This window comes from Metabacillus malikii (assembly GCF_030813355.1).
GTDB classification, from domain to species: domain Bacteria; phylum Bacillota; class Bacilli; order Bacillales; family Bacillaceae; genus Metabacillus; species Metabacillus malikii.
In genome coordinates, this window is sequence record NZ_JAUSUD010000001.1 from 115,343 (window position 1) to 230,685 (window position 115,343).

Annotated in this window: 111 protein-coding genes and 2 riboswitches (1 of these 113 cut by a window edge); of the genes, 77 read left to right on the forward strand and 34 right to left on the reverse strand. The window is 34.5% G+C overall.

Annotation, left to right across the window (positions count from 1 at the left end; translation table 11 throughout):
• Positions 1 to 79 precede the first annotated feature (79 nt).
• On the forward strand, positions 80 to 274 hold the full coding sequence (gene ypmT, locus J2S19_RS00615; protein WP_307335624.1) for a protein YpmT: 195 nt from the start codon (positions 80 to 82) through the stop codon (positions 272 to 274).
• A gap of 138 nt (positions 275 to 412) precedes the next feature.
• On the opposite strand, the gene J2S19_RS00620 is transcribed toward ypmT, so the two are convergent.
• On the reverse strand, positions 413 to 586 hold the full coding sequence (locus tag J2S19_RS00620) for a hypothetical protein (protein ID WP_307335627.1): 174 nt from the start codon (positions 584 to 586) through the stop codon (positions 413 to 415).
• Between the two features lie 661 nt (positions 587 to 1,247).
• On the opposite strand from J2S19_RS00620, the gene J2S19_RS00625 reads away from it, so the two are divergent.
• Positions 1,248 to 2,051, forward strand: a complete 804-nt coding sequence (locus J2S19_RS00625) for an alpha/beta fold hydrolase (RefSeq protein ID WP_307335630.1) — start codon at positions 1,248 to 1,250, stop codon at positions 2,049 to 2,051.
• Between the two features lie 150 nt (positions 2,052 to 2,201).
• Here the strand turns inward: J2S19_RS00625 and J2S19_RS00630 are convergent, their stop codons facing one another.
• Together J2S19_RS00630 and J2S19_RS00635 are read right to left on the reverse strand one after the other, a co-directional pair.
• Entirely contained in the window at positions 2,202 to 2,447 is a 246-nt protein-coding gene (locus tag J2S19_RS00630; protein ID WP_307335633.1) for a DNA alkylation repair protein, read from the reverse strand.
• 289 nt (positions 2,448 to 2,736) lie between these two features.
• Positions 2,737 to 3,159, reverse strand: coding sequence for a MarR family winged helix-turn-helix transcriptional regulator (locus tag J2S19_RS00635; protein WP_307335636.1), 423 nt, complete (start codon positions 3,157 to 3,159; stop codon positions 2,737 to 2,739).
• A gap of 213 nt (positions 3,160 to 3,372) precedes the next feature.
• Between J2S19_RS00635 and msrB the strand changes: the two genes are divergently transcribed.
• Together msrB and J2S19_RS00645 are read left to right on the forward strand one after the other, a co-directional pair.
• A complete protein-coding gene (gene msrB, locus J2S19_RS00640; RefSeq protein ID WP_307335639.1) occupies positions 3,373 to 4,323 on the forward strand; it encodes a peptide-methionine (R)-S-oxide reductase MsrB in 951 nt (316 codons plus the stop codon).
• Between the two features lie 266 nt (positions 4,324 to 4,589).
• Complete coding sequence (locus J2S19_RS00645) at positions 4,590 to 4,724, forward strand: YjcZ family sporulation protein (protein ID WP_307335642.1); 135 nt, start codon at positions 4,590 to 4,592, stop codon at positions 4,722 to 4,724.
• A 142-nt stretch (positions 4,725 to 4,866) separates the two neighbouring features.
• Here the strand turns inward: J2S19_RS00645 and J2S19_RS00650 are convergent, their stop codons facing one another.
• Entirely contained in the window at positions 4,867 to 6,225 is a 1,359-nt protein-coding gene (locus J2S19_RS00650) for an IS1182 family transposase (protein ID WP_307335645.1), read from the reverse strand.
• A 552-nt stretch (positions 6,226 to 6,777) separates the two neighbouring features.
• Here J2S19_RS00650 and bioB point away from each other — a divergent pair.
• The 4 genes from bioB to J2S19_RS00670 all read left to right on the forward strand — a co-directional run bounded on the left by bioB (position 6,778) and on the right by J2S19_RS00670 (position 9,590).
• Complete coding sequence (bioB, locus tag J2S19_RS00655) at positions 6,778 to 7,770, forward strand: biotin synthase BioB (protein ID WP_307335648.1); 993 nt, start codon at positions 6,778 to 6,780, stop codon at positions 7,768 to 7,770.
• Positions 7,771 to 7,842: 72 nt separating this feature from the next.
• The gene (locus J2S19_RS00660; protein ID WP_307335652.1) at positions 7,843 to 8,067 is read left to right on the forward strand and encodes a YozE family protein; all 225 of its coding nucleotides are present in this window, start codon (positions 7,843 to 7,845) and stop codon (positions 8,065 to 8,067) included.
• Between the two features lie 321 nt (positions 8,068 to 8,388).
• Positions 8,389 to 9,045 (forward strand): germination protein YodN, encoded by a 657-nt coding sequence (gene yodN / locus J2S19_RS00665; protein ID WP_307335655.1) that lies wholly within the window; start codon positions 8,389 to 8,391, stop codon positions 9,043 to 9,045.
• 362 nt (positions 9,046 to 9,407) lie between these two features.
• The gene (locus J2S19_RS00670) at positions 9,408 to 9,590 is read left to right on the forward strand and encodes a YozD family protein (protein ID WP_307335657.1); all 183 of its coding nucleotides are present in this window, start codon (positions 9,408 to 9,410) and stop codon (positions 9,588 to 9,590) included.
• Between the two features lie 210 nt (positions 9,591 to 9,800).
• Here the strand turns inward: J2S19_RS00670 and J2S19_RS00675 are convergent, their stop codons facing one another.
• Complete coding sequence (locus J2S19_RS00675; RefSeq protein ID WP_307335661.1) at positions 9,801 to 10,910, reverse strand: DUF2515 family protein; 1,110 nt, start codon at positions 10,908 to 10,910, stop codon at positions 9,801 to 9,803.
• Between the two features lie 116 nt (positions 10,911 to 11,026).
• On the opposite strand from J2S19_RS00675, the gene J2S19_RS00680 reads away from it, so the two are divergent.
• The 8 genes from J2S19_RS00680 (at position 11,027) to J2S19_RS00715 (ending at position 16,903) form a co-directional block, all read left to right on the forward strand.
• Positions 11,027 to 11,218, forward strand: coding sequence for a hypothetical protein (locus J2S19_RS00680; protein WP_307335664.1), 192 nt, complete (start codon positions 11,027 to 11,029; stop codon positions 11,216 to 11,218).
• Positions 11,219 to 11,226: 8 nt separating this feature from the next.
• Positions 11,227 to 12,024: a serine/threonine protein kinase gene (locus J2S19_RS00685; protein ID WP_307335667.1), complete on the forward strand. Its 798-nt coding sequence runs from the start codon at positions 11,227 to 11,229 to the stop codon at positions 12,022 to 12,024.
• Between the two features lie 586 nt (positions 12,025 to 12,610).
• Positions 12,611 to 13,225: a PH domain-containing protein gene (locus tag J2S19_RS00690; protein WP_307335670.1), complete on the forward strand. Its 615-nt coding sequence runs from the start codon at positions 12,611 to 12,613 to the stop codon at positions 13,223 to 13,225.
• 271 nt (positions 13,226 to 13,496) lie between these two features.
• On the forward strand, positions 13,497 to 14,120 hold the full coding sequence (locus tag J2S19_RS00695; protein WP_307335674.1) for a phosphatase PAP2 family protein: 624 nt from the start codon (positions 13,497 to 13,499) through the stop codon (positions 14,118 to 14,120).
• A 70-nt stretch (positions 14,121 to 14,190) separates the two neighbouring features.
• Positions 14,191 to 14,499, forward strand: coding sequence for a YodL domain-containing protein (locus J2S19_RS00700; protein ID WP_307335677.1), 309 nt, complete (start codon positions 14,191 to 14,193; stop codon positions 14,497 to 14,499).
• 110 nt (positions 14,500 to 14,609) lie between these two features.
• A complete protein-coding gene (gene deoD, locus J2S19_RS00705; RefSeq protein ID WP_307335680.1) occupies positions 14,610 to 15,305 on the forward strand; it encodes a purine-nucleoside phosphorylase in 696 nt (231 codons plus the stop codon).
• 249 nt (positions 15,306 to 15,554) lie between these two features.
• The gene (locus J2S19_RS00710) at positions 15,555 to 16,388 is read left to right on the forward strand and encodes a M15 family metallopeptidase (RefSeq protein ID WP_307335683.1); all 834 of its coding nucleotides are present in this window, start codon (positions 15,555 to 15,557) and stop codon (positions 16,386 to 16,388) included.
• Positions 16,389 to 16,414: 26 nt separating this feature from the next.
• Positions 16,415 to 16,903, forward strand: a complete 489-nt coding sequence (locus J2S19_RS00715) for a mismatch-specific DNA-glycosylase (protein WP_307335686.1) — start codon at positions 16,415 to 16,417, stop codon at positions 16,901 to 16,903.
• Positions 16,904 to 17,346: 443 nt separating this feature from the next.
• Here the strand turns inward: J2S19_RS00715 and J2S19_RS00720 are convergent, their stop codons facing one another.
• The 4 genes from J2S19_RS00720 to J2S19_RS00735 all read right to left on the reverse strand — a co-directional run bounded on the left by J2S19_RS00720 (position 17,347) and on the right by J2S19_RS00735 (position 18,792).
• Positions 17,347 to 17,592, reverse strand: a complete 246-nt coding sequence (locus J2S19_RS00720; protein ID WP_307335689.1) for a hypothetical protein — start codon at positions 17,590 to 17,592, stop codon at positions 17,347 to 17,349.
• 227 nt (positions 17,593 to 17,819) lie between these two features.
• Positions 17,820 to 18,347 (reverse strand): class I SAM-dependent methyltransferase, encoded by a 528-nt coding sequence (locus J2S19_RS00725; protein ID WP_307335692.1) that lies wholly within the window; start codon positions 18,345 to 18,347, stop codon positions 17,820 to 17,822.
• Entirely contained in the window at positions 18,340 to 18,474 is a 135-nt protein-coding gene (locus tag J2S19_RS00730; RefSeq protein WP_307335696.1) for a hypothetical protein, read from the reverse strand. The genes J2S19_RS00725 and J2S19_RS00730 overlap by 8 nt, the downstream gene beginning before the upstream one ends.
• 45 nt (positions 18,475 to 18,519) lie before the next feature.
• The gene (locus tag J2S19_RS00735; RefSeq protein ID WP_307335699.1) at positions 18,520 to 18,792 is read right to left on the reverse strand and encodes a hypothetical protein; all 273 of its coding nucleotides are present in this window, start codon (positions 18,790 to 18,792) and stop codon (positions 18,520 to 18,522) included.
• Positions 18,793 to 19,272: 480 nt separating this feature from the next.
• On the opposite strand from J2S19_RS00735, the gene J2S19_RS00740 reads away from it, so the two are divergent.
• The 3 genes from J2S19_RS00740 to J2S19_RS00750 all read left to right on the forward strand — a co-directional run bounded on the left by J2S19_RS00740 (position 19,273) and on the right by J2S19_RS00750 (position 21,588).
• Complete coding sequence (locus J2S19_RS00740) at positions 19,273 to 20,649, forward strand: S41 family peptidase (protein ID WP_370875017.1); 1,377 nt, start codon at positions 19,273 to 19,275, stop codon at positions 20,647 to 20,649.
• A 246-nt stretch (positions 20,650 to 20,895) separates the two neighbouring features.
• Positions 20,896 to 21,207 (forward strand): transcriptional regulator YodB, encoded by a 312-nt coding sequence (gene yodB, locus J2S19_RS00745; RefSeq protein ID WP_307335706.1) that lies wholly within the window; start codon positions 20,896 to 20,898, stop codon positions 21,205 to 21,207.
• 135 nt (positions 21,208 to 21,342) lie between these two features.
• Positions 21,343 to 21,588, forward strand: coding sequence for a hypothetical protein (locus J2S19_RS00750; protein WP_307335709.1), 246 nt, complete (start codon positions 21,343 to 21,345; stop codon positions 21,586 to 21,588).
• 220 nt (positions 21,589 to 21,808) lie between these two features.
• On the opposite strand, the gene J2S19_RS00755 is transcribed toward J2S19_RS00750, so the two are convergent.
• Positions 21,809 to 22,267 carry an Hsp20/alpha crystallin family protein gene (locus J2S19_RS00755; protein ID WP_307335711.1) on the reverse strand — a complete coding sequence of 153 codons (459 nt, stop codon included), beginning with the start codon at positions 22,265 to 22,267 and terminating at the stop codon, positions 21,809 to 21,811.
• A 134-nt stretch (positions 22,268 to 22,401) separates the two neighbouring features.
• Here J2S19_RS00755 and J2S19_RS00760 point away from each other — a divergent pair, with 134 nt between their 5' ends.
• From J2S19_RS00760 to bshB2, 3 genes are all read left to right on the forward strand, one after another.
• On the forward strand, positions 22,402 to 22,866 hold the full coding sequence (locus J2S19_RS00760) for an EamA family transporter (protein WP_307335715.1): 465 nt from the start codon (positions 22,402 to 22,404) through the stop codon (positions 22,864 to 22,866).
• A gap of 299 nt (positions 22,867 to 23,165) precedes the next feature.
• Complete coding sequence (locus tag J2S19_RS00765) at positions 23,166 to 23,516, forward strand: YojF family protein (protein ID WP_307335719.1); 351 nt, start codon at positions 23,166 to 23,168, stop codon at positions 23,514 to 23,516.
• Between the two features lie 35 nt (positions 23,517 to 23,551).
• Entirely contained in the window at positions 23,552 to 24,217 is a 666-nt protein-coding gene (gene bshB2 / locus J2S19_RS00770; RefSeq protein WP_307335723.1) for a bacillithiol biosynthesis deacetylase BshB2, read from the forward strand.
• Positions 24,218 to 24,312: 95 nt separating this feature from the next.
• Here bshB2 and J2S19_RS00775 read toward each other — a convergent pair whose 3' ends face one another.
• Complete coding sequence (locus J2S19_RS00775) at positions 24,313 to 25,668, reverse strand: MATE family efflux transporter (RefSeq protein WP_307335726.1); 1,356 nt, start codon at positions 25,666 to 25,668, stop codon at positions 24,313 to 24,315.
• 441 nt (positions 25,669 to 26,109) lie between these two features.
• Here J2S19_RS00775 and cdaS point away from each other — a divergent pair, with 441 nt between their 5' ends.
• The 7 genes from cdaS (at position 26,110) to J2S19_RS00810 (ending at position 38,190) form a co-directional block, all read left to right on the forward strand.
• Positions 26,110 to 26,739 carry a sporulation-specific diadenylate cyclase CdaS gene (gene cdaS / locus J2S19_RS00780; protein WP_370875018.1) on the forward strand — a complete coding sequence of 210 codons (630 nt, stop codon included), beginning with the start codon at positions 26,110 to 26,112 and terminating at the stop codon, positions 26,737 to 26,739.
• A gap of 553 nt (positions 26,740 to 27,292) precedes the next feature.
• Complete coding sequence (locus J2S19_RS00785) at positions 27,293 to 28,405, forward strand: C40 family peptidase (RefSeq protein ID WP_307335733.1); 1,113 nt, start codon at positions 27,293 to 27,295, stop codon at positions 28,403 to 28,405.
• Between the two features lie 177 nt (positions 28,406 to 28,582).
• A complete protein-coding gene (locus tag J2S19_RS00790) occupies positions 28,583 to 29,467 on the forward strand; it encodes an ATP-binding protein (protein WP_307335736.1) in 885 nt (294 codons plus the stop codon).
• A 10-nt stretch (positions 29,468 to 29,477) separates the two neighbouring features.
• Positions 29,478 to 31,397 (forward strand): vWA domain-containing protein, encoded by a 1,920-nt coding sequence (locus J2S19_RS00795; protein ID WP_307335739.1) that lies wholly within the window; start codon positions 29,478 to 29,480, stop codon positions 31,395 to 31,397.
• 517 nt (positions 31,398 to 31,914) lie between these two features.
• Positions 31,915 to 34,740, forward strand: a complete 2,826-nt coding sequence (sucA, locus tag J2S19_RS00800) for a 2-oxoglutarate dehydrogenase E1 component (RefSeq protein WP_307335741.1) — start codon at positions 31,915 to 31,917, stop codon at positions 34,738 to 34,740.
• A 134-nt stretch (positions 34,741 to 34,874) separates the two neighbouring features.
• Positions 34,875 to 36,113: a 2-oxoglutarate dehydrogenase complex dihydrolipoyllysine-residue succinyltransferase gene (gene odhB, locus J2S19_RS00805; RefSeq protein WP_307335744.1), complete on the forward strand. Its 1,239-nt coding sequence runs from the start codon at positions 34,875 to 34,877 to the stop codon at positions 36,111 to 36,113.
• A 730-nt stretch (positions 36,114 to 36,843) separates the two neighbouring features.
• A complete protein-coding gene (locus J2S19_RS00810) occupies positions 36,844 to 38,190 on the forward strand; it encodes a sodium-dependent transporter (RefSeq protein ID WP_307335746.1) in 1,347 nt (448 codons plus the stop codon).
• Between the two features lie 152 nt (positions 38,191 to 38,342).
• Here the strand turns inward: J2S19_RS00810 and J2S19_RS00815 are convergent, their stop codons facing one another.
• Complete coding sequence (locus J2S19_RS00815; RefSeq protein ID WP_307335749.1) at positions 38,343 to 39,245, reverse strand: superoxide dismutase; 903 nt, start codon at positions 39,243 to 39,245, stop codon at positions 38,343 to 38,345.
• A gap of 94 nt (positions 39,246 to 39,339) precedes the next feature.
• Positions 39,340 to 41,205, reverse strand: a complete 1,866-nt coding sequence (locus tag J2S19_RS00820; RefSeq protein WP_307335752.1) for a terpene cyclase/mutase family protein — start codon at positions 41,203 to 41,205, stop codon at positions 39,340 to 39,342.
• Between the two features lie 186 nt (positions 41,206 to 41,391).
• Between J2S19_RS00820 and J2S19_RS00825 the strand changes: the two genes are divergently transcribed.
• The 3 genes from J2S19_RS00825 (at position 41,392) to J2S19_RS00835 (ending at position 43,453) form a co-directional block, all read left to right on the forward strand.
• On the forward strand, positions 41,392 to 41,598 hold the full coding sequence (locus tag J2S19_RS00825; RefSeq protein ID WP_307335755.1) for a DUF6501 family protein: 207 nt from the start codon (positions 41,392 to 41,394) through the stop codon (positions 41,596 to 41,598).
• An 84-nt stretch (positions 41,599 to 41,682) separates the two neighbouring features.
• Positions 41,683 to 42,189: a GNAT family N-acetyltransferase gene (locus J2S19_RS00830; RefSeq protein WP_307335758.1), complete on the forward strand. Its 507-nt coding sequence runs from the start codon at positions 41,683 to 41,685 to the stop codon at positions 42,187 to 42,189.
• Between the two features lie 61 nt (positions 42,190 to 42,250).
• Complete coding sequence (locus J2S19_RS00835; RefSeq protein ID WP_370875019.1) at positions 42,251 to 43,453, forward strand: DHH family phosphoesterase; 1,203 nt, start codon at positions 42,251 to 42,253, stop codon at positions 43,451 to 43,453.
• Positions 43,454 to 43,658: 205 nt separating this feature from the next.
• Here J2S19_RS00835 and J2S19_RS00840 read toward each other — a convergent pair whose 3' ends face one another.
• The 5 genes from J2S19_RS00840 to J2S19_RS00860 form a co-directional block, all read right to left on the reverse strand.
• On the reverse strand, positions 43,659 to 44,099 hold the full coding sequence (locus J2S19_RS00840) for a cupredoxin domain-containing protein (RefSeq protein WP_307335763.1): 441 nt from the start codon (positions 44,097 to 44,099) through the stop codon (positions 43,659 to 43,661).
• Positions 44,100 to 44,460: 361 nt separating this feature from the next.
• Entirely contained in the window at positions 44,461 to 46,398 is a 1,938-nt protein-coding gene (locus tag J2S19_RS00845) for a sensor domain-containing protein (RefSeq protein ID WP_307335766.1), read from the reverse strand.
• Positions 46,320 to 46,655: a PAS domain-containing protein gene (locus tag J2S19_RS00850; protein WP_307335769.1), complete on the reverse strand. Its 336-nt coding sequence runs from the start codon at positions 46,653 to 46,655 to the stop codon at positions 46,320 to 46,322. The genes J2S19_RS00845 and J2S19_RS00850 overlap by 79 nt, the downstream gene beginning before the upstream one ends.
• 77 nt (positions 46,656 to 46,732) lie before the next feature.
• Positions 46,733 to 47,077 (reverse strand): MHYT domain-containing protein, encoded by a 345-nt coding sequence (locus tag J2S19_RS00855; protein ID WP_307335772.1) that lies wholly within the window; start codon positions 47,075 to 47,077, stop codon positions 46,733 to 46,735.
• Positions 47,065 to 47,583: an MHYT domain-containing protein gene (locus tag J2S19_RS00860; RefSeq protein WP_307335774.1), complete on the reverse strand. Its 519-nt coding sequence runs from the start codon at positions 47,581 to 47,583 to the stop codon at positions 47,065 to 47,067. The genes J2S19_RS00855 and J2S19_RS00860 overlap by 13 nt, the downstream gene beginning before the upstream one ends.
• Before the next feature lie 252 nt (positions 47,584 to 47,835).
• Here J2S19_RS00860 and proC point away from each other — a divergent pair, with 252 nt between their 5' ends.
• On the forward strand, positions 47,836 to 48,636 hold the full coding sequence (gene proC / locus J2S19_RS00865; protein WP_307335777.1) for a pyrroline-5-carboxylate reductase: 801 nt from the start codon (positions 47,836 to 47,838) through the stop codon (positions 48,634 to 48,636).
• 137 nt (positions 48,637 to 48,773) lie between these two features.
• Here proC and J2S19_RS00870 read toward each other — a convergent pair whose 3' ends face one another.
• Together J2S19_RS00870 and J2S19_RS00875 are read right to left on the reverse strand one after the other, a co-directional pair.
• Positions 48,774 to 48,983, reverse strand: a complete 210-nt coding sequence (locus tag J2S19_RS00870; protein ID WP_307335780.1) for a cold-inducible protein YdjO-related protein — start codon at positions 48,981 to 48,983, stop codon at positions 48,774 to 48,776.
• Between the two features lie 129 nt (positions 48,984 to 49,112).
• Complete coding sequence (locus J2S19_RS00875) at positions 49,113 to 49,292, reverse strand: H-type small acid-soluble spore protein (protein ID WP_307335783.1); 180 nt, start codon at positions 49,290 to 49,292, stop codon at positions 49,113 to 49,115.
• Positions 49,293 to 50,005: 713 nt separating this feature from the next.
• On the opposite strand from J2S19_RS00875, the gene J2S19_RS00880 reads away from it, so the two are divergent.
• Entirely contained in the window at positions 50,006 to 50,629 is a 624-nt protein-coding gene (locus J2S19_RS00880) for a CAP domain-containing protein (protein ID WP_307335786.1), read from the forward strand.
• A gap of 123 nt (positions 50,630 to 50,752) precedes the next feature.
• On the opposite strand, the gene J2S19_RS00885 is transcribed toward J2S19_RS00880, so the two are convergent.
• The gene (locus tag J2S19_RS00885) at positions 50,753 to 50,926 is read right to left on the reverse strand and encodes a hypothetical protein (RefSeq protein WP_307335789.1); all 174 of its coding nucleotides are present in this window, start codon (positions 50,924 to 50,926) and stop codon (positions 50,753 to 50,755) included.
• A gap of 119 nt (positions 50,927 to 51,045) precedes the next feature.
• Positions 51,046 to 51,252: an alpha/beta-type small acid-soluble spore protein gene (locus tag J2S19_RS00890; protein WP_095302684.1), complete on the reverse strand. Its 207-nt coding sequence runs from the start codon at positions 51,250 to 51,252 to the stop codon at positions 51,046 to 51,048.
• 449 nt (positions 51,253 to 51,701) lie between these two features.
• Between J2S19_RS00890 and J2S19_RS00895 the strand changes: the two genes are divergently transcribed.
• The 3 genes from J2S19_RS00895 (at position 51,702) to J2S19_RS00905 (ending at position 54,229) form a co-directional block, all read left to right on the forward strand.
• Positions 51,702 to 52,472 (forward strand): alpha/beta fold hydrolase, encoded by a 771-nt coding sequence (locus J2S19_RS00895; RefSeq protein WP_307335793.1) that lies wholly within the window; start codon positions 51,702 to 51,704, stop codon positions 52,470 to 52,472.
• Positions 52,473 to 52,786: 314 nt separating this feature from the next.
• A complete protein-coding gene (locus J2S19_RS00900; protein WP_307335795.1) occupies positions 52,787 to 53,833 on the forward strand; it encodes an aldose epimerase family protein in 1,047 nt (348 codons plus the stop codon).
• A gap of 102 nt (positions 53,834 to 53,935) precedes the next feature.
• A complete protein-coding gene (locus J2S19_RS00905) occupies positions 53,936 to 54,229 on the forward strand; it encodes a hypothetical protein (RefSeq protein ID WP_307335798.1) in 294 nt (97 codons plus the stop codon).
• A 126-nt stretch (positions 54,230 to 54,355) separates the two neighbouring features.
• On the opposite strand, the gene J2S19_RS00910 is transcribed toward J2S19_RS00905, so the two are convergent.
• Positions 54,356 to 55,132 (reverse strand): hypothetical protein, encoded by a 777-nt coding sequence (locus J2S19_RS00910; RefSeq protein WP_307335800.1) that lies wholly within the window; start codon positions 55,130 to 55,132, stop codon positions 54,356 to 54,358.
• 385 nt (positions 55,133 to 55,517) lie between these two features.
• Between J2S19_RS00910 and J2S19_RS00915 the strand changes: the two genes are divergently transcribed.
• The 3 genes from J2S19_RS00915 to J2S19_RS00925 all read left to right on the forward strand — a co-directional run bounded on the left by J2S19_RS00915 (position 55,518) and on the right by J2S19_RS00925 (position 59,144).
• Positions 55,518 to 56,147, forward strand: a complete 630-nt coding sequence (locus J2S19_RS00915) for a hypothetical protein (RefSeq protein WP_307335803.1) — start codon at positions 55,518 to 55,520, stop codon at positions 56,145 to 56,147.
• Between the two features lie 357 nt (positions 56,148 to 56,504).
• Entirely contained in the window at positions 56,505 to 58,850 is a 2,346-nt protein-coding gene (helD, locus tag J2S19_RS00920; protein WP_307335805.1) for an RNA polymerase recycling motor HelD, read from the forward strand.
• 15 nt (positions 58,851 to 58,865) lie between these two features.
• Positions 58,866 to 59,144, forward strand: a complete 279-nt coding sequence (locus tag J2S19_RS00925) for a hypothetical protein (RefSeq protein ID WP_307335808.1) — start codon at positions 58,866 to 58,868, stop codon at positions 59,142 to 59,144.
• A 132-nt stretch (positions 59,145 to 59,276) separates the two neighbouring features.
• Here the strand turns inward: J2S19_RS00925 and J2S19_RS00930 are convergent, their stop codons facing one another.
• Positions 59,277 to 59,429 (reverse strand): hypothetical protein, encoded by a 153-nt coding sequence (locus J2S19_RS00930; protein ID WP_307335811.1) that lies wholly within the window; start codon positions 59,427 to 59,429, stop codon positions 59,277 to 59,279.
• 356 nt (positions 59,430 to 59,785) lie between these two features.
• Positions 59,786 to 60,541, reverse strand: coding sequence for an NADPH-dependent oxidoreductase (locus J2S19_RS00935; protein ID WP_307335814.1), 756 nt, complete (start codon positions 60,539 to 60,541; stop codon positions 59,786 to 59,788).
• 127 nt (positions 60,542 to 60,668) lie between these two features.
• Between J2S19_RS00935 and J2S19_RS00940 the strand changes: the two genes are divergently transcribed.
• Positions 60,669 to 61,469 (forward strand): glycerophosphodiester phosphodiesterase, encoded by an 801-nt coding sequence (locus J2S19_RS00940; protein ID WP_307335816.1) that lies wholly within the window; start codon positions 60,669 to 60,671, stop codon positions 61,467 to 61,469.
• Positions 61,470 to 61,498: 29 nt separating this feature from the next.
• Here the strand turns inward: J2S19_RS00940 and J2S19_RS00945 are convergent, their stop codons facing one another.
• Positions 61,499 to 61,681 (reverse strand): hypothetical protein, encoded by a 183-nt coding sequence (locus J2S19_RS00945; protein ID WP_307335819.1) that lies wholly within the window; start codon positions 61,679 to 61,681, stop codon positions 61,499 to 61,501.
• Positions 61,682 to 62,025: 344 nt separating this feature from the next.
• Positions 62,026 to 62,928 (reverse strand): glutamate biosynthesis transcriptional regulator GltC, encoded by a 903-nt coding sequence (gene gltC / locus J2S19_RS00950; RefSeq protein WP_307335822.1) that lies wholly within the window; start codon positions 62,926 to 62,928, stop codon positions 62,026 to 62,028.
• A 142-nt stretch (positions 62,929 to 63,070) separates the two neighbouring features.
• Here gltC and gltB point away from each other — a divergent pair, with 142 nt between their 5' ends.
• Both gltB and gltD read left to right on the forward strand, forming a co-directional pair.
• Positions 63,071 to 67,636, forward strand: a complete 4,566-nt coding sequence (gltB, locus tag J2S19_RS00955) for a glutamate synthase large subunit (RefSeq protein ID WP_307335825.1) — start codon at positions 63,071 to 63,073, stop codon at positions 67,634 to 67,636.
• Between the two features lie 15 nt (positions 67,637 to 67,651).
• Positions 67,652 to 69,136 carry a glutamate synthase small subunit gene (gene gltD, locus J2S19_RS00960; protein ID WP_307335828.1) on the forward strand — a complete coding sequence of 495 codons (1,485 nt, stop codon included), beginning with the start codon at positions 67,652 to 67,654 and terminating at the stop codon, positions 69,134 to 69,136.
• Positions 69,137 to 69,200: 64 nt separating this feature from the next.
• Here gltD and J2S19_RS00965 read toward each other — a convergent pair whose 3' ends face one another.
• Together J2S19_RS00965 and J2S19_RS00970 are read right to left on the reverse strand one after the other, a co-directional pair.
• A complete protein-coding gene (locus J2S19_RS00965) occupies positions 69,201 to 69,500 on the reverse strand; it encodes a spore coat protein (protein WP_307335830.1) in 300 nt (99 codons plus the stop codon).
• Positions 69,497 to 69,706 (reverse strand): DUF892 family protein, encoded by a 210-nt coding sequence (locus J2S19_RS00970; protein ID WP_307335833.1) that lies wholly within the window; start codon positions 69,704 to 69,706, stop codon positions 69,497 to 69,499. Before J2S19_RS00970 ends, J2S19_RS00965 begins: the two co-directional genes overlap by 4 nt.
• A gap of 684 nt (positions 69,707 to 70,390) precedes the next feature.
• On the opposite strand from J2S19_RS00970, the gene J2S19_RS00975 reads away from it, so the two are divergent.
• The 13 genes from J2S19_RS00975 to J2S19_RS01035 all read left to right on the forward strand — a co-directional run bounded on the left by J2S19_RS00975 (position 70,391) and on the right by J2S19_RS01035 (position 85,935).
• Positions 70,391 to 70,792, forward strand: a complete 402-nt coding sequence (locus J2S19_RS00975) for a YuzC family spore coat inner layer protein (protein ID WP_307335836.1) — start codon at positions 70,391 to 70,393, stop codon at positions 70,790 to 70,792.
• A gap of 514 nt (positions 70,793 to 71,306) precedes the next feature.
• Complete coding sequence (locus J2S19_RS00980; protein WP_307335838.1) at positions 71,307 to 72,029, forward strand: response regulator transcription factor; 723 nt, start codon at positions 71,307 to 71,309, stop codon at positions 72,027 to 72,029.
• Positions 72,030 to 72,239: 210 nt separating this feature from the next.
• Positions 72,240 to 77,354, forward strand: a complete 5,115-nt coding sequence (locus J2S19_RS00985) for an ATP-binding protein (protein WP_307335843.1) — start codon at positions 72,240 to 72,242, stop codon at positions 77,352 to 77,354.
• A 270-nt stretch (positions 77,355 to 77,624) separates the two neighbouring features.
• Complete coding sequence (ymaG, locus tag J2S19_RS00990; RefSeq protein WP_307335846.1) at positions 77,625 to 77,867, forward strand: inner spore coat protein YmaG; 243 nt, start codon at positions 77,625 to 77,627, stop codon at positions 77,865 to 77,867.
• Positions 77,868 to 77,989: 122 nt separating this feature from the next.
• Positions 77,990 to 78,445, forward strand: coding sequence for an SRPBCC family protein (locus J2S19_RS00995; protein ID WP_307335849.1), 456 nt, complete (start codon positions 77,990 to 77,992; stop codon positions 78,443 to 78,445).
• Between the two features lie 91 nt (positions 78,446 to 78,536).
• Positions 78,537 to 78,863: an antibiotic biosynthesis monooxygenase gene (locus J2S19_RS01000; protein ID WP_307335852.1), complete on the forward strand. Its 327-nt coding sequence runs from the start codon at positions 78,537 to 78,539 to the stop codon at positions 78,861 to 78,863.
• Between the two features lie 181 nt (positions 78,864 to 79,044).
• Positions 79,045 to 79,389 (forward strand): hypothetical protein, encoded by a 345-nt coding sequence (locus tag J2S19_RS01005; RefSeq protein WP_307335854.1) that lies wholly within the window; start codon positions 79,045 to 79,047, stop codon positions 79,387 to 79,389.
• A gap of 80 nt (positions 79,390 to 79,469) precedes the next feature.
• Complete coding sequence (locus J2S19_RS01010) at positions 79,470 to 79,787, forward strand: hypothetical protein (protein WP_307335857.1); 318 nt, start codon at positions 79,470 to 79,472, stop codon at positions 79,785 to 79,787.
• A gap of 114 nt (positions 79,788 to 79,901) precedes the next feature.
• Positions 79,902 to 82,217 carry a peptidoglycan-binding protein gene (locus tag J2S19_RS01015; protein ID WP_307335860.1) on the forward strand — a complete coding sequence of 772 codons (2,316 nt, stop codon included), beginning with the start codon at positions 79,902 to 79,904 and terminating at the stop codon, positions 82,215 to 82,217.
• 18 nt (positions 82,218 to 82,235) lie between these two features.
• On the forward strand, positions 82,236 to 82,691 hold the full coding sequence (locus J2S19_RS01020) for a hypothetical protein (RefSeq protein WP_307335863.1): 456 nt from the start codon (positions 82,236 to 82,238) through the stop codon (positions 82,689 to 82,691).
• A 298-nt stretch (positions 82,692 to 82,989) separates the two neighbouring features.
• Entirely contained in the window at positions 82,990 to 83,481 is a 492-nt protein-coding gene (locus J2S19_RS01025) for a PH domain-containing protein (RefSeq protein ID WP_307335866.1), read from the forward strand.
• 1 nt (position 83,482) lies between these two features.
• Positions 83,483 to 84,982 (forward strand): PH domain-containing protein, encoded by a 1,500-nt coding sequence (locus J2S19_RS01030; protein ID WP_307335869.1) that lies wholly within the window; start codon positions 83,483 to 83,485, stop codon positions 84,980 to 84,982.
• A gap of 398 nt (positions 84,983 to 85,380) precedes the next feature.
• Positions 85,381 to 85,935 carry a histidine phosphatase family protein gene (locus J2S19_RS01035; protein WP_307336565.1) on the forward strand — a complete coding sequence of 185 codons (555 nt, stop codon included), beginning with the start codon at positions 85,381 to 85,383 and terminating at the stop codon, positions 85,933 to 85,935.
• Positions 85,936 to 86,264: 329 nt separating this feature from the next.
• Here the strand turns inward: J2S19_RS01035 and J2S19_RS01040 are convergent, their stop codons facing one another.
• A complete protein-coding gene (locus tag J2S19_RS01040) occupies positions 86,265 to 87,554 on the reverse strand; it encodes an aspartate aminotransferase type Ic (protein WP_307335872.1) in 1,290 nt (429 codons plus the stop codon).
• A gap of 162 nt (positions 87,555 to 87,716) precedes the next feature.
• Here J2S19_RS01040 and J2S19_RS01045 point away from each other — a divergent pair, with 162 nt between their 5' ends.
• From J2S19_RS01045 to J2S19_RS01060, 4 genes are all read left to right on the forward strand, one after another.
• Positions 87,717 to 88,166, forward strand: coding sequence for a hypothetical protein (locus J2S19_RS01045; RefSeq protein ID WP_307335875.1), 450 nt, complete (start codon positions 87,717 to 87,719; stop codon positions 88,164 to 88,166).
• 191 nt (positions 88,167 to 88,357) lie between these two features.
• A complete protein-coding gene (locus J2S19_RS01050; RefSeq protein WP_307335877.1) occupies positions 88,358 to 88,834 on the forward strand; it encodes an NUDIX hydrolase in 477 nt (158 codons plus the stop codon).
• A 65-nt stretch (positions 88,835 to 88,899) separates the two neighbouring features.
• A complete protein-coding gene (locus tag J2S19_RS01055) occupies positions 88,900 to 89,325 on the forward strand; it encodes a DUF1801 domain-containing protein (RefSeq protein WP_307335878.1) in 426 nt (141 codons plus the stop codon).
• A 56-nt stretch (positions 89,326 to 89,381) separates the two neighbouring features.
• The gene (locus tag J2S19_RS01060; protein ID WP_307335881.1) at positions 89,382 to 89,678 is read left to right on the forward strand and encodes an antibiotic biosynthesis monooxygenase family protein; all 297 of its coding nucleotides are present in this window, start codon (positions 89,382 to 89,384) and stop codon (positions 89,676 to 89,678) included.
• A gap of 183 nt (positions 89,679 to 89,861) precedes the next feature.
• On the opposite strand, the gene J2S19_RS01065 is transcribed toward J2S19_RS01060, so the two are convergent.
• Entirely contained in the window at positions 89,862 to 91,997 is a 2,136-nt protein-coding gene (locus J2S19_RS01065; RefSeq protein ID WP_307335883.1) for a cellulase family glycosylhydrolase, read from the reverse strand.
• Between the two features lie 273 nt (positions 91,998 to 92,270).
• Between J2S19_RS01065 and J2S19_RS01070 the strand changes: the two genes are divergently transcribed.
• On the forward strand, positions 92,271 to 93,155 hold the full coding sequence (locus tag J2S19_RS01070) for a GNAT family N-acetyltransferase (protein WP_307335886.1): 885 nt from the start codon (positions 92,271 to 92,273) through the stop codon (positions 93,153 to 93,155).
• A 141-nt stretch (positions 93,156 to 93,296) separates the two neighbouring features.
• Here the strand turns inward: J2S19_RS01070 and J2S19_RS01075 are convergent, their stop codons facing one another.
• A complete protein-coding gene (locus J2S19_RS01075; protein ID WP_307335888.1) occupies positions 93,297 to 93,911 on the reverse strand; it encodes a hypothetical protein in 615 nt (204 codons plus the stop codon).
• A 409-nt stretch (positions 93,912 to 94,320) separates the two neighbouring features.
• On the opposite strand from J2S19_RS01075, the gene J2S19_RS01080 reads away from it, so the two are divergent.
• From J2S19_RS01080 to J2S19_RS01110, 7 genes are all read left to right on the forward strand, one after another.
• A complete protein-coding gene (locus J2S19_RS01080) occupies positions 94,321 to 95,301 on the forward strand; it encodes a ketopantoate reductase family protein (protein ID WP_307335890.1) in 981 nt (326 codons plus the stop codon).
• A gap of 81 nt (positions 95,302 to 95,382) precedes the next feature.
• Positions 95,383 to 95,462: riboswitch (ZMP/ZTP riboswitch) on the forward strand.
• Between the two features lie 135 nt (positions 95,463 to 95,597).
• On the forward strand, positions 95,598 to 96,797 hold the full coding sequence (locus J2S19_RS01085; protein WP_307335894.1) for a phosphoglycerate dehydrogenase: 1,200 nt from the start codon (positions 95,598 to 95,600) through the stop codon (positions 96,795 to 96,797).
• A gap of 265 nt (positions 96,798 to 97,062) precedes the next feature.
• A complete protein-coding gene (locus tag J2S19_RS01090) occupies positions 97,063 to 97,497 on the forward strand; it encodes a DUF5392 family protein (RefSeq protein ID WP_307335897.1) in 435 nt (144 codons plus the stop codon).
• 20 nt (positions 97,498 to 97,517) lie between these two features.
• Positions 97,518 to 98,126, forward strand: a complete 609-nt coding sequence (locus J2S19_RS01095; RefSeq protein WP_307335902.1) for a TetR/AcrR family transcriptional regulator — start codon at positions 97,518 to 97,520, stop codon at positions 98,124 to 98,126.
• Between the two features lie 391 nt (positions 98,127 to 98,517).
• Positions 98,518 to 100,023 carry a DHA2 family efflux MFS transporter permease subunit gene (locus J2S19_RS01100; protein WP_307335904.1) on the forward strand — a complete coding sequence of 502 codons (1,506 nt, stop codon included), beginning with the start codon at positions 98,518 to 98,520 and terminating at the stop codon, positions 100,021 to 100,023.
• A 217-nt stretch (positions 100,024 to 100,240) separates the two neighbouring features.
• Positions 100,241 to 101,299: an LLM class flavin-dependent oxidoreductase gene (locus J2S19_RS01105; protein WP_307335907.1), complete on the forward strand. Its 1,059-nt coding sequence runs from the start codon at positions 100,241 to 100,243 to the stop codon at positions 101,297 to 101,299.
• Positions 101,300 to 101,350: 51 nt separating this feature from the next.
• On the forward strand, positions 101,351 to 102,217 hold the full coding sequence (locus tag J2S19_RS01110) for an HAD family hydrolase (RefSeq protein WP_307335910.1): 867 nt from the start codon (positions 101,351 to 101,353) through the stop codon (positions 102,215 to 102,217).
• 47 nt (positions 102,218 to 102,264) lie between these two features.
• On the opposite strand, the gene J2S19_RS01115 is transcribed toward J2S19_RS01110, so the two are convergent.
• Complete coding sequence (locus J2S19_RS01115) at positions 102,265 to 104,199, reverse strand: metallophosphoesterase family protein (protein ID WP_307335913.1); 1,935 nt, start codon at positions 104,197 to 104,199, stop codon at positions 102,265 to 102,267.
• 136 nt (positions 104,200 to 104,335) lie between these two features.
• Here J2S19_RS01115 and J2S19_RS01120 point away from each other — a divergent pair, with 136 nt between their 5' ends.
• Positions 104,336 to 105,094, forward strand: coding sequence for a YybI family spore inner coat protein (locus J2S19_RS01120; protein ID WP_370875004.1), 759 nt, complete (start codon positions 104,336 to 104,338; stop codon positions 105,092 to 105,094).
• Between the two features lie 225 nt (positions 105,095 to 105,319).
• Here J2S19_RS01120 and J2S19_RS01125 read toward each other — a convergent pair whose 3' ends face one another.
• Positions 105,320 to 105,478 (reverse strand): hypothetical protein, encoded by a 159-nt coding sequence (locus tag J2S19_RS01125; protein WP_307335916.1) that lies wholly within the window; start codon positions 105,476 to 105,478, stop codon positions 105,320 to 105,322.
• A 574-nt stretch (positions 105,479 to 106,052) separates the two neighbouring features.
• Positions 106,053 to 106,248, forward strand: a riboswitch (cobalamin riboswitch).
• Positions 106,249 to 106,430: 182 nt separating this feature from the next.
• Between J2S19_RS01125 and J2S19_RS01130 the strand changes: the two genes are divergently transcribed.
• The 8 genes from J2S19_RS01130 to cbiB form a co-directional block, all read left to right on the forward strand.
• Positions 106,431 to 107,414 carry an ABC transporter substrate-binding protein gene (locus tag J2S19_RS01130; RefSeq protein WP_503128643.1) on the forward strand — a complete coding sequence of 328 codons (984 nt, stop codon included), beginning with the start codon at positions 106,431 to 106,433 and terminating at the stop codon, positions 107,412 to 107,414.
• Positions 107,377 to 108,438 carry a FecCD family ABC transporter permease gene (locus J2S19_RS01135; RefSeq protein WP_307335923.1) on the forward strand — a complete coding sequence of 354 codons (1,062 nt, stop codon included), beginning with the start codon at positions 107,377 to 107,379 and terminating at the stop codon, positions 108,436 to 108,438. Before J2S19_RS01130 ends, J2S19_RS01135 begins: the two co-directional genes overlap by 38 nt.
• Positions 108,438 to 109,916, forward strand: coding sequence for an adenosylcobinamide amidohydrolase (locus J2S19_RS01140; protein WP_307335926.1), 1,479 nt, complete (start codon positions 108,438 to 108,440; stop codon positions 109,914 to 109,916). The genes J2S19_RS01135 and J2S19_RS01140 overlap by 1 nt, the downstream gene beginning before the upstream one ends.
• Positions 109,917 to 109,931: 15 nt before the next feature.
• Positions 109,932 to 111,311, forward strand: a complete 1,380-nt coding sequence (locus tag J2S19_RS01145) for a cobyrinic acid a,c-diamide synthase CobB (RefSeq protein ID WP_307335929.1) — start codon at positions 109,932 to 109,934, stop codon at positions 111,309 to 111,311.
• A gap of 67 nt (positions 111,312 to 111,378) precedes the next feature.
• Positions 111,379 to 112,428: a nicotinate-nucleotide--dimethylbenzimidazole phosphoribosyltransferase gene (cobT, locus tag J2S19_RS01150; protein ID WP_307335931.1), complete on the forward strand. Its 1,050-nt coding sequence runs from the start codon at positions 111,379 to 111,381 to the stop codon at positions 112,426 to 112,428.
• 39 nt (positions 112,429 to 112,467) lie between these two features.
• A complete protein-coding gene (locus J2S19_RS01155) occupies positions 112,468 to 113,016 on the forward strand; it encodes a cob(I)yrinic acid a,c-diamide adenosyltransferase (RefSeq protein WP_307335934.1) in 549 nt (182 codons plus the stop codon).
• 31 nt (positions 113,017 to 113,047) lie between these two features.
• Positions 113,048 to 114,553 (forward strand): cobyric acid synthase, encoded by a 1,506-nt coding sequence (locus J2S19_RS01160; protein ID WP_307335937.1) that lies wholly within the window; start codon positions 113,048 to 113,050, stop codon positions 114,551 to 114,553.
• 200 nt (positions 114,554 to 114,753) lie between these two features.
• On the forward strand, positions 114,754 to 115,343 hold the 5' portion of the coding sequence (cbiB, locus tag J2S19_RS01165) for an adenosylcobinamide-phosphate synthase CbiB (protein WP_307335940.1). 394 nt of this gene lie beyond the right edge of the window; only the first 590 of its 984 coding nucleotides appear in the window; it begins with the start codon at positions 114,754 to 114,756; its stop codon lies beyond the right edge, outside the window.

A 115,343-nucleotide genomic window follows, 5' to 3' on the forward strand; every position in this document is an offset into this window, starting at 1 on the left:
AAATGTTTTTTTGAAATTTATTACTTGTGAAATATTGCTAACTATAAAGAAAAGGATGTAGATGTAGGAGGACGTAATCGTGAAAAATAAAATTGTTATCTTTGGGTTTGTTGCTATATTAATATCATTATACTTTGGTGGAATAGCATATCAAGAGTTCATATCTGAAAATATGGACCAAGTCTATATAAATATAGGGTACTGTACATTATTTTTAAGTATTGCAGTATATATGTGGCACATTAAGGATGAAAAGCAAAAAAATAATAGTTAAAAATGAGAGGATTATTTCCTCTCATTTTTATGATGGGGAATAAGAACATCAAATACATGATGAATGTTATTGATGTTCTATTCTTCCATTATGTAGATGCATCTGTATAGAACTGTGCATCTAAATTAATTTACTAATTTATTCAGCTTTTTCTTCAGTTGTTTCTTCTTCAGTGTTTTCCTCTTCAGCATTTTCTTCAGTTTCTTCAGTGTTTGTTTCTTCTTGATCAGTTTCTTCAGCGTTGTTACATGCAGCCATTAAGAATACAGCAAGTAATGATGCTCCTACTTTCAATAATAAACTTTTGTTCATTGTTTTTTCCTCCCATGTAACGAATAGTGATCACTTTAGAACCAGCTGGTTCACTCTAATAATAATTGAAAAAAGGCAACTGTATACACTTTTTACAAAAAATGTACATAAGATTTATATTTTTAAAAATATCTAAAAATTTGGTTAATAAAGTTTACAGTAAGTTATTGAAAGATAGGTCATTCGTATGTTTCCTCAAAATAGAGCTAGTCTTTAGTCATTCATTGTGAAAAAACATACAAGCATACAAAAACGAATTTAGTGAAAATGAATATGGATGAATTTTGAAGTTATGTATATACTAAAATACGGAGTGTAATTTCGATAATGCTTGTCTTATTAAAAAGCACTTTTCTAAAAACTTGTTGCTTTTAGCATAGGCTTTATCAAAGGTTGGGTTGGAGCTGACCTGAGAGACTCCTGCGGGATGCGTGGAGAGGTGAGACTCCCACAGGTTACGCCGAGGAGTATGAAGAGCATAGGCGGCTTGCCCACCGACGTACAACTATCTAAAAAGCAGTCTGAAGTTGAAAGATTTTGAAATGGTTTAATGTAACAACCTAAATCCACAGGGTAAAAGAACATAAAAATTGAGAAATAAACACTTTTTTGTTACGCTATCAAATATAGTCGTTATGAATAAGAACTCGGAGGGTGGATAATGGAGCGGTTTACTCAACATGTAGGTGATAATATGATTTCATACTTAGATCAAGGTATTGGTGATTGTGTTGTATTAATTCACGGCTTTTGTGGGGATCATAATTATTGGAAGTATATTGTTCCACACCTTATAAAAAAAAATAGAGTTCTAACAATTGATTTAAGAGGCCATGGTCACTCAAGTACACCTAAGGATACATGTGACATAACGGAAATGGCAGATGATATTGCAAAAGTATTACAGTCATTAAACATACAACGTGCTACTTTAATTGGTCATTCTTTAGGAGGCTATATAAGTTTAGCATTTGCTGAAAAGTATTCTGACATGTTATCTGGTTTAGCATTAGTTCATTCGACCGCATATCCAGATTCGAATGAGGCAAAAGAAAATCGTGACAAAGGAATTGAAAATATAAAAAGAAGTGGAATCGTTCCTTTTGTAAATGAACTAATTCCAAAATTATTTGCTAATGAAAACGTATCAGAGCTTGCTTATCATGTTAATGAAGTGAAAAAAATTGGTTATAAGACGTCCGATTTTGGTGCGATAGGGGCTTTAAATGCCATGAAAAATCGCAGAGATCGTAACGATATATTAAAAAACATGAGGATTCCTATACTATTAGTAGCAGGCAGAGAGGATAATTTACTTCCAATCGAACGTGTCTTTTCTACTGAAAATAAAATGATTACTCAAGTAGTGATTGAAAACTGTGGGCATATGTCTATGCTCGAACAACCAGATATACTAATAAAGGCGATACAAGATTTGATTCATAGAATAGAAATTAAGAGATAAATTGAATATCTAACTAGAAAGAGGGTGGTTCAAACGTTTCTTCCCCTAACATCTAGATGTATAAGAAAGATATACTTATCATCTAGGTATTTATGGTGGGATATAATGATTGAATCATCCTCTTTTTCATTACAATATTGAAGGTGACTTTTATTGGTGCAATTGCGCATGTTTAATGAATGATAGTTCTTCTTCAATAAGTCCACAAATTCCACACTGGATTTTATAGTTTGGCCCTCTATATGGAACATGAAGTGGACCTAATGCTAATTGGTCAAGTTCCTCTAATATTTCACCTGTTTGTGGATTTAGTTTTACCGATTTTGCATGCTGTTCGATAATGTTGAAGCGGGACCTATTTGTTTTGCAATTTGGACATAAGTAAGGTGTAGACAACTGTATATAACCTCCAAGATGTATAAGAATTATTAAATTGTGCTATTTTTAATTATTATTTTGCTAAAAAATAATAATTATACATCTATTGAGATTGAGTAATAATATGAATTTATTACTTGTATAATATTCACCTCGGTTAACCTAACCCATTGGCTGACTTCTAGAGGTGAAGTGAGGTTCGGTTGCCACAAATCCTCACTTCACCCAATTAATTACAGGGTACATCTAACGTCTACCCAATCTGATGGACAACTATATCTGAATTAAAATTCGATTGGATTAGTGTTTATTCCTTTATTAATTTTTTAAACAGATAAATAAAATTCTCTATCTCATCATCGTTAAAATCCTTAAACTTACCTAATAAGAAGTCTGTTTTCTTTTTCTCGAATAATTCTAACTTATTTCTACCTTCTTCTGTAATGTGGAGATTCACAATTCTTCTGTCTTTATCAGAACGTATTCTTTCAATCCACTTTTTATCAATTAAGGAATCCGTTATAGCAGTAATATGTGATGCTGAAACATTTAACATTTTAGATAAATCTACAGATTTCTTTGAACCATTTTCATATAGTGCTCTTAGTATAAAAAATTCGTTTCTCGACATTTCATTTTCATACACAGTATTCATTTCATTTCTCAATACTTTATACACATACCGCATTAATGATTCTAACTCATACATGTTTTCTAATCGGTTTTTCAAGCTTACTCCTCCGAATTTTCAATTTTTTATGTGATATTTTCGATTTATCAATTGTTTTGTAAGTGAACTATTTAGCTTCTATTAAGACTAAGGAATGTTCACTAAAGTGTCAAGTCGTTTTAATAAATTGTCAAAAGCGCTAAGACTGATTACTTTTAATGTTTTCTACGAATGCTATATAATATAGATAGATTCAAGTAGGAGGAATATCAAATGAATAATGAAAAAGTAGAATTGGCGACCTTTGCTGGCGGTTGTTTTTGGTGTATGGTTCAACCGTTTGATGAACTTCCAGGGATTGAAGGAATCGTTTCCGGGTATACCGGTGGTACGAAGGAGAACCCTACATATGAAGAAGTTTGTTCTGAAACAACTGGGCATTATGAGGCGGTACAGATAACATTTCGGCCAGATATTTTTCCGTATGAAAAACTTCTTGAGCTTTATTGGCAGCAAATCGACCCAACTGACGCAGGTGGTCAATTTTTTGACCGTGGTGAATCATATCGAACAGCAATTTTTTATCATAATGAGCAACAGCGAATACTTGCAGAGGAATCTAAACAACAATTAGCTGATAGTGGACGTTTCTCTAAACCAATCGTGACGATGATTTTACCAGCAAAGCCATTTTATAAAGCAGAGGAATACCATCAAGATTTTTATAGAAAGAGCACTGCTAGATATAAACAATACCGTGCTGGCTCTGGAAGAGATAAATTCATTGAAGTTAATTGGAAAAAGCAGCCTTCATTAAAAGCTTCCTTAACTCCTATTCAATATGAGGTAACTCAAAATAACGGTACGGAACCACCTTTTCATAATGAATATTGGGATTATGAAGAGGATGGGATATATGTTGATATCGTATCAGGGAAACCATTATTTAGTTCAAAAGATAAATATGATGCAGGGTGCGGGTGGCCTAGTTTCACTAGACCTATACAAGAACATGAAGTGATTGAAAAGCTCGATACTTCTCATGGAATGGTAAGGACAGAGGTTAGGAGTAAAACAGCTGACTCGCATTTAGGTCATGTATTTAATGATGGTCCAGGACCATCAAGACTCCGTTATTGTATTAATTCTGCTGCACTAAAGTTTATCCCGAAGGAAGACTTAGAAAAAGAAGGGTATGGCAAGTATAAAGTGCTTTTTGATTAATGATGGTATGCATGTTGTACTTTAAATTGTTCATTTATTGACATTTCGTTTAATGGTAGATATAAGTATGGACACTTTGGTAATCATACTTGGTACAACACAAGTTGCTTTAACAGTGAAACATTGAAAAACCAAAAATACCTTATGATAAAACCTAAGAATAATTAGACAAAAATCATGATGAATAGGCATTTTGCCCAAACCATTCACCTAGCAGTTACATAATGTAAAGAGAAATCTAAATTAGAATTCAAGGAGTGAATGAAATGCATCATTGCTACTATGATCATCATTGTGGATATTCTTACGGTAACGTAGGGAATGGAGCTGGAAATAGCTTTGTATTGATAGTTGTTCTATTCATCTTATTAATCATTGTTGGTGCAGCATACGTACGCTAACCTTAAATGAGCCCCATTACAGGGCTCATTTCAGATTGTCGACAAAAGGGGTTCGGAATGGTTTCATTCCGAACCCCTTTTGAGTATTTTTCTTATATTTTTATCTATTCAAAGATAGAACACTCCTATCCTCACCTTATATTTATGCCATTTTAGGACCTCGCCAAGTCCAGTTGGCCATCTTCTTTAAATTCATACAAGCAAAAGTAAGCATCGCCTGCATCGACAATTTTTTAAGTCCCCTTAACGTTGTCCAACGCATACCATGCTTTTCTTTTGCATCAGCGAATACACGCTCAATCGTTTCCTTTCGCTTTGCATATATAGGTTTTACATCTTTGTGATGACGAAGATGATCTACTTCCTCCACATACTCCTGCCAAACATGACGTGTCACCACTTTTTGATGTTCCTTACTTTGTGTACACTTGGCCAAAAATGGACAAGCGGCACATACATGCTTTGGTGATTTGTACTCACGATAGCCCTCTTTCGTAGTCGTTGAGTAATTCAAAATCTCACCTGCGGGACATATGTAACAATCAAAGTGTTCATCATAAACATATTCATGCTTCCGAAAGAATCCCTCTTTCGTACGTGGTCTAGTATATGGCAAGGCAGGTGTAATTTCGTGTTCAAGTAAGTATTTAGTGATGGCAGGTGTTTTATAGGCTGCATCTGCCGCAACAGCTCTAGGCTTGCCAACCTTCTCAATAACTCGGTCAACTAACGGTTCAAGGATTACACTGTCATGTATATTTCCTGGTGTAACAATGGTTCCTAAAACAAATCCGTTTCGATCAGAGGCCGCATGAAAGGAATACGCAAACTGCTTTGTACGTTCGTCCTTAACATAGTAGCCACTCTCAGGATCTGTGGTGCTTTCTTTTATTTCTTTTGATTCTTCTTTCTCAAATTTGTCCGGCGGGAATGGTTTCTTCCCATGGTCTTCACGGTCTTTATTGATTTCTTCTTGTAGTTGTTCTTGATAAGCTCGGGTTTCCTTGCGTACTACTTTCTTTTCGAACTTATGCTTGTTAGCACTAGCCTTCACATGTGTAGAGTCTATAAATACATGCTCAGCACTTATTAGATTCTTTTCAGATGCCGTTTTTAAGATTCGATAGAATATCTGTTCAAATAGGTCCGTATCTTTAAAGCGTCGCTCATAGTTCTTTCCAAATGTAGAGAAATGTGGGACCTTATCATGGAACCCATACCCTAAAAACCAACGGTAGGCCACATTAGTTTTTAATTCCTCAATTGTTTGACGCATCGACCGAATGCCAAATGTATATTGAATAAATGTAAGTTTAATTAAAATCACTGGGTCAATACTTGGGCGACCTATATCTGAGTATGTATCTTTCACCAAATCATATATGAATGAGAAATCAATAGTCTTCTCAATTTTTCGGACTAAGTGATCTTCAGGTACCAACTCGTCTAAAGCGACCATTTCTAACTGTTCACGTTGATTAGGATTATGTTTTGAAAGCATCTTCATCACCTCAAGTATTTTTCTATTTCTATTTTAAAACAAAAAAGACTGTAGGCAAACTCGATTTTCTTCGAGTTTGTCTACAGTCTGAAATGAGCCCCATTACAGGGCTCATTTTTTGTTTATGAGGCTGGGACATAACAAAAAAACCTTTAAATCCGAACATTTTTTGGGAGTTCTATGCTGCAAATTCTGTAAAGTTCGACTGAGATAAAGGAATCACGTTGAGCCGTGGCGAATCGATGACGACTTATCGGAGGAAGAGGACCTGAAGTTTGTTAACAGGTAGCCGCCGGAAGTTAGACAAGCTCACTACCACCCCGTGGAAAGCGAGTACTGCAAGAGGAGACCAACCCATAACACCAACTAAGTATAAAGCATAATGTTTACGTAAACAGGCTCAATTAAGATAACAAGTGTTGCAAACGGCAATTAAGTTTAGAATGTATGTTTATTGTGAAAATATTTGTCAACTTATAAATTAAATTAGTTGACATAAAAATAACTATTCATTACCATATACATATTAAAGTGTGTATTGGGGGAATTGAAATGGACTGGAGTCTTTTAGCAAATGAAGTATTGAATGGTAAGGTACTGACCCAAAGTGAAGCATTATCTATACTACAATCAAGTGATGATGAGTTGCTTCTATTATTAAATGGAGCATTTCAAATTAGAAAGCATTACTATGGTAAAAAGGTAAAATTGAATATGATTATGAATACAAAGTCTGGATTATGTCCAGAAAACTGTAGTTACTGTTCACAGTCAATTGTATCAACTGCACCAGTCGAAAAATATCAAATGTTGGATAAAGAAACCATCCTCAATGGTGCAAAACGGGCACATCAACTTCGTGCAGGGACATTTTGTATTGTAGCTAGTGGTAGAGGACCATCAAATCGAGAAGTTGAACATGTTGCATCAATTGTCCAGGATATAAAGTCTACATATGATTTGAAAGTATGTGCCTGTCTAGGAATTTTAAAGCCTGACCAAGCAAAAAAACTTAAGGAGGCAGGTGTTGATAGATATAATCATAATCTTAATACATCAAAGAGCCATCATGAAAAGATAACGACTACCCATACATATGAAAATCGCATTGAAACAGTTGAGACAGCCAAAAGTAGTGGGATATCACCATGTTCTGGTGTTATTATTGGTATGAAGGAGAGTTTTCTAGATGTTGTACATATGGCTTTTAGTTTACGAGAATTAGATGCTGATTCTATTCCGATAAACTTCCTTCATGCGATTGAAGGAACACCGCTTGAAGGAACAGATGAATTAAATCCACGTTATTGTTTAAAAGTACTAGCTTTATTTCGATATATAAATCCATCAAAAGAGATTAGAATTTCTGGAGGACGTGAAGTCAATTTACGTTCATTACAACCATTAGGGTTATATGCTGCAAATTCAATTTTTGTTGGTGATTATTTAACAACTAAGGGTCAAGAGACAACTGTCGACCATAAAATGTTAGACGATTTAGGATTTGAAATTGAATTTCTACAGGAGCAGCTGAATCAACGTTGAATAAAACATTACGGTTTCATTCTTTAGCCGAACAAGATATAATATAAAAATCTTGTGGTTGGAGGAGAAAACATGAAATCCTTTTATCATTATTTATTGAAATATCGTCAACCTAAGCCTTTGGATGAAATAGCAGTTTTTGCAAATGATGCCTATCTCGACCATGGTTTTCCTAAGAATTCGACAAACTATGATGAGTTAAGCACTTATTTAGAAATGCATGGACATTATTTACCGAGTATGGCAATATTTGACGAGGCTTGGCAAAGATATGAATCGGATATATTAAAGCGTTGAGTTAAGAAAATGAGAGAGGGTGACTCAAAACAAAAGTGTCAGACCCCTAAAAACACAATATATAGTGACCTATATACTCGTGTGTTTAGAGGTGTTACATTTATAATGAGTACCCTTATTTTTGTCTATAGAATATTATTTGACCGATGGTATACGATGTTATTTCGAAAACATTTAAATCTATATCATTCATGAACGAAATTATTAGCCTAAAAAAACAAGTAAAGCGTTAAATTGACTTTTTTCCTTATATCGAATGGACATTTCTTTGCATATATTACTATATTCAAATGAAAATCACGATAAAGGGAGAGAGCGACTATGGGTGATGGCAGAAGGAGAAAATTTAAACTAGAGGATATAGTCGTGATTACCATGTACGGTACAGTAGGAAAGATTACGAATATACATGAAATAAATGGACAATTCGTATATGAAGTCAATCATAGTGATTCACTTTACTATGAAAATGCTTTAAGCCTATATTCAGATTATGAGGGACCGTTAAAAAAAATTGAAGAAATAAATATTGAGGTATTTTATCGAATTGGTGATATCGTGTTTCATGAAGCTTATGGAACTACAGAGTTTCAAATAATCGGAATTTGTACAGAAGTTTGGAGATATAAAGATGAGGGATGGGAAGAGGTAATTTATGAGTTAATAAGGATAAAGGATGGTGAATGGTTAGAAGCTAAGGAAAGTGAGATTATATCCGTGTCAAATAAACATAAAGAATCCTCCCATTATAAGCTACTTTTCAATACGCATAAACATAAGGATAGTCAGAAACATATTAATAAACCTCAACAAGTACTGAAAGAAAGATACCAAACACGGAAAAAAATAGACCAATTGCTAGATTCCTATAATGATTATAAAATATTATATGAGATGTTTCATGACGAAATTTATAAAGAAAAATTAGAACTAATTGTTTATAAATTACAAAATTATAGTAAACTCGATTTGTATTAATTAGAGTAGTAATGAAAATAACACATAACAAAAATAAGGTAAACAAAAACAAATCATGATAAAAAATAACCCCCGTAGTATGCTCTGTAATAGCTTGTCATAACCATTGCCATCCAAAAAATGTAGTAGTGATTGTTTAGCATTTTCTATGAAAGTCATTTAAAAATCGCTCCTTTGGCTTGTCCTATAATTCATCTATATGACTAACTTTTTTTAATATGATTAAAGTTTTTCAAAAAAATATAACTTCATATTGATCGATCGATAGAAATGTTCATGCAAACAAAATATTTTATAAAATGTCTTTAATGATGACATATGTCCATGTGTATGGACATAAACAATTAAAGGGGGGCGATATTGTGAGGGAAATTGAAGTAATTATTGATACGGAGGAAATTGCGGAGTTCTTTTACAATGAGCTCACAAAAAGAGGGTATGTGCCAGGGGAAAGCGAAATTGAGGAATTAGCTGACATAACCTTCGAATATTTATTAAATAAATGCATAATTGATGAAGCAGAGGATATTGACGAAGAAGATTAATCTGCAACAAATAAATAGACTGACTATTAGTAATGGTAAAAGAATGCTAATAGAGCAGTCTTATTTTTATTGTCTGTTTTTTAACATTAATTTGGTGGTTTAAGGGAATTATTCACTGTAAACTAGATTATTATTTGATATTTCTTCCTTCAAGATGTATAAGAATCGTAAGCTGCTTCCTAAGATGAAAACCTTAACAAGGTTATTAGTCTAGTCTATGAGTGAATGTAATGAGGAAATCATTTTAATGTCTCTCTTAACATTTTTGGTAATGTCAGCAGAATTTACGGTGATTCCTTTTTCGAACCCATCAATGATCTTTGTATTAGTAAACCAATCGGTTGTAGAATCAAATGTATGCTGTAAGTCTGGCCAAGCCTCTTGTAATGTTGGGCTGTATATTTCCTTAGCATCAGAATTGTTTGAGAATTGATGCGGCCAATAATCCTTTCTTGATGCTGTGTGAGTTTGTTCAAATGCATATTGTAGGCAAGACCGATAGTACAATTTAGAGAATAAAATAGAATATAGCTTTTTACCAGTTATTATCCTTTCATGTACTGAAGGAAAACGGTGTATTTCTAAACCAGCTAATGAAAACTTTCGTAAGAATTGGTACCGTTTGTATGGGAAAATAACATGAGTAAGCCCGAGTTTTTCCTGAAGTATAAATGGTAAGGATGAAAAAAGATTGCTTTCCTTTTTAAATGAATTCATTAAATGGGACTCTACATATTGCTGTTCATTTGTAATTAATGCTAATGTTAATAATGGTGAATTATTTGAAATTAAGAAGTACTCCCATACAGGGGGCATAAAGCGTGATATTTGAAAACGGGGCGCTAAATAAAAATAGGATGTATTGTCACTTTTACTTAACTCATATAAAAGAAGTTGTGGGTAAGCATCATGGAAAATAAGTGCATTTGCTCTTTCTAATAAATGAAAAAGTTTATGCTTTAAACGTGAACTTATAAACTGTCGAATCATATCTCCTTTTAAATCAGTCATATTGTAGCCACCGTTTCGTGATACCATATGAGCTAAAAAGGACCAATGGACTTCCGGATGTTTTTGAAAAAAATCCAGATAGGCATTAGTTCTGCTGATATTATTTTTATTATGGAAGTTCGTTTCATATCTAATCCAATTAATCATCTCTCTTTCTTTATTTGTGATAAGAAGAGGCGATGAGCTTGAAGAACCTTGTGATTGATGAATCCTCTTTAATAGTTCATTTAACTCAGTTTCATGTATAATTGTTATATGATTCGTTGTTTTAGACCAAGTCTTGAAGCATGGTAACATTTTATGAATCATTCCAATCGTACTTTATTCAAATTAACGGCTAATGTCTTTACCTTAGCCTATGAAAAAATGAAACTTTTGTTCATATTTAACGTATTAATACTATAAAATCGAAATGAGGGATTTATATGTTAAAGAAAATATTAAAATCAATGCTATCGAGTTCTCACTCGCATTCACGATCAAGACATTATAGTTCAAGTGACTTTAAAAAGAGAAGGCATCATTCACATCATCCATCTTCATATGGGCATCATCATTATAAAAGAAAACGCAAATCTTCTAGCTTTTTTAGTTCTTTTGGCTCTTATAGCAGTTAATGAAATATTTGTATTCAAAGTATCTTCAAGTAAGTGAGAGACCATTTAGAAGGTCTAAACTGATTCTAGATGAGTATGAAATAGTCGATATGCTTGGCAAGGGAAGCTATGGGTTAACTTATTTAGTTAAGGATCGTCGTGGACATCCATATGTTTTAAAGCAGCTACGGAAATATAAGCAATATGATGAGAGTGGTAGATTATCATTCCAACGAGAAGCTGAAATAATGAAGAGACTAAACAATGATGCTTTCCCTTCATGTTATCGTCAGTTTGAATATCTTAATAAATGTTTTATATTAATGGAATTCAAAAAGGGTTTAACTTTTGAGCAATTAATATTTGATAAGAAATGTAAGTTTTCAGAGAAAGAGACTTTTACTCATTTAATTCATATTCTCAAAATCGTAAACGAAATCCATCAACAAGACATTGTCCATCGTGATTTAAGAATCCCAAATATCCTTTTTAACGATGGACATTATTATATTATAGACTTTGGTTTGGCAAAATTTTTAAAAGACAACCGAGAAGACGAACATAATGATGGGAATATTGCGAAAAGGCTGTTTAGAGAAGTTGCATTTAAAAGTGATTTTTATGCTTTAGGTCATTTTGTATTGTTTTTATTATATTCATCCTATACCCCGGTTTCTAGAAAGAATAAAACTTGGGAGGAAGAATTAAGTATCTCTACAGAAGGTAAGAGTATACTACGCAAGATGTTACAATTATCTAAGCCTTATGAAACTATTGAACCGTTAATAAGTGATGTACAGGATTGTTTACAGAACTTAGTTGACTAACATATATTTCGCTTTTATTTTTTGGCTCTTTTAAAGGCTGTTTTCGTAAACATAGGCTTTAACTCAGTTGTCGTTTAGGATTGGTCTCCGCTATAATACTCGCTTTCCGAGGGGGGGGAGCCTCATAGCTCCTTGCGGCACGAACAAGCAAACTTCAGGTCACCTCCCTACGATAAGTCATCATCGATTCGCCATTCGGCTCATCGTGATTCCTTTATCTCAGTCGATGCCCCTCCAGTTTGTACGTCGATGGGCAAGCCGCCACGCCTTTCGTATTCCTCAGCGTAAACTCCTGCGGGATCTCACCTTTCCCACGCATCACGCAGGAGTCTCGCAATCAGCTCCTACCAATCCCTTAAAAAAGGTTAGTTGTAACTGTTCCTCTTGAGAGATAGGTAGTGAGGTATGATATGAGCGGCATTTATCCGGTTCACGATGAGATAGTGGCGAATCGATATGACTAAATGTAGGGATTTGAGGATTCCCCTCACCTTACAGTGAGTATTGCACAAGGTAACCAACCTAAAAAGTCAATTAAGTAAAATACAACATTGTTTACGAATTAAATGACAAAGGGGATAGAAGGATGTTTAAAAAGATTGCTGCAGATGCTTTAGGTTTGTCAGATATTGGTACAATTATTAAACCAACAGACTATGATAAAACAGATGCTGATGATTATGTCATGCATGAGGATAATGAAAAAATTTATTTTTTAATAAAAACAAAAGCAGATGAATATTGCTTTACAAATTTAGCAATTATCCATGTAGATGGTGAAAGTGCTACATCCTCGAAAAGAACGCTGAAGAGATATCCATATTCTCAACATCGAATTTCTTCTGTATTATTAGAAACAGCTGGAAAAATTGATATGGACGTTGAAATAAAATTCCATGTAGGGAATGTAGCATTTGATATTGATGTGAGGAAAGACCAAATAGAAGAATTAAAAGATTTGTATAAAGCACTATTACGCATTTCTGAATTAACTTTTGAAAATGAAACTAAGCATAATTTCGCAATGGAAAGCTTAAACAAAGCTGTTTCAGTGCTGCAAAATTCACGAACAGATGACAACAATCTAACAGACACATTAAAAGGTTTAACAGAAGTCGGCTTTACATGGTTAATGTCTGCACACGACCAATATCATGTGAAGGACTTCGGGGACGTTTATGAAAAATATATAAACAATTAACAGTTCGACAACTTAGTAAAAAGCAATAATGTTTACAAAAATATCCTGATGAATTGAAGACTTTGACAATACATTTGAGAATGATTCAAGAAACTCTGTTCCTCCAATATAATCTATAGAATGCAAATTCGTTCTGTATATTATGTAGGATGAACAGGCTTTTTGGAGCATTCTCATTTTTTATTAGTGCGCACAAATAGAATAAAAATTTACCAATTGTAACAAAATGGAAATATCGGAAATATAATTTGTTGTTACAGGAGGTGTTTGTTTGTTTAAGCTGTTACTTATCACAGGTATTACATTCTTCTTATGTGTAATTTTATATCCAAGTGAACCTATCTACTTGATTGATGTCCAAATATCATTATTTTTTGAATCAATACGTTCAATACCTTTAAACAAGTTCTTTTCAGCGATGTCAGATATAGGTTCGATCAAATTTTTATTACCGCTATCTTTAATATGTGGCATCTTTTTATTTATAAGAAGAAGATACTTGGAGATCGTACTCCTCTTCTTTATCTTATTTAGTGTTAGATTTCTTAATGAGTTGATTAAAAACATGTTTAAACGTGAAAGACCAAATATGAATCCTGTCTATGAGTTAACAGATTATAGCTTTCCAAGTGGACATGCTATGAATTCCATTGCATTATATAGTTTATTATGTTACTTTGTCTTGAAATATGTAAAAAATAGTAATAGTAGGAGAGGGATATTATTTATAAGTAGTCTTGTCATCTTATTAATTGGTGTAAGTAGAATTTATTTAGGTGTTCATTTTTTTACAGATGTAATTGCTGGCTTTTCAATCGGATTTGCTTGGTTTATCTTGAACATTGTATTTTTCGCTAAAATTAGCCGTATATTCGACAAAAATAGAACTGTTTAGGCAAAGGGTTTCCCATAGGTTTTCTCTAATAAGTATTATAGTATATTCATATAGGGTAGGTGGGAGAAATATGGTTAAAACTTTACTGAAAAAAAGGTTGCTTAATTTTGATATTACAATATTCCAGACTCCAAAATTTGGCGAAAAAAAAGGTTATCAAGCAGTGTATCGGCTTATCGCAAAAGGGGAATCACATCGAGATGTAATGGAAAAAGTTTTTCAAACCTTTAATGTCTCAGACCTTATACCAAACGATTATGATGCACGTTATCTTGGCACTGGAGATATTGTCTTTATTGATGAAGGAAAAAAAGGACAATATTATTACCAACTGAAACCTGAAGGATGGAAGAGAATTAATCGAATTATCGTTAGGTGAACAGCCAAGTCATTCCTCTAAAAGTGAGTTTTAGAATATTAAGAATTTTACTAGCCATATGAACAAATGCTATGATGAGTGAAGTAAAAGATAATAGAGAGGATGATTTGATGAGTGTTCATATTGGTGCTAAAACGAATGATATTGCAGATACTGTGTTGCTCCCTGGAGATCCTTTACGTGCGAAATATATAGCAGAAACCTTCTTGGAGGATGTTCATTGTTATAACGAGGTAAGAGGGATGCTTGGGTTCACTGGTAACTATAATGGCCGAAAAGTTTCGGTACAAGGTACTGGAATGGGAGTACCATCTATTTCAATATACATAAATGAACTGATAAACAGCTATAATGTACAAAATTTAATTCGTGTTGGAACATGTGGCGCAATACAAAGAGATGTGAAAGTTAGAGATGTCATACTAGCAATGAGTGCTTCAACAGATTCGCAAATGAATCGATTGACATTTGGTGGTGTTGATTACGCACCGACTGCAAATTTTGAATTACTAAAAAAAGCATATGATACAGGTATAGATAAAGGACTCTCTTTAAAAGTAGGAAATGTATTTACTGCAGATATGTTTTATAATGATAATGCTGAGCACGAAAAATGGGCTAAATATGGTATATTAGCTATTGAAATGGAAACGGCAGCATTATATACTATTGCAGCAAAATTTAATCGAAAAGCATTATCGGTATTAACTGTAAGTGACCATATTCTAACTGGTGAAGAAACATCAGCAGAGGAAAGACAGACGACATTTAATGAGATGATTGAAGTGGCATTAGATATTAGCTAGCTTACAATAGGAAAAAGAATATTCAGGATTTAAGGGAAGAAATCAATAGTGATTTCTTCCCTTTTCTTATATAATACTTGTCCGTCTGCAGATTTTGTCGATATAATAAGATGGAAAGAAAATGAAATAACGTTTAAATGAACTGCAAAAAGGAAAAATAAGGGTAGGTGATTTAATCGCGTTAACCTGACCTGTGAAAACATACCGGGTTAAATAAATGGATTAACTGTGAATAGATAGGGTGATAAAATGAACTTTTTAGGTAAAGTGGGGATTGTATTTCTGCTGATATTCTCTTTAACTGCATGTACGAACTACTCGTTACCGAAAACTGTACCACAAAATAACGGGTCAGAGGAAATTAAGCAGTCTGGAATTAAAGAGCAGGTTAACAATATTGAAACAAAAAATCGTGAGGATGAGCAGCTTGACCGAGAATTTTTATTGGAAAACCAATATTTTAATATAATTAAACAAGTCGATGGTAAACAGGTTATCGAAAATCCAACAAATATTTTAGCAATGGTGAACAAGGATTATATGTTGCCAGAGAATTATGAACCGAATGATTTAGTCACACCGAATGTCGCATTTTCCTTTGGTGACGCAGATATACCACAGCGTTATATGCGGAAAGAAGCAGCACAAGCTTTAGAAGAGCTGTTTCAATTAGCTGAAAATGAAGGAATAGAGCTATTTGCTGTTTCTGGATATCGTTCTTACACAAGGCAGCATGGTATCTTTGAAGCAGAGAAAAAAGCTAAAGGTGAAGAAGAGGCGCTGCATGCTGTTGCATTGCCAGGGCAAAGTGAGCATCAATCTGGTTTAGCGATGGATGTGACAAGTCGAAGTGCTAACTTAGAAATTACTGAAACCTTTGCAGAAACGAAAGAAGGAAAATGGGTTGCCGCAAATGCTCATCGTGCAGGTTTTATTATAAGGTATCCTAAAGGGAAAGAAGACATTACAGGATATCAGTTTGAACCGTGGCACTTACGTTATATTGGTAAAGAAAGAGCAGAAGTTCTTTATAAAAATCAAATTACGTTGGAAGAGTATTTTAATAAAGTAAAAAAAATCTAAACATTAAAATGTATACAGGTGGAAAGATGGATAGATTAAAGAAAAATTTAAAAATCCTCTTTATTGGCTATAATCCTAGTATCATCTCAGCTGAAACGGGGCACCATTATGCTAATCGCACAAATCGCTTTTGGAAAATCATTTTTGAGGCAGGTATTACAGAACGTATCTTTTCACCTGATGAAGACGATTTATTATTGGAAAAAGGTATAGGATTTACGAATATTGTATCAAGACCTACTAAATCAGCTGCGGAAATTACTACTGAGGAATATGAGAGAGGTCGCGAGGAACTTTATTGGAAAATTAAGAATTATCAACCTGAAATTGCATTTTTTGTCGGTAAAGGTGTCTATTTGAAGTATGCGAGAACGAAAAAAGCAAATTGGGGTTTCCAAAGTGACCAAGTCATTAAAGGTGTTATCGATTTTGTTGCACCATCTTCAAGTGGGCTTGTTAGAATGAAGATGAATGACATTGTTGCGATATATAAAGGAGTAACTACTTTATTATAGGCGATAGTTATTAAATGTGATGAAAATGTGAGGCGATTTTTTCACGCCGTTGCATTTTGATATTTGGGTTACATATTACAGTATGTATTGTATTTCTAACTATCTACATTTTGAGCTTGCTACAATGGACTAATAGTCAGTGAGGAGAAATGAGCTTCCTGAGGGTATAACACCTGCAAAGCTTGAGTTTCTCACTTCTCCCTTTAGTCAAATTTCACTCTAGTAATAATCTCACGAGTTGGCGTCAACTTGAACTTCTTAAAGTAAGTGATACAAAGTTTAGAACAAAATACTCAACATGCAGCTAGTATCAGGATAACCCAAAAAAAATCTTCAAAAAATATAATGTTTGGACCCCTCATACACTAACGAATAGATTTTAAGTGGAGTTAATAAATTGTAATGATTATTTGAGGGGTCAGACAAGAAATGTCAATTCATGACTACCAAAAAAATAATCCAGCTAACGCGATTCCAGTTATAAGACCGAGGCCAATTCCGTATGGATAACCATATCCATATCCATAATAGCCAAAGCCATAGCCAGGTCGTTGATTTAAAGGTTGAATAAACACCTTATGAGGTGTAACGCGACAAATTTTACCAACATGAACACGCCCGTAACTATCATTAATTCGCACAACTTTTCCGTTATAACGGCAACATAAATGATAATAATGTTGTGACATTTTCATACCCTCCCTTACCATTTATCACCATATGATATGGTAAATTCGGTCTGAGGGATTGTACGCAAAACTATATTTAATAAATTATTTAGTAAAAGAGGTGAAACTTTTGAGAAGTTAGCTGTGAGTTACGTAATTTCTATGAATTAGGGCTTTTATATAGTTGTTATATATGTTCCTATCTTTTAATTTGACAAACATCATAAGTACCCTACAAAACATATAAATTATTTTGCTCGTTTTATAGCATAGAAGACACAGTATGATACTTTATTTGCATATTTTACAGTTAACTCTTCGTGGTGTGTTAATAGCTCGAAAGTTTCTTGAGGAATAACACTGATTGGTGAGAATTCTGTTGTCGGGTCCCCATTGTCTATTAACTCAATGGTAGTAGAAGTTGAAATCTTTTTAACTGGTAAATGATAGTGGGAAAACAGTTCTTTCCATCGTTCAATTGTTGGAATATTCTTCATGCCATAAAATGTTGTTAATTCGTGTTGCTCCTCATCAGTTAAAGGTGATTGTTGCACCATTTCTATCGCAATAAGCATTCCGTTATTTTTCAGGATTCGAAAAATTTCTGGCAAAGTATGAGATATCGTAGTAAATTGTAGGACGGATTCAGATAAAACAATGTCAAAACTGTTTTCAGAAAAAGAGGTACTTGCCAAATCTTCAATATAGTAACTTATTTTCATATTACTCTCAAGATTTCTTTTTTTTGCATGCTCAATCATTTTAGGATTATTCACAACCCGCATCCAATATTGTATAGTTTAACGGAAATTGTTCTTGTTCAAATATTTTTTTTGTTAATAACAGTCCGCCGGGATGTGCACCTCCGATACCTAATGTTGCTAATAGTTGTAAATAATTCATTTTTCACCTCCAATATTATTATATGCTATATAAATAGTGAATTGTCTAAATACAATAGTAAAGTTTGTGCTTTTGATAAATTTTATTTAACCTAGGTTTGATTAATTTATAAATTTCAGTCTTGTAGACTTTTACTAATGAACATCTCACTTGTAATGATGAAAGAAATCGCTCTACTTGGTCATTTATATAAGTTAGGATTTGATTTTTATAAAAAAAGGTCTTATTTTTTAACTTCTGTTCAATTTCACTTATTAACATGAAAGAAAAACGAATCATTTTATAATCAATTTTATCCATGTATTCCGCTAGTTGCATTGTGGTAACCTCCTGAATTTACATTCGCTTAATAAACTTTACATTATATTTACAAAAAAGTATCGTAGTTCTTGTCGAATAATTAAATTATTTAAAAATTAGGCCTTTTATAGAATATCCATTTAAATAATGTTATAATCTACAACTATTTTTTAATGAATTTTTATTGGATTATTATCATACTTACATCATCAGTTCATAAATGGGGTATTTATTTAGAATAGTCGGTGGGCGTATAATACAAGTACTAGCAGTGTCCTGTAGATGTGAAATAACATGTGTGAATAAAAGTATGATTAGATAATTCACCTTGTGCTATTCGAATAACTCATTAGGAATTATCAAAATATATCATTTTAGATAAAAGGAACTATGTTAATGAAACTGGCCTAAATTTATTGACGAATGTATTGTGGTTTAGACATAATAGGAACATACATAAAGGTGGTGGAGTAGTTAGTGAAGAAAAGTAGTTTTATTATGTGGATGGTATTTACTGTTATTATTTCATCGGGTCTTACTTTTGGCCTCTTAAAATTAAGTGAAGGAAGATTTGATGGAGACGGTCAAGACCCATTTATTAAGCTAAAATCAACTTATCAGATACTAGAAAGTGGTTACTATAAAAATATCGACCAAGATAAACTTGTTGAAGGTGCAATAAAAGGAATGGTTGAATCATTAGAGGATCCATATTCTGTTTATATGGATGTCGAAGAGGCTAAGAGCTTTAATGAAAATATCTCGTCCTCATTCGAAGGAATCGGAGCGGAAGTTCAAGAAAGTGATGGCAGTATTATGATTGTTTCACCAATAAAAGGTTCACCTGCTGAAGAGGTTGGCTTAAAACCTAGGGATATTATAATGAAGGTTGATGGTGAATCTGTTGAAGGCCTTTCAGTAAATGAAGCAGTTTTGAAAATCAGAGGTGAAAAAGGATCTAAAGTTAAACTAATTGTTAATCGTAAAGGTGTGGGCGAGTTAACATTTACGATTACGAGAGATACAATACCTTTAGAAACTGTATACTTTGAAGTAATCGAGAATAATGTAGGTAAGATACAAATTACTAAATTCTCTGAATCGACCACAAAAGAATTAGAAAAGGCAATTACTGAATTACAAGCTAAAAAAGTTAGTGGATTCATTATCGATTTACGTCAAAATCCAGGTGGTTTAATGAATCGAGCTATCGAAATGGTCGAATTATTTGTTCCTAAAGGAGAAAACATTCTACTTGTTGAGAATAATAACGGAGCAAGGGAAGTATATAAATCTGAAAAAGAGCCAATCGTAAAAGAACCGGTAACAGTTCTAATCGATGGAGGAACTGCTAGTGCAGGGGAAATCATGGCTGCTGCTTTACAACAATCTGCTGGAGCAACCTTAGTAGGTGAGAAGACTTTTGGGAAAGGTACAATTCAAACTGCACAACAATTCAATGATCATTCATCTGTAAAGTTTACCACTGCAAAATGGTTAACTCCAGATGGTTCATGGATACATGAGAAAGGGATTGAGCCTCAGGTAAAAGCTGAATTACCGGATTATGCACATTTAACTTACATGAACCCTGAGAGTATCTTGAAGTTAGGTGATGCTTCTGAAGAGGTTAATAATGCAAAGAAAATGTTAAAAGCACTAGGATATGAGAATATTCCGGATGAAGCATATTTTGACGAGCAGACAGAAAAGGCTGTTAAGGATTTTCAAACAACACACAAATTGACGGTTAATGGTCAGATTACTGGTGAAACAACGATAAAACTAATGCAACAATTACAACAAAAGGTTCAAGAGAATGATACACAACTCGAAAAGGCCATTTCAGTGCTTAAAGAGAAAAATAAAAAATAATACTACACATTACGACTAATGCAGAAGACCGGATATTTTAAATTCGGTCTTCTCTTTTTTATGATTTATTGTAAAGTTGTCTTGAATTAAAAATTCATACAAATAGGAGGTAGGGAATTTACATCTTATTTTCTAAACAAGATGGTATAGTTGAACATCCATTATTCATAAAGTATACTAAAAGTAATAAACTTACTTTTAGTTAGTGTTAAGTTCTAAAACTGATAAGAGGGGAGATTATCATGTATGAATAATTTCTTATGTCCTAAAATGGAATCTGCATTTCGACTATTAGGGAAACGGTGGAATGGCATTATTATACATGTGTTGTTGGATGGCCCAAAACGATTTAAGGACCTAACGGAAATTATTCCTAATATAAGCCAAAAAATGTTGTCGGAACGATTAAAGGAATTAGAAAGTGAAGGTCTTCTTGAGAGACTTGTCATTGCTGAAACACCTGTTAAAGTCATTTATCGATTAACTGAAAAAGGAGCGAGGTTACAAACTGTTATGAATGAATTGAAAGATTGGGCAAACTTATTTTGTGAATCGTGAATTAATAAAATTGATTGAAGTTAATCTTCTAAAATGAAGATAGATAAAAACCCCATTACAATGGATATCCGCCCACTCAAATTTACCTATAGATGAATACATTTAAGTGTAGGTATTATTAGAGGAGGTTAAAGAATGTCACATTATTTGATGAGAAATACAGAACCCCAGCCTTATGCTGATGAGCGTTTCTTTTTAGGAGGTCCTTTTGTTGGTGGATTATTAGGTGGCTTAGTAGGAACTACGATTTTTAGACCTAGACCACCATATTCACCATATGGCTATGGCCCATATGGTGGTTATGGAGTTCCGTACGGTGGAGGATACGGCTATCCTTATGGCGGAGGATATGGTTACCCATACGGTGGATATTATCGTTAAGGGTACCTTGTCATTAATTGTTAGTATATAAAGTGTATTTTAGGACGCGTTTCACATGAATGATGCAGTTGTGAATTGAAGACGAGGGAATTATTCATGATATCCCATGCTGTTTAATATTATATTAATTGAATTTATATAATGTTATGCGGAAATATGTCACAGATTAAGAAGACCTTAATAGAAAAGGTCTTCTTTGTATTATTATTTACAATAATCCTTATTCCTTAAGAATACTTATTTCAGAGATTGTATGTTCGTGTAATTTTGTTAGTTGTATTTCTAGTATACCATTCTCATAATGTGCTTTTGTTCCTTTTTTGGCAACAGGTGAGGGCAACATATATGTCGTTTTTTCGTTTTCATCAGTATCACTGTGGATAAATAATTGATGTGAACTGTGCTGTACTTTGATGGATTCGATTTTTTCTTTAGGAATACCTATTTTTACATAAAGATAATCGGTAGTCTCATATATGTCAAATTCAGAAAGTTCTTGTGTTTTTGTTCTTTCATTATCAACCTCATTATGAAATGGAAATTTATTTGAAGGTTCTGAGCCAAAGATATTCTTCATGATATCTTCTATATATTGTTCAACTTCCTTAGGGTTCATCTTTTGGAATTGTTTTGTGAAATTGGATTGATTAAATGGAAACTGGTTATTCCAAGGAAACATTCTATTCACCTTCCTAAGTTCAATAATGTTTACTATACTTTATGCAGTCCACTCATATATGTTAGCAGTTCGTATTATTTGGAGGTTTCCCACAAAGAAGTTTATAATGGTCATTAGAAGTGAGGGGAAACAGAATGGACACAACAGGTGATAATACATACAAATTGGGAATTGTATATACAACAGGTTCCTATTTACTTTGGGGAATATTACCTCTGTATTGGAAAATGATAGACAATGTTTCAGCTGGAGAAATTTTAGCTCATCGAATTGTTTGGAGCTTATCAGTATTTTTTTCTTTTTATTATGAAACAAATTTATTGCTGATAGGTGCTGGCATTGCGACGGCATTACCGTTATTGCTTTTTGCGAGTGGTGCAAAACGGATTCCATTAATTTTAGTTGGGATTATTCAGTATATCTCGCCAACGATTACTTTATTTATAGGTGTACTTTTGTATAATGAACCATTTACTCGTATAGAGGTAATGACATTTTCATTCATTTGGTGTGCGATTTTACTTTTCACCTTCTCGCATTCAAAGTACTTAAAGAAGGTTGAATTGATGATTCATAGAAGAAACTCTGTAGAGTTATAAAGGTTATTGTGTTTTATAATAACAATGGACTCTTTCTAAAAGGCTCTTCTCTAAAAGAATGTGTCTTTTTGCACTAACCTATTTTAAGGGTTTGTTGGAGTGGAAGTGCGAGACACATGCTAGATGTGCGGGGAGGAGGAAATTGAACGGGGGATTTATGCTGTCGATGCTATTTGGTATATGCTTAATAATCAGAATGTCCTTACCTCAGTCGACACACAAGTAGTAATTAACAATTATTTGCGATAACAGGCAAACAATAAACTAAAAACTTTGGTATATAGATAGGAGAATGAATGATGAAACCAATTACTAAACAGGAAATACAAACATATCTTGACCAATTCTTAAATAAAAGCGTATATATTCATTTGGAAACAACAACTGGTGCGTATAACGCCCATAAAAATGAAGCAAACATGACAGTTGTTGCCTTTATTCGTAATACTAAAGTTGTATACAATCAAGCAAAAATAACTGGAAATGGACCTTATCGAGTGGGTTTAAAGCTTGATGAAGGTTGGGTATATGCAGAAGGATTGACAGATTGGCTATACAATGAAAATGAACAGTTATTAATGGCTGGACATAACTCAGAAGGACAGTTAGCTATTGCACTACAGATAAGCTTGACACCTTTTCAATACTAAGCAAGTTAAATTAATGAAAGTAAGGAGATACGAATATGAAAGAGCATGTATTAGTTATTTTACCGCATCCTGATGATGAATCGTTCGGAGTAGCGGGTTTAATTGCACAAAAAAGAAAAGCAGGTATTCCTGTTACATATGCATGTGGTACTTTAGGGGAAATGGGGAGGAATATGGGAAACCCGTTATTCGCCAATCGTGAATCACTGCCACAAATTCGAAAGAAAGAGCTTGAAGAAGCTTGTAAGGCTATGGATATTCAAGATTTAAGACTTCTTGGTTTAAGAGATAAAACGCTTGAATTTGAGGATGATGAGAGATTAGCTGATATAATGGAGCAGCTAATTGATGAAATTGAACCTTCACTAGTTGTTACGTTCTATCCAGGTCATGGTGTACACCCAGACCACGATGCTTGTGGTGAAGCTGTAATACGAGCACTAAAACGCCGACCTAAACAAAAACGACCTGTAACTTACTGTATGGCGATAACAAATAATCGATATGAAGTTGTGGGTTATCCAGATGTTGAAATCAATATTACGGATGTAGCGGATATTAAGTTAAATGCATTAAAAGCACATCGTTCACAAACAGAAGGCATGTTAAAACAAATGGAAGAGAAATTATTAACGAAAGACAAAGAAGCATTGCAATGGTTTGAAAAGGAAGTATATTGGACATTCAAGTGGAATGATTAAATTCAATAAAGATGAAAAAACACCTTAAAAATTTCAAGGTGTTTTTTCATCTTTGTTTTATTGTTTGGATAACAGTCGCCAAATAAGAGTGAAAATTAATCAGATGTTAAAGGTGTATTGTTTTGAATCATTCGAAGTCTTACAGCTAGGCCAATAGCCCCTGCAGCTAAACCAGCAATTAATCCGACCCAATATCCAAATGCTGAAAGTTCGGTGTATTGAGCTAGAATATAGCCTAAAGGTAATCCAATCACCCAATAGGAAACTAATGCCATGAAAAACGTTACATTAACGTCTTTATACCCTCTAAGTGTCCCTTGTATCGGAGCTGCAATCGCATCAGATAGTTGGAAGAAAATAGCATAGATAAGAAAATCCTTTGTTAAGCTTAAAACTCGTGAGTCTGTCGTATATATCGAAGCAACTTCATGACGGAATAAATAAATGAATGTCGCAGAAATGATTGATAATAATAGTGCCATGGTAATTCCGATCCTACTATATTGTCTTGCAGCATTATACTGTCTAGCTCCAACTTCTTGTCCAACGACTATCGTTAATGCCATTGAAATACTTAACGGTAACATATATAGAAATGATGCAAAATTCATTGCTGCCTGATGTGAAGCGATCGTAATCGTGTTGTATTGACTCATGAATAAAGTTACCGCTGCAAAAATACTAGTTTCAAAAAAGATGGCCAAACCAATAGGAACACCTATTTTTAATAGGTCAAACCATATTTGAAATGATATTTTATAAAAGGTAGAAAATAAATTGAAATTTTTAAATGGTACTTGTTTGATAACAATAATAATTGCTATTAATGCAATACACCAATAAGTTAACGCTGAAGCTACACCTGCGCCTACCCCTCCGAGCTGAGGGACACCCCACTTACCGAAAATAAAAAGATAATTCAATAAAAAGTTAATTGGTAAAGAGGTTAAGGTGATAAACATTGTCACTTTTGTAAAGCTTAAAGCATCAACAAAACAACGGATGACTGCATAAAAAAATAAAGGGAAAATCCCAAAGGATAGTGCAATTAAATAGCCTTTTGCTATTTTCTGTACAGGATAATCGAGGCCCATATTATTTAATATTGGGTCAAGTGTAAAATAACCTATGATAATGACCAAAATCGAAATGACGATACCAATATATATACCTTGTATAACGATGTTTGGAACTTCATTTTTTTTATTTGCGCCGATTAATTGGGCAACAATTGGTGTTACTGCTAGGAGGATTCCACTTAATCCTGTGTAAACGGGAACCCATAGACTAGAACCAATAGCTACTCCTGCTAAATCATTTGGATTAACATGACCTGACATTGTAGTATCGAGGAAATTCATTGAATATAGGCCTAACTGCGTAATCAGAATTGGAAATAAAATCGATAAAAAGACATATAGTTTTTTTCTAATCGTTGTTGCTTTTTTCATATTTAATCCTCGCTTCTCTATTTCTAACTAGTGAATTATAACATGAAAAAAACAAAACCTCTGTATTTATGGTTTGTACCTATTTTAATATCACTTTACTTTCTTTTTTCAATATTAAAAAGACGGTAATAAATAAAGCTTAACGAAAAAAGAATAAATATACTAAATATATAATGTAAAACGACGTTTATCATAACTATTACCTCCATGATTAGTATGTGGGTTTTTTGAGAATTTATACATAATCGTTGAGAACCATTACTAGAAGTTTCTTGCATATTTACATAGAGACTCATTATGACTTTCAGTGTAGACGAAGAAGTCAATATTTTCACGAGGAGAGTAATTATGATTTAAATAGCCATGTTTAGAAAATAAGCTGTTACTACAAATACAATTTATAAAACATGCTCATACTATGCCTATTAGAGTGAAAGGGTGATCGACCAAGTGGAAGAGAATCAAAACATTGATATAAAAGAGAAAATTGCCTACCACTTAGAACAAATTATAGATGAAGCTGAAACAATGAAGTCTTCAATTGGAGAGAAAGATTATTGCCTATTATGTGAAATTGCACAAATAAAAGACCATTTTAATACTATCCAATCTTCAGCGTCATTTTATTATCTTAAATCATATATCGAACACTTTACGAACAAGACGATAGAAATAGCACGAGCCTTACAAAATTTGTCTGATAAACGCCATGGATGTCTAATGATAATAGAAAGATCTGATTCAGTTGAACAATATATTCAAGCAGGAGTTCAAATAAACGCTGACTGCTCAAGTAGGTTAATAGAAAGTATTTTTTTCCCTGGGAACCCTCTCCATGATGGTGCACTTCTAATAAAAACAGATCATATTATTTCGGCAGCAAATGTACTACCATTAACCTCTCAGAATTTCGGTGGTGAAAAGATAGGGACAAGGCATCGAGCTGCTATCGGACTTTCAGAGTGTACTGATGCATTAATCCTTATTGTTTCAGAGGAAACAGGCCGAATGTCTTTTGCACTAGATGGCACATTATATCCAATAAGTTCAGCGGAAACAAGAATTCAATAGGTATTTTCTATCCTATAAAGTAAAGTTGGTATAATTAATCAGACTTTTGTATCGTCATTAATCCTGTTTGTAAATTTATGCTGAAAAATCCAGTTGAAAAAACGAGATTTTTACAAAGTAAGGAAACTTTATACCTAATAATTTTGATCCTATGCAGGATATATGTTGTATAGAAAAAAAGAATATTTTGTTTGTCTTTCTAGAGTGCTACTAAAATCGAGCACTCTTTTTTTGTCTATTTAGAGAAAGAATTGCATTTTAAGAAATAATTTTGTATCAATATTAATAGAAAAGTAGTGAAACTTTATTACTATTTTCGGCAAAATAAATCTTTTTACTTATTTTTAGGTAGTTTTTTTGTGTTTTATCTATTAAACTATGGTAGTAAGAGGGAAAATAGACTGATATATTGCTTAATACAACAAATCTCACGTACATAATCTAGCAATAATCGACTTTACTAGTTTAGGGATGGATTTTGGTAAGTTTGCACGGATGAATAGATTACAAAGTAATTATTTCAAACGGTGCTATATCATAGGGAGGTACAAACATGAAGTATAAGTTATTAGGGCTAACAGCTACAGCTGTAGTAGGCTCATCTCTTTTTGCGACAATGGTTGAAGCAGAAAGTATTAAGGTTAAAAGTGGTGATACACTGTGGGAACTTTCAAAAGAATATAATACAACAGTCGACCTTTTGAAGAGGACGAATGGCTTATCCTCTGATATGATTAGAATTGGTCAAATATTGGAATTGCCAGGGACAACAACTTCAAAGACTACTACTAAGACAACAACTTCAGAAACTGTTACAGCTGCGCCAACTAAAACGCAATCAGCAACTGTAAAATCAACTACATATAAAGTAAAAGCTGGTGATTCCTTATGGGTTATCGCTAGGTCATATAATACTTCTGTTAATGAATTGAAAAGATTAAATAGCTTATCAAGTGATTTAATCCGTGTGGGACAGACTTTAATAATTAATAAGTCTAACGCTACGACTAGTCAAGAAACTGAGCAAACACCAAAACAATCTACTACTCCGAAACCTACTAGTAAACCTGAAAGCTCAAAGGAAAATAGTGCACCTAGTACTACTACAAGTACATACACAGTAAAACCAGGTGATTCCTTATGGAAGATTGCGAATCAGCATAATTTATCAATTGCTGAAATAAAGGTGGCAAATAATCTATCATCAGATACAATTTATATCGGTCAAGCTCTAAAATTATCTGGTAATGCCATTATTAAAAATGAAACGAACAATAATACTGTTAAAGATAATTCCAGTTCTTCAGCAAAAGTAAATACAATGATTGGCGAAGCGAAAAATTTAATGGGTACTCCATATCGTTGGGCAGGGAATACACCTGCAGGCTTTGATTGTAGTGGATTTATTTATTATGTTCTAAATAAAGTGACATCTGTATCGAGATTAAGTACTGCAGGATACTGGGATATTATGTCACCAGTAAATTCGCCTGCTGTTGGTGATTTTGTATTCTTTACTACATATAAAGCAGGCCCGTCACATATGGGAATCTATTTAGGGAATAATGAATTTATTCATGCAAGTAATTCAGGGGTGGCAATCGGTAATTTAACGAATTCATATTGGAAGCAGAGATATTTAGGAGCAAAACGTTATTTAAACTAACGTATTGTATGAAGAAGCCAAAAGGCTTCTTTTTTATTTTGTGTAAAAAACAATGTAGAATGGTAGACATTGAGTTGAGAATGAAACAGGTTTGATTTTTGTATATCATCTTCATTTCTAGTATACTCGTGGATGTACAAAAGTTATTATAAGTTAAATGAAAGAAGGACATAGTAATTGGAAAATTTACAATCATACAATTTACCGGAAGAAATTATACAACTTATTAACGAGCGGAAAAGTACGTATCATGAGTCAGATTTATTTCTAATTGGGAATAGTGGATATACACCGTCTGAGGAATCAATATTATATGATGCATTGGTTGCGTTAGCGCTTGGGAAAAATATACTTTTAAAAGGGCCAACAGGTTCTGGAAAGACAAAGTTAGCGGAAACATTATCAGCTATTTTTCAACAACCTATGCATAGTATTAACTGTTCGATAGATATGGATGCTGAAGCATTATTAGGCTTTAAAACGATCGAGAATGACAATGGGAATCCCACAATTGAGTTTGTGCCGGGACCTGTAGTGAAAGCAATGACGAAAGGACATTTACTTTATATTGATGAAATCAATATGGCAAAACCTGAAACATTACCGATTTTAAACGGTGTACTTGACTATCGTAGAATGATTACAAATCCATTTACGGGCGAAATTGTAAAGGGGATTCATACTTTTGGAGTAATTGCTGCGATTAACGAAGGGTATGTAGGGACAGTCCCTTTAAATGAAGCGTTAAAAAATCGTTTCGTTGTCATCGATGTGCCATATATTCAAGGTGAAGAATTAAAAAATGTATTGAAACAACAAACTAACCTGAAAGATGAGAAATTAATTGACTTGTTTATAAGACTGTCTGCTGATTTACTTGCGCTAGTTCAAAATGGACAAGTTTCAGAGGAGGCAGCTTCAATACGAGCTCTAATTGATACTTGTGACCTTGCAAATTTCCTTCCGCCGATTCGAGCTATTGAAAGAGGGATCGTTGACAAAATGGAAGATGCTAGGGAAAAAGCAGCAATTCGTAATATTGCTGAAACATTATTTGAGTGAGGTTTTCTAATTGAGGTTTATTAAATTTAATGACCAGCAGGTAGATTCCTTTTTATTCATGGAATTATCGGACTTAGCGAAAGCTTTAACAAAACAACCTGAAATAGAGGTGGACTATAGTGTGCAGTCATACCTCGATCCTGTTGAGAATAAGGTGTTCATTAGTCACTTTTGGGACCACCGTAAAAATGGGGAGACAATAGATGGTCTTAAGAGTGATATATATTTAAGATGTATAGGAAATTATTATTATACAAATTATCAACAAGTTTCTAAATTCCTAATCGAAACGAAGCAGTTACATTTATCAAGTCTAGCTAAACAGCTCTTTATCTTATTAGAAGATATTCGGCTAGAAGAACGATGTGTGAAAGAACGACCAGGTACAAAATATGTTTTTGCGTCGAGAAAAGACATGTATCGCAAGTATTTTAGGAGTCAACTAACTGTCCATCATGAACGGAATATTGTAACAGATGCATTTTTTAATACATGTTATCTAATTTTAACAGCACAATCTCCACTCGAGAATGTTTTTAAATTATCTGAAACACTGGATCGTATGATGCCTTATTTAGAGTCAAAGCTATTCCAAGTGTATGAAACAAATTCAACTGAACAAATAGTAAAACTTGTTCTAGATATTATCGAGCCTCTAGAAGAAATTCTTGAAAAGGATATGTTGAACACGTACTTCTTCTTGGCGGAGCTGCCTTATGAAACGATTGTAAGCCCGAGTCTCTTCGAAGAATTAAAAAGAAACCCTAAATTAAAGAACAAAGATTCATTAAAGGATGCTAGACAAGGTGATGAAGATGTTCATGAAAATAAAATGCCTACATGGCATAGTGAAACGAGTAAACCTACAAAAAGTTTTTTGCAATTTGAGATAGAGCAAGGTACAAATACAACAATTAATGGCGATGGTATTATCCGAGAAGGGGAAGACACGGACCAAGCACTTGGGATGGTCCAAGGGACTTCTAAATTAGCCAAAAAAAATGATTATTCAAAGCTTGAAGCGCTTGGAAATGTTAAAGAGGAAAGAGAATCATCTGGAGAGATGGCATATGGAAAGGAAAACAAATATGCATACCCAGTTTTTAAGCGGTCTTCTAAACCTCTTTTAGAAGAAATCGACAGCTATCAGGCTAAAAAGAAGGAAATCGTAATTTATCAAAAAAAATTACACATGATGTTTCAAAAAACATTAGAACATAAAAGAACGATGCCAAGGAATGATTTAGACTTTGGTCGGTTGAATAAAAAGTTATTAAGGATTCTGACTGATAGGAATCCAAAGCTATTCTATAAGAAGCAGGAGAAGTCACCGCAAATTGATGCGGTTTTTACATTGCTAGTCGATTGTTCTGCTTCAATGTTTGATAAGATGGAACAGACAAAGTTAGGGATTATCTTATTTCACGAAACATTAAAGTCTGTTCAAGTTCCCCATCAAGTTGTAGGGTTCTGGGAAGATACAAATGAAGCTACAAAGACAAAACAACCTAATTACTTCCATACAGTCATTTCTTTCGAAGATTCATTGAAACAGCAAATAGGACCTGAAATTATGCAATTGAACCCTGAGGAAGATAATCGTGATGGGTATGCAATTAGACATCTAACAAAACATATGACAAAGAAAACGGAAACTCAGAAGTTTCTTCTAGTGTTTTCAGACGGTGAACCTGCAGCAATGGGATATGAAAGAAATGGGATAATTGATACACACGAAGCAGTTTTAGAAGCTAGAAAAATGGGTATAGAAGTAATGAACGTATTCTTATCAAATGGTGAAATTGATGAAGCAACTAAAAAAACAATTCAAAATATTTATGGGAAATATAGTATCTTCGTAAATGAAATAGAACAACTGCCTAATCAGCTATTTCCTTTGCTGAAAAGATTGTTATTAAAAATGATATAAGTGAGAGTGGTTGATTTTCCATGTCAACCACTCTATTTTTATAATTTCATGGAAAATACTCTAAAATAATAAATATTGTACTTTATTTTGCGTTGATTAAATATTAATCAGATATATTCATATTGTTCTTTCTTAGTAGAATAATGAATGATAAGTAATCGAATGTACACTTGTATTGGGTAATAGGAAAACTAATCTGAATCAAGCTATAAGAAGGTATATTTACATTTTAAAGATACTTCTTAAATAGCCGGTTCAGTTGTTAGATAATTCTGTCAATTGTACAATTTACAACTACATGTAACAGTAGTGAAAAAACTATTCACTTTTTTGAAAATTTTAATTAATGTGGCTTGGAATAAAGGGCTATCAGTGTTAAAATATGTTTGGAAGCGTTTTAATACAAACCTACTATACTGTTTTCATCGAATGATATTGTAGGATAGTATTAAAAACTTTCAGAAGCTTAATTAATATGATTACTAAAGCATTTAAGAATAGTTGGGGGTAATGTTTGATGTCAGAAGGCACACTGAAGAAGAAATACCCTTGGGAAGACTTTCATGGTCCAAACCTCGGCTATGTCATGGAACAATATGATCGCTACAAGACAGATCCAAATTCTATTGACATAGAATTAAAAGAAATTTTTGATAATTGGGGTTCTCCTTCTATACAAAAGGATGAAGAAACATTTTCGACTAGTGAAAAGATTAGTAATAACAAAATGAAAAAAGTTGCTGAAGCAGTCAATCTTGCGACAAATATTCGAAGATATGGACATTTAAATGCTTCAATCTATCCTTTAGAAGATAATAATACACTTAATCAATTTCTGTCATTAGATTCTTATGACTTGACTAAAGAAGATTTAAAGGAAATTCCAGCTAGCCTTATATGTGAAGATGCTCCTCCACATGTTACAAACGGTTTGGAAGCCTTCCAGTACTTAAAGGAAGTATATAAAAAATCCATCGCCTTTGAATTTAGTCATGTTCATAATTATGAAGAGAAGACTTGGCTTGTAAAACAAGTAGAATCAGGGTCGATTTTTAAGGATTTATCGACTGAAAAACGTAAGTCAATATTAAAACGTCTTACAGAAGTAGAAGGTTTTGAGCAATTTTTGCATAAAACATTTGTTGGACAAAAGCGTTTTTCTATTGAAGGTTTAGATATGTTAGTTCCAATTCTTGATGAATTAATTTCTAGTGCTGTAGAAGTCGGTACTAATACTATAAATATAGGTATGGCCCACCGTGGTCGATTAAATGTGTTGGCACATGTATTAGGGAAGCCATATGAAATCATATTTTCAGAGTTTCAACATGCACCAAATAAAGAATTAGTACCTTCTGAAGGGTCAATAGGCATCAATTATGGCTGGAGTGGGGATGTTAAATACCATTTAGGGGCTAATAAACAAATTAAAGATGACAATACAGTTAGAGCCAAAGTGACATTAGCAAACAATCCGAGTCATTTGGAGTTCATTGACCCAATTGTTGAAGGGTATACTCGTGCAGCTCAGGAGGTTCGAACTGTTAAAGGATATCCAGATCAAGATGTCAATAAAGCGATGTCCATCTTAATTCACGGTGATGCTGCTTTTCCTGGTGAAGGTATCGTTGCAGAAACGCTTAATTTAAATAAATTAAGAGGTTACCAAACAGGGGGAACTGTACATATTATCGCGAATAATATGATTGGATTTACGACAGAGAGTCGTGATTCACGTTCTACTAAGTATGCAAGTGATTTGGCAAAAGGTTATGAAATTCCTATCGTTCATGTAAACGCAGATGACCCAGAAGCATGCTTAGCCGCTGTTCATATAGCGATGGAATACCGAAATAAATTTAAGAGTGACTTTTTAATTGATTTAATCGGATATAGACGTTTCGGACATAACGAAATGGATGAACCAGCAATGACTCAACCAAAACTTTATGAAAAAGTACGCAAACATCCTACAGTTCGAAAGTTATATGGCGAAAAACTATTAAACGAAGGTGTTCTTAAAACTGAGGATATTGAAAGTATTAATGAATCTGTTCAAAATACTCTAGAAAAAGCATACCAAAAGGTACCAGATAAAAAAGTATCTCAGGTTCATGAAATAAAGCTTCCTAAATTCGTTAACAGCGGTTTGCCAGATTTAAAAACTGCAGTCAATAAAGAGCAGCTATTAAAACTGAATCAGGAGTTAATAACTTGGCCTGATAAGTTTAACGTTTTTCCTAAGTTACAAAGAATACTAGAAAAACGTGCGAAGGCACTTGCAGAGGATGGTAAAGTCGAATGGGCATTAGGTGAGGCATTAGCATTTGCATCGATTATTGAGGATGGAACACCTATTCGGATAACTGGCCAAGATTCGCAACGTGGAACATTTGCACAAAGACATATCGTTTTACATGATGTCGTAACGGGTGAATCATATTCACCATTACACAAACTGACTTCTGCTAAAGCTTCATTTGCAGTTCATAATAGTCCATTATCAGAAGGCTCAGTTTTAGGCTTTGAGTATGGCTATAATGTATTTGCACCTGAAACGCTAGTATTATGGGAAGCGCAGTATGGAGATTTCGCCAATGCAGCTCAAGTGTTTTTTGACCAATTCATTGCTGCTGGACGTGCTAAGTGGGGACAAAAGTCCGGATTAATTATGTTATTACCACATGGATTTGAAGGTCAAGGTCCTGAACATTCTAGTGGACGTTTAGAACGCTTCCTCCAATTAGCAGCGGAAGATAGTTGGCAGGTTGCAAACCTAACTAGTGCAGCTCAGTACTTTCACATTTTAAGACGCCAAGCCGACTTACTAAAACGTGAAGAGGTACGACCGTTAGTTATTATGACGCCAAAGAGCTTATTACGTAATCCGCAAACGGTGTCTGACATATCTGAGCTAGGTGAAGGAGAGTTTAAACCAGTTATTGAACAGCCTGGACTTGGTGCAGCTCCAGAGAAGGTGAAAAGACTTATTTTATGTAGTGGGAAAATTTCTATTGATTTAGCAGATAAATTGGCAACAATAGATGGTGATAAGGATTTGTTCCACATTTTACGTGTAGAAGAGCTTTATCCATTCCCTAAAAAGATTATTACTTCAATAATCGATAAGTTAACTTCTCTTGAAGAAATCGTCTGGGTTCAAGAAGAACCGCAAAATATGGGAGCATGGTTGTTTATAGACCCTAAATTACGTGAAATTGCTCCAAATGGGGTTCCAGTTAAATATATTGGTAGACGGAGAAGACAAAGTCCTGCTGAAGGGGATCCGAATATTCATCGAAAAGACCAAAATCGTATCGTAACAGAAGCATTAACGATTTAATAAATATTTATAATTAGTTCATATCATGATAATAAGAATCGGGACTTGCAATGAACAAGGTGCTGTTCTTACCTTCGAATATAAGAACAGCACAAATTTTTAAGCATTGGCAAGCGCTCAAGGGGGAGACTAAAATGGTTGAGATTAAAGTACCAGAACTTGCAGAATCTATTACTGAAGGAACGATTGCGCAATGGTTAAAACAACCGGGTGAATTAGTTGAAAAAGGGGAATACTTATTAGAAGTAGAGACTGATAAGGTAAATGTTGAACTTACTGCTGAATATACAGGTGTATTAAAAGAAGTACATAAGGAGTCTGGTGATACTGTACAAGTTGGAGAAACAATTGGGGTCATTGATATAAACAGTCATTCAGCAGAACCAGCTACAAAATCAGAAGAGAAAATTGAAGAAGCTGTTCAAGCAGATTCAAAAAATGTTGAAGTAGAAGATAATAATAAACAAAGACCGATTGCTTCACCAGCAGCAAGAAAACTAGCACGAGAACGAGGAATTGACTTGCAACAAGTTAAAACGGTTGACCCATTAGGTAGAGTACGAAAGCAAGATGTTGAGGCCCATTCTGAAGGTTCAGTACAACCAAACGAACAACAGAAATCAGTTGCAAAAAATACTGAGAAACAAGAGGCCTTCAAAGAACAACCAGGTAAACCAATTGAACGTATTAAAATGTCAAGACGTAGACAGACTATTGCGAACCGACTAGTTGAAGTACAGCAAACAGCTGCAATGTTAACGACATTTAATGAAGTAGATATGACAGCTGTAATGGAAGTAAGAAAGCGTCGTAAAGATAAATTCTTTGAAACTCATGATGTGCGCTTAGGTTTCATGTCCTTCTTCACAAAAGCTGTTGTAGCGGCTTTAAAACAATATCCTTTACTTAACGCTGAAATTCATGGAAATGAAATCGTCATGAAAAAATATTATGACATTGGAATAGCTGTATCAGCTCCAGAAGGTCTAGTCGTTCCAGTTGTACGCGATGCTGACCGTCTAAACTTTGCAGGTATCGAAAGTGAAATACTAAATTTAGCAGTAAAAGCGAGAGATAATAAACTAGGCTTATCGGATTTACAAGGTGGAACGTTTACGATTACAAATGGTGGTGTATTCGGTTCCTTAATGTCTACTCCAATTTTAAATGGACCACAAGTTGGTATTCTAGGAATGCACAAAATCCAACTTAGACCTGTGGCAATTGATGAGGAAAAAATCGAAAATCGCCCAATGATGTACATTGCTCTATCATATGATCATCGAATTGTTGATGGTAAAGAAGCAGTTAGCTTCTTAGCAACTGTTAAAGAGCTATTAGAAGACCCAGAATCATTGTTATTAGAGGGCTAAAATTTATTTTAAAAAAGGAATGGTGTTCATCACCATTCCTTTTTTGATTGAACATGATATTAAAAGTTCGATAAGATAATTGGTAAAAGAAACACGTGTGTTTATTACAATAATACATTGGTATAATTACTCATCTTGATGTCAAAAAATGGTTTACTGTAACTTACTTAAGGGCTCTTTTCTAAAAAGATTGTTGTTTATTAATTGACTCTATCAAGGGTTGGTTGGAGCTGATTGCGAGATTCCTGCGGGATCGTGGGAGAGGTGAGACTCATGCAGGCGTTAACGCTGAGGAGATCGAAAAGCGTAGCATGCTTGCCCATCGACGTACAAACTGGAGGGTCATCGATTGAGATAATGAAATCACGATGAGTGTCGAATGGCGCGAATCGAAGATGACTTATCGTAGGGAGGTGAACTGAAGTTAGATAGCGGGTAGCCGCCGGAGACAGGCTCAATACCACCCCACGGAAAACGAGTACTATAGCGGAAACCAACCCAAAACGACAACCCAGTAATAGTAATAAGCAACAATATTTGCGAAAACAACCTACTTAAAATCTAACAATGAAAGTATTTGTTTTTTTAGAAAATTTGTAATATGAATTATATTAGTAAAATGTTAAAATGGGAAGTAATATAATGTTAATATAGTATTGGTTAATGAATGAATTGCTATTAAATCATTTCTAATCAATCTACAAACGCATGTTAATTTAGAGGTGATTTAGTGGGTAACAATGTTGAACAATGGTCTTCAAAACTAGCTTTTATTCTTGCTGCGGCAGGATCTGCGATAGGTTTAGGAGCTATATGGAAATTCCCTTATGTGGCAGGTACAAGTGGTGGTGGAGCATTTCTGCTCATCTTCATTTTATTTACATTATTAGTAGGTTTACCTCTTCTTTTAGGGGAATTAGTGATAGGTCGAAATACGCAAAAAGATGCAATTCGCTCGTATAAGCAAATTGCACCCAATTCGTTATGGCATAATATTGGTCGATTGGGCATTATTACTTGTTTTATCTTATTATCATTTTATAGTGTAGTTGGTGGCTGGATATTAATCTATATTATTAAAGCTTTATTAGGTGAGTTATCCGGGTTAACAGAAGTTCAATATAGTGAACTATTTGGACAAAGTATATCCAATACTGGTTTGACGATTACAGCACAATTCATATTTATGATTATGACCATTTTTGTTGTATCAAAAGGTGTTTCAAATGGAATTGAAAAGGCTAGTCGTTTAATGATGCCTGCCCTTTTTATATTGTTCATCATTTTAATCATTAGGTCTGTTACACTTGAAGGTTCTATTGAAGGGATTATTTTCTTTTTACAACCTGATTTAACTAAAATCTCATCTGAAACAATTCTTTACGCAATGGGACAATCCTTCTTTGCATTAAGTGTCGGTGTTTCTGTCATGGTTACGTATAGTTCATACTTATCTAAAAATGAAAATTTGCCGCAATCTGCAATTTCAATTGTCGTTTTAAACCTATTAGTTGCGATTTTAGCAGGTTTAGCAATTTTTCCAGCGGTTTTCTCATTTGGACTATCTCCTGATGCTGGACCCGTTTTGTTATTTAATGTATTGCCAACTGTATTTAATCAGATGCCATTTGGTATTGTGTTTTTAGTAGCTTTTTTACTTTTATTCCTTTTTGCAACATTGACCTCTGCATTTTCAATGTTAGAGATAATCGTTGCTTCAATAGCAAAAGGTAATCAAACGAAAAGAAATCATTATTCCTGGATAATAGGAATAGCAATATTTATAGTTGGTGTCCCATCTACTTTATCGTATGGGGTACTAAGTCATGTAACAATTTTTGATAAATCCATTTTTGATGCTGCGGATTTTCTCGTTAGTAATATTTTAATGCCTTTAGGGGCCTTGTTAATATCAATCTTTGTACCAGCTAAACTGTCAAAAAAGACACTCTACAATGAATTGAAACAGGGCTCATCGATTAGTAAAAAGCTATTTACAATTTGGTATTTCGTTTTAAAATATTTCGCTCCTATTGCGATAATCGTTGTGTTTTTAGACGCTTTAGGCATTATTTAAAAAATAGAGGGTGATTAAAAGGGGATAGCCCTTAAAATCACCCTCTGATTTGTGTGTATACACTCTAATAGCAATACTAGGCCTATTTAGTCAATATACGTTCGTTTTAATTTTAGCTTAGGTTGACATTGGCAATTGATACAACTTCATTATTAAAATGGTTTCCATTTTAATTGTTGACCTTCATGATATCTACGCTCAACTTCACGCCAATTTACAACATTCCACCAATTCTTCACATATGATTTTCTGTCATTTTTATATTTTAAATAATATGCATGTTCCCATACATCTAATACTAATAGAGGAACAATATCCCATTGGCTTAAATTTTGATGTTTTTCAGCTTGGAGTATTTCTAGTCTTCTTGACCTTGGTGACCAAACTAGGATGGCCCATCCAACTGCTTCAACATTTACTGCAGCTTCGGTAAAATGTTGTTTAAATTTCTCAAAACTGCCGAATGTGCTGATGATTTCTTTCATTAACATACCAGTTGGCTCGCCTCCACCATCCGGAGTCATGATATTCCAAAAAATTGTGTGCAGGTAATGACCCGCACCATGAAATGCTGCCTCTCTTTGCCAATGTTTAATCATTGAATAATCATTTGAATTACGAGCTTTTCGCATTTCTTTTTCAGCCTTATTTAAGCCATCTACATATGTTTTATGATGTTTATCATGATGTAGTCTCATTGTTTCTCGATCTATATATGGTTCAAGTGCTTCATAATTATATGGTAGTGGTGGTAAGCTATGTTCTCCGATCGGCACAGTATTCGTGTGTTGAGGTAGACGTGTGTCTGTTACAGGAAGCTCATTTAATGTATAGTAGGATTCAAATTGTAGATATAATTGATTTGCACGCTCATAGATTTTGATGGGTTCAACCAAAATTTCAGTCGATAGTTCCTCTTGGAAATCTAAAAGATGTTTCTTCCATTCTTCCAATTGAGTGATATTATGTGAATCTCTCAAACTAGTTAACGAGTCATTATATGTGGTCAACATTTCTTGGCACCAATGAATCATAATATTTTTGTATTCTGTCATGCTATTTTTCCTCCTCCCGTTACGTAGTTCTCATAATATGCTGGTAAAATGAAACGTTGACAGCATAAGTCCATAGTAATGTAAAATGAGTTACTTATTTCTTCTGTAAGTAATGAGCGAATGCCAATAGGGGAAAGACTTTATTATAACTATGATAGTTAATGTAAAATTGACCCGGTAGACCAATTCCGGTAGGATATGAAAAGCTAGCTTTATCTTGATTTTCTCTAAGGAGATATAATAATCCTCGTCTAACCTCCTGACTGTTTTTGTGACCTGCTTGTATTAAAGCATCAACGGCCCATGCTGTTTGGCTAGGCGTGCTGAAAGAAAGCGGTGTATAAGCTCTAACTTGACTACTACTACAAGACTCACCCCAACCACCATCGGAATGCTGAATGTGCTTTAACCAATTTGTTGCTTTTTTAATCGGTAGTGCGTTTTTTGATATTCCGACTGCAGTAAGACCTGTTACTGCTGCCCAAGTTCCATATATGTAACAAACTCCCCAACGGCCATACCATGATCCATTTGTCTGTTGCTGTTGCAATAACCAATAGACACTAGCTTTTATAAGTGGATGTTGAATTGTTAACCCACAATAATTACCGAGGAATTCTAAAACTCTACCTGTTAAATCGGGAGTGGAAGGGTCAATTGCAGCATCTTTTGCATTGTCAATTGGTAAGAATGTTAGTATAGGGTTTGCTTTATTTTTTTCAAATGCAGCCCAACCACCGTCAACGTTTTGCATAGATAGTAAATAACTAACTCCCGTAAACCAACTTTGATAGACTGCTTTATCCGTTTGTGCTGTCCTAGTCAAGGCCCTCAATACTGCTGAGGTATCATCATTGTCAGGATTTAATGTATTATTGTGTGAAAAGCCCCAGCCACCATACTTTCTTTCAAATAGATGAACCGTATCACTTATCTGTTGTTTATTTACTAAGTATTTTGTTGCTTTCTGAATACTAGGATGATTGGCTGGTATCTGTGCTTCTTGAAACGCATAACTTAATAATGATGTGTCCCAGATAGTTGATGTAGAATTTTCGAGGTGTACCCCATTACAGTTTTTATTAAGAAGGTTTTTTAAACTGACTATTGCTTTTTTTATAATCGGGGATTCCTTTTTATAACCGAGAGCTAGAAGTGCGTAAATCATATAAAAAGTCGCACTTGCATAGCTAAAAAGGGTGCCGTCGTTTTCAATTCGATTTATCATATATTGTTCTGCTCGTTCATAGCCTAAACGGTGGAAATATTTAGGGAGATTCAGTAATTTTATCATCTCTGCTTTAAAAGGATTATCTAAACGAGTTGTCGAGAATAACTCCCATTCATCGATACCACGATGTAAGTTGAGAGAATTGAGGCTAGGAGCACTTCTGTTATTTATTGTAAATTTTTTGTTTGCAGCAATAATCATTGGAAGTAAGTGTACTCTGGCATATGAACTAAAATGATTAAAATGTATCGGAGAAGACGAGGGGAGTAACATGAAAGTCATAGGAATGTAAAAATATGCTGGCCATTTGTATTGACCTATAACTGCAAGCATCCACTTTGTCATAAAGTGTGTGTTTGATAGTCCACCTTGTTGTTTAATAAATCGTTTAGCTTTCCGTAAATTTGGATGATTAGGAGAATATAGTCCTGAGTATAAAATAGCGGTATAAGCTAGAACAGTACAAGACAAATCACCTGACATTTCATCGGGGGCTACTGACCATGTTCCGTTCTTATTTTGGATTACCATTAGTCTATTGACTAATTCTTGAATGAGTTTCTCTTCGTTATCAATTTCTAAGACACGTAATAATATAATCATATAAGCATCAGTTAAAAGACCACCCTCAAAACAAAAATCCCAATTTCCTTCTATCTGTTGCATGCTTATTAATTCCTTAATACGTTTGTCAACTTCTTTTTTGATTTTCATTTCAAATAAATCCATTCTTTACCACCTCAGCATAAACATATGCCTAGAATGAATAGTTATGTATGGTATGTATCGAAGAGTTAATTGATATAAGTTTTAATGAATTCGAAGTGCCATTGTAGAGAAAAAATAATTTAAATTTCATAATTGTCATTTCTGTTCATTTCAGGTTAAACTAAGGGAAGAAAGGAATGAACAATTATGATCCATAAAACTTGGCAAACATCAAAACCAAAAAAGAAAGTAACGTGTGTACATACGAATGCAAAAAAATATGTTGTACAAAATGTGTTAACTGTTGGTAAGCAGTATGATGTACAAAATGAAACAGATGAATTTTTCTTTGTTATAGATAATACCGGAAAAGTTGGCGGTTTTTACAAAGAATATTTTGAGACACAAGCATAGTAGCTTGATGGAAGAATGGCTTTAAAGTCATTCTTTTTTGTATATATAAACAACTTAAACCGTTTATTTGAAAGGTAGAGAACAATGAAAGAAATCATTAATATTCGAGATGCAAAACTAGATGATTTACGTAGAATTGTGGAAATATATAATTTGTCGATACCAGGACGTATTGCTACTGCTGATTTGGAAGAGATAACTGTTGAGAGTAGACTCCATTGGTTCCATGAGCACAATACTCATAGTCGGCCTTTATGGGTACTTGAGGAAGATGACAAGACGGTTGGCTGGCTCAGTTTCCAATCTTTTTATGGCAGACCCGCTTACTTAGCAACAGCAGAAGTTAGTATATATTTAGATCCGTCAGTACACGGTAAGAAATATGCACAAAGACTACTAAGGCAAGCGATACAAGCTTGTCCAACTTTACAAATTAATACTTTGCTTGCATTTGTATTTGCTCATAATGTAGCTAGTATAAATTTATTTAATAAATTTCATTTTGAAAAATGGGCTCATTTACCACGTATAGCTAACATGGGAGGAGTAGAGAGGGATTTATTGATTCTTGGTAAGCGTGTTAATGAATAAAGAAGTCTTTACAAAACACATACTGATAAAAGCAGAAAAAAATTGTAATGAAGGTGAAAAAATGTCTGTCCACTTATACTCACATAATGATTTAGATGGAGTAAGCTGCGGAATATTGGCTAAGTATGCATTTAAAGAAAAGGTTCAAGTTCAATATTTGTCTGTAAACCGAGTTGATTATCAAGTAGCAGATTTCTTAACTGCAGTAGCAGGATATGAAAGAGATTATACTTTATACATCACAGATGTCTCCGTCAATCGTGATAATGAAGCAAAAATAGAAGCATTTGTTCAAAAGGGTGGACGTATTCAATTGATTGACCATCATAAGACTGCATTAACTCTTAATCAATATAAATGGGGTTTAGTAACTGTTGAAGATGATATCGGAAAAAAAACATGTGCTACATCTTTATTTTATCATTATTTAGTTGAACACGGACTTATAGAAGAAAAGCCGGTTTTAGATGAATATGTTGAGTTAGTTCGTTTATACGATACTTGGGACTGGGAGAAGCAGCAAAAAGTTGAAGCGAAGAGATTAAATGATTTACTTTATATGCAATCGATCGAAGATTTTGAGGAAAGTATGCTCGAAAGGTTAACAAACCATGTACATTTTACATTCGATGGATTTGAAGAAAGATTACTTGACCTGGAAGAGAAAAAAACGGAACGATATATTAAAAGAAAAAGAAGAGAATTGGTGCAAACGAATATCGGCAATTTGTGTCTCGGTATTGTTCATGCTGAATCGTACCACTCGGAACTAGGTAATGCATTAGGGAAGGATAATCCTCATTTAGATTGTATTGCAATCATGAATATGGGGAGTAAAAAAATTGGATTTAGGACGATCCATGACCATATTGATGTGTCAGATATCGCAGGCAAATATGGTGGCGGTGGACATGCAAAAGCAGCTGGATGTACGTTAACAAAAGAAGCATTCAAAGTATTCATTGATAAGCCATTTCAGATAAAGCCATTGAAAGAAGATGCTAAACATAATCAAATCAATATAAAAGGGTATTGTGCATTGTTTGAAAACAGAGACGAAGACTTTTTCCTCGTTTACCAAAGAAAGCAAGGAGAGTGGCTGCTTGAAAAAAATCACAAATTACTATCTCACACGTCTACAAGTTTTACAAATATGGAACATTACATAAAACGGACATACCAAGTTGGACTCGCTCATGATGATAAATTAATTGAATACTTACTTGAAGGGTATCAACGTGAGCAAAAAAATAGACAAAGTTGAATATGCCCAGATTGGTATGAGGTGGTTTAAAACGGTTGGTCAGCTATTGTTAAGATTAAGGTTTACATGAAATTAATTTGATTATGAGTGAAGAACTGGAATGGTGAGGGAATTCAAGCTGTGTAATGAATGAAACTCACCATTCAGCCTTCTATAGAGGAAACTTTGCAGATTTATAATCAACAAAAGGGAATCAAATATCACATTAATCAACAACAATATATGCAATCATTTTCGTACCATTTTGAGAGTGTGCATCACAAATTAGCTTATATGTCCCTTCTTCTTTAAAATATAAGGGAACTGTGGTTTCTTCCCCTTTTTTAACAATTCCTCTAATGTCAGCCCCTTCGATATAAAATGGGTGTTCTTCACCATTTACACCAAAAATATGCAAAGTGACCTTTTCTCCTTTAGGTACGATAATAGTGCCAGGATCAAATCTGTATGCTTCTATTTTTTCTCCGTCCTTCGTTGTTGTAGAGAATTCCCCGGTTACCATGTGGTATTCTAAAGTACTCACCTCATCAGTTTCGCTGAAAGTAGTGGTGCTTCTTTCCATATAGTAGTATAAGAAACTACTACTAAGAATGAGTACTATAACGATGAAAACAAGCCATTTTTTATCTATGATGTATAGTTTCACTTCCAAGCCTCCTTAATCTAATATTTGTTGGTTCCTACTCTAGTCTTTTTCTAAAAGACAGAAGAAATTTTATCTATTTGTTTAAATAAGCAAAAGTTGACGAAAACTTCGGGGCTTATCTCATCATATGTATGATAAGTAAATAACTTGTCTACATTATTCGTTTAGTTGTATTTTGAAAAAAAGTTCTATCTATTAGAATGAAAATATGTTATAGTTATTGAGCGATGAGCTGAATTGTATAAGTCGAATGACAAGCCCTAGGGCAATGCACGATGTGGCGTGCAGTCTTCGCCTCAATCACGTAAAAAAGACGTCTACTTAGACGTCTTTTTGTTTTTATAGATAGACCTTACATCGTTTAATCAATTAGTTTCCGCCAATTTGTTAACCAAATCGATTGCAATTCTTCGTTTGGGAGAGGTCTGCTAAAGTAGTAGCCTTGAGCGATAACATTTAAACTCTTTAATAATTGAACTTGTTCTTTAGTTTCAACACCTTCAATAATGACTTTAGCATTAATATCCTTACCAACATTAATAATGGTTAATAGTATTGACATTGACCGTTTATTCTCCATCATATGGTCAATTAACAATTTATCAATTTTTAAAGTATCGATATCGATACTATTAATAACGTTTAAGGAAGAATAACCTGCACCAAAGTCGTCAATGGCAATTTTTACTCCTAATTTCCGAATATCCTCAATCTTTTTAGTAGCTGCTTCAATATTTAACATAACTGTTTCAGTGATTTCTATTTCAAAGAGGTGACCATCAACGTGTTCTGACTCCAAAATTTCTTTCACTTTTTGAGGAAATGTTTCATCATGAAATTGTCGGGCTGATACGTTAACAGAAACAACAAGATTAGGTAAACCAAGTTTTTTCCATCTGTTAATTTGGCGACAAGCTTCCTTCATCACCCATTCTCCAATTGGAAGTATTAAGTTCGTTTCTTCTGCAATGGGTATGAATTCGATAGGTGAGACAAATCCATAAGGTGAATTCCATCTTAGTAACGCTTCTACACCAACTAACTCACCGGTCGATAAATCTATCTGTGGCTGGTAATGTAAATGGAACTCATTATTACTAATAGCTTTACTTAATGCATTTTCTAGTAATGATCTTCTCGTTGCTTCTTTACTTAAACTTTCGGTAAAAAATTGATAATTGTTTTTCCCTTTTTTCTTGGCGTTGTATAAAGCCAGGTCTGCTTGTTTTAATAGTGTTTCGACCGTTTCGGAATTGTTTTTAAAAACAGTGATTCCTATGCTTAAAGTAACGGCTGATTCCATATCTTGAAGTATAATCGTCTGATTCATTTTATTGATTATATCTTCTGCCAATTGCCTAATTTCATTCTCGGTAGTATCTTCAGATATAATGACAAATTCATCTCCACCAATACGAGAGATTTGATCCTTTGTTCGTAATATACTTCTTAATATTGAGGACACTTTCATCAAAAATTGGTCTCCACCACTATGTCCAAATGTATCATTAATGTTTTTAAAGTTATCGAAATCTATTGCCAAAATTGCAAAATGCTTACTACTTAATTTTGCATGCTCCATTACTTCTTGTATTTTTGAGTAGAACCAGTTTCGATTTGGAAGACCTGTTAGTTGATCTCGATACGCCATTTCTTTAATTTTCATTTCGTATTGTGTTTTATCAGTTATATCTCGCACAATTGCAAAAACACCTTCAATGTTCCCATTTTTATTAATTGGGACTGCTGTTGTATCTACTTGCACAAGTTGTCCAGTTTTATTTACTAATGAATGTTCACCACGTTGGGCACGACCGTTTAAAACAGAAAGAAATGCGTTAAACAATTTTTCTGAGTTTTTCGGTATTATCGATGTAATATTCATGTTGATAAGCTCCTCTTTAGAAAAGCCCGTTAATTTTTCAGCCATATGATTCATGTTAATATAGGTCCCGTTTTTATCAACTTCAAATATCGCATCTAAGTTATGTTCAAATAAGGAGCGATATCGTTCCTCGTTTTCTTCAACTAAGCGAAGTGTTACCTTTTCTTTCGAAATGTCCTTTGCAATTCCATAAACTCCAATTATTTTTCCATCTACTATAATAGGAAAGTTCGTTACTTCAAGGTGGACACGGTGACCTTGTTTATGAAAGCATACAGTTTCAAAAGTGGAAGGTTTACCATTTACAGCGATCCGGAAGTGACGCACGGTTACTTCTATGTAGTCATGATCAATAAATTCATGGAATGGTTTTTGCATGATTTCATGTTTTGGATAACCAGATAACGTTTGCAAGAATGATTAATATCAATAAAGATTCCATTCAAATCTAACGAATAGACACCATCTGGATTATGTTTAAATAGTGACTCATAGCGTTGCTGATTCAGGTTTAATTCTCTTTTTATTTGAATTTGTTCGGTCAGGTTTTTCATAATTGTTTGAATAACGAACTTATTTTTATATACAATACCGATACTGTTTGCCTCAATTTCTATTGATTCCTCTTCTTCAGTAATAATTTTATGTTGTAGAGGGGGAACACGTTTCATGGACATTATTTTCTGATAATGTTTTTTGACATCTTCCCTACTAGTTTGATGGATGTAATTTATAATAGGCTTCCCGATTAAATCAGAAGCTGATTTTGCTTTAATAAAATACGATATTCATCATGTACGATAACCGCCTCTGGTGAAGCTTGAACTAACTTATTAAATCTTGATTCGCTTTCTTTAAGTTTCGAACTAAATCGCTTGTGGATAAGTTTATTACGGTAGTCTAAAATAGAAGCCATCAAGCCTGCAAGAATGATTAGAATTGATGTTGCTGTAATAATGATTGCAAAGGAATAACGTAATATACCTGTAGGATATGATTGTGAAAGATGGTGATGGTCCGTCGCTTCCATACTTGTATAATGAGTTAATGAAACAGTCAAACCAAGGATGATAGCACTCCCTATAGTCTGCATAGGCGATCTCGACCATTTTTCTTAATATTTACAAACACGAAAATTGCTAAAAATGAAAATAAGAAACAAATGAATATTGAAATATAAAGGTATTTTGATTGGAAATGAACCTCAAAACCATCTATCGAATATAAACCAATGTAATGCATCATGATAATTCCTGTGGCAACTAAAAAGCCACTGATTATGATGTTCCATATTGTATTTTCTCTACGAAGTAAAGTCAGAAATGCAAATAATCCCGTACATACTGCTGAAATTAAAGAGAGCAATAATAAAAGTGGGTTATAGGAAAACGTGAAAAATTGGTCCATTGACATCATACCAACAAAATGCATGGAAAAGATTCCGGTTCCAAGTATAAAGGAGCCTGTAATAACCCATCTTAATTTCGATTGTCTGTTTTCAATAATTCGCTCTACGATTAATAAGGCTGTGTAGGAGGAAATGATACTAATGAAGATAGATAGGATAATAAAAAATATGCTATTAGAATAAATACTCATCGTTAAATCTCCCTAATAATTATGCTATAAAGGTTTATATTTTTTAGTATGTACCATTAGAAAATATGTATAAGAAATATAAGTCAGTGCATGTAGTATCCTGTGAATTTCTGAACAGGAAGCTGTATATAATGAAAAACAATATCATTTAAATTAAAGTAAAATGATAAGCATATTATTGGTTGATATAGTATTCATAGTATAATCTATCATGTGAGAAAATGAAAACCTTATGAGAGGAAAATCAAAGTAATGACTAAATCAATACTATTTATTGGTGCCGGACGTATGGCTGAAGCAATTATTGCCGGACTTAAAAACAAACAGGATATACATAGCTTTTCGCAATTGTACATTTCCAATCGAAATAATAAGAATAGGTTGAATTATTTAAAAGAGAAATATGATGTAGAAATAATGGATGATTGGGAAAGGGATATCAATAATATTGATATTGTTTTTTTAGCATTACCACCTGATGGTCATGAAGCCATATTAAAAAAGCTAAAGCCCATTTTGAGAAACCAGTTTGTTATCACGATAGCAGCGGGGATTGGTCCGGAATTTTTAGAAGCAGGACTCGAAAAAAATACTGCAGTAGCATGGATGATGCCAAATACTGCTGCAGAGGTAGGGCATTCTATAACTTTGTTTACATTTGGTCATCATGTAAATCGAGAACAAAAAAAGGATATGCAAGTTATCTTAGATTCAATTGGTAAGTCAGTAGAATGTACGGAAAGCCAAATTCATAAACTGACAGCAGTAACTGGGAGTGCTCCTGCATTTCTATATCTTTTTATCGAATTTCTTATCAATAAAACTGAAAATTTAGGAGTACCTACCACTATTTCGAGCCTATTAGTAAACGAAATGGTCATAGGATCAATCGAAATGATTAAAACAGGAATTCGTCCTAGTGAACTTAGAGAACAAGTAACGACACCTGGAGGAGCGACGGCTGAAGGATTAAAAGTTCTAGTGAAAGGTGGACTAGAGGAACTTATCACGGAAGCAATTGATGCGACAAATCGAAAGGCAAATGGAAAATAGTTAGTTTGATGTACTATGAAGATGAGCAAACAAAAGTGTCTGACCCTTCGAACGCACTAAACAGATAAGCTTTTCATCTTATCTCGTAGCTTGCTGGGGGTCAGACACTTATGATTTATCACTTTTTGGTAGGGTTCTTACAATTCCTTTTTTTTCACTGCAGAGAAATTTTCTAATACTGGTAATGTTCGTTCGTCTTCGACCATAGCGTGTCCACATAGAGGACAGTCTGGATTTTCATCAGATTTAAAGTTATCTCTCATCCAGCCATTACACTCATCCGAACCACATGCCCAAACTTTTAAATTCACTTCTGGTGGCTTTTCAACTTGCTGTTGAAATCTCATATAAACACATCCTTAAAAAGGAGATTTAGTACTAAGTACATTATACACTGTTTTCTTAACAATATGTATAGAAGTTACCTATTAGTTGGAATTAACATAAATATCAGGAGATAATCGGATATTTATAGATTACTTTTCAACTAACTGATCAACTTCCACTTGCGTTCTTTCCTCTAAAGGACCTCTTAAATGACAAGTAACCAAACCTTCCTCTTCATGCAACTCATCAATCCATACAGAAGCACCGTTATACATTACTTCAATGTCAGCAGAAGAAGATAAAATTTGTTTAATACGTTTTATATCCATTTTTGATACCTCCTATTTCTTTCAATATTAGTATTCACTAAAATGATTTTTTTATCCATTTCTTTACAAAGTGAATTTTTCAGACTTTATTAAAGCTTAAGTCTCACCCACCCAGAGCCAAGTATAGTAATGGAGAATCAACCAAAATCGACAACCAAGTAAGAAACATAGACGGAAACCTCCTTTTTATCAAAGGCTGTTTTCTATAAGATTGTGGCTTTTTCACTAACCTTTTTAAGGGTTTGTTGGAGCTGACCTGAGAGACTCCTGCGGGATGCGTGGGAGAGGTGAGACGTGAGCAAGCGTTTACGCTGAGGAGTACGAAAAGCGTAGGCGGCTTGCCCATCGACGTACAAACTGGAGGGCATCGACTAAGACCAAAGGAATCACGATGAGCCGAATGGCGAATCGATGATGACTTATCGTAGGGACCTGACCTGAAGTTTGATAAAGGGTAGCCGCAAGGAGCTGTGAGCTCACCACCCACCCCGCGGAAAGCGAGTACTGCTAGAGGAGATAAAGCCTAAACGACAACTCAGTTAAAAGTAACAATGTTTACGAAAACAGCCTTATCAAGTATGTGCTTAGCCATCAACTCGGGGCTGAGTTCAATCTGATTTACAAAACATTCAAAAAAAGAATGCATTCATTTAAAAATTTTAGCCAAACTAGAGAGGGTTACAATATTACATTTTATGGTAGGGGGAAAAAAGATGTTGAAGAAAATCGCACTAGCATCAATGGTCCTAATGTTTTTATTCCCATCTGTTTCACACGGACAGATAAAAACATTTAAAGAACCACCATTTGAGTTTTACAAAGTTTCACGTGGAGATACTTTTTGGTATATCGCACAACGCTACGGTCTTGACTATAAGAAGTTAATGGAGTTAAACCCTTCAGTTGAGCCAAGAAATATGCATGTAGGTGAGGTTATTCGATTAAAAGCTTCTGCTGAATCACCAAGTACTTTCCAAGAACAAGTGGTTCAATTAGTCAATCAACAACGAGCAAAGTCAGGACTAAAACCTTTATCTCATCGTGCTGACATTAAAAACGTCGCTCAAAAAAAGGCACAGGATATGATTAATTCGAATTACTTCTCACATACAAGTCCAAACTACGGATCACCATTTGATATGTTGAAAACATTTGGAATTAGTTATTCATATGCTGGAGAAAACATTGCAAAAGGCCAAAAAACTCCACAAGAAGTCATGAATTCCTGGATGAATTCTTCTGGTCATCGTGCTAACATTTTGAAACCTGAGTTCGATACAATAGGGGTAGGCTTCTACCATGGAGCATGGGTACAAATGTTCATTAAAGCTAGATAAAGAAAATAAGCTGCCTCAATATAAATGAGGACAGCTTTTATATTTTATACTGTATTTTTAAGAAATCTCCATTAACAATTCAATATACCTGTTCATTGCATTCCAAATTTTTTAAGATAATCATCACTTTTTGAATATATCTCTTCCAGCTGCCCCGACAACAGCATCAGTATTTCCACTAGAATTATCGCTATCTGTTTTCATTTTCTTATGTGAATTTGACTGGTCAGAACCTACATACTTTGATTTATGGCGTGCTTCATTTTTAATAAACTCATTAAAATCCAAATTAATCATGTTATCAACTCCAGAATTAAATTAACGTACATGTTTAGTTTTTCCCTTATTTACAATCAAACAACAAGAAAAAGGCACCATTAAAGGTGCCTTTTAAAGCCACTATATGAAATTTAAAATTAACGAGTACCGCCACTCATTTGTTGTTGAGCAAAAGAAACTAAACGCTTAGTAATTTCTCCACCAACAGATCCATTTGCACGAGATGTTGTTTCAGCACCAAGGTTAACGCCAAATTCTGATGCGATTTCTAATTTCATTTGATCTAGAGCTTGTGCTGCACCAGGTACCAATAGTTGGTTTGAATTATTACCGTTACTTGCCATGATAAATCCATCTCCTTTATGAATAGTTGTTGTTTGGTGGGTTAGGTTGGAATTGCACCAAGCTTTACCTACTAAGCTAACCCGTGATGTATTTGAAAAATATTTTGTTACAAAAATCATTTTTTATTCAATTTTTTTGAAAAAAGTTTTTTAGGTGTTGAACTATAAAAAAGTTGTACAAGTTAATCATTAATTTTTCGCATTTCCCTGAAAGTTATACATCATCAAAAAATGTAAAATTTACCACATAAGACATAGATTTTTAAAAAAAGGTTGCTGCGAACGAAATGATTATTATTGTTGAAGTTTTAGTACATTGTCTTAGTGAAATAACTGAAATAGTTTCCAAAGATAATAAATGGTTCTTCGTAACTATCAATTTAAAAATATTATGGCTAACACAATTTTGTTGTGGAATAATACGAAAAAACATTTTTGGAGTGATGGTTTTGCCAAGTGTAACATTAGGAAATGGAAGGCAAATCGTATACGAGGAATACGGTAATCGTAATGGAACAACGGTTATCTTTATCCATCCACCTGGAATGGGAAGGAAGGTATTTGCAAGGCAGCATGTTTTAGGGAGCAAGGTAAGGGTAATTTTCCCTGATTTAACAGGACATGGTGATAGTGATATTCCTTCTGAAAAGGTAACAATTGAGTATTACTGCAAAGAACTGATTTCGTTATTAAACGCTTTACATATAAATAGCTTTGTATTATGTGGATATTCTGCAGGTGGAGCTGTTGCTCAGCATATGTGTTTGCATTACGGGGAACGAGTGTTAGGCCTTATATTAATTGGGGGCTATCCAGCAGTTATTAATCAAACGTTATCATTAGAACATAAACTAGGTATGTATATGGTGAAGAATCACAAACAACAACTAGCAACTGTATTAGCAAGAAGTCATACAAGTGACCCTTCGTATCGGAAAATTTTAATAGAACATATGAGGAAAGCAAATTGTGAGGCATGGTATTTGTATTATAAAGATGTATTGTGTATGAATATAATTCGGGAGTTGCCAAAGCTTACGATGCCGTTATTACTGATTTATGGGACAAAATCTGATGGTATCAATCGTTATTCACGTTACTATAAAAAATATTGTAAATTAGTTCGAATTGTCTTTATTAAAAGGATGAATCATCAAATCCCAACTAAAAGTTGGAAAGTTGCAAATGCCGAAATTTCTGATTTTGTTTCAAAATTATAGACTCATTTCCTGATTTATCGTAGGGAGGTGAGCTGAAGTTTGGTAGCGGGTAGCTGCAAAATTAGGCTGACCACCCACTCCGATGTTGCTGAGTTCTGTAAGAGGAGACTAACCCGTAACACAAATTAAGTACAAATCAACAATGTTTTCGCAAACAGCACAATGATAAAATAATCGAATCCTTAAAAAAGATTATAATAATTTTTAACTTTTTTGCAGGAATTTCGACAATGAATAGATAATATGTAAGAGATGATGTTCCTATACTATATTTACATGACAAACTATGTTTAAACTTAAGGAGAGAGCAAAAAATGAAAATCGTAAGTGGAGAATTTGGACAATACCAAGGAGAAAAAGTTTATTCTTATAAACTTGAAAATAATCAAGGGATGAGCATTACATGTATTACATTAGGTTGTATAATTACAGAAATTAATACAGCTAATCAAAACGGTGAATTTGAAAACGTTGTCCTAGGATTTGATGATGTAGATTCATATATTGAGAAATCTCCATACTTTGGGGCTGTAATTGGTCGTGTTGCCGGTAGAATTGATAAAGGCGAATTTGATTTAAATGGTGAAACTTACACTCTTCCACAAAATGAAAATACGAACCATCTGCATGGCGGACCAGAGGGATTTGACCGTCAATTATGGCAAGCTAGTACTTTTGAAAAAGAGGATGAAGTTGGCATCGAATTTTCATATAGGAGTAAAGCTGGAGAAGCGGGATACCCAGGTAACTTAAATGTGCGTGTCACATACATTTTAAATAATCAAAACGAAATAGTTGTACATTATTTTGCTACAACAGACAAGGATACATTAGTCAATTTAACAAATCATACATATTTTAATTTATCAGGAAATGTGAAGCAGGATATATTATCACATGAATTGACATTAAAAAGTCAAAAAGTCCTTGAATTAAACGAATCATTTATCCCAACAGGAAAATTTTTAGATGTTGCAAATACTCCGTTTGATTTCAGAGACGGAAAAAAGATAAACGATGCTGTTAGTTCAAATGACCCGCAAATAAAATTAGTTGGTCAAGGAGTCGATCATCCATTTTTACTTGATGAGAATCATAATGAGGAAATTTGCCTAAGCGATGAGGAAAGTGGTCGTAAATTAATCATTGAAACAGATGAACAAAGTGTTGTTGTTTATACATCAAATATGTTAGATGATAGCTTTACAATAAGAGATGTTCAATCAAGTAAATATTTAGGTATTTGTTTAGAGACACAAGGGTTGCCTGATTCGATTCATCACCCTGAATTCTCACCTTGTATTTTAAAAGCAGGGGATGAGTATAAAACGACAACAATTTATAAATTTACAACAAAGTAATTTAAACAGTAAAGGATGAAATCTATGATTTCATCCTTTTTGCATATTATTGTCATTAAGTGTAAAAATAACGTATTGAGATTTTTTAAGGAGGATTAAGACGTGATTTTTTATGCTTGTGTTAAATATGATGATAAAAAACCTGATACATATAAAGGGATTGAAGTAACAATGTTAGGTTCAGATGAAGTCGTTGCAAGCTTTGAATCTTATGACCCTCTTCAAGATTATCACAATTTTGTTAGCTGGTCTGAGAGTGTAGGAGATGATAACGTTGGGTTTTGTGACAGCTTAAAACATTTCGCAAAGGATTATCAACAAATATCTATGGATGCTGCAGAAGAAATGTTAAATATAGTTTATGGAGAGCATCAAGAGTGTGAAGAGATTGGATAATTAACAGCTTACTCGGAGTGAGAAGTGTGTTACGAGATTGGACTACTCACTCCTAATGAAAAGCACATTAAGCTACTATTGAATTTTTCGATATTAGTAAGTAATCCCATTCAAGATAATGAGCTGTTATTTTGTTGAGACTGTTTCGTTTTTCTTCTTTTCTCCATCTTGAATGACCATTCGATGTGGCTGTTTGTTGAAAAATTTTGAAATAAACGTGGTAACATGCTTATAGTTTTCCTCGATTTTTTCTACAACATAATTGATTCTCTCAAAAAGTGATGCTTTTAAATGGTCAATATCTCTGGAAATTTTTTGGTTAATCGCATCTTGGCCATCGACTTTTTCCAATATCGTTTCATGGAAGGCTTCTTGTATTTGAAGAGTATTTAGAATAGCTTCATTAATTTTAGTTTGTTCTGACAATTGTTCGCATAATTGGTTGTTGACAGTTTCGATTTCATCTAACTTTTTTGAGAGTTGATGGATAACTGCATCTTGTATCGTTAATTGGTCAATGATTGCCTGATTGATTATTCCTTCCTGTTGGTTGTTTTCCAATAATGTTTCATTGTTACGATTTAGATTTTCATAATACTGGGATAGTTTTTTTACATCTTCTTGTTGTTGTTTGATATGCTCAAATAGCGGATGTGTACGTTTCTCAGTTGATTCAATTTGCTTTAAAACAATAGAAAATTGTTCTTGTTGGTTCTGTTTGGATTCTGTCATAAGCTGATTCATTTTATTAGTTGCGTGTTGTAATGTTTGATTCATTTCTGATTGCTGTTTGATAAATTCTTGTAGATAATTAATTCGAGCCATACGTTGATTAGAAGTATGTTCAATTAATTGATTTTGCTTATATAGTGAAGGACGATTGTGATTTTTTATATAAACCAATGCAAACACCTCTTTCATTTAAAGAAATGATGCTACTATCCTATGTTTGAAATACGTCATTTGATAACAATCTTTTTTTACCTTAATTAATAATTGGTAATGAGGACATACTAATAGTTGTATAAGAATACATACCTGGTTTTATTAATACGCTCTTTTCTAAAAGATTGTGGCTATTTGCACTAACTTTTTTTAGTATTTGTTGGAGCGGAAGTGCGAGACTCCTGTGGGAGGCTCAGCACCTCGGATTTTTGTTGAGCATTCGTGCTAAAACAACAACTAAAGAGTACCTTATTTTCGAATGCAGTAATTTGAACTTTGTTATTAATTACACTAAATCTATCAAAAGGATAGGCACTTGATAAATAATGAGAGGATGAGCAATATGAGCATGGAATGGTTTGATCGGGTTAGCGGAGAATTGCAGGAACATCTAGAATCGATTTGTGAAAAATATGACCAAGTAGGGCATATGTCAATTGACAGGGGGGCAAAGCATCCGCGAATTGAATTTTTTGTAGAAGATGAAGCGAATGAGGAGCGCGAGTATTTTTGTACATTATGTTTTGACCCTTATAATGTTGAATTTTATATTGAGGCTTTTGATTATGAGTATGAACAAATCTCAAGAACAATTTTGTCTGATATTGAGGAAATAATTGATGCTGTTCATGAAAGCTTCCATCTTTATATGAATGATGAGGGCGATGAGATAGATGACGATGATGACTTGATTGACGAGGATTACAATATAATGGAGGAAATCGATGTAGAGTGGGAAACGCCTGAAGTAACCGCATTTATTCATGAAGACGAAGTAGAAGTAACATATCAATTCGGGGTCGTACAAGAAACAGGTGATGGCGTGCTAAGACGAATAAATCGAATACGGACCGAGAATGAACAAATGATAAAAGATGAAACAAATTTTATTTTTAGCAAGGAAGAAGCTAGTACGATTATTGCGATGATTGCAAGCCATATGGATTCCTTATCTGAATTTAATTTTCAATAGTATTAGGAGAGGAAAATGGGTAGCAATTAAGCTCAATTATTCTTAGTTTATAAGAAGTCTAGAAGTGTTTAGATGTTTTTATTAACAGTGACCAAGTAAACCGAAAAACGATACAATTGACAAGAAGTTAACAATATTGTTAGCTTTTTTGTCGTACTTATGGAGGTGGATTTTATATATAGGGCATATTTATGTGCTTTATTTCATCATACTGAATGATTAATTCAAATCTGTCACTTTGATTTTAAAGAACACTTATTTTTGATATGATATATAGTATCAATAATGATAAGCTATTAAAACTGTATATGATAAAAAGAATGAACCTAATATGTTTAATGCTAAGGATGGGGTTTTATGGGTCAATTTGAGGAAGATTTTCATAAAGAGCAAAGCAGGATAAATGATGTAGTAAAGAAAATGAAAATCGACCTTAGCCTGTTAGAAAATCAGTCTTCAACAGTCAAGTCTGATATTATTGAGATCCGCAAAAATTTTTGGGAAGACGTTACTGTCAATATGGATGATGCAGTTGAAGCAGGGGAAACAGCAACTAGCATTAAACAACAGGCAGAATTTTTAGCTGAACATGAGCATCGCCATAAACATCTTGATCGGGATAAAAAAAATCTCAAACGTTTAATACATACACCTTATTTCGCTCGGATAGATTTTAAAGAAGATGGAGAACAAGAGGTAGAAAGTTTTTATTTAGGAATAGCATCATACTTAGACCGAGAAACGGATGAATTTCTTGTCTATGATTGGCGTGCCCCGATATCTAGTCTATATTATGACTATTCATTAGGGTTAGCAAAATTTTCTGCTCCAGCCGGTGAAGTTTGTGGAGAATTATTTTTAAAGAGACAGTTTATCATTAAAGATTCTGTTATAGAAGGTATGTTTGATACAGGTCTAACGATAGGTGACGAGCTACTTAAAGAAGTATTAGGAAGACAGTCAAATACACAAATGAAAAGCATCGTGGCTACAATCCAAAAGGAACAAAACAAAATCATTAGGAATGAAAAAGGTAAATTATTAATCGTTCAGGGGGCAGCTGGAAGCGGGAAAACGTCAGCAGCACTCCAAAGGGTTGCTTTTTTACTTTATAAATATCGTGAAAGTCTTAATTCTGAAGAGATATTGTTATTTTCGCCTAATCCAATGTTCAATGGATATATCCGTAACGTATTGCCGGAATTAGGTGAGGAAAATATGCAACAAACAACTTTTCAACAATACATTGAACATGTATTAGCCGATAAATTTGCCGTAGAAGATGCATTTTCGCAAATGGAATATATGTTAACAGCACGAGAAGATCACTCTGAAAGAAGAAGGATCTCGGCAAACTTTAAATCTTCTTCAAATTTTAAAGTAATAGTAGACAAATACCTGCATTATCTTTCAAAACAAGGACTAATATTTAACGATATTCTATTTGCTTCTGAAATAATTATTCGTTCTACCGATATATACAACTATTTTTATTCTTTACCATCGGAATTATCAATTACAAACCGTTTACTACTAGTATCTGAATGGCTATTGTCTGAAGTGAAAAAGAGAGAGAAAGATGAAATAAAAAAGCCATGGGTAGAAGAGGAAATTCAGTACCTAAGTAAGGAAGAGTATCAATTTTATTTTCAAAAATTAAGCAAACAAAAGCGGTTCTCGCAAGATACGTTTGATGATTATGAAAGAGAACAACAGTTGTTAAGTAAGTATGTTGTAAAACGTAAGATGAGCCCAGTGAGAAAATCAATTAAGACATATCAATTTTTAAACTTTAAGGAAATCTATATGCAAATGTTTACACTAGATATGTCTACATTATTTAAAGAGATATCTATCTCTGAATCCGATTGGCAGGAAATTTGTACATTTACGTTGAGTGAACTAAACAGTCATCGAATTCCTTATGAAGATGCAACCCCTTATTTATATTTGCAAGAAAAAATTGAAGGTTTTCGAACGAATACGCGTGTTAAATATGTGTTTATTGATGAGGCACAAGATTATTCGAAATTTCAATTTGAGTATATTAAAAACTTATTTCCAAATGCCAGATTTACTGTCTTAGGAGATATCAATCAGGCAATTTATACTCATCAAGCGTATACTGGATTTGAGGGATTGGAAGAATTATTTGTTGGTGAACATATTGAAAAGATTATCCTGAACAGAAGTTACCGTTCAACAAAGCAAATTATTGAGTTTACTTCTGCTATGTTAGAGAATAAGAATGAAATTGAGCCGTTTAATCGTCAAGGGAATAAACCGCAGATTATACAAAAACGTACTGCAAATGAAATTATTAGCGGTATTACTGAAAAATTAAAAATCAGTGACTCAAACAAAACAATTGCAATTATTTGCAAGACCCAAAAGGAATGTAATATAGTATATGAAAAATTAAAAGAATCCGAATTGAATATAAACCTTATAACAAAGCGAAGTAATCAGTTCGAAGAAGGCATTGTCATTATTCCGGCTTATTTAGCTAAGGGAATCGAGTTTGATATGGTGATAATATGTAATGGATCTATTTCTGAATATGGGAATGATGAGCTTAGGAAATTATTTTATACTGCATGTACGAGAGCGATGCATGAATTAATCATCTATTTTACTGGTGAAGTAAGTCCATTTATAAAAGAAATTCCGAAAGAATTATATGAAGAAGTTTTGTTATCGTAAATCGTGGTGGTATAAATGAATAGAATCGCTCAAATATCGTATCATGTTGTGACAAGAACTATTAAGCATAATGAACTTTTACATGAGGAAACAGAGCACTTTTTAGTTCTATTTGAAAATCAAATCGTATCAAATGAGTGTGCTTTTTATATCGAAGAAGTATTAGATATGTCTTACCGTAACTTCTCAAATCAAATGGGGCTACTATATTTACACACGACGAAAGGTTTGTTTTCATATACAATAAAAGACAACCCAGCGACTTTTATACATCGTTATAAAAGTTTGAAATAAAAAGCAGAGAGCCATCTAAACCGTCTGATTCTTGTTACAGTATAAAGTGAATATGGAGAAGTAAGCCCGCGATAAAAAAGGTAAAATGCGGATTACTTCTCCATATAATCGTATGAAAATATGCTAGTTATACTAATTATTATGTTTACCAACCTTATTTGTCTGTAAGAGTAAATAGTTTTTAAATTCCTCTTTCGTTTTATCAGAATTAATTGCTAATTTAACTAAATCTGACACAACCTTATCTTGTTCAAATTGACTAGATTTCTTTGTAAATTGATTCATAAATCCCATCCCCATCATTCATCGTGGCAGCTAATTTCTTATTTACTTATCCTATGTAGAATTTATAGTCCGTTTATATTCTAATATGCTGTTACATACTAGCGGTCTTTCCGTTTTAATCATTTCGTGAAGTGTTTAAATTTGTGAACGATTAATGTAACTACATGTTTTTTGTAGGATAATCATCACTTATATTGTATCAAACAATGACTATGATTATCTATTAAAACAATTAGGTTCAAGTCTGAGTAAAGTCAAATAAGAATTGCTGTTTCTTTTTATTTACCCAATGGAAAATAAGTGAAACCAGTTATTTTATAAAAAGCTTGTAATTTTGCACATTATGGTTGATTTTATTATTTCATATCATTACATGTAAAACCTTGTTTCTTTAACATAGTTGGAACATCTGGATATTGATTATTATAATGTGTTTCCTTGTAGAATGAAGTCACTCTACTTGTCCATGTAGTGGAAGGTTTACTAGAAGTCTTACTTAAATGCTTTTGATACTCTTCGTTATAGGAGAGGATAAGGGTCTCTTGATTTTTATTATAAACTTCACGATGTATAAAAGTTTCCTTCGGCAAGCGTGGATTAAGTCCAGGGTCATTTTCTCCATATCCAATACATAATCCAACAATCGGTATAACATAATTCGGTATTTCTAATGTCTCAATTACTTCTAACGGATTTCGTCGAATTCCACCGATCGGTACTATATTTAATCCTAAAGATTCTGCTGCTGCAATAGCATTTCCTAGTGCAATCCCAACATCTGTTGCTCCGATTAATAAAGCATCAACATCATTCGTAACCTCTATAGGTATCTCTTCAATTTGACTTGCAAGATGTGCTCGATAAAAATCTGCACAAAATACTAGAAATGTAGGGCAATCTTTAATATATTGTTGATTACCACTAAGTTCAGCAAGTCGTTGTTTTTTACGTTCGTCTTGAACAACGATTACAGAAACTTGCTGACCATGAATCCAACTAGGGGCTGCCTGAGCAGATGCTAATATTGCATCAAGTTGTTCATTTGAGAGTTGGTCCTTTTTGTAATGTCTATAAGACCGATGTTCAGTTAATGTTTGAATTACATGATTCATGTCTATCCCTCCGATAATATTATATATAATTACCATACCATTAAATTTAACAACTAGAAAAGGGTAATGTCTTTTCTTTTATTGGGATATTATGAAGAGATATTTTGTGTGGAAGAGGGGGAAAGAAATGCGTTTAAGCACTCTGTTTACTAAAATGAAAACAATCGGTAATTCTCATTTAGGACATAATAGTAAAACCGGAAAATTATTTGTGATTGCACATCGCGGTGCTTCGGGTCATGCACCTGAAAATACGATGGCTTCCTTTCAAAAAGCCTTAGATATGGGAGCTGACTATATTGAATTAGATGTCCAAATGACGAGAGATGGAAAGCTTGTCGTTATCCACGACCCTACAGTAGACCGGACAACAAACGGTACGGGAGAAGTGGGGAGTTTTTTCTTAAACGACTTGCAGCAATTGGATGCAGGAGAATGGTTCAGTAGAAAATATCGTGGTCAGAAAATACCGACCTTAGAGGAAGTATTATCTTACTTTGGTGAGAAAATTGCCTTTTTAATCGAAATAAAAAATCCTAATTTATATCCAACTATCGTAGATGAACTGGCAAATGTTCTTGGAGATAGGAAACATTTGAATTTGATTATTCAATCCTTTGATTTTGAGCTATTACAAAAGTTTTCACAGCTATGTCCACATTTTCCTTTAGGGTTACTCGTCAAATATCGTGTACATGGTATATCAAATGTACAGTTACGAGATTGGGCTACAGTTGTTACATATATTAATCCCAATAAAGCACTTATTACAAAAAAACTAGTGAAAAGAATACATCATCATCGGATGTATGTGTTTCCATACACAGTGAGAAACAAGAAATCGATTAAAGGTCTAATCGAAGCTAACGTTGATGGAATTATTACCGATTTCCCTGACTTCTTCAAAAATGATAAAGAAAAAAGATAAGCGAGCTATGTAGCTTATCTTCTTTTGCTTTATAAGTTTTCTCTTTGTTGACCTATTTCCTTATCTGCAATTAGAGAGTTAGCTATTTCCTGGTCCTTATGATCAAGCACGGAATTTCCATCTATATTTTTGCTGTTAGGAAAACTCCCATCATTTTGGATTGTCAATTGTTCCTTTTTTGGAGCATTTGTTAAATAATGTTCTTTTTTCATTTAAAGTCTCCTTTAATATCAGGAAATAATGGTTCTATATATTATAGTTTACGACTTTTACATTTTCATTCGTTGAATTATCGATTTTTACATGTTGATTAATCCCGAATTGAGATAATTCCTCTTTTACCTTCAATGTAACTTTTCATTCTTTAAAAACATATAAATGTACATTTTTATTTTTGACGTGACAAAGGTGAGACTCCATGAAGTGTTTTACCCTGAATTTATAGTAGGCGTATTCGTAAAAATGTGTAAAAGGATAAAAGAAATGTAAAAGCTCCAATTTCATAAATTGACCGATTAATAAATATTGGAGCGTTTTATTGAAGAACTTTTTTTCATCATTGGTATTGTTCTAGCATAGAAAAGAATTCTTTAACAAACTGGTAAAATACTTTTTCAGATGGAGCAAGTTCACGTTTTTTAGATACAATAATGCCTACAGTTCTTCGAACGATAGGTAGTTCTATCGGTATTTTCACGGTGAAACGGGGGATTGCTTCCTGGAATGTACTATCTGGAAGCAGGGTTACACCAATCCCGGCAGAGACAAGTCCCTTTATAGCATCCAAGTCTTCTCCTTCTGTAGAAATTGTTGGGACAAAGCCGGCTTGTTTACATGCATCAACAGCCATTTCGTGGAGGATATACCCTCTTGGAAATAAGACAAAATCATCACTTCTTAATTCGTTTAATAAAATTTGATTTCTTGTTGCAAGCGGATGACTAATAGGTACTAATGCGGAAATATTTTCAGAAAAAAGAATTGTACCTTCAACTTCAGGAACATTAAGCGGAACAGGCCCTAGAAAAGCTAAATCAATTTCACGGTTAATGACAGCTTCTATTAAAAAATTATACGAGCCTTGGCGAAGATGGAAAGCAACGTTTGGATATTTCTCTTTAAATGCTGAGATGATAGTTGGAAGGAGATGACTTGCAAGACTAGTCGGAAAACCAATCTTAATTGATCCTCTCTCTGGGTCTAAATATTCATCAATTTGTCTTTTTGCATAGTCGATTGCTTTAATTGCAGTTTTTGTATGGGTTAAAAATACCTTACCAATCGGCGTTAGTCGGACATTTCTTCCTTCTCGTTCAAATAACGTAACCCCTAGCTCTGCCTCAAGATTTGCTATCTGTCTACTGATGGCAGATTGTGCAACATGTAAATATTGTGCAGCTTCAGAAACATGTTCTCTTTCAGCTACTTCCATAAAATAATGTAATTGACGTAATTCCATTTTCTTGTCTTCCTCCGATCATATATCTCATTATTAGATAGATCTTATCTAAATTATATATTGTTACTATCAATTTGTGAACATATAATATAATTATCTTGGTAATAAACGGGTGTAAGAAAATCTTACAGGGGGAGATAAAATGACTTACAATCAAATACCTAAAGCGCAGGGTCTCTACCGTCCTGAATTCGAACATGATGCATGCGGTATCGGTTTATATGCACATATAAAAGGTAACGCTACACATGATATAGTGAAAAAAGGACTGGATATGCTTTGCAAGTTAGACCATCGAGGAGGGCAAGGTAGTGACCCACTTACAGGTGATGGAGCAGGACTAATGATTCAAATCCCAGACCAATTTTTTAAGAAAACATGTAACAATATGAACTTACCAGAGAATGGACGTTACGGCGTTGGAATGATTTTTTTCTCAGATAATGATTCAGAGCGTGAAAAAATTGAAGAGCAACTCAATCAAATTATTCAACTAGAAGGTCAGCAACTATTAGGCTGGAGAGATGTACCTGTAAATACAGATACAATTGGCCCAGTTGCAAAACTGAGTTGTCCTGTTGTTCGTCAAGTGTTTATTGGAGCAGCAGATGATTTAATAGATTCGTTAGATTTTGAACGTAAATTATATGTTATTCGTAAACTAGCAGAAAATTGGGCTAGAGAACGTGAGATGAGATTTTATTTTACTAGTTTATCTAGTAATACGATTGTTTATAAAGGCTTGCTTACTCCAGACCAAGTAGATTCATTTTATATAGATTTACAAGATGAAGATTTTGTATCAGCTTTTTCTTTAGTGCATTCTAGGTTTAGTACAAATACATTCCCTTCATGGGAACGAGCACATCCAAATCGATATATTATTCATAATGGAGAAATAAATACACTCCGTGGGAACATGAATTGGATGAAAGCAAGAGAAAATCAGTTTGCCTCAGAAATATTTGGTGAGGACCTCAACAAGGTACTCCCAATATTGGATAGAGATGGAAGTGACTCGTCCATACTTGACAATGCTTTTGAGTTTTTCGTATTAGCTGGGAGAAGTCCAGCACATGCAGCGATGATGATGATTCCTGAACCATGGACTGAGAATCCACATATGAGTAAAGAAAAACGAGCGTTTTATGAATATCACAGCTGTTTAATGGAGCCATGGGATGGACCGACTGCCATTTCCTTTACAAATGGAAAACAAATTGGCGCTATTCTCGATCGAAACGGGTTACGACCTGCACGTTATTATGTAACGAAAGACGATTATATCATTTTTTCATCTGAAGTTGGTGTTATTGAAGTTGATGAAGCAAATGTTTTGGTGAAGGACCGGTTAAGTCCTGGAAAAATGCTGTTAATAGATCTTGAAGAAGGACGTATTATATCAGATGAGGAAATTAAATCGGAAATTGCTAATTCAAATCCTTATCAACAATGGCTAGATGATAGCTTAATTAAACTAGATAAATTTGAAATTCTAGTAGAAGAACCGGTTTTAAACTTACAGGAAAAACAACGAGCTTTCGGATATACGTATGAGGATATAACAAAATATTTAATTCCGATGATTACAGAAGGCAAAGACCCACTAGGTTCAATGGGGAACGATGCACCACTTGCTGTATTATCAGAAAAACCACAATCGTTGTTTAATTACTTTAAGCAATTGTTCGCTCAAGTAACGAACCCGCCAATCGATGCGATTAGGGAACATATTGTCACATCGACAATGACTTTGCTAGGTAGTGAAGGAAACATTCTTCATCCGACGAAAGATAATGCTAAGCGGATTCAACTAGCTACACCAGTCATTTCGAATCATGAACTATCTCAACTACGTCTCAACCTTTACGAAGGTTTTAAAAGTAGAACAGTACGGTCGTTATTCACTGAAAATTTGGAATTTTCTTTAAATAATCTCTGTAACGAAATTGATGAAGCGATAGATGAGGATGTAAATTTAATTATTATTTCAGATAGAGAAATGGATGAAAATCATACACCAATACCAATTTTGCTTGCAGTTAGTGCGATACATCAGCATTTACTATACCAAGGTACACGTACAAAAGTTAGCTTAATCATTGAATCTGGTGAAGTGAGAGAAGTACATCATTTCGCTGCATTAATCGGCTATGGTGCTGATGCTATAAACCCATATTTAACTTTTGCAACATATAAAGAAGCAATAGAGAATGGTAATTTGAATAATACCTATGAAAAAACCATTGAACAATATATCCAGGCAATTACTGAAGGTGTCGTAAAAGTAATGTCAAAAATGGGGATTTCAACTGTGCAAAGTTACCGAGGAGCACAAATATTTGAAGCTGTTGGAATAAGTATGCAAGTAATTGAACGATACTTTACTGGAACTGCTTCGCAAATAGGTGGGATTGGCTTAGAAACGATCGCTAAAGAAGCGAAAATACGTCACCAAGAAGCCTATAAAGTACGTGTCGATAACTCATTAGAGTCCGGAAGTGATTTCCAGTGGAGAAAAGGTGGAGAGCATCATGCTTTCAACCCTACAACTATCCATACTTTACAGTGGGCTTGTCGGAAAAATGATTATAGCTTGTTTAAAAAATATACAAAATCTGCAAATGAAGAACAAATTGGCTTCCTACGAAATCTATTTTCAATAGACCCATCTAGAAAATCTATACCAATTGATGAAGTTGAATCTATTGATTCGATTGTGAAACGTTTCAAAACAGGGGCAATGTCGTTTGGTTCATTAAGTAAAGAAGCACATGAAACGTTAGCAATAGCGATGAACCGAATTGGTGGTAGAAGTAATAGCGGTGAAGGTGGCGAGGACGCAAAACGTTATGTTGCGGATGAAAATGGCGATTTACGTAGAAGTGCTATCAAACAAATAGCATCTGGTCGTTTTGGAGTGAAAAGCCATTATTTAGTGAATGCTGAAGAGCTACAAATCAAGATGGCACAAGGGGCGAAACCTGGTGAAGGTGGACAATTACCTGGTAATAAGGTATATCCATGGGTTGCTGAAGTGCGTGGTTCTACACCAGGAGTCGGATTAATTTCACCACCGCCACACCATGATATTTATTCAATTGAAGACTTAGCACAGCTTATTCATGATTTAAAAAATGCTAATCGTGATGCGAGAATTAGTGTAAAGCTTGTATCGAAGGCTGGTGTTGGAACAATAGCTGCCGGGGTAGCAAAAGGTGCAGCTGATGTTATAGTCATTAGTGGTTATGATGGTGGAACAGGTGCATCACCAAAAACGAGTATTAAACATACTGGTTTACCGTGGGAGCTTGGGTTAGCAGAAGCTCATCAAACCTTAATGTTAAATGGGTTACGCGACAGAGTCGTGTTAGAAACAGATGGAAAATTAATGACAGGCCGTGATGTTGTCATGGCAGCAATTTTAGGAGCAGAAGAATATGGCTTTGCGACTGCACCACTAGTTGTTTTAGGTTGTATTATGATGCGTGTATGTCATAAAGATACTTGTCCAGTCGGAATTGCAACACAAAATCCTGAGTTAAGAGATAAGTTTACTGGGGATCCAGACCATATTGTAAACTTTATGACTTTTATCGCACAAGAGGTTCGTGAAATTATGGCTGAGCTAGGTTTCAAAACGATGGAAGAAATGATTGGACGTACAGATATTCTTCAAGTGAGTGAACGAGCTAAAGCACATTGGAAAGCGAAAGACTTGGATTTAACAACATTATTACATCAACCAAGTGGAGCACGTACAGCGAGTATCAAACAAAATCATAAAATAGACCAATCGCTTGATATGGTAGAAATTCTACCAATTGTCAAAGAAGCAATTAAAAAAGGTAACCCTATCGATGCATCTTTCTCAATAAAAAATGTGAATCGGGTTGCAGGAACAATTATTGGCAGTGAAATATCGAAACGTTACGGTGAGGAAGGTTTACCTGAAGATACGATAGTTCTTCGCTTTAATGGGTCTGCTGGTCAAAGTTTTGGAGCATTTATCCCGAACGGTGTAACGATGCTGCTTTCAGGTGATTCAAATGACTATTTAGGTAAAGGACTTTCAGGTGGAAAGATAATAGTAGCTCCGCCAAATGAATCGACTTTTAAGCCTTCTGAGAATGTTATTATCGGAAATGTTTCGTTCTATGGCGCCACTAGTGGTGAAGCTTATATAAATGGGTGCGCAGGTGAACGATTTGCAGTGCGAAACAGTGGTGCAAATGTTGTTGTAGAAGGTGTTGGTGACCATGGTTGTGAATATATGACAGGTGGACGCGTTGTGATATTAGGAGAAGTGGGCAAAAATTTCGGTGCTGGTATGTCGGGAGGTATTGCGTATGTTCTTCCAGAAAACCAAGATACTTTTAAAAGTCTTTGTAATGACGAAATGATTGAATTTGACCATGTTTTTGAAGAAAAAGAAGCTCGATTATTGGAAGATATGATCCAAAATCATTTTGACTATACAGGTAGCAGAAAAGCTGAGTATATACTTGATAACTGGGATGAAATGTTATCGAAATTTGTTAAGGTTATTCCGAAAGATTACAAACGTATGATGAAGCGTATTGATGAACAAATCTTAGCGGGATTGTCAAAGGAAGAAGCAATTATGAGTGCATTTGAAGCAAATGCCAATACGGAAAAAACAATAAATGATTTTTCAATTGAACGCACGAGAGCAGTTGTTCAGTAGAAAGGGGAGAAGAACATGGGGAAAGCAACGGGATTTATCGAAATTAGACGTGAGAAGGCGGCTGAACGTGAGCCGCTCGAGCGTTTAAAAGACTGGCATGAATATTCAGCTCCTTTCACTGAGGAAACGCTAATGAGACAAGGAGCACGTTGCATGGATTGTGCAACACCATTTTGCCATATTGGAACTGAAATTAACGGATATACGTCTGGTTGTCCAATTCATAATTTAATACCAGAATGGAACGACCTCGTTTATCAGGGTAGATGGAAGGAAGCACTCGAAAGACTCGTAAAAACAAACAATTTTCCTGAATTTACCGGGCGAGTGTGTCCTGCACCTTGTGAAGGGTCCTGTAACGTAGCAATTTCCGACCCGGCTGTTGCAATTAAAAATATCGAAAAAGCAATTATTGATAAAGGCTTCGAGAATGGATGGATTACTCCACGAATTCCAGTAAGAAGAACAGGAAAGAAAATCGCAATTATCGGTTCGGGCCCTGCTGGATTAGCAAGTGCCGACCAATTAAATCAAGCAGGTCATTCGGTGACAGTTTTTGAACGTTCAGACCGATTGGGCGGACTGTTGACATATGGAATTCCGAATATGAAGCTAGATAAAGGCATTGTGGAACGCAGAATATCACTGTTAAGTGAAGAAGGAATTACATTTGTAACGAATACAGAAGTTGGTAAAGATGTGACTGCAGACGAGCTAAGACAACAATTTGATGCCGTTATCCTCTGTGTAGGTGCACAAAAACAAAGGGATTTAAAAATTGATGGACGGAAAGCAAACGGTGTCCATTTTGCAATGGACTATCTAACGACATCAACAAAGAGTTATTTAGATAGTAACTTTAAAGATAATCAATTTATTAATGCTGAAGGCAAAGATGTCATTGTTATTGGTGGAGGAGATACAGGTGCTGACTGTGTTGCAACTGCACTAAGACAAAATTGCAAAAGTGTTGTACAATTCGGTAAACATCCAAAGCTTCCAATGGCTCGTACTTCACAAAATATGTGGCCAGAGGCACCACACGTATTCACGATGGAATATGCCTATGAAGAAGCAAATGCAAAGTTCGGCCACGACCCACGTGAATATTCTATTCAAACAAAAAAACTTGTCTCTGATGAAAAAGGTAATCTAAAAGAGCTTCATACGATCCAAATGGAAAAAATGAAGGATGAGAATGGAAATTATTACTTTAAAGAGATTCCAGGTACAGAAAAAGTTTGGCCTGCACAACTAGTGTTTATTGCAATCGGTTTTGAAGGTGCTGAGCAGTCAGTATTGAAGCACTTTAATGTTGATACAACTGCTAGAAATGTTGTTGCGGCAAAATATGGAGATTTTAAAACGAATGTTGAGGGTGTTTTCGCAGCAGGTGATGCTAGGCGTGGACAAAGTTTAATTGTTTGGGCTATCAATGAAGGTAGAGAAGTTGCCAGGGAAGTAGATAAATATTTGATGGGAAGTACTGTATTAGCTTAACCTTGACCATTATACAGAGGGTGACTCATGAAGTGTCTAACATTTTATGAGTCACCCTTATTTGTTAAGATTGTGGCAAGTTCATTGCAGTTTGTGCTGCATTTAAATCAACATTTAATTGTTCAGCGATATCTTTCGGGTGGTAATATCCTTTATTCACCATATAGTTAAAAATTTGTTCATGAGTATCAATTGCATCATTCAAGTATTGCTTTAATGTCTCCCGAACTTCAGGTGTTGACGTTTCTGTTATAGCCATTGCTAAATTTTTAACACCAGACTTAGCTGAAATTAAAAAATCAGTCGCAACTACTTGTTCAGTCATTGCACTCATCCCTGACATATTTTGCATCATATCATTCATTGATTTTCACCTCGATTTGTAATAAATTGTTGCAGGCGTTGAATTTGGTCTCTAGATTTAGTGACATCATTTTCAAGAATACTTTTTAGCTCAGAGTCTTGGATTAATTTGCTCATTGTTGCAGACTTTGTTAAACACGTATTTTTAAACGTTAGAAGCTCGTGTAATTCGTATGTTTCATGTGGTGCTAAATATTGTGTATCCATTTTTTATGCCTCCCTTAAATAATGTAATTAAACACAAAGATTATTGTTTTCACGTTCATAGCGTTCTATGTCACCCAAGTTTTAACAAGAAGAAAGTATGGGTTTATCTTTAAGCGTTTTTAGAGAGGTACTAGTTACCAATATAGATTAGTGCCCTAATCAGTTTTTATTAGAGAGTAGTTTGCTAAATCGTGACCTTTTGCGATAAAACTCACGATTCATCAAGCGCGAAGCAGTAATATTGAAGATTAAACCAATGAAATATTAGTGTGAATAAACGATATGTATAAAATCATTCAAGAATAATTCCAGTTTTATAATTATCCATAAAGCTGTTAATTGTGTCTTCTAGGTTATCTGCTGTCTCTGGAACTTGAACAATTACTTCATTCCGTGTGTCAACTGGTCTTATTAAAATATTTTGAAATCGATTTACTTCGAGTTGGAGACGTAAATCATTTGCGATTGAATTGGCATTATAATTATCATCTATGAGAAAACGGTAATTTTTCAGAACGTTTCATCCTTTCAACGAAAAGTATTAGTTTAGATTATTTGTCACTATATTTTTAGAATAGAAATTAATCTTATTCACGACAATATTTTCCACTAATTGTTAAATGTTCACACATATGACTAAGCGATTGTATATTGTATTGTGTAAGTGATATGGAGGTGGAAGAAATGAATTATGTGCATTTGTACCCAAGAGGTGATTATCCAGCTTATTGTATCCCGGCTTGTGTGACACCTTATTATCAATATGTTTATCACCAAACACCGTACAGACAATATAATTCTGTTGATGCAACATTTTTTAATGAATCTGCAAAATCAATGCAAATTTTAATGAATGACGCAAGTATCGTTCTAAAAAAACTTGCAACCTCAAAAACATTTGCAAATAAAGTAATGTCAGCAGCACAACAGTCAAATATGTCAGAGGTTGAAAATCTTTTTAAATCGACTGGAATAAAATCGGAAGTGGAGACTACCTTCAATCCTGATGGTATTAACTTAAAGATGTCATCGAAAGTTGGTAATACTGACTGTTGTCATTTAACCATTGCATTAAGGTGGAAATGACAACATCGATTATGCTCTGTGGAGCTGTTAAGAAATAGTCAAATGAATTCAGAATTCACAAAAAATGTTTATGTAAGGCTCCACAACTTATCATTTTTGTAGGGTTTGTGTATTAGAGAATTCTTCTGATAGATTGATGTTTTTACATTTATTAAATGTTTGATTGTAGATGATGATTTCATTATTTTTATACTTAAGGGAGTATCGAGAGAGTGTAGCTATAGATAATAATAGGTGACAATTTATGAAAGTTGTGGGAATAATTCATAATCACTATACCATCTTGTATAAATATAAATTTTACAAAAAAATTTAAAAATCGACAAATTTTGTATAATTTAGTTAATATTCTTTGATAGAATATAAGAAAACTTATATAATGTGATAAGTATTACAATAGTATGAAATAAAGGGATATTACTGGATTAATGGGTGTATATAGAAATTTTGTAGGTAATAGGGACTGATTCTTATTTGAGTATATAGTAACACCTGGTACAAGAGGAGGGGTAAAATGGTAAAAGAATCAATTTTACTTATCGATGATGATAGTGATATTCTTTCGATTCTAACGTTATACTTTACAAAAGAAAAATATACTGTCATTAGTGCTAGTAAAGGACAATTAGCCTTGCAGAAGGCTAAAGAATATCATCCTAGCATAATCATTTTAGATGTTATGCTTCCTGATATGGATGGCTATGAAGTATGTCGGCTATTGAGACAACATACAAGCGTTCCAATTCTTTTTCTAAGTGCAAAAGAGGATGATTTTGATAAAATATTAGCTCACCGTATTGGTGGGGATGACTATATTACAAAACCGTTTAGTCCAGCTGTTCTCGTTGCAAAAGTACAAGCTCATTTACGGAGACAAAGGCCAAATTCACATTCTTTTTATGATACTAAACATTCGGAATCAGACCGTTTACTGACGTATCCTTCTATTACGATTGATAGAATGAAAGGTTTGGTTATCGTTCATAATAGACAAGTAACGTTATCGACTAAAGAATTCCAATTGCTATGTTTATTAGCGGAAAATCCAAACATAGTTTTTTCTGTAGAGCAATTGTATGAATATATATGGAGAGAAGAGGGGTTTGGTGACTATCGCACCGTTATGGTACATATTAGTAATCTAAGAAAGAAGATTGATCTCGACCCATCAAAGCCTCAATTAATTATAACAAAAAGGGGGAAGGGTTATATGTTCAACGAGCATCAATCAGGTTAATATACGTCCTGTAACCTAAGTACTCTTACACTTTTTAAGTTTAGGAGGCAATTATAATCTAAATTTAGAGTTGAGTTTTTAACGGTATAACTTATTCGAGTGTTAGAGGAAAATAAGGTGAGAACATTGTGCTTGATGTGTACGGAATACGGCATGTATAATCAAAAACTATGCATGACAGTGCCTATTTTATAAGGAGAATAGAATGAGATGAAGAACATTGCTGGTTATGTATCACTTGAATTAATCGCAAATTATCAACATTCGACATTATATAGTGGATTTTCTACAAAGCTTAGGAAAAATGTACTTCTAAAAGTTGTAAATACTAACTTTGCTAATAAAAATGTTATTGAGAATATCGAGAAAGAAATTCACACTTTACAAGGTTTAAACATTGACCAAATATTACAGCCACTTTTTATAGATGAACAAGGAGAGTTAATGATTCTCGTCTACGAATATGAACCATTAATGTCTCTCGAACAATATTTGGAGTCGAAACAAGGCATATTATCCATTGCGGAATTTTTTCCAATCGCAATATCAATTTCTAAAGCATATGTTCATCTGCATTTTCAACATATAATCCATAAAAATTGTAATCCCTCCACTATCCTCTTGAACCCATTGACAAATGAAATAAGGTTAACAGAGATAAGGTTAGACAATATTTCAAGTGACTATAACGCTCAACATGAAATGGAACTACCATATCTTTCACCGGAACATACAGGAAGAATGAACCAGAATATAACTGACCAATCTGATTTATATTCAATTGGCGTGGTATTTTATCAAATGATAACAGGTACGTTACCATTCAATGAAAATTCTCCAATTGATTGGTTTTATGCACATATTTCTAAAAAACCTCTGTCCCCGAGTAACCATAATGCCAATATACCGTCTGTCTTATCTGAAATCATTATGAAGTTGATAAATAAAGCGGCAAAACAACGATATAATAGTGCTTTTGGTTTGCATGAAGATTTACAAATGTGTCGGAAGCAATTCCAAGATGGCGATGGGATAGCAGTTAATATTGGTGAGAAGGACCCATTAATTTTAATTGAAGCTTCAACACATTTATTTGGTCGAACTTACGAGCTAGAGTGTATTAATGAAGCAGTTGAAAAGTTAATAGACGGTGAAACTCAATTTATTCTTATCTCTGGAGAGTCGGGGACCGGAAAAACTACTTTAGCAGAAGAAGTAAAATATCAAACTGCTTTAAAAGAATCGATGTTTATTCAAGGGAAATATAATCTACATAATAAACGTCCATATAGTGGAATTATTGATGCATTTAGAATGCTCTTAAAGAAAGTTCTTACTTTACATGAAGTAGAGTTAACAAAATGGAAAGTGAAAATAATGGAAGAGGTCGGGACAAATTTAACTGTCATGTATAAAATTCTTCCTGAATTACAGTTAATAATAAAGGCTGAATTCAATGAACCAGATGTAAAATCTAGTGATGTACAAGTACATTTTTTCTATGCATTTCAAAAGTTAATCAAGGTGTTTTCTAAGGTAGATTATCCACTTATTCTCTTTCTTGACGATTTGCAGTGGGCTGACCAAGCATCGTTAGAATTAATTGAGTACATTCTATCTATTCAAGACAAGAATTTTTTATTAATTGGTACATATCGGACGGAAGATATCGAAGAAGGACATCAATTACTTGAGAGTATTTCTGACATAAACAAGAAGCGACCGATTAACACGATCCATTTACAGCCATTGCCAATGACAACGATTGAAGGTTGGCTATCAAATTACATCGTTGATAAAAGACAGTTAGGAGAATTTACTACAGTCGTCTATCAAATATCACAAGGAAATCCCTTCTTTATTAAACAATTATTATTAGCTCTTAATGAAAACAAAGTATTATATTTTGAACCAAACAAAGGAACATGGGTTTTTAACAAAAATAGATTATCAATTGAAACGATCCAGAACAATGTTATCCCTTTTTTAGTATATAGAATAAAAGAACTTCCAATGACAACACAGAAAATATTAAAAGTAGCTTCTTGCATCGGGATTCAATTTGATTTCGATACACTACAAGCAATTACTAATGAAAAGGAAGAAAAAATAGTCACCTCTTTAGCACTTGCTATTGAATTAGGATTAGTATTATCTATCGAAGATGTATTAAGAAATGAGGATACTGATGCAAGTCAACAAATGAATTTCCGCTTTATTCATGACCGGATACAGCAAGTCGTATATAGTACATTAACAGAGGAACAAAAGTCAGAAATTCACATGAAGCTAGGTTTTTATTTATTGAATCAATATGAAGATGAGAAGGACGCGAGGCTATATAATCTTGTACACCATTTAAATATAGCAGAGAAGTTGTTAAATAATGATCAAAAACATCAATTGGCAAATCTGAATATTGATGCTGGTGAATACGCCCAAAGTACTGCAGCTTTTCAAGCGGCATTAAAATACTATCAAACAGCTTATGGAATATTAAAAGGGTTTAATGAGAAACAGTCAATTCCTTTCAAATTGTTACTTGCATTAGGAGAGTCTTACTATTTAAATAGTAAATTTGACGACGCAGAATCCATTTTTAACCATCTATTAATAGCAACAACTACTAAATCTGAGAAACTAGCAATCTATCAGATGAAAGTAACCATGTATACGCAATTACATCGTGTAGAAGAAGCAGTCGAAGCAGGGCTTGCAGCACTAAAATTATTAAAACAAACATTCCCTCTAAAACCAACGAAAATTCATGTGGCATATGAATTTCTGTTGTTAAAAATGAGCTTAATCGGAAGGAAACCAAATGACTTAATTAGGTTACCTCCAATGAATAGTAAGGACCATCAACATATTTTAAAGTTAATGATTTCATTAAATGCTCCTACATTTCATGCGAATCAAAATTTATCTACTCTCTTTATGTTAAAGGCTATGCGGATGACATTGAAATATGGTTTGACAGAAATGAGTCCTCTAGCCTTTAACAACTATGCGTTAATTTTGAGTGCAGGTTTTAATGACTTTTCACAAAGCTATCAATTCGGTAAGCTAGCTTTATCTTATGCAGAAGAACAGGGAGATCGTGGAATTATCGGACGGACTCATTTTGTTTTCGGCAGTTTTGTTAATCATTGGAATACACATATAAGGTATAGTGTTGAGCATTTAGAAAGAGCACAACAGTTAAGTGTTTCAGCAGGTAATGTTCATCTTGCTGGTGCAACGAGTGCATTTATTATGATTGCACATTTTATCCGTGGTACAACGATTCCTAAAATGAAAATAACCTTAAAAGAACAATCTAGCTTTATAAAAGAAATCCAGTATCCTTTAATGGACCAGTTTATGGAAGAAATGGCACAATGGTTCGATTATTTAGCAAGTGAAAACTCATTTCAATGGGATTTTCATTTAGTTACCGATGACGATTCAGGGAAGATTATTCATTATACAATTCGATTATTTATCGCTTATCTATTTAACAAAAAGGATTATGCGATGAAAGTATTAAAGGAACTAGAGTCTTTAGTGAATAATCGGTTAACATTAGTGATAGCGCCTGAATATTATTTTATTCGGGCACTATGGATGATAAAACTTTTACGAGAAAAAGATTATCATTACTATCCGAAATATTTGATGAAGCAAAAAATTCATCATGACTTAAAAAAGTTAACAAAATTCGCAAAATTATCATCTAGTAACTATTACGCAAAGCGGTGTATTGTACAGGCAGAATTAGCTGCGTTAACAGGAGACATAACTTCAGCTGAACATTTATATGAAAGTGCGATAAAATCCTGTGAAGAAAATCAATTTATACATATTTTAGCTATATGTTATGAATTAACTGGAAAGTTTTATGAGGGCCAAGGGAAACAAAAAATCGCTAGTTTTTATTATTCAGAAGCCTATAAAACATACAAGCAATGGGGGGCGAACAGGAAAGTAGCATCATTACTAGATGCATATGGAACTCTCTTGAAAAGTTATGACAGAATAGACTTTATTCCAAGTGTAGATAAATCACAAAGTTTTGATTTACATGCAATTTATCAATCTACACAATTAATTTCAAGTGAAATGAATATTGAGAAATTAGTACAAAAGATCCTAGATTTAGCGATGAAAAATGCTGGTGCAACACGAGGTTTGTTACTTACTCAATCGGGGGAGCAGTTTCAAATAGTAGCTAGCAAACATATATATGGAACAGAACAAATATATGATTTTAGTTCTACTATTGTACATTATGTCCATCGAACCGGTGAATCAATTATATTAGATAATTTAGATACGTTAGATATGTTCCAAGATGATATTTATTTTAAGCATTCAGATGTGAAATCGATATGTTGTTTGCCGATTTATTATACGAATAAGGTAAAAGCTATACTTTATTTAGAAAATAATCAAGCAACAAAGGTGTTTACAAAAGAGCGTATGGACTTCTTATCGCTTATTTCAACACAGGCAGCGATTTCTTTGGAAAATGCAAATTTATATAAAAATTTAGAAGAAAAAGTAATCGAGAGAACATTTGAATTAGAACAGGCTAATCATCATTTAGAGCTTGCAAACAAAGAATTGGCAGCATCTAAGGATACAAGAAGTAAAATGTTGTCAAATATTTCTCACGATCTAAGAGCACCACTTGCAAGCGTTCGTGGTTACATGGAGGCAATATTAGAAGGATTTGCAACTACGGAAGATATACGTGATGAATTTATTCGTAAAAGCATTGATCGTATAGACAGCTTACAATTATTAATCAATGATATATTTTCATTAGGTCAACTTGAATCAGGTAATCTTTCGTTTACTTATGATTACATCCCGATAGATAGATTTATTGAAACAACGTATCGACACTTCCAATATGAAGTGGCGAATAGAAATCTGCAATTTGAAGTGTCAATCGTAAACATTGATGATGAACCATATCCACTAGTTGAAATGGATATAGAGCGAATGAATCAAGTGATGACAAACATTCTCACAAATGCACTTAAATTTACAGAATCAGGCGGGATTTATTTAAACCTGGAGATTCTAAGTGAACATGTATTACTGTCTATTCGTGATACAGGGAGCGGTATTGATAAGGAAAGTCTCCCATTTATCTTTGAAAGAGACTATACAAAATCAATACGTCCCAATGTAAAAGGGAATGGCTTAGGACTGACAATTTGTAGAGAAATTGTGAAACGACATCAAGGGGAAATTTGGGCCGAAAGTGTTTTCGGTGAAGGAACAACGATATTTATTCAGCTCCCTATAACCTTTGTAGAGGAAGATTTCTTCTAATCGAATAAGTTTCCGTTTCTTAGTGGCTAATTCATGTGCTTTCACATCCTTGTACAGGCCTTACAAGATACATTGTCGCACGTATAGCATGAGATTAGTATAGTCTCTAGTCTCTAACCAGCCGGTAAATCGAAAAATTCTTTGTATAGGTGGCGGAGGCGTCGAAATGCGGTATGTAGAAAAATAGGCATTTTACCTAGGGAATTCCGTCAGTGTATAACATATTTTGGTAACGAATAGTGAGATACCTAGATATGGAGGAGAGTAAACATGAATCAAGACATGCAAATTCCTTATGTAGAAAATGAAGAGAGGTTTATCGGCAGACCAAGACCTTATTATGGCAGACCATTTTACGGAAGACCGTTTTACGGTAGGCCAAGACCATATTATTATGGAGCACCGTTTGTAGGTGGAGTATTAGGCGGGTTATTGGGTAGTACTTTTGTAAATCCGTATTTTTATGGCGGTTATCCTTATTACCCGTATGTTCCGTATGGCGGATGGTATTAAATTAGATTAATGAAAACTTAAGTAACGCAGGTTGTCATAAATGTTTCGAATAACTTTCATATCCATTGAATAAGTTCAGAATGAACTGAAAAATGTAGAAAAGATGAAAGTGGGGATATTGAATGGCAAGTGAGTGTTACAAGGTACAGGTTGATTTACCAATCGAAACAATCTGGAGTTTTATTGAGAATATGAATAATTGGGCCCCGCTCGTACCGGGCTATATCAATCATCAGATGTTAAATGAGAAAGAATCCACATGGGTGTTTAAGACGGATTTAGGAATGATAAAAAAGAAGGTTGAATTAAAAGTAGAAATTACAAGTTGGAATGAACCGGAAAAAGTCACATTTAAGCTAACAGGGCTGAATGAAAAAATGTCTGGTAATGGATATTTCGAAGCGATCGCAGTCGATGAAAGACATACAGCAATGACTGGTTACTTAGAAATAGTACCTGAAGGCGCAATGGCAAAGTTAATTGAGTCGCGTCTCAAAAAAAATTTAGAAGAAATGACAAAAGAAATGACGGATCAAATAATTTCACATATAAAGAGCCTAGAGAATATTACGAAATAAATTATTGGTAGAGAACAAACATTAGAATTGACAATGATAATTAGTATCATTTAAACTTAGAGATAAAAGTAGTGGGATAGGAGACGAGATGATGTTTGTTCAAATGAAGACCTTTAAAGTATCAGAAGGTAATGCCGATAAAATTGTTGAACGTTTTTCAGGAAAAGGAATTATTGAAGAGCAAGAAGGTTTTATTGAAGCTACCGTCTTAGTGAAAAAGGTGAGACGTGGTGAAGAAGAGGTCATCGTATCGATTAAATGGGAATCTGAAGAAAAATGGAAACAGTGGGAAAAAAGTGAGGCACATATTGCCGGTCATAAGGCAAATCTAGGTAAACCGAAGCCAGAATATATAATAGAAGTAACTGGTGGATTATATGATGTGAAAAGTGTTAAAAAACCTGCACATATTAACTAAAAAAATAGATTTTTTCACTAGAGAGTTGATATTCATGTTAAGAGTATTGACTCTCTTTTTTTATGCAATAATTTATCCTTACTCTACATAATAAATCAATGTTTTGCTTAGTAACAGTAGCACATTCACTTTCATTGTTTTCGAATATAGTAATCTTAGAAGAGCGAAAGGAGGGAAAGCAATGGGATATTGGAAGAATAGAAAATTCGATGAAAACGGTAATCAAGTAGAAAGTCGCTCACATGCAAACTCTCATTCTAAGTCTGATTCATATTCTGATGTAGATGTAGATAATGATTTACGCAATGATAATGAGTTAGATAATGAAAATGATTTAAAGAATAAAAATCGTAACACAAACATTGCAAAAGTTATTAATAGTGGAAATGCACATGTTGATGTGAACGTTGATTCAACATCTGACTCCGCGTCTGATTCTGCTTCTGATTCTGGTTCAGATTCTGAATCTGACTCTGATGCAGACGCTGATGCTAGATCACGCGCAAGAGCAAATAACGAATTCTAATAAATGATTAAAGGTGAGTGAAGTAAGTGATACTTCACTCCACCTTTTTCTATAAAATAATAATGCAATGAGGTGAGAGAATGCGGAAGCAACCTAACTATGAATTGGACGAACATATTGAGAATGCATTGGCACAAAATTTTCTAGCAAATGAATCTACACTAAGTCATAGCGGTAATTCAGATGTGGATATCGATATATTAATAGACACGAAACCAATAGCCTTTGCAATGCTTTATTCATTATTAGCTTCAAAACAACTGACGCAGAATGAATTTGAGGAAGCTGTTAAAAGACTAGATTCTTTAGGCAAGAGGAAACTTTCTAACCAAGTAATTAATACAGATAACGATCTAGCGAAAGTGAAGTTGTATGAGAAAAATAAACGGAGGAGATGAATCTATTTCTCCTTCATTTTTATGAATGAAATAATACATAACTAGATAAGGTATATAACTTTGTTACATCATTTTTACCGTACTATACATACTAGAGGTAAGGTGGTGTTTTTTGTGTTTCCTTTAAATTTTACTAAATACGAAATAAGTGAAGAGAATGGTCATACAAAGATTATCTTACATGTTAACGTTCAATCTCATCAAAATGATCATACGGCTGAATTTAGTGCTGAATTGGGTACTGTGGAACAAGGGTTAAAAAAGAGAGCAATTAACTATGTGCAAAAACAGTTACCAAAAATAAAAAAAGCAAGCATCCTAATAGTTGCAGGTGCAACAATTATAACAAGTTTCCCCATGAAAAAGGCAGAAGCTCATGAAGTAGAATTTAATATGTCATATCTTTATTTCGGTAATACACAATCATATGTAAAGCAGGTTGATAGTACAGAAGGTAATTTGAATTTAGTATCACCTAGTTATTTTGACTTAAATCTTGATGGAACATTAAAAATTACTTCTCAATTTGACCCGGTTTTTGTAACAGAGATGCATAAGCGTGGTATTAAAGTAGTCCCTTTCTTAAGTAATCACTGGGATCGAAATCTAGGTCGTGCGGCGCTAACCAATAGAGAAAAACTTACAACACAAATAGCAGAATTTATTATGAAAAATAATTTAGATGGCGTACAGGTTGATATTGAAAATGTAACCGATATTGACAGGGACCAATATACAGACCTAGTCAAGCTTCTAAATGAAAAACTACCTAAAGAAAAAGAAGTTTCCGTTGCCGTTGCAGCAAATCCAAACGGTTGGACAAAAGGTTGGCATGGCTCTTATGATTACACAGAAATAGCGAAGCATTCAGATTACCTAATGATTATGGCTTATGATGAAAGTTACACTGGTAGTCCAGAGGGTCCTGTTGCTAGTTACGACTGGGTAGAACGATCCATCCAATATGCCATTAAGCAAGATGTACCTTCAAATAAGATTGTATTAGGCATTCCATTTTATGGTAGGTACTGGAAAGTTGGAGAAACATCAGGTGGTGTAGGAATTTCCAATAATCGTGTAGATGAAATGATAGCAAGATATGGTGGCAAGGTAGAGTTTGACGAGAAAACTAAATCGCCAAAAGCAATTATTACCATTAAAGAAGGTGACCCTTCTACAACGATTGCAGGAAAGAAGTTAACACCTGGAACGTATCATATTTGGTTTGAAAATCATGAATCAATCCAAGCAAAGTTAACTCTGCTCCATAAATATGAATTGAAAGGTACAGGAAGCTGGAGTTTAGGTCAAGAAAGTACATCAATATGGAAACATTACCGGACATGGTTATCACACGATGGAAAAGCAACGTCACCCCCATCAGAGCTTCAAACGGAACAAGTCGACAAAACGAAAACAAGTATAGCTACATATGTTGTAAAAGCAGGAGATTCTTTATGGAAAATTGCTCAAGAACATCACATGTCGATTAACCAACTTAAAGAATTGAACGAACTATCATCAGATATTGTTTATGTTGGACAAACTTTACAAGTTACTCAAAATGTTACGAATGTACAGAAGCCTATTGTTAATGAACCAGCAGCACATACACCAGGTGCGATTTCTGCGCCGGCACAAGAAGCGGTTACTCCTAAGTCTGAGGTTAAAACAACTCCGCCCCCACCTAAACATGCAACAACAGTTAAACCGACACCTGCTCCTAAAGTAACTATACTTAAATATGGATCAAAGGGAACTGCAGTAATTGATTTACAAAATAAGTTGCGAACTACAGGAATTTATAAGGGGAAGTCACATGGTACATTTGATACAGCAACTAGAAATGCAGTCATAGCCTTTCAAAAAAAATATAAGCTTAAAGCTGATGGAATCGCAGGTACTGCAACCATCAGTAAATTATCTGCAGTTACAAAACCGAAAGTTCAAACAAGTACAGTGAAAAAGTATCCAACTTTAAAAATTGGCTCAAAGGGATCAGCCGTTGTGGATATGCAGAATAAACTAAAAACTGTTGGGATATATAAAGGCAAGTCACATGGAACATATGACACTGCAACGAAAAATGCAGTCATAGCTTTTCAAAAAAAGTACAAACTGAAGGCCGATGGTATCGCTAACCCAACAATGTTGAGTAAACTAGATACAACTGTTAAAAGTACACCAAAAAAGGCTGTTACAGTTGTAAAAAAAACATATCCGACATTAAGAGTTGGTTCAAAGGGTACAGCAGTTACTGATTTGCAAAACAAATTAAGAAAAAGTGGCCAATACAAAGGTAAGTCGCACGGAAGATATGACAATGCAACAAAGAATGCGGTAATAGCTTTTCAAAAAAAATACAAATTAAAATCAGATGGCATAGCTGGTCCTGCAACGCACAGTAAGATAAATGCCATCATTAAATAAAATTGGAGGAGTTTAATCGTGAAGAAATTGCTGTTTACAATTGGGATACTAGCTATGTATATACTTTCTTTACATTCACCTTTATCAGCAATTGAAGCTGGAAAAAAGCAATTTTTTGAAGTCGGCTCAATTATTAATGAACTGGAGAATGGTATATACTCAGTTCAAACAAAAGGAGAAAAACCAGGGGAAGGTATCGTTTATACGCCGGAAAACGGAACGTTTAATACCAAGCCTCAATTCCAAGTTGAATTAAAAGGGAGTGGAGAAGTCCTTTTAAAAATCGAAGAGACAAATGCTCGAGGACAATTTATTAAGGAAGTTAGAGTAGAAAATATCACCCTCACTGATGATTGGAAAACATATCATATTAACATAGACTTAGAAACGGAAACATCACAGATTGATTTCTTTGTTATTACTGAAACAAAAGAAAATACACATTTTTCATTTAAAAATGTAGAACTGAATTAATAAAGCGGGGGCTTTTGCTTAAAGTCACCCGCTTTTCTTATTGTAGCTTACGAATGATTTTTGGTAGGCAAAATTCACTTAGAGAGGAAAGGTATAGGAAAACACTGTACCAGGTATTAGTACTACTTGAATGCTTATTAAAATCAACGAATAGAAAAAAGCTTCTAGATTTTTAAATATTTCTATTAATTTAGTAATGAAAAATAATTTAATAGATTTAATGAAACTATTTCGAGAATAGAATCGTATGTAAAATATAGCTAATTACAATTAGATTCGTTATCGAAGGAAGGGTAGCATGGAAACAATGATTAGTTCACCAAAACGAAAATTATCTAAAGATGCAGTCAAAGTTTGGATAATGAAAGATTTCATTACCGATATTATTGGGCTTATCGTATTAGCAGTATTATTCTTTTTAGATTACTTGTTTACTTGGCCGTACTGGATAGAATGGATTATCATCGGTTTTATTATATTAAGTTTATTGTCCCCAGTTTGGTCAATCATTCGTTCTAATTTGTTATATAAAAACTGGCGCTATGATATCGATGAGGAGTTTCTGAAGTTAAGATTTGGGTCTCTAATTGAAGAACATCAGCTTGTCCCGATGACAAAAGTTCAGTCTGTCACAACTAGCCAAGGACCTTTATATCGTAGGTATGGGCTATACATATTAAAGATTGAAACAATGGGATCAATCCATACAATTCCTGGATTGTCTAAACAAGTTGCCTTTGATTTAAGGAATACAATCGCACATTATGCAAAAATAAAGGAAGTAGAATAATATGAAAGCTAAAACCTATCATCCGATGGTCATTCTCCTAGAGTTATCGAAATTAGCACGAAATGCAGTCTTTTTTGGATTTCTCTTATTTGTCATTCAACGAGAAGCAACTTCATTATGGGTTAAATACGGAAGAATTGCATTTTTTGTCGTATTGATTATTTCAATCTGTTCAATTTTTTTACGATGGCTTACTAGTAAATATGAAATAAATGATCATTCGTTTCATCTTTATAAAGGAATTTTTACTAAATCAAAGCAAACCGTTCCGTTTAGTAAAATCCACAATGTTAGCCGACATACAACATTTTTCCATAAAATGTTTCGATTAACCTCAATTCGTTTTGAAACGAGTACAACTGAAGAAGATACAGATGTCATTTTTAAAGTCATAACATATGATGAAGCTGATGTCCTAGAAAAAATTGCGTCTACTCAATCTATTGAAGATACAGAAGTTACAGATAATGATGATAGTGAAGGAATTTTAAATAGGAGTGAGCAACGTAAGGTTCATTTTTCTCCTACAAAAAAGGAGTTAATGAGAGCAGCATTTACTTCATTTAGTTTTATATTTTTTATACCAGTGATTGCGTCAATTTATACTAAGGTAGATGACATGTTTCATATCGAAAGAGAAGCAGAAGGGCTAGTTTCTACTATTTTAGACTCGTGGTTGTTAATGTTAATTGTCTTTGTCATTTTTATTGCTTGTTCAATTATCTTTGGCATCATAAGAACCTATCTGAAATACGGGAAATATGAAATTTCATCGGATCAGGAACGAATATACATAAAAAGAGGGGTACTAGAAGAAGCAACATTTTCAATTTTAAAGGAAAAAGTTCAAGCAATTGAAGTGAAACAAACATTGTTAAAGCGAATTCTCGGTTTAGCAGAGGTGAAACTGACAAGTGTCGGAAGCTTTAGTATCGGAGAAGAAAAATTAAATAGTAATTCTCTATATCCATTTTTACCTGTTAAACGGGCTTATAGTTTAATAACAGAGTTATTGCCTACTTATACAGTAGCTGAACAGATGAAGCACCTACCTAAAAAATCACTTTGGGTGAAACTATTTAAACCAAGTTGGATATGGCTTCTAGCAACGGCAGCTTTATTTTACTTTAAACCGATTTTATTAGATATAAAGTTTACATGGGCATTTAGTTCAGCGCTTTTACTGTTGTTTATTGTAACGATTCGAATTCTTGATTATTATCATACTGCGTATATACTAAATGATGAATTTGTACAATTTAAAAGTGGTAGTTTAACAACAACATTGTTTATATCTAAACGTAGTAAAATTATTGAAGTTGAGGTGATTCGGAATCCTATTCAAAAGTACTTGGGACTTGCGACAATTGGAACTGCTAATCGTGCAAATCCAATCCATTATACGAATATTAACGATGTTCCGATTGAAGTCGGAAAGACATTTTATCAATGGTATTTGAACCGCCGTGTTGAGGTGGAGATTGACAAAAACCATACATGATTATCACGAGAATGTTGAAATAGATTCTTCAAGCAAAGTAATACACATAGATCCGACAGCATGGAATGAATTCAACTGCAAATATAATTTTAATGAGAAATAATAAAAAAATATTGATAAACGATATGCAATTTCATATCATGAAATAAACAAATATTATGTTGTTAAAAACGGTGCTAATCTTGGTTTTGGTGGCTATATGAGGTCTTTATCTCTTCGGGTTACCGTAAATAGCTAACATAGTCGCGGAACAAAACCCAGAGTACAGCTACTTAAAACTGCCTGTTTCACTTGGTTTGGATTTATCAGTCATACCATTGTTAATTGTAATATATCAAGCTTTTAGTTATTGATTATTTGACACCATATTTACATTGAAATGAGGGGAGAGAAGTCTTATTGTTACAAATTTATATTTTGTCAGGCATGCACATTCAATCTATACAGCCGATGAATACAATAGACCATTATCCGAACAAGGATTAATAGATACAGAACAGGTAACGAACATTCTAAAAGGCTGCATGATAAATCACGTTATCTCAAGTCCCTATAAACGAGCAAAACAAACGGTCGAGGGAATTGCTGATTATATAGGACAAGAGATAGTCACTGTAGAAGACTTAAAAGAACGTGTGTTATCAAATAAACCGATTAGAAATTTTCAAGAGGCTATTTCGAAGCTTTGGGAAAATGACAGCTATTCGTGGGATGGTGGTGAATCAAATCTTGATGCCCAAAAACGGGCTGTATCTGCAGTACAAGACATTCTACAAACATATGAAGACAATAATATCGTAATTGGAAGCCATGGCAATATAATGGTGCTTATTATGAATTTTTTTGATGCAAAATATGATTTTGAGTTTTGGAGGCAGCTTAGCATGCCTGATATTTATCAATTAAGTTTTAGTGAGCATCAATTATTCTCTGTTAAACGATTATGGAACTAAAAAAGAGTTGCTTGAAGGATGAAGAGAGTTTTTAAGAAGAGGGCAGCTTATATAATAAAGATTAAGCATCATTAACTAGTTGATGCCTATTCATAATAGTTTATTTTCATAAACCTTTTAATAACTGGTTTAGAAAACATAAATATAGATATAGGAATCGATTAGCAAAATCCACAAAGAAATAAGTGGTATATATCTATACAAAGGTTTGCCCCCTCAACAAATGAATGATTTAAAACCGAGAATATGTGTTTGTTGAAGGGACTAGATAGCTTAAAGAGGTACGAAAGATTATTTATTACACGAAAGATTATTTATTACACGAAAGATTATTTACTACTTTGTAGTAGTTTATTAATACTAGCGATTTGTATGCAAACACATAGGACATCCATAGCCGTTTCCAACTCTGATAAAGTAGGATAAGTTGGGGCAATACGAATATTTCGATCGTTAGGATCCTTTCCATATGGAAATGTAGCACCTGCGTTTGTTAGTGTGACCCCTGCTTCTTTTGCAAGTTGAACGACGTTTTTTGCACAACCGTCCATAGTATTTAAGCTAATAAAATAACCGCCTTTAGGTTTACTCCATGTTGCAATGTCTAAGGTTGCTAAATTTGTTTGTAATATTTGTAATACTAAATCAAATTTCGGTTTGATAAGTTCGGCATGTCTTTTCATGTGATGGTGGATACCATCAATCGTTTGAAAGTATCGCACATGCCGTAATTGGTTGAGTTTGTCAGGACCGATCGATTGAAAGGCTAGCTGCTGTTTCACAAATTGAATGTTGTCCTCGCTAGCCGCCATTACAGCAACACCAGATCCTGGAAAAGTGATTTTTGATGTGGATGCAAAGATAAACACTCTGTTTGGATTTCCTGCTTTTTGACAAGTCTCAAGGATATCTTTTAATTGAGCATGTTCATCTGTTAAATGATGAATCGTATAAGCATCATCCCAGAAGATTTTAAAGTCCGGTGCTTTTGTTTTCATATTTGCAAGCCTGTCAACAACTTCGTCACTATACGTTGTTCCTTCGGGATTACTATATTTCGGAACACACCAAATTCCTTTTATAGACGGATCCTTGCTTACTAATTCTTCGACTTGGTTCATATTTGGACCATCCGATAACATATCGATTGTAATCATTTCTATATTCAATGATTCACAAATGGCAAAGTGTCGATCGTATCCAGGACTAGGACATAGGAATTTTACTTTTTCTAGTTTGTGCCATGGCTCAATACTGTCAACTACACCATGAAGCAGTGCACGGGTTATTGTGTCATGCATCATTGTGAGGCTTGAATTTCCTCCAACAATTACTTGTTTAGGATCGACATGTAATAAATCAGCAAACAGTTTTTTTGCTTCTTGTATACCGTCAATTACTCCGTAGTTACGTACGTCAATGTTTTCCTCGACTTTTAATGTTTCGCTTGAATTCAAGATATCCAATAAACCTAGAGACAAGTCTAATTGTGCTGGAGCAGGTTTTCCACGTGACATATCTAGTGATAATTTTTCAGCTTTGAATTTTTCATATTTTTTCTCTAATTCGTCTTTTAATGCTCTTAGCTGTTCATGTGTAAACTGACTATATTGAACCAAGTTAATGCCTCCTCATATCTGTTTATTAATTGATTCGACAAAATTTGATTTATTCCTTTAAAATAGCAGTCTACTTGTATGAAAAGATGTCATACAAACTGTCAAGAGAAATATGTGTTTGTATAAAGCAATAAGGGATTTGGATAGAAAGGGTGGGGGGAAATGCCAAAAAGTAAACAGAGAAAGAAAAAAGGTCGCCCAGGTTTAACGGAACAACAGAAAAGGGAGCATATTAAAAACAAAATGAAAGTAAGGAGAAAAGAATCTACATATTCGATCGTTTCCTTTTCTCTCATACTATTATATGTTTCATTAGAGACATTTGCTTACGACTTGTTTGAACATTACAACTGGAATGTTGCGATTTTAGATTCTATCTATTTAATATTGGAAATTATACTCATAGTTGTGCTATTCGGGATCGGTTGTATATTTGTTTGGGTTATAAATTTTTTTACGAAAGAATACAAAAAGAACCATCAGCGTAAAAAGACACCTATAAAAAGCTTTGCCGCGTTTCTCTTTATTATTGCGATTGCATTCACGGCAGGTTTCTTCTTTTTTACTACAAGCATCAATTGGGCTAAATCATTATTTTCGTACTATTTTTAACAGTTTATTCTCGCATTCATGGCTATACTTTATTCCTGCATAGGTGTATAAAGTGAATTTTTTACTAAGAAATTCATGGAGATAACAATTGGTATCATGGCTAGAGGCTTCAGAAAATAACACTGCGAAAGTAAGGATATGGTAATATAAAGTTACAGTAGTTCAATATGTAACGTTAGGTGTGAGTAAGTATGGATGCAACATTTCATTTAGAAAAGGCCGTTTTTAATTACCGGGTTGCAGCAGTTATCATAGAGAATGGACATGTGCTTTTACATCGTCAAGTGCATGACAAGCACTGGGCATTACCGGGTGGAAGGGTTAAGGTTTTAGAGGATTCGCAAACTGCTATAAAAAGAGAACTCGTTGAAGAATTAGGGATTGAAAGTAATAGCGAACGTCTTTTATGGATAACTGAAAACTTTTTTACGTACGCAGGCAAGCCGTTTCATGAGATTGGCTTTTATTATCACATCAACTCCAGTAATGAGGAGGTTGAATTTCGTACCGAGATATTTAATGGTTTTGAAGGCGAGCATTTACAATATAAATGGATGCCAATTAGAGAGCTCCATACGATAAAATTATATCCACAATTTTTAACGACAGAGCTAAACGAACTACCTGCGACACCAAAACATATAATCTGCTCGACATACCAAATTTAAAGTACATAATGAATTTGTATAGATATAATTAGATGTATCAATTTGATAAATCAGGAGGTTAGTTTATGTATGAATTAAAAACAAAAGAAACCGATAATAGTGTCATTGAATTTATAGAACAAGTTGAAAGTCCGAAAAAACGTGAAGATGCATTTAGATTATTGGATATTTTTACGGAGACTACTGGGTTTGAAGCGAAAATGTGGGGACCTAGTATTATTGGATTTGGCTCATATCATTATAAATACAAAACCGGACATGAAGGAGATGCTCCACTTGTAGGTTTTTCGCCTCGAAAAGCGAAAATTAGCTTATATTTTGCAACAGGTGATGAAAAAAGAGAGGAATTACTAAAGGAATTTGGTAAACATACGACAGGCAAGGCATGTGTGTATATTAACAAAATGGAAGATATCAATGTCGATGTATTACGTAAGCTAATCAAACAATCAGTATCGTTTTTGAGGGAAGTGTATCCCAATAGTAACTAAAAAGAGAAATATATTAGTTAACTATCAATTTTTCCTATAGAAAGGACATGAGCAGAATGATATTAGAAGCGGTTATGCTACAAGTTAAGCAAGGAATGGAAGAAGAATATGAGAAAGCGTTTCGACAAGCTTCAACAATTATTTCGTCAATGAAAGGGTACATATCCCATGATTTGCATCGTTGTATAGAAAAACAGGGGAAATATTTATTGCAAGTTAAGTGGGAGACACTAGAAGATCATACAGTTGGGTTTCGTCAATCAGAAGAATACAAACAGTGGAAACAATTATTACATCATTTTTATGAACCTTTTCCGACAGTAGAGCATTTTAGTAAGGTGTATAGTAAGTAATTTTATAGTAGATTCGTAAAGGGCGGTACCTCTTTTTTAGTGGGGGTGGGTGAAAATCCAGTTAAGACAAGTATTCTGATGAGAGACTTGTTACAGAAGATTGTATAGTGGTGATTCTGTGCTGCAACACTAAAAGATTAAGAAAGAAAGGCTTGTACCTCTCTTTCTTAACTGTATATGAGCTTAATATTTTCTAACTTTTCTAGTTAGTGTAATGATTATTCCACCAATTATGAGTAACCCTACACCTAATAATAGGATGTTATATTGTGAAGTTGCTGTTGTTGGGAGCTTATTACTTGTTGATTCCGATGATTTAGCTGTTGTTTTTGTTTCGTTCTTAGTATCTGAATTATTATCTTTATCAGAATCAGAATCTGTCAGTACAGGTTTTTCATCATCACGAGCTGTTTCGTCTTGGTTATCTTGCTGTGTATCTTTGTCGTCTTGATCTTTTCCACCGTTTTGATTAGAGTCATCCGGTTTTTCTGTTGGAGGCTCTTCATCATTTGCAGGTGGTTGATTATTACCGTCATCTACAGGTGGTGGTTCTTCATTATTAGGTGTGTCAATTGGAGGCTCTTCTACAACGAGTTTACCTGTTACATTTGTACCAGTCTTTGTAATTGTGTACTCAACCTTTTCTCCACTCCAGAAATAAAATGTTAATAAAACATCACCATCTGTTAATTCGTTAAAAAAGTTTTCTTTTAAGATGATTTCATTGTTGTCATAATCAGGTGAAAATGTCCAATTGTATTCTTTAAAAGTAGTCCAGTTCTGTGGACCTGCTGCAGAGCCGTCTGTATAAACTGCTTCCATTGTTGCTAGTTGATTGCCATTGAATTGTGTTGGGATTTTAAACTCACTAGTTGTGCCAGTTGTATTTGATAAAACAGGGCTGTCATATGTAATTACGTCAATTGTCCAGTTGAAACCATTGTTAAATACAACAGTTATGGTCGAGTTTTTTCCAATTTGATTTGAAGCTGTCAATTGCTTCAAAAGTTGAGCTTTAATTGTTAAGTCTGAACCATTAAAGCGGTAATCTTGTCCTTCTATAAGGTTTGTATTGTTGACTTGAAGGGATGATAATTCTTTACCGTTTAAATCGATTTTTAGCGTTACGTCTTGTATATCGGTATCTTTCTTTAGATAAATAAAGTCAGATTCAATTGTTGCTGACCGTGTTTCCCAACTTTCTTTCATTATTGAATAAAGTTCTGGGTCAGACCACTCGAAAGACTGTCGACCAAAGTGTTGGCCATTATCCCATAGCATATGTGTCATCTTTTTTTGTTGCATATAGTGGAGGGCATATTCAAAAAATTTTAATTTCTCGCCTTGCTGTATACTGCCGATATGTGTATCAAATCCTAGTAATCCAAATTCTCCTACAATAACTGGAATGCCTTTTGCGACAAAAGTATCGTGTACACGGTCAAATGTATCATGGATATGATTTTTTGTTTCTTCATCAAATCGCGTATGACCTGCAATATTTACACTAAAAGGCCAAAGTCCATAATAGTGGACAGTTGCAATGATATAAGGATCATTTAATGCTTCTATTGTTTTTGATAGTCCTTCAAGCTTATGAGGTTCAGAACCTGTGTCTAACGTAGGTAACACGATAGCTCGAGTTGCATTGTTTCCACCAGAATTTCTCACGATGTTATAAAATTCTGTATTTAGCTCATGTAAGAAAGCCGCATCTTCTTCTTCATTTCCATCAAAACGTGGTTCATTGATACTTTCAAACATTAATTCTCTTGGATAATCTTTAAATTGCTCAGATAACTGTGTCCATATCGCTTTGTAGCGCGCTAATGACTCATCATGATTATGTTTCATACCAGGTTCAAGCCAGATCCATGAATCATGATGAATATTTATCATTACATATAAGTCTGCTTCAAGTGCCCAGTTAACAGTATTCTCGATTCGTTCTAGAAAGTCTTGATCTATTGTGTAGTCAGGCCCGCTTGCCATCCTCTGGTCAAAGGTGATTGGAATACGGATGCTTTTAAATCCTTGTGAGGCAATTTGTTCAATAAACTCCTTTGTAACAGGTGGGTTACCCCAAGCAGTTTCATCTGTACCAACTGCATCAAAGGTGTTTCCTAAATTCCAACCAGGCTGCATTTCTTCAACATATGTTTGAATGTTGTATTCGGCAGGAGTCTCGTTTTCATTTGCAAACCCTACAGAAGGGAGTGTTAGTCCTATTAATAAAGTAAGCATGATTACTAGTTGTCTCGTTTTCTTTAAAAAATTTGGTTTACGAGTAGTTGATTTTAAATTTTGGAGATTGTCCATAAAAATCGCTCCTTTTTAAGTTTTTTCAAAGAAAGTGTTGGTTAATGTCTTATCACATCCTATATTTTCCCTTTGAAAGCGCTTCCTAAATTACTATAACATAATCGAAAACAGTGAAATACAGTATAAATTAGAGGTGAAATCATGTCTGAACTATCAATATATTAATTTTAAGAAAATAATGGTAGCTATAGGTTGTCATTGTAAATTAAGAAGAGGTCAAGGATAATATCAATTATAATAAATTCAATATACTTACTTGGGGATGATAGCTTGTTAAGTCAGTTTCAGTTTACAAACAATATCTCTTATGATGATAAAATAAAAAATAGTTTTTTTCAGCTCGCTCATACTACATTTGGAATAAGGTTTAGTAATTGGAGTGAGCGCGGATTTTGGGGAGAGGAGTATATTCCATATTGCTTTCTAAGTAATGAACAAGTAATTGCAAATGTATCAGTTAATCTATTAGATTTAATTATTGATGGTAAACAAAAGCGAGCGGTCCAAATCGGTACGGTCATGACACACCCAGAGTACCGATCCCGTGGACTTTCAAAACAGCTTATGAATAAAGTAATGAATGATTACGAACATACTGTAGATTTTTTTTATTTGTTTGCAAATAAGTCTGTGCTGGATTTTTACCCAAAATTCGGATTCAATCGGATAGAAGAATATCAATATTATTTAGATTATTACCCAACTCTAGGAAAGCGTAGTAACTTAAGAAAGTTGGATATGTCTAACAAAAGGGATTTATTCTTCGTTTATCATTTGGCTAGAAAAAGGATTCCTGTCGCGAATCGGTTTGCTACAGCCCGTTCTCATGGTATCTTGATGTTTTATTGCCTAGAAGTTTTTCGTGATGATATATATTTTCATGAAGGGGAAGAAGCAGTTGTCATTTTCCAAATAGAAGAAGACTGTCTTGATGTTTTTGATGTAGTGAGTACGAAACAAGTAAATCTTCATAAGATTTTAGATGATATTACCGGAAATACACAGACAGAAGTGGTTTTTCATTTCACACCTGATGAAAGGGGACTTTCATTACTTAGAAGACCTAATCGTGAAGGGGATTCATTATTTGTTAAGTCGGTCTCTGGTTGTGACTTTCCAAAGTATATCAGCCATCCAATTACTGCGAAAGCATGAAATAAATAGGACATAATGTAAGATGTTAACACTTAAGAGTCAGACCACTCTAGCAATTATTGAAAGATAGCTTGTAGCTCAAAAATTACTACTATAGTTATTGCTGAGCGGCCTGACACCTTTTTTAGTCTGTTTTTTATGCTATTCTCTATTCCCAAGTCCTTCTAAAAATTTATGTACTTCTTTTTGGTTATTCTTATTTCCAAATGCATGTGTAACGCCCCATATTTTATCAACTTGTTGGTCATTTATCTCCGCATCATAATCATGAAAAATACGGTGTAAATACCTTAGAGCCATACTATCTTCCTGTGATTGTGCTACAGATAAAAGGGCATTTGCATTTTCCATATCAGTTAAAGCGAGAGATTCAGCAAATCCATCTTTCGATAACCATGAGATATCCTCTTTTAATTTTGTCCATCTTTCTTTGTTATCAATATTCATGAGGGAGAAGGATTCAGCACCACCCCAGCCAGCTAAGCTATTCAAATATTTATGAATATCTCCGATTAAAGCTTTTGTTTGTGCCTCATTTATATAAGCGAGTGCCTTATTGTATGTCATTTCATCATCAGAATTTTTTTCAGTGTCAGGAATGTTAGGTTGTTTTTTTTCATTGCTATCTACTTGACCACTGACGTTTTTAGTCACTTCTGTAGGCTCATAATCTTTTAGTAATGAATAAGTCCCGAAAACTGTGCATCCAATGATTAACAAACCAGCAGATAAGATAATCCAACGTTTCTTAGACAAAAGATACTCTCCTCCTATTATGATTGTACGGTTCTATAGTACCATGATTTAATTTTAAAAACCAAGATAGCTAGATACTATTATTTCTTTTATAAGTTTACTAGTTCTAAATGTTTATAGCAAAACTATGGATAATATGGTAATATATTCAATTGGAAAAAGGTGTTTAAATTTGGATTTTGTAAAATTTAGGCTCTTCGCTAAAGATTGCTTTTTTTGCACTTGATTTTTAAAGGGAAAATTGAGCTGGTTTCAAAGACTCCTATGGGATGTGCGCGGAAAGCGGTGTACTCGTGCTGTGACCAACACAACATGACAACTACGAAAAAGCAACAATATTTTCGAAAATAGCAACAAATTTATAACCCAACTACGGGTGGTAACAGTCTATATGAAAAGGTGAGAAACGATGAAAATATTAATGTTTGGTGCAGGTGTAATTAGTACAATATATGGACATGCATTTAGACAATCAGGATATGAAGTGTTTCACTATGTTAAACCGAACAAAATCGATGAATTAAAAAATGGTGTTCAGTTACATTTGTTAGATAGTAGAAAATCAAATCCGCATATTCAAAATTATAAGCCTTTATTAATTGATGAGTTACCATCTTTAGAAGAATTTGATTTAGTTGTCGTTAGTCTCAGACATTATCAATTAGAATCTGTCCTACCATTATTAGCTGAAAAGTTAGGGAAGGCAGATATCTTATTTTTCAATCATTTATGGGAAGACACGAGTTTAATAGAAAAGTATATACAAAAGGGACAATATATATGGGGTTTTCCTAATGCAGGTGGGGGCTTTTATCATCTCCCGCATCTAACATTAAAAGGTTCATTAATGGATAGTATTATATTGGGAGAAATGAACGGGGACCAATCTGATAAATTAATGAGGCTTACGAATATATTTCAGCAAGCTGATATTAAAGTGAAAGTACAGAAAAATATGCAGCATTGGCTTTGGAAACAATTTGCATTGAATGCAGGGATTAGTTCAATGGCGGTTAAATCAGGTGGAATGGATGAACTTTTGTCTAGCCTGCCAAAAATTCGTCAAGCGGTACTATGCATTCGAGAAGCACTCGATGTTTGTAAAGCACGCGGTGTGAATGTAAAAGAATTCCCGGAGGCAAAAGCGTTTTATCTGCCGTCATGGCTCGCAGCGATAGCATTTTGGGGTGTAACGATGACAAATAAGCAGCAACGAGAAATTTTTAAAGCATATAATCACATGGATGAAATTCAAATGATTTATAATGATATTATTAAGACTGCAAAAGAATTAAATGTTCCAGTGCCTAAGCTGGAGGGAATTTCAGTTGAAATGAAGAAAATAAAGCTAGATATTAATGAAAAGAAAGTTTCACAGACGATAGTATAACCATAAATACTTTGTTTTATAATTAGACATAAATTTTCCTTGAAGCAGGCTAATAATTTTGTTAAACTATAATCAAATCTAAAGGCTATGTGTAACTGGCGAAAACACGGATTACCGTGAGGGAGCACATAGTGTCGTAGCCGTTCGCCTGGGCAGAGGTAAGGAAGTATTCCTTACCTCTTTCTGTTTGTAAGGAGATGATATTCCTGTTGAAAAATCGGGGAATTTGCATTATTGTAGTATAATACAAATATTCTTAAAATTAAAAATTATGAATGGAAAGAGGAGAATTCAAAATGAGTACGACAACGCTAGAAACAGTAAGAACAATTAAGACATTAAATAATATTGCAGAGGTAGGTCTAAATGTATTCAATAAGGATGCATATACAATCGATAATGAAAGTGAAAACCCGGATGCAATCGTCTTACGCAGCTTTAATATGCATAACATGGAATTTGGAAGTAATTTAAAAGCAATTGCACGTGCTGGTGCAGGTGTAAATAATATTCCAGTTGATAAATGTACGGAACAGGGAATTGTTGTTTTTAACACTCCGGGTGCAAATGCTAATGCTGTAAAAGAAATGGTTCTAACTACTCTGATGGCTTCTTCTCGTAATCTTTTTGCAGGCGTGGAATGGACTAAAACACTAGCAGGTGAAGGGGACCAAATTCCTAAGCTTGTAGAGGCAGGAAAAAAACAATTTGTTGGGAAAGAAATAAAAGGTAAAACATTAGGTGTTATCGGTCTAGGTGCAATTGGTGCATTAGTTGCAAACGATGCATTAGGATTAGACATGGATGTAATTGGATTTGATCCATTTATTTCTGTAGATACTGCTTGGAACCTTTCTCGTAAAGTTCAACGTGCAATGTCACTTGAACAATTATTTGCTAATTCTGACTATATTACTGTACACGTACCATTAACTAATGATACAAAAGGTATGTTTAATAAAGAAACATTTGGCATTATGAAGGAAGACGTTCATATTTTCAACTTCTCACGTGGTGAGCTTGTAAATGAAGAAGATATGAGAGTAGCGCTTGAAAGTGGTAAAGTTGGAAAATATATCACTGATTTCCCTAATGAAAATGTTATCAGTATGAAAAATGTTGTGCCAATTCCACATTTAGGAGCTTCTACAAAGGAATCAGAAGAGAACTGTGCGATTATGGCTGCTCGTCAAGTAAAGGAATTTTTAGAAACAGCAAATATTAAAAATTCTGTGAACTTCCCTAATACAGTTCTACCTTATACAGGTAAACGTCGTGTAGCGGTATTTCACAGAAATGTACCAAACATGGTAGGACAATTAACACAAGCAATTTCAACGTTCAACTTAAACATTGCTGATATGGTAAACCGTAGTCGTGGTGAGTTCGCATATACATTAATTGATATCGATAATAAGATAAACGGTGACGTGATTCCTGGATTATATGAAAAAATCAATGACATCGATGGCATCGTTACAACTCGAATTATTTAATATCTTTTCCGGTAAAACCTCAATTCTATTTAGATTGAGGTTTTTTATTTTGAGCTGGTTTTTGTAATGCTGTAGGAGGTTTTGATATATTTCAAATTCGTGTGAAAAAGGTCCTATTATCCAATTATATTCGACTAAAGGAATGGGAGAATAATAATAAACGAAAAGGCATATACATTGACATGTGACACAGTGTCATTTATGATGAATACATAGATGTGACACAGTGTCATGTAAGAACGTTTGCTTGATGAGGAGGGGACATATGAAGGTTTTAAATCAGGATATGCCGTTTTTTGTGAAGAAGGAACTAGAAAATATTTTTGAAATATTAGCGCCAATTATGAGAAAGGTTATGACGTATCGTTTCATTTCATTACCATTAATCGTTATCTCACTTATGAACCTATTTTTTGTTGTTTCGACAATTTCAATCAATAGAGAAACAGCTCCAGTAATTATCATTTATGCATTACTAGGTGCGGTTGGGATGGCGCTAGCAAAAGAAGCAAAACATAAACAAAAGGAATTCCAACATCAAAGTGTTCGATATATAACTGAGAGAATAAAAAATAGCCCACTTGATTCAGAACAACTAAAATTGAATTACATTGAAATGGTTAATAAAAATCCGATCCAAGCAATTAATTACTTTGTTGAATTTTTGCAAAAGGAAAATAAGATTAAATATAATGATTAATTGTGTAAGGAGTAATTAGTTTGCCGAAAGTCACTTACCATAACTTGCCAGATGATAAGAAGCAAAAACTCATCGATGCAGCGAAACAGGAATTTTCGAGAGTACCTCTTTATAAGGCTTCAATTTCAAATATTGTGAAAACAGCAAAAATACCTCGAGGCAGTTTTTATCAATATTTTGAGGATAAAGATGATTTGTATTATTACCTATTAAATGAGTTAGTTCAGCAGTTAAATGGTGTGTTTATTTCGTTGCTAAAAAAGAATAAGGGAAACTTATTTGATGCACTAGTTGATTTTTTCACGTTAATGATTGCAGAGGAAGACCATTTTTATTTATTAAAAAATAGCTTTTTAAACATGACATATAAGGTAGAAAACTACTTTTTAAAGATTTTTAATCAAAATCACCAACAAATGAAAAATGTGACCGAGATTAGTCATTATATAGATGTCACAATGTTAAACAGTAAGAATGATGATGAATTTTTATCATTGATTAAAATTCTATCATCAATAACATTTCACAATTTTGTAGAACGTTTTGCCAATAACGTCACAAATGAAAAAGCATTGGCAAAATACAAAACGGAATTAGATTTAGTGAAACGAGGTTTGGCAAAAAACTAATAAATGAGACGTGATTGAAGGGCACTTTGAGGCTCTTTTTTTTGTTTTCATCCTTTGTAAAGTATTGGAGCGGATGCTTGCGAACTATTAGATAACGTACGATTGGTAATCTTCTATGAAGAAAGCCTATAAACTTCTAGTAGGTGAATTTTTGTATAAAAGTAAGTAAATTCAATATCTTTGATAAGAATGTTAACCGGGTTTTTAGTACATTCTAATAAATGTCATTTATAGAGTTTTGATAAGGATATGAATGTAGTCATATACATAAAATTAATTTACAAAGTGAACTATTTATCAATTGCAATATTTCTTACTTTGATATATGATATTCTTTATGTTAACAAAGGGTCTAATAATTTGAACTCAAAGTATTAAGGGAGGGACTACTATGGGGGAATCGATTCAACAACCAAACAAACCGAATTATGGAATCATTGCGATTCTTATGATAGGTGCGTTTATTTCATTTTTAAATAATACATTATTAAATATTGCTCTTCCTTCGATTATGAAGGATCTTGAGATTGAGACAGCAACAGTTCAGTGGCTTACAACAGGGTTTATGCTCGTGAACGGGATTATGATACCGACGACAGCTTTTCTAATTCAAAAGTATTCCGTACGACGACTTTTTTTAGCAGGTATGGGACTCTTCACAATAGGTACAATTGTTGCAGGTTTTTCTCATATATTTCCAACGCTATTAGCTGGAAGAATGCTACAAGCATCTGGGTCTGCGATTATGATGCCGTTACTCATGAATGTTATGCTCGTTAGCTTTCCCGTTGAAAAAAGGGGAGCAGCTATGGGTGTCTTTGGATTAATCTTAATGTCAGCTCCTGCGATTGGACCTACATTATCAGGGTGGATAATAGAGCACTATGAATGGAGAATGCTATTCCATTTCATTACTCCAATTGCTGTTGGTATTTTATTAATGGGCTTCTTTTTACTAAAAGATAAAAAGGAAAAAGTGGATATTCATCTTGATTTCATATCGTTGCTATTTTCCAGTGTAGGGTTTGGAGGAATTTTATATGGCTTTAGTTCGGCTGGTGAAAAAGGTTGGGGGAGTCCACAAGTTTATTTAACAATTACGATTGGCGTCATTTCATTAATCACTTTTATTGTACGACAATCAAAATTGGAACGACCGATGCTAAACTTTACAATCTTTAAATATCCAATGTTTGCACTATCATCATCTATTTCAATGGTATTAAATATGGCAATGTTCTCAGGAATGCTGTTATTACCGATATATGTTCAAACATTACGTGGCATTTCACCTTTTGATGCAGGGTTAATGCTGCTTCCGGGTGCGTTAGTTATGTCTCTTATGTCACCAATTACAGGAAGGTTATTTGATAAGTTTGGTGGAAGAATTCTTGCCGTAATCGGGTTAACAATTACAACGGTGACGACTTTTCAGTTAAGTACGTTAACATTGGAGACAACATATAACTACTTAATGATTTTACATGCGATTCGAATGCTCGGAATATCGATGGTCATGATGCCGGTATCGACAAATGGCTTAAATCAATTACCACCGCAATTTTATCCGCATGGTACGGCTATGAATAATACGTTAAACCAAGTATCAGGTGCAATTGGAACAGCATTGCTTGTTACAATTATGTCAAATCGGACTGAATCAAGAACGATTGAACTACAAGCTGAAGCAACAAAAGAATTAGCCGGACAACCGACAGCAGAATTGCAACAGCAAATTATGATGAACGCAATGCTAGATGGAATTAATTTCTCATTCTATATTTCATCATTTATTGCTGGAGTAGCATTAATCCTTGCCTTCTTTATTAAAAGAGCACGACCTGCAGAAGAACCAAAAGAAGAACGGCAAGTAGTTAAAAAAGTTGCGACAAATTAATGTGAATGAATGGGAATGGTACAGGTGCTTTTATAGTGCTTGTACCTTTTTTGCTTTTCCAATAACGACTTTGCCAAATCTCTTAGATGAAGGTCCAATCGGGCTTTTATTCATCATCGTTACATATGAGTAGGAAATTTTACATTGTTCTAACATTATGATAAGAATGAAAGGAGAACTTATTTAAATAGGTGATACATAACTAGGAGGAAGAAACGTGGAAATAGGGATTAGCACCTTTGTAGAAACAACCCCTGATGTTGAAACAGGTCGTGTAATAAGCCATGCACAACGTATACGTGAAGTCGTTGAAGAAATAGTGTTAGCGGATAAGGTAGGTTTAGACATTTTTGGTGTTGGTGAACATCACCGCAAAGATTATGCAGCCTCATCACCTGCTGTTATCCTTGCAGCAGCAGCCTCACAAACGAAATCAATCCGGTTAACAAGTGCTGTTTCAGTGCTTTCATCTGCAGACCCTGTACGGGTATTCCAAGATTTCGCTACCGTTGATGCAATATCGAATGGGCGTGCTGAAATAATGGCTGGTAGAGGGTCTTTTATCGAATCATTCCCATTGTTTGGTTATGATTTACATGATTATGATGAATTATTTGAAGAAAAGCTAGATTTGTTATTAAAAATAACGGAATCTGAGAATGTGACGTGGTCAGGAAAGCATCGTCCATCGATAAATGGTTTAGGTGTATATCCGCGACCTGTGCAAAATCCATTGCCAGTATGGATTGGAAGTGGTGGAAATTCAGAGTCTGTTGTTAGAGCTGGACTATTAGGGTTACCATTAGTTCTAGCTATTATCGGGGGTAGTCCACGACAATTTGCACCTCTTGTCCAATTGTATAAAAAAGCGGCAGCGAATGCTGGTCATAATATCATGAAATTACCTGTTACATCACATTCACATGGTTTCATTGCGGAAACTACAAATGTCGCAGTAGAGAAATTCTTCCCACCTACCCAACAAGCGATGAACGTACTTGGAAGAGAACGCGGTTGGGGACCGTATACAAGAGATACCTTTAATCGATCTAGAAGTCTTGAAGGTGCTCTATATGTTGGGGACCCACAAACGGTAGCTGATAAGATTATTCACCTTCGTAAAAATGTCGGCATCACAAGGTTCATGCTACATGTTCCGGTTGGTACAATGCCGCACGATGACGTAATGCGTGCAATCGAACTACTTGGTAAGGAAGTAGCCCCACTCGTTCGAGAAGAGGTTGCACGCTGGGAGGCGGAACAGCAAGATAACTAAAATAGTATGTATGTAGCGAGATAAATGTTTATATAAGGAGAGGAATCAGCAGTGACAGGTAAACCGAAGGCGATATTATTAGATATGGATGGAACGATACTAAATCATTATAATAAAGTCACAATTCAGACGAAGGAAATGATTGATGAACTTCGGAAATTAGGTACATATGTGTTTATCGCAACAGGTCGTTCATACGATGAAATAGCTGAAGTAGTACCTGAAGGATTTATGGTGGATGGATATATCACGTCTAATGGGATGGCTGGATATATCGATGATGAAGTAATATTTGAACATTCGCTTTCTAGAGCATTAGTTGAAGTAGTCATTGAAAAGGCACGAGAAAACAAAATATATTATGAGTTATTCCCGTATCGTAGTTCGCGTTTGACATTGAAACAAGACAAAGAATATGTGATCAATGAAATAGCCGAGCCGAAACCGGATAGTGTAGGTATTAATGAGTGGCTATCTCGTAAAGAAGCCATTGAAGAAAAAATTGAATGGACAAAGCAAATTGTTGGTACAACATTTTCGAAGTTTTACTTTTTTGCAAGGTCAAAAGAACATATAAATGTATGGAAAAATGAATTGGAGCAGTTGAAGAAGATGATGGATTTTTCTACATCAACCTCTTCAGAGCATAATGTAGAATTAATGGTAGCGAATGTAAATAAAGCAACGGGTATTAAGCAATTTTTGGACAAATTCAATTTAGACAAAGATGAAGTTATGGCGATTGGTGATAGTAACAATGATATACCAATGCTGCAATTTGTTGGCCATGCAGTGGCAATGAAAAATGCCCCTGATACGATTAAAGAACTTGCAAATGATGTAACACAATTTACTTGTGATGAAGATGGGGTTTCTCATTTTCTTAAATCCTATTTTCAACTTGAAAAAGTAGAATAATGAAAGAAGGTGACTCAAACTGATGCATTTTTTGAGTCACCTTTTCTCTATTTTAAGAATCTTTGTACATGGTCATGTTGGGGTTCGTTTCTTAAGTAGGCCTGGATTATATCGTCCTCATTAATTGTAACTAAGCCTAGATTATTTTTATTTTCATTTATACTTCCATCCTCAAATTCATAATAAATCACTTCATCTAAAGCATTTTCGATATTAATTCCCTGTTTATTTAATCCTTTAAGCTTAGAATAGAGGGAAATCAAGACTTTTAAAAGAAGACCTGTAAATCCTGTGAATGTTTGATTGTGTAATGGACTACTTGTAAATTGATAGATTTTCTTTCTCATTTTCTTTCGTTTTGAGTAAAAGGTTGTTTGTAAGGAATAGGCCATATGTGCGTCGCCAACTAGAAGAATACAAACACTTGGGTCCCAATCTGAAAGCTGCTCATAAAATTTTTGCATACCGCGATGACTAAATTGCCACCATTCTAAATCAAAAGTCGTACGTACAGAACCATGCAGTTTAGAAAGTGGCATGATATATTGGGTGAGAAACGATTCGACCATCGCGATTCCATAAACAGGTGTGGCAGATACAATGATTAGAGGGGTATTTTTTTCATAACCGTTTGTAATAAGAAGATTATAAACATTTTCCCATGCAGAATCTTTCATTAAGACTGGTCCTTGGTGTCCATTGATGTTGCTACTCTTTTCATGAAAAGAAGGGTATGCCCGTTGTGTGCGGGTGTCTAATACTAGAGAATGTGGTCTTGTTGGCGCGACATAATGCCACTGTTGAAAAGAAAATAATGTATTTTTCCAAGTTTCATATTGAATCGTCCCAATCGAAAATGAAGTTACATAGTTTTGAATTGTGTCTTTAAAGCTATCAGGGAACGAATCAGGGGCATTTCCCCAGCCTTGGAATGCCCAATAGGCTGTTAAACCATTCGCAATAAGGTGACTTCCTAGTAGCGAGTTTTCAACACGGTTTTTCCATTCAAAGCTAATGTTCCAGTCATCTGTTATGTCATGGTCATCAAATATCATGTAAGTAGGTATGTTGGCAAATAAACGTCGTACTTGTGGAAGTGTTTCTTGGAATTGCGTGAGAAAATGTGATTGTTTTTCCTCAGCAGAGACATCGTTTAATACATAGGAGATTGCTAGAGACATGATTTCTGGACTCCAGCTAAGTAAATACATAGTACAATATTCACCTAGTCTCATTAAGTGGTTTTTAGTATGAGCAGAAGTAAACTTACTTTTATCATTAATTAAATCTTCTCTGTAACCAGTACCATTAATTATGTTCTCATATTTATTGAGGGATGAATCGAGTTGAATGATATTTTCATCTTTCCCAATTAAGAAATGTCCTAAATGAGACAAAAAAGGCGCGACTTCATCTGCAACATCATCTGCATAGATTTGGTCTCCCATTAAAAATAAGGCGCTCGGCCGATGATTTGTATCCAGTAATTGTTCATGTAGGACATAGTCGCCACGTGCGAGAGCATCTTTTCCAATACCATGGATTTTCCGGCATGAACCATATAAAAATTGTGTATCTTCCTTTTCATTTATATAAAAACTTGGATATTTTAACTTCCCATAAACAATTGAAGCGGGATTATCTGATGATAATAGCTGGTAATCACTTAAATCAGAGGTTAGATTTTCTTTATCAGTAAAATATAGATTGTATCCAAGCAATGTTTCAGTAGGAAATAATTTCTGTTGGTTCGGTGTGATTTTCACTAAATAGATATATAGATTCTTTCCGAGTTGGATAACTTCTTCATTTGAAATTGCGTACAAATCCTTATAATCATATTTTTCCTCGTTTTTTAGTTTGGTAATTGTAAAAAGTTTTGCATGTACTTTGCATTTTTTACTGAGTGCTATCCATAAATAAATCGCTTTCGGATCAACTCTTCTAACAATTGGTCCTGATAATATCGTAGGAAGGATCATCATTTCACCTCACAACAACGAATAGGATATTGTATTCAAGTTAAGTTTCTTTTGTGCCTAGTGCCTTGCTAAAGAAAAGGTGCTTTATTGTTCTATTTGCATATGATTGAATAAACACAAAATAGGTGGGATGATGATGGATGATTATAATCAAAAATGGATGTATGACGGGTACTATTACAGAGAATTGAATCAATCTGTAAGACCCTCAATTGTTGTAAGTAAACATGGGGATGTAACTGGAGATGGTGTAGTAGACTTAGTCTACCTAACCGCAATTAAAACTCCCGACAGTCCGTTTTGGCGAAATATCACGCTCGTGATTATTAATGGAAGGACTCAAAAACAGACACATATCCAGTTGAAAAATAACCAGGGTTACAATCCAACCTTATTTCTTGGGGATGTGACCGGTAATAAGGTAAATGATATCCTGATTATTTCTGATACAGGTGGTAGTGGTGGGGCGATTAATGCAGCAGTATATTCTTATATAAACGGTCGTTTTCAGGAAATATTTAATGATAGTTCCTTCCAATCAGCCTTTACTTATGATGTAGCTTATGAACAGCACTATAAAGCGTCGGTTATTAGCCATAAAGTAAATGAAAAATTTGTGATTGATTTGACATATAAAGGGCAACAGTATTTATCAGAAATTTACACGAGAGATGGTAAACTAATTGAACCGATAACTGGATGGGTTAACCCGTTATCAGGCTTATATCCAATTGATTTTAATCGTGACGGAACATATGAACTTGAAGCATACCAACGAATTGCAGGTCGATATAATGCAGACTCTTTAGGGTATGTTCAAACTGTTTTGAGATGGAATGGTAGCCAGTTTGTACCTGAACGGCAATATGTTGCGATTTATGGGGGAGAAGGGTAAATTGACAATTACATGGAGGAAGCTCACATATAATCGTAATCGTGAGCTTCTTACTCTTTATTTAAAACCGAGTTATTCTATCGAAATACTAAATGACAGTTCATGCTTTTTACAAAGAAGATATTCAAATGACATGAGAGGATTTATACAACTAATCTAGTTAAGAAGTTGGTTCTATTGAATTTAAATAGCAATCATATTTAAAGCATCCTAGAAGAAATTCATTTATTTTTCTGGATTGGATTTACTTGCCTTGTCTAATCTATGCAAAGAATTTCGAAATCCCATCTTTCTTTCAGCTAATTCTTTTTGAATATTGGCAAGCTCTATATTTGTGTAATACTGGTTTGTAATTTGCTCTTCATTTTCTGGATTATCATTCATATGCTAGTCCTCATTCCATATTAGATTTATTTTAGTACGGTATAACCGTATATAAATGCAAGTGTAAAAGTGAATAAAGCACATCATAATTTGCCAATATCTGTCTGATTTTGCGCTTGCCCAGGAAATGTTTTCCCAAGCTTACTAGCTTGTTATTGAAGATAACAAACTGTTCGTTACGAGCTCCTAATTATAAATGAAGCCTTTTTCTATATGTTTGTTGTAACTTGCGCTAAATGTAGCTAATCAAGTTAATATTGAGTGAGTCCCGTCTAATTTAAAATCGAAAATAATAACTAGATTAGACCTGTAAAAAAGCCAATATCAATATATAATTATTTTTAGTATTTGTAATATATCCAATTATATTTTGGTTTGTATTTCGTTTATTAACAATAATGATGACATCGTAGATTAACTCCAGAATCAGTGATGAGTAAGTATTCTAAAGTAATCTATGTAACAATATCGGATAAACATCCATATAAAAAACAACAATCTTAAGACGATTGTCGAAATTTGTTTTACAATTTGCAAGGATTGTACTATAATCACTTCACATACATACAAAAATCAAATATGAACATAAATAGGTTTCTTAAATACTAGAGTGATTTAAGACTAAGAGGGAAGTTGGTGGAAATCCAACACGGTCCCGCCACTGTAAACGAGTAGGTCTGTATCGATAATCCACTGTGTATGATGCATGGGAAGGAGTAACAGGCTGATAGTCCGTAAGTCAGGAGACCTGCCTATTTATTTTTTTAAGCTTCTTCGAGGAAAGGATGTTTAAAGTGCATGCAATCATAGTTATTACATAAACAAATGGAGATTGCAAATTTAATTTACTTAGTATTTTGAATGCTGCCTTTACACAACGCTTTCCACTAGAGAAAAGCGTTTTTTTGTATGTTTAAAAAATATGTAGGGGGAATATCAAGTGAAATACTTTATGAAAAAATGGGGGTTCCTATGTCTTGCTTTGTTGTTAACAATAGGGTTATTAGCTGGCTGTGGAACAACTAATGAAGGTAAAGAAGCTGAGAATGGCAATGATATCAAAAGTAGTGAAGTAAAAGAGGAGACGGATGTTCAATTCCCTGTCACCTTTACAGATGATGCTGGTCGCGAAGTAACGATTGAGAAGGAACCTGAAACGATTGTATCTATCCAAGCGAGTAATACTGAAATAGCATTTGCATTAGGACTTGGAGATAAAATTGTTGGTGTTTCAGATTATGATAATTATCCACCGGAAGCACTTGAGATTCAAAAAGTTGGTGGACAGGATATCAATGGAGAACTTGTCTTATCACTAATGCCAGATATCGCACTAGTTACGGACTATCACTTTAAAACACATCCAGATTTATTGAAGCAGTTTGAAGAAGCTGGTATTAAATGTATCGTTGTCGGTAGTGCAACTTCGTTTGCGGATGTTTATAAAACGATCGAAATGCTTGGAAATGCAACTGGTACAAAAGATAAAGCTACAGAAATTGTCGCAGATATGCAGGACCGTTTAGCAGCAATACAGAAAAAAGCACAGGAATCGATTTCAGAGAAGAAACGTGTATGGGTAGAGGTTTCACCAGAACCAGATATTTTTACAACTGGTAAAAACACATTTATGCACGAAATGCTTGAGTCAATTAACGCAACAAATGTTGCAGAAGACCAAGATGGTTGGGTGAAATTAACTGAAGAGGAAATGGTTAAACTAAATCCAGATGTTGTCATCACCACTTATGGATACTATGTTGAGAATCCAAGTGAGCAAGTGTTAAACCGTGATGGGTGGAAGGAAGTCCCTGCGGTTAAAAATAACCAAGTTTTTGATGTAGACAATGATACGGTTACAAGACCGGGTCCTCGTCTAATTGAAGGAGTCGAGACGCTTGCCGAGCTTATCTATCCGGAAGTTTTTAACAAATAAAGTAACTTTATTTTATATTTTTAGTATTACATTTGTTCTCATTACGATTTTGCTTGGTCTATTTTATAGTAGTGTAAAAGTCCCTATAAATACGATCGTGCAGATCATATTCGATAAAACGTTTCATATCGGTGCGCTCGAACATATTGCGAGAAACGAAGAGATGATTATTTGGAATATTCGCTTGCCTCGAGTTTTGTTAGCATTCTTTGTTGGGGCATCATTGGCATTAGCTGGTGCAGCCTTTCAAGGGTTGTTACGGAACCCTCTTGCAGACCCTTATGTAATCGGAGTATCTTCTGGTGCTTCGCTCGGGGCTGTTGTTGTGTTATTTTTTCAATTTACACTTATCGGATTAGGGAGTTTTACACTCCCTATTTTGGCAATTGTTACTGGATTTGTGACGCTATTAATTGTTTTTGGATTAGTGAGATTAAGTAGTCGTAGTTTAGCGATTGAAACAATTTTATTAGCTGGAATCATTGTGAGCTCATTTTTTAGTGCAATCGTATCTCTGATCATTTCTTTGAGTGACCGTGAATCGATGACACAAATTATTTATTGGTTATATGGAAGTGTCGGAATGCGGGGATGGAGCCACGTTCAACTTATCATTCCGTTTATGCTAGCAGGCTCACTTATCCTTATCTACCATCATCGTGAGCTAAATGCGCTAGCGCTTGGTGAGGATACGGCCGACCATATAGGAGTGAACGTGAAAAGGAAGAAGGCTTTTATTTTGATCGGTGCATCACTATTAACGGGTTCAGCAGTTGCAGTGTCCGGCTCAATCGGATTTGTTGGACTTGTTATTCCGCATTTAGTTCGGCTTATTGTAGGTCCAAGCCATCGTCATGTTTTACCTTTGTCGCTATTAGTTGGGGGAGCGTTTCTCATCTTAGCTGACTTAGTTTCAAGAAGCATTATTGCACCGAAAGAGTTACCGATTGGTGTTGTGACAGCATTGATTGGTGCACCTGTTTTTGCGATTCTACTAATAAGAGAAAAGCGGGGGCGGAGGTGATGAACATCATTGAAGTTACGAATTTAACAGGCGGCTATAATGTCCCGATATTGAAGGGATTACAGTTAGAAATACATAAAGGTGAATTTTTCGCTTTACTAGGGCAAAATGGAAGTGGGAAAACGACTTTATTTAAGCTGATTACTGGGCAGCTACCAGTAACAGAAGGGGAAATATGGATTAGTAATAAAAATCTCTTTGAGATGACGAAGCTTGAAAAGGCGAAAAAAATGGCAGTCTTAACCCAAGAGATTGAAGTTTCCTTCGATTATACAGTGGAAGAAATTATTAGTTTAGGTAGATACCCTCATCAAACTGGTTTTATAAAGCAGCTTTCTAAAAGGGACCGGCAAGTGATTGAATCGGCTATGCAACTGACAGATACATGCCAATTCCGTTCGAAAACATTTAGAGTGTTAAGTGGTGGGGAGAAGCAAAGAGTGCTACTAGCAAAAGCTTTAGCACAAGAGCCTGAAATTTTATTATTAGATGAGCCAACGAACCATCTTGATTTAAAACACACCCTTCAATTACTTGACCTATTAAAAGCTCGACAATATGAAACGGGTTTAACAATCTTTGCAATTCTTCATGATGTTAATGTTGCCTCACTATATGCAGACCGAATTGGCCTGTTGCAAGATGGGAAGTTACTACAAGTCGGGGATGCAACGATATTAAAGGATAGTAATATCCTACAAGAAGTTTTTGACATTGAGCTTAAGCAACAATCACATCCGACAATTGCAAAGCCACAGCTGCTTTTGACTCCTAATCTTACTCAGGAAATGCCTAAGGAGTCATTTGACAATTCTTATCAAATGACGAAAACAGAAGAATATATTCATGTTCATTTTAATAAGCCGTTAAGAACAATTTCAAATAGTGTCATTGGTGAAGGGTTAAATTGGTCAAAACATTTTGTCAATGTACGTGTTGATAAGCAATATAACAGCGCAACACCTGTAGAAGACCTTACAAATCTGCTTTCAAGCAACGCTATACCAACTAAACATACTTGTGGTTTAATGACAGCTGTCAATTTAGAAGATGCTGTGATGTTGTCATATAACGATTTAGGAATACCAATTTTCGTTGTTGTTACGGCTGGAACAGGTAATGCTGTTGATATTACTGCACAAATTGATACTGAAGAGAACCGTACTATCGGGACGATAAATACAATGCTATTTATTGATGCACACTTAACGGATGGGGCGCTCATTAATGCCATGATGTCTGTTACTGAAGCAAAAGTAAAGGTGCTCAATGAGCTGCAAATTATTGACCCTGTCACTAAAACTATTGCAACCGGTACTTCAACAGATGCAATTATCATTGGCGTTACGCAGCGTGGTGAAGCTAAACTTTATGCTGGGTCGGGGACAACGATCGGTAAAAGCATTGGCCAAGCTGTGTATCAGGCAACTTTTAAATCACTTGAAAACTACTTGCTGAGGCTAAACGAAAAGGCATAGGGAGAGTGCTAAACGATGACAGATAGAAGAATTGTCATAGCCGGTACTGGCAGCGGTGTTGGAAAAACAACTGTCACACTAGGCTTAATGGCAGCATTAATAAAAAAGGGGCTCATTGTACAAGGCTTTAAATGTGGTCCAGACTATATTGACCCTTCTTATCATACAGCTGTAACAAAACGTGTGTCACGGAACCTTGATAGTTGGATGCTATCAGATGAGCGGGTATTAGATATCTTAAGCCATGGACAAAAGGGTGCTGATATTTCTATTATAGAAGGTGTGATGGGATTTTTCGATGGCAAGCAACCTTTAAGTAATGAAGGTAGTACGGCAGAGATTAGTATGTTAACAAAAAGTCCCGTTTTACTTGTTGTCAATTGTGAAAGTATGGCCCGAAGTGCAGCAGCGATTGTGAAAGGCTTTCAGTTATTTGCTGAAGATGTGAATCTAGTAGCTGTAATTGCTAATAAGGTCGGTAGTGAGGGTCACTATCAGCTTGTCAAAGCGGCAATAGAACAAGAGTGTAACATACCGGTTATCGGTTATTTAAAGCGGGAGCTAGATATTGAAATACCTGAACGACATTTAGGACTTATCCCATCTATCGAAAGAGGAGAGCTAGATTCATTTTTTACCAACCTTGGAGAAAACGTACTAGAGACGATTGATGTAGAAAGATTATTAGATTTAGCAGAAACTGAGGAAATTTTACTACCTTCTACTTCTCTATTTGGTACTCAAACGGATAGAAAGGTAAAAATTGCTGTTGCTAAAGATGCAGCCTTCAATTTCTATTATCCTGAGAACCTTGAACTTCTCGAGCATTTTGGGGCAGAGCTCTATTACTTTTCACCTTTAGCAAATGAGGAGTTGCCAAATGATGTTGATGGTTTATATTTAGGAGGCGGATTTCCAGAAGAATTCGCTCGAATACTTGAAAAAAATAGCGGTGTGAGGCTTTCGATTAAACGTGCTATCCAATCGGGTCTTCCAACCATTGCTGAGTGTGGCGGCTTTATGTATTTAACGAATTCAATTAAAACATCAAACTCCGAAACATATCAAATGGTTGGGGTCATTCCTGGAGACGTTCACATGCAAACAAGGTTAGCCGCATTAGGTTATCGAGAAGTAAAAGGAAACCATGAACATTTTTTGTTAAAAGGACAAGTTGCAAGAGGTCATGAGTTTCATTATTCAACATTTCACACGATTGAAAAAGAGATACCATATGCTTTTGAAACAACAGGGATGAGGGGAACTCAATTGGAAGGTTATGCGACTGAAAACCTTATCGCTGGTTACACACATCTGCATTTTGGCTCATGTCCTAAGATAGCTGAAAATTGGGTTAAAAGATGTCTAGAATACAAGAATTCTATTAAAGGATAAGTCAAGTTTTCCAGGTAGTTTTATGAGCAATTCTATGCATTTTTTTATAAAAAATGAAAGAGGGAATATGATGAACATAAATCTTGATACGATACCAAAAGTAAATGAAGAAACCGGCACTTTAGTAAGTGATTATATTAATACATTAACAAAACCGATTGGAAGCTTAGGACGTTTAGAGAAACTTGCAATTGAGCTTGCGAAAATAAAAGGTGAACAATTCCCGTCAGTTACCCCGCCTGGAGTATTAGTTTTCGCAGCCGATCACGGGATTACTGATGAAGGCGTTTCAGCATATCCAAAGGATGTGACTGAGCAAATGGTTCGTAACTTTTTACAAGGTGGAGCTGCTATCAATGTATTTAGTAGAGAGATTGGTGCCTTTCTTGAGATTGTAGATATTGGTGTTGCGAAAGATATAGACGATGAACAGCTTATTAATAAAAAGGTACGTTATGGTACTGCGAATTTCTTTCGTGAAGATGCAATGACTCGGGAAGAAGCAGAGAAAGCGATTGAGATAGGCTATGAACAAGGTTTAAACCTTATTGATAAAGGCGCACAATGTCTCATCCTTGGGGAAATGGGAATTGGGAACACTTCAGCTAGCAGTGCCATACTTGCGGTGTTAAGTGGTCAGGATGTAAGCGATTTGGTTGGAATCGGAACAGGACTAACTTCTGAAGGATTAGCTCGTAAAGCTGAAATCATTAAGGAATCAATTAACCGGAGAAATCCTAATCGAGACGATGCACTTGATTGTTTAGCGAAGCTAGGTGGATTAGAAATTGCCGGGATGACTGGAGCGATGCTTGCTGGAGCTAGTAGACAAGTACCAATTCTTGTTGATGGATTTATTTGTACAGTATCAGCATTGCTAGCAAGTAAACTTTCAAGTAATGCGAATGATTACATGTTTGTTATGCATCAATCAGCTGAACCAGGACATAAAGCAGCGATTTCCTTATTAGGTAAAGAACCGATTTTAGATTTGAACCTGAGACTAGGAGAAGGAACCGGGGCAGCACTGGGCTTCCCAATTATGAAAGCAGCGACATTGATGCTTAAAGAAATGGCAACATTTGAATCTGCAGGTGTTTCAACAAAGGGTGAATAATTCAATTAATAGTTACTAATCGTAAGCGAGGATGATAAGATGGATAACGTAAATAAGAAGCGGGGATTAACACTAGTCTATACAGGTGATGGAAAAGGGAAGACAACATCAGCATTAGGATTAACGGTTCGTGCCGTTGGGCGTGGTCTAAATGTGAAGATTTTACAATTTATTAAATCACCACAACGTTCTTATGGTGAACAAATTGCTTTAGAAAAGCTAGGTGTTGAAATTGAGCAGCTTGGAATTGGTTTCACATGGACGAAAACACCTGAAGAGCATCGAGAAGCATTAAGAATTGCGTGGCCAAAGGCAAAAGAAGCAGTCATGAGTGGGAATTACGATGTCGTTGTGTTAGATGAGCTTAACAATGCGTTAGCAATTGAAACATTTCCGATTGATGATGTCCTGCCATTGGCTGAAGTAATTGAGATGATGAAAAATAAGCCTTCACATGTTCACCTTGTGATAACTGGTAGGAGTGCTAAGGATGAAGTAAAGGAAATTGCTGATTTAGTTTCAGTTATTGATGCAGAAAAACACTATTACGATGAAGGCATTCCAGCTGTAAAAGGTATTGAATTTTAATTTTATCATCCAAATAAAGAGGAGAAACGAAATGAACAAGGCTGTGCCATTAATGATTCAAGGTACACATTCAGATGCAGGTAAAAGTGCAATTGTAACAGCTTTTTGTAGAATATTTGTTCAACAAGGCTATAAAACGGCGCCTTTTAAATCACAAAATATGGCGTTGAATTCATACATAACAATAGACGGCAAGGAAATTGGCAGAGCGCAAGGAGTACAAGCAGAGGCTGCTAACATCATTGCGACAACAGATATGAATCCGATTTTGATTAAGCCAAGTGGGATTGATAAGTCACAAATTGTTGTTAACGGGAAGCCATATAAAAACATGGAAGCTGGCGAATATCGACAGGATTACTTTGAAACAGGACTGCAAATTATTCGTGAGGCGTATGAACGATTAGCTTCGTCATATGAACGGATTGTTATTGAAGGAGCAGGCAGTCCTGCTGAAATTAATTTAAATGACCGTGAGCTTGTTAATATGAGGGTTGCCAAAATCGCTGACGCACCTGTCATCTTAGTAGGTGATATTGAAAAAGGAGGCGTCTTCGCTAGTTTAGTAGGTACTCTTCAATTACTCGAACAAAGTGATCGTAAACGGATTATTGGTGTCGTGATTAATAAGTTTAGAGGCGATGTTGAATTGCTTCGACCTGGGCTTGATTGGTTTGAGCAGTATACGGATATCCCCGTGCTAGGTGTGATTCCTTATATTGATGATTTATTTATTGAAGCAGAGGATTCTGTTGTTTTAAATAAATACACAACAAAGCAAAATTGGAGCAAGGAGCTTGATATAGCAGTTATCCGCCATCCATTCATTTCTAATTTTACCGATCTTGACCCGCTTATGGATGAACAAGACTGTCATGTTCGATTTGTTCAACATGCCGAAGAGCTTGGACACCCGGATTTACTTATCCTCCCTGGGAGTAAAAATACACTTGCGGACATGAAAAATCTCCATAAAAAAGGGCTCACACAGGCAATTTTAGACCTTGCTGCAAACAAAACCGTCATCATTGGAATATGTGGCGGCTATCAAATGCTCGGGAAGATGATTACAGACCCGTATCAGGTAGAATCTTCATTGTCTGAAATTGAAGGGTTAAATCTTCTGCCAATGATAACGGAAATTACACAGGAAAAGACAACAATAAACTCCGAAGGAATAGCTACTTACCTTGAACAGCAATACGATGTAAAAGGATATGAAATTCATATGGGAGAAACTAATTTCTATGCGAAATATCGACCGTTTATCAAACTTGTAAATAGTAGTGACGGGGCAATGACAGAAGATGGACAAGTGATTGGCACTTATTTTCATGGACTATTTCATAATGATGACTTTCGGATAGCACTACTAAATCAGCTAAGAATTCGGAAGGGCTTAGAACCGCTGCATGAACGTCAGTCGTTCTCTCAGAAAAAAGAAGCAGGGTTTGAACTTTTAGCGAAGGTCGTCAAAGAGAACGTTCAGTTTGACCGGATTGAAACGCTAATGGAAGAGTTTCAACAACGTGATTGAGAACAAAAGCGCAAGCGCCTTGATCAGCCCGACAAGCATAAGACGCTAAAGAATAGAAGACGTTCTTTGTCTTCAATTCTTTAGTGGCTTATGACCTCGAGGGGCTAGGCGTTGGAGCTGGATGTCGAAGCACTTATCCACGTAGAAGCATTTTATAGTTTCTTAAACAATAAAAAAGACATAAAGAGGATACAACAACGATGATATGGACGAGTGAATTATTACAACTATCAGCAACGACATTTTGTCTCATAATAATTGCCGCTATTTTTCTAGACCTGCTAATCGGAGACCCTATATGGTTGCCACATCCGGTAATCCAAATCGGCAAGCTTATCAAATATTTAGACAGGCGTTGGAATCGAGGAAACTGTCGTGTTTTAAAGGGGATTGGCTTAACAGTAACAGTCGTAGTCAGCGTATTTGTTTTAACATGTATAGTCATTGTCGTTGCATTTATGCTCCATCCTTTATTAGCGGTTTTACTTCAAATCTACCTTATTTCAACGACAATTGCGGTAAAGGGACTAGCTTCAGCAGGTAAAAATGTATTAAAACCGTTAGAAGCAGGCAATCTTATTGAAGCGAGAAAGCAGTTGAGTATGGTAGTTGGCCGCGATACGGACAGTTTACCTGAATCAGAAATTGTTAGAGGTGCAGTTGAAACGGTTGCCGAAAATACAGTTGACGGGATTACTGCTCCTTTGTTTTGGGCCTTTATTGGTGGAGCACCTTTGGCAATGGCATACCGGGCAATTAACACATTAGATTCAATGGTCGGCTATAAAAA

Coding starts and splice junctions, on each gene's coding strand:
- J2S19_RS00875 (WP_307335783.1), bottom strand. CDS start 49,292: ATGGATATAAAACGTATTAAACAAATTTTATCTTCTTCTGCTGACATT.
- J2S19_RS01120 (WP_370875004.1), top strand. CDS start 104,336: ATGGATGATTATAATCAAAAATGGATGTATGACGGGTACTATTACAGA.
- J2S19_RS00720 (WP_307335689.1), bottom strand. CDS start 17,592: ATGTCACAACATTATTATCATTTATGTTGCCGTTATAACGGAAAAGTT.
- J2S19_RS00690 (WP_307335670.1), top strand. CDS start 12,611: ATGTTTAAAAAGATTGCTGCAGATGCTTTAGGTTTGTCAGATATTGGT.
- J2S19_RS01000 (WP_307335852.1), top strand. CDS start 78,537: ATGTTTGTTCAAATGAAGACCTTTAAAGTATCAGAAGGTAATGCCGAT.
- J2S19_RS01080 (WP_307335890.1), top strand. CDS start 94,321: ATGAAAATATTAATGTTTGGTGCAGGTGTAATTAGTACAATATATGGA.
- J2S19_RS00730 (WP_307335696.1), bottom strand. CDS start 18,474: ATGAATTATTTACAACTATTAGCAACATTAGGTATCGGAGGTGCACAT.
- J2S19_RS00620 (WP_307335627.1), bottom strand. CDS start 586: ATGAACAAAAGTTTATTATTGAAAGTAGGAGCATCATTACTTGCTGTA.
- J2S19_RS01155 (WP_307335934.1), top strand. CDS start 112,468: ATGGATAACGTAAATAAGAAGCGGGGATTAACACTAGTCTATACAGGT.
- J2S19_RS00820 (WP_307335752.1), bottom strand. CDS start 41,205: ATGGATTTATTTGAAATGAAAATCAAAAAAGAAGTTGACAAACGTATT.
- J2S19_RS00815 (WP_307335749.1), bottom strand. CDS start 39,245: ATGACAGAATACAAAAATATTATGATTCATTGGTGCCAAGAAATGTTG.
- J2S19_RS00710 (WP_307335683.1), top strand. CDS start 15,555: ATGAACTTTTTAGGTAAAGTGGGGATTGTATTTCTGCTGATATTCTCT.
- J2S19_RS01065 (WP_307335883.1), bottom strand. CDS start 91,997: ATGGACAATCTCCAAAATTTAAAATCAACTACTCGTAAACCAAATTTT.
- J2S19_RS01025 (WP_307335866.1), top strand. CDS start 82,990: ATGGAAACAATGATTAGTTCACCAAAACGAAAATTATCTAAAGATGCA.
- J2S19_RS00645 (WP_307335642.1), top strand. CDS start 4,590: ATGCATCATTGCTACTATGATCATCATTGTGGATATTCTTACGGTAAC.
- J2S19_RS01045 (WP_307335875.1), top strand. CDS start 87,717: ATGCCAAAAAGTAAACAGAGAAAGAAAAAAGGTCGCCCAGGTTTAACG.
- J2S19_RS00735 (WP_307335699.1), bottom strand. CDS start 18,792: ATGCAACTAGCGGAATACATGGATAAAATTGATTATAAAATGATTCGT.
- J2S19_RS00860 (WP_307335774.1), bottom strand. CDS start 47,583: ATGAGTATTTATTCTAATAGCATATTTTTTATTATCCTATCTATCTTC.
- gltB (WP_307335825.1), top strand. CDS start 63,071: ATGACTTACAATCAAATACCTAAAGCGCAGGGTCTCTACCGTCCTGAA.
- J2S19_RS00825 (WP_307335755.1), top strand. CDS start 41,392: ATGATCCATAAAACTTGGCAAACATCAAAACCAAAAAAGAAAGTAACG.
- J2S19_RS00915 (WP_307335803.1), top strand. CDS start 55,518: ATGAGCATGGAATGGTTTGATCGGGTTAGCGGAGAATTGCAGGAACAT.
- ymaG (WP_307335846.1), top strand. CDS start 77,625: ATGAATCAAGACATGCAAATTCCTTATGTAGAAAATGAAGAGAGGTTT.
- J2S19_RS00835 (WP_370875019.1), top strand. CDS start 42,251: ATGTCTGTCCACTTATACTCACATAATGATTTAGATGGAGTAAGCTGC.
- J2S19_RS00985 (WP_307335843.1), top strand. CDS start 72,240: ATGAAGAACATTGCTGGTTATGTATCACTTGAATTAATCGCAAATTAT.
- J2S19_RS01085 (WP_307335894.1), top strand. CDS start 95,598: ATGAGTACGACAACGCTAGAAACAGTAAGAACAATTAAGACATTAAAT.
- J2S19_RS00830 (WP_307335758.1), top strand. CDS start 41,683: ATGAAAGAAATCATTAATATTCGAGATGCAAAACTAGATGATTTACGT.
- gltC (WP_307335822.1), bottom strand. CDS start 62,928: ATGGAATTACGTCAATTACATTATTTTATGGAAGTAGCTGAAAGAGAA.
- yodN (WP_307335655.1), top strand. CDS start 8,389: ATGGGTGATGGCAGAAGGAGAAAATTTAAACTAGAGGATATAGTCGTG.
- J2S19_RS01005 (WP_307335854.1), top strand. CDS start 79,045: ATGGGATATTGGAAGAATAGAAAATTCGATGAAAACGGTAATCAAGTA.
- J2S19_RS01055 (WP_307335878.1), top strand. CDS start 88,900: ATGTATGAATTAAAAACAAAAGAAACCGATAATAGTGTCATTGAATTT.
- J2S19_RS00880 (WP_307335786.1), top strand. CDS start 50,006: ATGTTGAAGAAAATCGCACTAGCATCAATGGTCCTAATGTTTTTATTC.
- J2S19_RS00965 (WP_307335830.1), bottom strand. CDS start 69,500: ATGAATGATATGATGCAAAATATGTCAGGGATGAGTGCAATGACTGAA.
- J2S19_RS01030 (WP_307335869.1), top strand. CDS start 83,483: ATGAAAGCTAAAACCTATCATCCGATGGTCATTCTCCTAGAGTTATCG.
- J2S19_RS00855 (WP_307335772.1), bottom strand. CDS start 47,077: ATGCAGACTATAGGGAGTGCTATCATCCTTGGTTTGACTGTTTCATTA.
- J2S19_RS00740 (WP_370875017.1), top strand. CDS start 19,273: ATGTGGATGGTATTTACTGTTATTATTTCATCGGGTCTTACTTTTGGC.
- J2S19_RS00715 (WP_307335686.1), top strand. CDS start 16,415: ATGGATAGATTAAAGAAAAATTTAAAAATCCTCTTTATTGGCTATAAT.
- gltD (WP_307335828.1), top strand. CDS start 67,652: ATGGGGAAAGCAACGGGATTTATCGAAATTAGACGTGAGAAGGCGGCT.
- J2S19_RS01060 (WP_307335881.1), top strand. CDS start 89,382: ATGATATTAGAAGCGGTTATGCTACAAGTTAAGCAAGGAATGGAAGAA.
- J2S19_RS01130 (WP_503128643.1), top strand. CDS start 106,431: ATGAAAAAATGGGGGTTCCTATGTCTTGCTTTGTTGTTAACAATAGGG.
- proC (WP_307335777.1), top strand. CDS start 47,836: ATGACTAAATCAATACTATTTATTGGTGCCGGACGTATGGCTGAAGCA.
- yodB (WP_307335706.1), top strand. CDS start 20,896: ATGAATAATTTCTTATGTCCTAAAATGGAATCTGCATTTCGACTATTA.
- J2S19_RS01160 (WP_307335937.1), top strand. CDS start 113,048: ATGAACAAGGCTGTGCCATTAATGATTCAAGGTACACATTCAGATGCA.
- J2S19_RS00970 (WP_307335833.1), bottom strand. CDS start 69,706: ATGGATACACAATATTTAGCACCACATGAAACATACGAATTACACGAG.
- J2S19_RS00935 (WP_307335814.1), bottom strand. CDS start 60,541: ATGAATCATGTAATTCAAACATTAACTGAACATCGGTCTTATAGACAT.
- J2S19_RS00765 (WP_307335719.1), top strand. CDS start 23,166: ATGAAACCAATTACTAAACAGGAAATACAAACATATCTTGACCAATTC.
- J2S19_RS00700 (WP_307335677.1), top strand. CDS start 14,191: ATGGTTAAAACTTTACTGAAAAAAAGGTTGCTTAATTTTGATATTACA.
- J2S19_RS00885 (WP_307335789.1), bottom strand. CDS start 50,926: ATGATTAATTTGGATTTTAATGAGTTTATTAAAAATGAAGCACGCCAT.
- J2S19_RS00930 (WP_307335811.1), bottom strand. CDS start 59,429: ATGAATCAATTTACAAAGAAATCTAGTCAATTTGAACAAGATAAGGTT.
- J2S19_RS00675 (WP_307335661.1), bottom strand. CDS start 10,910: ATGATTCATAAAATGTTACCATGCTTCAAGACTTGGTCTAAAACAACG.
- J2S19_RS00995 (WP_307335849.1), top strand. CDS start 77,990: ATGGCAAGTGAGTGTTACAAGGTACAGGTTGATTTACCAATCGAAACA.
- msrB (WP_307335639.1), top strand. CDS start 3,373: ATGAATAATGAAAAAGTAGAATTGGCGACCTTTGCTGGCGGTTGTTTT.
- J2S19_RS01100 (WP_307335904.1), top strand. CDS start 98,518: ATGGGGGAATCGATTCAACAACCAAACAAACCGAATTATGGAATCATT.
- J2S19_RS01050 (WP_307335877.1), top strand. CDS start 88,358: ATGGATGCAACATTTCATTTAGAAAAGGCCGTTTTTAATTACCGGGTT.
- J2S19_RS01010 (WP_307335857.1), top strand. CDS start 79,470: ATGCGGAAGCAACCTAACTATGAATTGGACGAACATATTGAGAATGCA.
- J2S19_RS00660 (WP_307335652.1), top strand. CDS start 7,843: ATGAAATCCTTTTATCATTATTTATTGAAATATCGTCAACCTAAGCCT.
- bshB2 (WP_307335723.1), top strand. CDS start 23,552: ATGAAAGAGCATGTATTAGTTATTTTACCGCATCCTGATGATGAATCG.
- J2S19_RS00755 (WP_307335711.1), bottom strand. CDS start 22,267: ATGTTTCCTTGGAATAACCAGTTTCCATTTAATCAATCCAATTTCACA.
- J2S19_RS00870 (WP_307335780.1), bottom strand. CDS start 48,983: ATGAGATTTCAACAGCAAGTTGAAAAGCCACCAGAAGTGAATTTAAAA.
- odhB (WP_307335744.1), top strand. CDS start 34,875: ATGGTTGAGATTAAAGTACCAGAACTTGCAGAATCTATTACTGAAGGA.
- deoD (WP_307335680.1), top strand. CDS start 14,610: ATGAGTGTTCATATTGGTGCTAAAACGAATGATATTGCAGATACTGTG.
- J2S19_RS01145 (WP_307335929.1), top strand. CDS start 109,932: ATGACAGATAGAAGAATTGTCATAGCCGGTACTGGCAGCGGTGTTGGA.
- J2S19_RS01090 (WP_307335897.1), top strand. CDS start 97,063: ATGAAGGTTTTAAATCAGGATATGCCGTTTTTTGTGAAGAAGGAACTA.
- J2S19_RS00760 (WP_307335715.1), top strand. CDS start 22,402: ATGGACACAACAGGTGATAATACATACAAATTGGGAATTGTATATACA.
- J2S19_RS01125 (WP_307335916.1), bottom strand. CDS start 105,478: ATGAATGATAATCCAGAAAATGAAGAGCAAATTACAAACCAGTATTAC.
- cobT (WP_307335931.1), top strand. CDS start 111,379: ATGATGAACATAAATCTTGATACGATACCAAAAGTAAATGAAGAAACC.
- J2S19_RS00785 (WP_307335733.1), top strand. CDS start 27,293: ATGAAGTATAAGTTATTAGGGCTAACAGCTACAGCTGTAGTAGGCTCA.
- sucA (WP_307335741.1), top strand. CDS start 31,915: ATGTCAGAAGGCACACTGAAGAAGAAATACCCTTGGGAAGACTTTCAT.
- J2S19_RS01140 (WP_307335926.1), top strand. CDS start 108,438: ATGAACATCATTGAAGTTACGAATTTAACAGGCGGCTATAATGTCCCG.
- helD (WP_307335805.1), top strand. CDS start 56,505: ATGGGTCAATTTGAGGAAGATTTTCATAAAGAGCAAAGCAGGATAAAT.
- J2S19_RS00945 (WP_307335819.1), bottom strand. CDS start 61,681: ATGAAAAAAGAACATTATTTAACAAATGCTCCAAAAAAGGAACAATTG.
- J2S19_RS00925 (WP_307335808.1), top strand. CDS start 58,866: ATGAATAGAATCGCTCAAATATCGTATCATGTTGTGACAAGAACTATT.
- J2S19_RS00625 (WP_307335630.1), top strand. CDS start 1,248: ATGGAGCGGTTTACTCAACATGTAGGTGATAATATGATTTCATACTTA.
- J2S19_RS00980 (WP_307335838.1), top strand. CDS start 71,307: ATGGTAAAAGAATCAATTTTACTTATCGATGATGATAGTGATATTCTT.
- J2S19_RS00680 (WP_307335664.1), top strand. CDS start 11,027: ATGTTAAAGAAAATATTAAAATCAATGCTATCGAGTTCTCACTCGCAT.
- J2S19_RS01115 (WP_307335913.1), bottom strand. CDS start 104,199: ATGATCCTTCCTACGATATTATCAGGACCAATTGTTAGAAGAGTTGAT.
- J2S19_RS00940 (WP_307335816.1), top strand. CDS start 60,669: ATGCGTTTAAGCACTCTGTTTACTAAAATGAAAACAATCGGTAATTCT.
- bioB (WP_307335648.1), top strand. CDS start 6,778: ATGGACTGGAGTCTTTTAGCAAATGAAGTATTGAATGGTAAGGTACTG.
- J2S19_RS00650 (WP_307335645.1), bottom strand. CDS start 6,225: ATGCTTTCAAAACATAATCCTAATCAACGTGAACAGTTAGAAATGGTC.
- J2S19_RS00850 (WP_307335769.1), bottom strand. CDS start 46,655: ATGAAACGTGTTCCCCCTCTACAACATAAAATTATTACTGAAGAAGAG.
- J2S19_RS00975 (WP_307335836.1), top strand. CDS start 70,391: ATGAATTATGTGCATTTGTACCCAAGAGGTGATTATCCAGCTTATTGT.
- J2S19_RS00890 (WP_095302684.1), bottom strand. CDS start 51,252: ATGGCAAGTAACGGTAATAATTCAAACCAACTATTGGTACCTGGTGCA.
- J2S19_RS00750 (WP_307335709.1), top strand. CDS start 21,343: ATGTCACATTATTTGATGAGAAATACAGAACCCCAGCCTTATGCTGAT.
- J2S19_RS00775 (WP_307335726.1), bottom strand. CDS start 25,668: ATGAAAAAAGCAACAACGATTAGAAAAAAACTATATGTCTTTTTATCG.
- J2S19_RS00900 (WP_307335795.1), top strand. CDS start 52,787: ATGAAAATCGTAAGTGGAGAATTTGGACAATACCAAGGAGAAAAAGTT.